The following is an 88,039-nucleotide window of genomic DNA, read 5'->3' on the forward strand; positions in this document are numbered from 1 at the left end:
GGTTTCAGTCCAGGCCATGTGATCCTCCGTAGTCTTGGTAAACCACAGAGAATCATAAACTCCTGAAATCGCTCAACTTAATTTTCGGTTCGGCTCTTAGGAAGATAATATTGAAGATTATAAAAAGGCCGCCACATATAGTGACGGCCTTTTTTTAATATTAGAACGAGCGCTGGAAGCGAACCATACCGCCCCATGCATCCTTACCATTGAGAACAGAATGGCTATCCTTCCACTTGGTGTAGGATACTTCTGGCGTAACAGTGAAGCCAGGAACCAGCTGATAAGCAACATTTGCCGTCGCCGCCAGCGTATTGGTGCCATCAAAGGCAAGCTGCGCATTCAGCGTTGCCTTGTCAGTTGCCTTAAATTTCGCACCACCCCAAACAGCCCAATCGCCACCCCATGTGCCGTAGAAGCTGCTGATCATGCGAACACCGTCCTGATAGATGTCCTTGTTGGACTTGTAGCCACCCATAGCCCAAACCGAGAAGCGATCGGTAAGGTTCAAATCACCGCGCAGCTTGCCAGCCCATTCTTCGTTACGTGCGTCATAAGCAGCAACGGCGGCAATCGTGCCCCATCCCTGTTCATACTTTACACCACCAACAACATGCGGGGTGTAATCTTTGATCGTGCCATTAAAGCCATAGGCGCTGTCTGTATCTTCGTTGTTGCCTTGTTCCAGCGACAAGATAGCAGAAAAGCCGTTATCGGCAGTGAACGTATAGCTGACCAGTCCCGTACGATAACCGCCTGCGAGGATCACGTCATCATTGAGGACGTCGCCAAGATAACCCGGGAACGTCACGAATGCGGATTCATCAAGACCAAGGCGAAGACCACCGAGCTGAATATAACCAAAGCGAAGCGAACCGGAAGCACCTTCTACACCATTGCCCCAGTCATAGCGGGTTTCAGCATATGTCTTCAAAGTGCCAAGTTCAGTTTCCGACGCGGTGCTCAGGCGCAGTGAAAGACGCGCTTTGTTGTCCCAGCTGTTGCGGCGGGTGTCGACAAAACCTTCACGATCTCTGAAACCACGGCCATAAACATTATCGCCGCCGCCGACATCATAACGCACGTAACCGGAAACGCGCAGGCAGGTTTCGGTGCCTGGAATATAAAAATAGCCCGCGCCATAAGCATCGCATACACGCACATATTCAACATGTTCCGGCTCTGGAGACACGATCGTGTCAGCAGCGTAAGCACTGGTTGTCGCTACAGCCATAACGGCTGCGGAACCAAGAAGAAGACCTTTAATAGTCATTTTATTATACTCCAGTAGATATATAAATTCAGACTCCTTTCTGATAGAACACAATTATTATAAGCGGCAATCGCATTTTCATCAGTATTTAAAACAGCAGTTAATATGTATCATATGCGCAACTATTTAGTATTTGCTTTACATTATCCCAATTTTAAAATTTATACCTTCAATTAATAGTTATAAAATAATAGCTAGCAACTTTTTATTTTCAAAATTATATTACTAATATTCTATAATTTCACTCTTCAACCATTTTTCAGAATATCCTAAAAAACACCCTGCCAGCCGTTTGCTTCAAAAACAGGGATAAAAATTGAAATACATGCCACACACCCTTACGAAAGGTATTTCGAATATTATAATGTCAATAAAATCTCCAATATATTTCCTGTTGAACAGAGACTTATTTTATGCTCAATATTAATAATAGGGTTATGAGTTTTCCGTCGTCACTAACCAACATCAATTCAACAGAGAATACATTTATGAAAAACTATCGCTCCTTTGGTCTCGCAGTTGCCTTCACAGCATTTTCGGGGCTTTCCGCTTTTGCAGCACCTCTCCCAGGCGGCGCAAGCACGCTTCAGGAAACCTATGAGGACTGGACAGTCTCTTGCCAGTCACAGAAGGAAACGACCGTCTGCGCGATCCGTCAGGACCAGAATAGTTCACAGACTGGCCAGCGCGTATTGACTGCCGAGCTTCGTAATATGGCAGGCGGCAAGATTGAAGGCGTACTGCTGATGCCATTCGGCCTTGATCTCGCGAAGGGCGCGACGCTCAAAATTGACGACGCCGCCGGTCCGAACCTGACTTTCTCGACCTGTTTGCCGCAAGGCTGCCTCGCGCCTGTGAGCTTTGACGCCAAGCAGGCCGCAGCGCTGAAAGCTGGCAGCAACCTTAACGTAACCACGACTGCTCTCAGCCCTAGCCAGCCTGTTGCCTTCAAGGTTTCGCTGAAAGGCTTCGGTGCCGCCCTTGACCGCATCGTCACGCTGACAAAGTAAGCGTTCTACTCTCTAATGCTAAGCCGCCCCGCCGAAAGCGGAGCGGCTTTTGTTTATGCATCGACTGAGATATTGCTGATGCGGGTGAGTGAACGTCGCCAGCGCATGGTCATCAGTACGGAAACGATGGCCAGGCCTGCGGCCAATCCAAGCCAGACCCCAGCGCCGCCGAGCTTAAACTGGAATGCCAGAAGCGCACCCAACGGCAAGCCGACACCCCAGTAACCGACAAGCGCAAGATACATCGGAATGCGCGTATCACGCAGACCGCGCAGCATACCTGCGGCAACGGCCTGGGCACCGTCGACGATCTGAAACAGCGCCGCAAGCGCCAGAAATGTCACCGCAAGTTCGATAACGGCAAAATTCTCGGGGTCTTTTAGATTGAGAAATGCACCAATAAACACGCGTGGAATCAAAATCATCAGCAATCCCATGATCGCCATGAAGCCCACTCCCAACGCATAAGCGCTCCAGCCCGCATAGGCTACAGCCTGCGGGTCACCGCGTCCGTAAGCACGCCCGACTCGAACCGTTGCGACCTGCCCGAAACCGAGCGGCACCATAAAGCTAAGTGACGCCACCTGAATTGCAACGGCATGGGCTGCCATCGCAGTCGGGCCGATATAGCCCATCATGATGACGGCAGCATAGAAAATCGAGGTTTCAAACACAAAGGTCAGCGCCATCGGAAAACCGATACGCCAGAGCTCGATGAGACGTGGCCAGTCAGCACGCCAGAAGCGACCAAACAGACGATAGCGACGGAAACGCCGATGGCGGGTCGCGATAAACGCCATACCAAGAAACATCATGCTGCTCGAAAGCGTGGTGGCGATACCGGCGCCATGCAACTCCATACGTGGGAAGCCAAAGTGACCGAAAATGAGTGTCCAGCCAGCCAGCGCATTGAAACCAATGGCCGCAGCCGCAACCAGCAATGTCCACATCGGCTTTTCCATGGCCGCAAAAAATGAGCGCAGCACAATATAGAACAGATAAGGCAACAGCGCCCATTGCAGCGTGTGCATGAAATCGGTGGAACGCGCGGCAATATCCGGCTGCTGGCCAAGGAAGATGAATATTTCCTCGCAATGCCACAACACGAACCATATCGGGATCGAGATCATAATCGCCGACCACATGCCCTGACGCACAGTCCGGCGCACGTCGCGCACCGAATGACGGTTCCTGCCGAGTGCAATGGCGATCATTGGCATAACAGCCGAGACAAGCCCCATCGAAAAGATCATCAGCGTATGATAAAAACTGGTCGTCAAAAGTGCCGAGGCAAGCGTGTCCTTACCCAGCCGCCCGATGAAAATAACATCAGTGGCAGTCAATGCAGCCTGCGAAAGATTGGTGAAAATCAACGGCCAGCCTAGCTTGAGGGCTGTTATTATTTCCCGGCTCCAGCGCTGAAAACGGCTCAAATGTGGCTCACGAAAGCCTTCAACAACTGTATTGATCACAAGTCACTCCCCGAACTGTCCGGGGCCGTCAATCCGCCAGACAATCCATAGCTGAAACACGTGCCATGACGTCAGAGACCATGTCAATCTGAGGAATTTAGCATCGTGATACGAATATCGATCGCCCCATGCCGGCTAAGAGCTTTCATCGCGATTGCGACTTTGCTCCCACTTTTCGGGTTCTTCAGTCTCTAATGGGAACGTTGTGTATGTTCCAGAGACTGATCCGGAGCCAGGCGGGCTGCACATCGATTGGCACAAAATTAATGCGCAATGGATACCAGACTTGCATAAAGAAGCAACATATCTTGAGAAGTAAATTCTCAACTGCTGACATATGTCGAAATAAAAACCCCGCACCAGGCGGGGCTTTCTTTATTCATTCAACCCACGCTTATGCAAAGTCGAGAGCGCGGTCGCCGTCTTCGTCCTTAATGCGCGATGGCAGGCCGATCTGGTTCAGAATGTGCAGGAATGGCTTCGGGTTCAGCTCTTCCACATTGACCATCTTCTTCACATCCCATTCGCCCGAAGCGATCAGGATTGCGGCTGCAACGGGTGGCACACCTGCGGTGTAGGAAATGCCCTGGCTGCCCACTTCGTTATAGGCGTCCTTGTGGTCGGCAACATTATAGATGAAGACTTCCTTCTCTTTGCCGTCCTTGGTGCCTTTGACGAAATCGCCGATGCAGGTCTTGCCAGTGTAATCTGGCGCAAGCGATGATGGATCAGGCAGCACAGCCTTGACCACCTTGAGCGGCACGACTTCCAGACCTTCAGCGGTTTTGACCGGCTGTTCGGACAGGAGACCGAGATTGTTCAGCACGGTAAAGACGTTGATGTAGTGATCGCCAAAGCCCATCCAGAAACGCACATCGGCGTTCGGGTAGTTCTTGGATAGCGAGTGCACTTCATCATGCCCGGTCATATAGGCCTTGCTTGGACCAACAACAGGCAGATCAAAAGTCTGGCCAACTTCGAACATCTTGTTCGACTGCCACTGCCCACCCTGCCATGAATAGACCGTGCCGGTGAATTCGCGGAAGTTGATTTCCGGGTCGAAGTTGGTCGAAAACCAGCGGCCATGCGAACCGGCATTGATGTCAACGATGTCGATGGATTTAACCTCATCGAGATAGTCATCAGCAGCCAGGCGTGCATAGGCATTGACCACGCCCGGATCAAAACCAATGCCGAGAATGGCTGTAATGCCCTTCTCTTCGCATTCTTTCAGGTTCTTCCATTCGTAGTTGCCATACCACGGTGGGGTTTCGCAGATCTTCTTCGGATCTTCATGGATCGCAGTGTCCATGTAAGCCACGCCTGTATCAATACAGGCGCGAAGGACCGACATATTGAGGAAGGCCGAGCCGACATTGATCACGATCTGAACGCCAGTCTTCTGAATGAGAGCCTTGGTGGCTTCCACATCCATAGCATCCAGCGCATGCGCTTCCAGTTTCACCTCGGTCTTGAGGCTCTTCTTTTCATGCACGCTATCGATAATCTTGCGGCATTTCTCAACCGTGCGGGACGCAATATGGATATCGCCCAATATGTCAGAGTTTTGTGCACATTTATGTGCAACAACCTGAGCCACGCCCCCGGCGCCGATAATGAGAACGTTCTTCTTCATTTTCTGTCGATGCTTCCTCTTCCAGCGGTTCCCCGCCATCTGTTAAACGTCCCGATCACTTTCCCGTCGGAACACACGAGTTCATTGCAGTTTGAACGCTGCAACAGGATCTTTATGAAAGCGACCCTTCAAAATCCGCGTAATCAAATTCGCGGACAATTTTGACCGTGCCATCCAGCTCACGCACGGCAATGGCTGGCATTTTCACACCATTAAACCAGTTCTTTTTGACCATGGTATAACCGGCCGCATCTTCAAATGAGAGACGGTCGCCGATTTGCAAAGGCTTGTCGAAATTGAACTCGCCGAAAATATCACCGGCAAGGCAGGATTTTCCGCAGATCATGTAGCTGTGCTCGCCATTATTTGGCGCCATCTTCGCTTTTTCGCGATAAATGAGCAGATCCAGCATATGCGCTTCAATCGAGCTATCGACGACAGCAAGATTCTTGCCGTTATAAAGCGTATCAAGCACCGTCACCTCCAGCGTCGTGGTCTTGGTGATCGAAGCTTCGCCGGGTTCCAGATAGACCTGTACGCCGAATTTTTCCGAAAATGCCTTCAGGCGCGCGCAGAAATCATCGACCGGATAATCGTCGCCGGTGAAGTGGATGCCGCCGCCAAGGCTCACCCATTCAACGCGATGGAGAAGCGAGCCGAACTTTTCTTCAATATCGGTCAGCATCTTGTCGAACAGACCGAAATCGGCGTTTTCGCAATTGTTGTGAATCATAAAACCGGTGACACGATCCATGACCTTTTCGACCTTCGCGACATCCCATTCGCCAAGACGGCTGAACGGACGCGCCGGATCGGCAAGATCAAAGCTTGAAGACGAAATGCCGGGATTCAAACGCAGACCACGCTTGATATGGGCGGCCTTATCGGCAAAGCGTTCAAACTGGCTGATCGAATTAAAAATGATCTTGTCGGCATGGCTGATGACTTCGTCGATCTCGTAATCGGCATAGGCCACGCTATAGGCATGGGCTTCGCCAGAGAATTTCTCATGGCCAAGACGCACTTCATAGAGCGAAGACGAGGTGGTGCCGTCCATATATTCGCTCATCAGATCAAACACCGACCATGTGGCAAAGCATTTCAGCGCCAAAAGAGCCTTGGCGCCGGATTTCTCGCGCACATAAGCAACTTTTTGCATGTTGCGTTTCAGCTTTGTCTTATCAATCAGATAGTAAGGCGTCTGGATCATGGTCGTTCCGGGTCGTCAATTAGGGAAGATGGCCTGTCCAGCTGGCTGGCGGCATGTTATGCAGCAACAGAAAGCCGCACTTAAAGAGGCTTATAGGAAGCTTGTGACAGAAACACAAATCCGCCACAGAGGTTTGGAGAAAATTTTCTCACCTGCTGCGGCGGATTTTATATTCAAAGCTTCATATAGGGCTTTTCAGGGCAAATTGAACCCCTTCTGATTAAGATTGATATTGTTTTACTTCCTCCCCTATTCCGAAGTTTGAAAAAGCATTTTATAGAACCAGCACACGCGTGCGGACAGCGGGCATCAACCCGCCTCTGAAATGCGGGATAGGACCAGGGAAAGAAATGCAGACCGAAAATCCAGCCGCCACTGCTACCGCAGGGGCTACTGCAGGCTGGGGAGAATTGTTTGCGGGCAAAAATGCGATCCGTTCGCTGACGCTCGTCGGTGGAGTTGCGCTCCACGCTATCAATGTTTTTATTGCCACAACCATATTACCAACCGTCGTCGCCGATATTGGCGGCATGGACTATTATGCCTGGAACACAGCGCTGTTTGTAACGGCGTCCATTCTCGGCTCGGCGCTTGTGCCCAAACTTCTGTCACAGGCAGCCCCACGCTATGCCTATCTCGTGGCGGCGATCATCTTCGCCATTGGCACGCTTGCCTGTGGTCTTGCCCCCTCCATGCCTGCCATGCTTGGCGGTCGTGTGGTGCAGGGGCTTGGCGGCGGCATGATGCTGGCGCTCTCTTATGCCATGATCCGTATCGTCTTTGACGAAAGGCTCTGGCCTCGCGCTATTGCGCTCGTTTCCGGCATGTGGGGTGTGGCAACGCTCGTTGGCCCGGCAGTAGGCGGTATTTTTGCTGAACTTGGCGTCTGGCGTGCAGCGTTTTGGTCGCTTGTGCCGGTGATCGGCATTTTTGCTGTCATGGCAATGCTGGTCCTGCCAAAGCAGAAAGACAGCGCTGAGAACAAAGACCGGCTTGCATGGCCGCAGCTTATTCTGCTGACCACAGCCGTGCTCATCATCTCGGCCGCAAGTATTTCACAAAGTGCTATATGGAACATCGCTGGCGTTGCGGTTGCATTTGCCGTGCTGATGCTGCTTGTTTTCGTCGAGCATCGGTCCACGAAACGTATTTTGCCGAAGGGTACTTTCAGCCTGAGCCGTCTTGGTGCGCTCTATCTCACCATGGGCTTTCTTGGCGGATCGGTCACAAGTTCCGAAGTGTTCGTGCCGCTGTTCTTTCAGGTCCTGCATAATCAATCACCGCTGGTGGCTGGTTATCTTGCAGCGCTGATGGGCGGAAGCTGGACATTCGGCTCCATCGGCTCATCCGGCGTGACAGGCAAAAGCGTAAACCGGGTTATCCTTGCAGCGCCAATTATGGGCATTCTGGGCATGACAACACTTGCCATTCTGGTTCCCCCCGGCAGCGACGGTCATTGGACCACACTTGTTCCGATTTGTCTTGCAATGATCGTTGTGGGTTTTGGTGTTGGCATGACATGGCCGCATCTGCTGACGCGGATTTTCAAACGGGCCGATGCGAGCGACCAGAATCTCGCATCAGCTTCACTGACAACCGTCCAGCTTTTCACCACGGCCATGGGTGCTGCCCTTGCAGGCATGATTGCGAATCTTGCCGGTCTGAGCAATCCCGGTGGCTTTGCCGGCACGTCAAATGCAGCACTTTGGCTGTTCATCGGCTTTGCTACAATGTCGAGTGTTGCGCTTTTTGCAGCAATCGCGCTGGTGCGCAGTTCACGCTGAGACACGAAAACAGGCCTTCAGAGCATATCATGCTTCGGAGGCCATCCTGATTAGGACGTCTTTCCTTGAGACTGCCTCTGAATTCGATTTAATTGCGCAACGCATATCGCCTGATTAACTCTTGATGTCGGGACATAGAAGCATTATTCCAACTTCCGTAATCGTCGGCCGGACATGGTACAGCATGTTGGCAAATCACGACCTCCGCGGAAGCCACCCTCAAGGCAGCCAGACGCGATCCCCCTTGATTGCGATGAAAGACGTTTGCTTCATCTGAAGCAAATACCGTGAAAAGCGAAACAGAGACAGTTCCGACATGAGCAGCAATTTTTATCAGGAAACCGTTCTTGACGTTCACCACTGGACCGACAGACTGTTTTCCTTCCGCACCACGCGCGATCAGGGCTTCCGCTTTCAGAGCGGCCAGTTCGTCATGATCGGCCTTGAAGTCAATGGCAAACCACTGCTGCGCGCTTATTCGATTGCTTCCAGCGTCTATGATGAACAACTCGAGTTTTTCTCGATTAAAGTGCAGGATGGTCCGCTGACCTCGCGCCTTCAGCACCTGAAAGAAGGCGACAAGGTAATCGTCGGCAAAAAGCCGGTTGGCACGCTGCTCTATGACAATCTCATTCCCGGCGACAATCTGTGGCTGCTTTCAACCGGTACAGGCCTTGCGCCGTTCCTGTCGATCATTCGCGATCTGGAAGTCTATGAGCGCTACAAGAAGATCATCCTGGTGCATGGCGTGCGTGAAGTGAACGAACTGGCTTATGCCGATCTCCTCACGAAGGAACTGCCGGAAGACGAATTCTTGGGCGAAATGGTGCGCGAGAAGCTGATTTACTACCCAACTGTGACGCGTGAAGAATTCCGCAATAAGGGTCGCATCACTGACCTCATCAGCTCCGGCAAGATTTTTGAAGATCTCGGCCTTCCGAAATTCTCCGAACAGGACGACCGCATGATGCTTTGCGGAAGCCCGGAAATGCTGGCCGATATGCGCCAGATTCTTGAAGGCCTCGGCCTTGAAGAGGGCAGCCAGAGCGAAGCCGGTCATTTCGTTATCGAAAAGGCTTTCGTGGAAAAGTAAGCGATAAAAATATTTTTTAATAAGGGGGGCGCACGCCTCCCTTTCTTTTTCTCGCTGCCGTCTTTATGCTCACCCGCATGATAAACTGTTCGAGTATCCCCTGCATCGCGCTCCTGTGATTTAAGCACAAGGAGCATGGACGCAAGCAAACCACGCGTTTCTTGCGCAGTCTTCGCTTGGCTATATGCGAGCGGATAAATGCCGGTCTCATCGGAACTCGTGCAGTGAGCATTATCATGAAAAATTACTTTGAAAGCCCATTCAAGGGCATAACCCTCGACAAGCAGGTCACAAATCCAAACATCCTCGTTGGGCGCTACAGCTATTATTCTGGCTATTATCATGGCCATAGCTTTGATGATTGCGCGCGCTTCCTCCTGCCCGATGAAGGTGCTGACAAGCTGATCATTGGCAGCTTCTGCTCCATCGGGTCGGGGGCTGCTTTCATCATGGCAGGCAATCAGGGCCATCGGTACGACTGGATCAGTACCTTCCCGTTCTTCTTCATGTCGGAAGTGGACATATTTGCAGGAAGCGCAAATGGCTACAGCCCATCAGGCGATACAGTGATCGGCAATGACGTATGGATTGGTTCTGAAGCCATTATCATGCCCGGTGTGAAAGTCGGTCATGGCGCGATTATCGGCACACGCGCGCTCGTGACGCGCGATGTTGCGCCCTACACGATTGTTGGCGGCAACCCCGCCCGCACCATCCGCTCCCGCTTTGATGAAGTCGCCGTCAGACAACTCTTGGAAATGCAGTGGTGGGACTGGTCGGACGACCAATTGAAAGGTGCGATGGCAATTTTGACCAACAGTGATGTGGACACACTTTATCGCTATTGGCAAAGCCAGATTTGCGGGAGTTGATCTGATACGCCAAAGGCCTGCTCTCTCATCAGGCTTTTGGCTTCACACCAAAAACATGGTCCGGCCCTGGGAATGAGCGGGCGCGCACTTCATCCGCATAGGCTTGCGCAGCATCGGAAATCAGCGGCGCAAGCGTGGCAAAGCGTTTCACGAAACGCGGTGTAAAATCCTCAAATAGTCCCAGCATATCGTCGGAAACCAGAATTTGGCCGTCACAGGCAGGCGATGCGCCGATTCCAATAGTGGGAATGGAGAGCGTTTGCGTGATCTCGCGGGCCAAAAGCTCAACAGTGCCTTCAATCACCAGCGCAAAAGCACCGGCATCCGCAATGGCTTGTGCATCCTTGCGGATATGATTGGCTTCCGCATCATCACGTCCAAGCGAGCGAAACCCACCGACCGTATTGACCTGCTGCGGCATCAGTCCGACATGGCCGAAAACCGGAATGCCGCGTTTGACGAGAAAATCGACCGTCTCGGCCATTTCTTCGCCGCCTTCAAGCTTCACGCCATCGCAGCCGGTTTCCTGCATGATACGGGCTGCGCTGCGAAAAGCCTGTTCTTTCGATTCCTGATAAGCGCCGAATGGAAGATCGACCGTCACGCAGGCATGTTCGACGCCGCGCATAACCGCCTGTCCATGTGCAATCATCATGTCGAGCGTGACGGCAAGCGTTGAATCCATGCCGTAAAGCACCATACCAACGGAATCACCAACCAGAAGCAGATCACAATGAGGATCAAGCAGACGGGCAATCGGTGTTGTATAGGCCGTAAGGCTGACGATCGGACGCTCGCCCTTCATTGCCTGAATTGCCTTGGGCGAAAGGCGCTTCTTCTTAACGGTGACGCTCATGTCAGGCGGCCTTTTCCTGCGCCACATGCGCGATCAAACGATTGTCGAGAAGGCGCGTGGTGCCGAACCGCACAAAAAGCGCAACCAGAACCGACCTGCCCTGAACGGACTTAAGACGCTGCAAAGTGTCAGGATCACGCAATGCCACCACCTCCGGGACTGCCAGCGGTTCCGTTGCAATGAAAGTACGGATTGCTGCTTCAAGCGCTTCCGGGTCATCGACACCGGACCGATAAAGCCGTTCGGCTTCCTCCAGCGCCTTTGGTACGATGATCGCTGCGGCACGCTGCGCTTCACTGAGATAAACATTGCGCGATGAACAGGCAATTCCGTCATCCTCCCGCACGGTCTCAACACCAACCACCCGCACCGGAATCGCCATATCGTCGACCATGCGGCGGATGATGACGAGCTGCTGGAAATCCTTCTCGCCAAAGTAAGCGGCGTCCGAGCCGACGATGTTGAAAAGCTTGCTGACTACGGTTGCAACGCCCGCAAAATGACCGGGACGTGCTTCGCCTTCCATCTGATTGCCGAGCGTTGGGACATCGACCACTGTCTGCATCGGACGCGGATACATATCCGACACCGCAGGCGCAAACAGAAAATCAACATCCGCACTGCGCAGCAGGGTTGCATCACGCTCCAGATCACGCGGATATTTGTCGAGATCTTCATTGGCGCCAAATTGCAAAGGATTCACGAAAATCGAAACAACTGTAATGTCATTTTCCTGACGTGAGCGGCGCACCAGTTCAAGATGCCCTTTGTGGAGATAACCCATGGTCGGCACGAGACCAATGGATTGGCCGCTCCTGCGGACCTCACCAAGCGCCTGACGCAAAGCTTCAATCGTATGGATGATCCGCATGGCGACCTCCCTGCCAAATGACCAGATTTGGCCGCCACTCCTACAAGTTCAATTGCTAAAATGCAAAGCAATTACTGTCCGCCAACGGCCTCAACAGTGCTGCCCACCGTTCTGCCAAAGCGGTCAATCTGTTCGTTATAGGTTCGCCGGGTATTCGGATCAAAAACCGCAATCGGTGCACTGACGACCAGTGACGCAGCCGTACCCACACCCTGCGCTGTACCAAGGGCTACGGCGCCAAGGCGCTCACCCAGACCAATATCCGAATCTGTGATCGTCTGGCCGGTGACGAGACGCTGACCGATCAACTGAACCACTTCGGGACTTGAGGCAAACTTACCGTGGTTGAGACTATCACCCGCCTTAAGACGCGTCAGGTCAATAACGGTGATACCAGCCTTCTCAAGTTGCGAGCGATAAGGCTCAACCGAGGGGTCGATCTGCCCCAGACGGTCAACATTGCCGGAAATGAAGCGCGATGCACGAAGGGCACGGTCATCGCGTGATGTGAACAATGTGAAACGCGGATGCTCCTTGCCCATCGCACGGAACTGCTTGTTGAAAACATCCACATCAAGATCAGGTGACGCAAGAATGACGTCAGTGATCTTGCGATCAACGCGCTTGTCGCGGATTGCCATCTGGCGCAGTGCTTCAACGGTCAGCCAGCTCCCCATCGAATGCGCCATGATCGTTATGTCTTTGACGCGTGGATCTTGCGCAATCTTTCGTAGCACTGTTTCCAGTGCATCTCGCGAATAATTGGTGCTTTCCTTGTCGTAATTATAATCGAACACGCTGCCGCGCGACGGCCATGTGAAAATAACTGGTGCGACTTCGGCGCCGGAGTCATGCACGATCTGGGCGAAACGATAAACCGAGTCTTCAAAGGTGTTGTTGAAACCGTGGACAAAAACCATCACGCGGCGATTTTTGGGCAGGCTGCTGTTCAACCACTGTTGAGCGCCATTGGTTGAATTGATTGCCTTCACCTCAACGGTGGTGAAATCTTTAAGCGGATTGGCCGGAAGCTTTTTGGGCCACTGAACTTCACCAATCTTGCGATTTTTATCCGGTGGAATTGAAACCACAATCTGTGTCAGACTGAGATCCTGATCGCGTTCCCCGGAAAACAATGTGCCGGGATCACCCGAAGGCGCGCGTGTCGTTGCAACCATAAGATTGACTTTGGATGCACCCGGAACACTCTGACCAACAGGGATCAGAATACCATCCGGCCGACTTGCGCAGCCTGCGATGATAATCAGGACAACGAGAAATGCAGGGGTGATGCGACGAAAAATACTCTGCAAAACCCAACTCCCCGACAAGACTTGATCCCCAAACCGCCCGATCAACATTTTAGTTTGGGCGCGGGTAATATATTCTTTACCGGAAGAGATATGCCAAGCCCTAATTGTCGAGACCTGTGGAAAGATTATGCCGCTGCGGCATCTCAGTTACACAAGGCCCATAAAGGACAGCTATTTCCACAGCTGCCTTTCGTCTTTTTTCAAAGCTTTTGCGCGAGAACACTGTCACCGCGAACGTATTGTTGAACGCAATTGCCCATGGGTGGTGCGAGCAACGCACGGCCAACAGATCAGAGTGATTAAGGGAAGCTTTAAAAAAGAAAAAGGCCGCGCGGGAGGAGGATGCGCGGCCTGATCTTGAATACGGCTGGGAGGAGGAGTGCCGTATTCGTCATCGGGCTCTGGGAGGAGGAGTGAACCCGATGACCAATATTTACCAAGCGCCTCTTTATTCAACAACGACCAATAACGCATATCAGTTATGCAAATACGCCGATGCTTAAGTTTAATGCAGAATCCTAAATATAAAAAACCTGCTCACAGAATGAGCAGGCTGAGAAAAATATGCTGCAAAATCAGTGTTTCAGAGAAGATGCGCGATCAGTGGCGCAGCCAGAACATTGACCAGACCAACCAGCACCATCACAAGACCAGCAATTGACCCTTCTTCGCTGCCAATCTGATGCGCCTTGGCAACGCCAGCGCCATGCGCCCCCATACCGAACAATGCGCCGCGCGCCAAAGCAGAGCGAAGCGGCAGCCAGTTGAGCATCACTTCACCCATTGCAGCACCAAATACACCGGTCAGCACGACGAAAATGGCCGTCAGATCAGGCATTCCGCCAATATCGCCGGAAACCGTCATCGCAAAAGGCGTACTCATAGAGCGCGGCATCAAGCTCAAGCTGATAGCGTCGCTAAGACCAAGAAGATGCGCCAGCCCCCAGGCGGAGAGCATCGCAGACGAACTGCCGACCACGACGCCAACCAGCAAGACCGGCCAATATCGTCGAATGGTTGCACGCTGCTGATAGATCGGAATCGCAAAAGCCACGGTTGCGGGGCCAAGAAGCGCCACAAGCCAATGGGTCGCGCTGAAATAACCTCTGTAGTTTTCATTGAACCCTATGAGCAGGGCCATCAGCAATAACGGCGTGACAGCAAGCGGCGTCAGCCACCACATCGGAAAGCGACGATAGACGCGTTTTGCTGCGAGGTAGAGAAGGATTGTAGCGGCAGACCAGAACAGCGTTGCCACATAGGGGTTACTTAGCGGCATAGCGTACACTCAGCCGATAACACATATCGACAGTCAGCGCGGTCACAGTCATAACAGTCAGCGTTCCGACCAGAATAACAGCCATGATTTTCACGCCCAGCATGCCGAGCAGTTCCTGATGTTCGAGAATAGCCAGAACCGCCGGCACGAAAAACAGCAGCATTTCTGCCAGAAACCATTCCGCACCGCGCTTCATGCTGAACAGGCTGATGCGTCCGCTTAAGAGCAGGGCCAGAACCAGTACCATGCCAACAATGCCACCCGGCAGCGGCAAGCCGACCAAGCGAACAAAAGCTTCCCCTGCCAGCCAGAAGCCGAACAATGTCGCAATCTGCATAAGACGGCTGTTGTGCAGCGCATAGCGAAAACGGATTGTCAGGTTGTGGGCGCTCATGATGATGTTCCAATGCAGGTATTTGTGAATTCACTATAGGCGCAGTATCGCCATTCCAGAAATGAATTGATTTCATTGCAGCTATTCCATAATAGAATGGCTCATGAACTTACGCGGCTTTCAAGCTTTCGTGGAAGTGGTGCGGCAGGGCGGCTTTTCGGCAGCGGCCCGCACCATCAACGCCACTCAATCAACCGTCAGCAAGACGGTGCGGCAGCTCGAAGATGAGCTTGGCCTCACCCTTCTTGACCGTGAGGTCAGCCCACCGCGCCTGACAAGCGCCGGGGAAATCGTCTATCGGCGCGCAGTTGCAATGCTGACTGAAAAAGACGACATGCTGAGCGAGCTTGAAGAATTGCGCGGCCTCAAGCGCGGACTCCTGCGCCTTGGCCTGCCACCCATCGGCTCCAGCGTGCTTTTTGCCCCCGTCTTTGCAGCCTTCACCAAGCTTTATCCCGATATCGACATTCAGCTTGTCGAACATGGCAGCAAACGACTGGAAGAAGTTCTTCTGGCAGGTGACGTCGAACTGGCCGCTTCCCTTTTGCCCGTCGAAGAAAGTTTCGAGTGGCAGGCCGTTCGTTGTGAGCCCGTTGTTGCCCTGCTTCCAGCCAGCCACAGCTTCGTCGATGATGGCGGTATTCCCTTGTCCGATATTGCCAGTCTGCCCTTCATTCTTTTTGAAAGCGGCTTTGCGCTCAATCAGATCATTCTTGAAGCATTCAATCAGCGCGGACTGTTTCCTCATGTCGCTGTCAGATCAAGCCAGATCGACTTCATCGTCGAGCTGGTCGCAGCAGGCATGGGGATAGGCTTTCTGCCGCAAATGATTGCCGAACAGCGCAAACATCCCGGCGTTCGCATTCATCACATCAAGGATGCGAAACTGAACTGGGACATGGCGCTCATCTGGCGAAAAGGTGCGTTCCTGTCCCATGCCGCGAGGGCATGGCTTGCGCTTTGCAGAGGCGAGAATACTGCGGAGTAGGCTTGACCTGCCCAGCCGCTCGCCTATCTTTTTGAATATACCGACATTGTGGGAGCACTCACGCCCTTCTCAACCATCAGTCTTTTAGACCTATTTTACTGCGCATCTTATCCGAAAGCCGCTCGACGCTTTTCGGGATTTGCTCAAAAGGAGGCTATCATGGAAGGTCAGGTTATATTCTACAAAGGCGACAGGATCATTTACCGGCATCACGTTGACGTACACGACGATGATTATTCAAAGGGCGTCAATGATGCCCTTATCGCCTTCCAACGCAATTATGCCGGTTTTGATCTTGCAGGCGATGACATTCACATCCGCTTCAAGAAGCCCGGCGAGGTTTAAAGCCTGCGCTTGCCATACCGCATCTCTTTCGCCTGACAAGATCAGGCGAAAGCTGCCTCATGGGCAACGCGACGAATATCGCTGCGCGACAAGCCAAGATCGGAAAGTTCGCGATCACTGCAACCGCTTAACTCGCGCAGATTTTCGCGGTACTGCATCCAACGGGAGAACTGGGTACGAAGGTGGTTCATGGTGGTATCCCCTTATCTTCAGCACCTTTGAGTGCTGGGCTTTTTACCTTCCTCCCACTCTGAAGCTTCCGTCTTTTTAATCGTTTTGAGAAGTGCATAAACTGCATGGCTGCAATGCTGGAACAGCGCGCGTAAACATGGCGAACAGTAACGCAGTTCGTTAGAGCGTACGAAAAAAGTGATTGCTAAATGTAGAGTAAAACCGTGAGGGGTGTTTTAGAGGGTTACAACAGCCGCATTTTGTTTAAATCTGTAAATTGTGACTCACGAGACAAGATCCCACACCATATGAAAAGAACCATATTCATTGTCGGCAACGGCCCTGTCGAGAACGATTTATCCGCACAGATAGATACCGCTGATCTTGTGCTTCGCTTCAACGAGCCGCGCGTTTCGCGTGGCATGACGGGCACAAAGACAGATATGCTGATGCTCGCCACATCGAGCAAACAAATGGAACAGTGGATCAAAGACCCGGCTTTTATCAATTCGGACATTGTCCGCAATGCGCCAGAACTTCTGTTTGCGTTCCATCCGAGCATCATCAAACGCTTTCACCACCAGCCCAATATCCTGTCCCGCCTCAAAGGTCGACGCGCCGACTGGACAAATGAGGCCATCGATTATTTTGGCCGTGCTGGCAAAAAAATCCGCATCATGCCCTCAAAGGATTATTTTTCTGTCTGCGAAGAGTTGGGCATTACCCCAGATCAGATGAAAAAGGTGTTCCCAAGCACCGGCTTCTTCGGCATCTGGCTGGTTTTACGCAAATACTCGCAGCCCGACTGGGAGATCAAAATATGCGGCTTTAGCTGGGAGGGCTGGAAACGGCATGACTGGGCTGCGGAGTGCAAATGGATCGAAGAAAAGATCGCTATCGGACATCTTCACAAGGTTGGATAGAAGGTGCGACTTGCGCAAATTGAGCACATAGCAGATATAGAATGCCAATTCGGCTGACTTTACGCGCTATACGCTCAGGTTTACCATGAACATCAAGGCCCTCATCATTCACTTGGCGCGCGCGACGGATCGCAGACCGCAAGTCGAAAAGCTCATCCAGCAACTGCATGTGAAAGCCGAGATCATTGATGCTGTTGATAGCCGTACGCTGTCAGATGCGGAGATAAAGCGCGTTTATCGGCGCAAACTTCACGCGCCCCGCTATCCTTTTGAATTGAGCAAAAATGAGATTGCCTGCTTTCTATCCCACCGCAAAGCATGGCAGGCTATTGTCGATCAGAAACTGGATGCTGGCTTTATCATTGAAGATGACATCGAACTGACAGACGTTTTCCATGCCGCGTTTCACGCTGTCACCAATCATTTCGAGCCGGGCAGCTTTGTACGCTTCACGTTCCGCGACCGGGAACAGGGCCGCGAAGTTTTCCGCAATGATCAATTACGCATCATCATCCCCAACCCGATTGGGCTTGGCATGGTGGCGCAACTTGTCAGCTTTGATGCCGCGAAAAAACTGCTTGCCGCAACTCAACAGTTTGACCGACCTGTCGATACCACCGTGCAGATGCGCTGGGTGACTGGATTACAGCCACTTGCCGTCATTCCGGGCGGGGTGAAAGAAATCTCTGCCGAGCTTGGCGGCACGACAATTCAGCACAAAAAATCCTTCAAGGACAAGCTTGCACGTGAAATCCTGCGCCCCCTCTACCGGATGCGCGTGCGCCAATTCTCTGCGAGATCGAAGTGAGACATATGGCTGTTCCGATTCTTCTTTATCATCAGATCGCCGCTTTACCGCACAAGAAAATTCCGTTTCGCGGGCTTTGGGTGCATCCTGACAAATTCCGCAGCCAGATGGCGTGGTTAAAGAGGCTTGGCTATCAGGGTCTTTCGCTGCGCGATGCCATGCCCTACATCAAGGGCGAGAAGACCGGCAAAGTTGCGGTCATTACGTTTGATGATGGCTTTCTCAACAATTACGAAAATGCGCTGCCGGTGCTTGCTGAATTTGGTTTTACTGCCACCAATTATTTTGTCGCCAATCAGATCGGCGGCAGCAATGTCTGGGACAATGCTCTGGGGGTACCGCAATCGCCCTGTATGTCGGTAGGGCAAATGCGTGAATGGGCGGCACTCGGCCACGAGGTCGGCGCGCATACGCTTGACCACGTCAATCTGGAGAAAACACCGGACGACGATGCCCGCCGTCAGATCGCTCAGTGCAAAACCGTGCTTGAGGATATGCTTGGATCGGAAGTGACAAATTTTGCCTACCCTTATGGCGGCAATCTTCCCGTTCATCGTGAAATGTGCCGTGAAGCCGGGTATGAAACCGCCACCACAACAGTCCATGCCCGCGCAAGAGCAAGTGATGATCCGTTCGGGATGCCACGGGTCTATGTTCGCCGCAGAGATCTGGCGCCGAAATTCATCTACCGTTTAATAACACGCTAAAAAACTTGGCTATTTATTTGATTTTGATCAATGCAGCCTCACGAAAACGTGGCAAATTGCCCGTCAATCTGCCATGGACGCAGAGATGCAAAAGCGGTACTAGAGCATAACTAAGGAGCGTATAATGGACTATCGCCGGTTTTTTGAAGAAGCGATCGACCAGCTGCACGCCGAGAAACGTTACCGCGTTTTTGCCAATCTTGAACGCATTGTTGGACGTTTCCCCCGCGCTACCTGGCGTAACAATGGCTCAGCACGTGAGATCACTGTGTGGTGCTCGAACGACTATCTGGGTATGGGGCACCATCCCGATGTCATTCAGGCAATGTGCGATACGGCCAACAGCGCCGGTTCCGGCGCAGGCGGCACCCGCAATATTTCGGGCAATAACCACCCGCTTGTTGAGCTTGAAGCCGAACTTGCCGATCTGCATGGCAAAGAGGCAGGCCTTGTCTTCACATCCGGTTTCGTCTCCAACGAAGCGTCGATCTCGACCATCGGTCGCTTGCTGCCAAACTGCCTGATCCTTTCTGACGAATTAAACCACGCTTCGATGATCGAGGGTGTGCGTCGTTCCGGTGCAGAGAAAAAGATTTTCCGTCACAATGACGTTGAGCATCTGGAACAGCTTTTGAAGGCTGCGGACCGTTCCCGCGCCAAGCTGATCGTATTTGAGTCCGTCTATTCGATGGATGGCGACATTGCGCCAATTGAAAAGATTGCCGATCTGGCCGAGAAATATAATGCCATGACCTATATTGATGAGGTTCATGCGGTTGGCATGTATGGTGCGCGCGGCGGTGGTATTACCGAACGCGACGGTCTTGCACATCGCATGGATATTATCGAAGGCACGCTTGCCAAGGCATTCGGTGCACTGGGGGGCTATATCACCGGCTCACGTGCAATCATTGATGCCGTGCGTTCTTATGCGCCGGGCTTCATCTTTACCACGTCGCTGCCGCCAGCAGTCGCTGCTTCCGCGACCGCTGCGATCCGTCACCTGAAAGCTTCGCAAGTCGAGCGCGATGGCCAGCAGCGCCAGTCGCAACGCGCCAAGGATGTTTTGTCGGCAGCCGGCCTACCCGTCATGCCATCGGAAACACACATCGTTCCAATTCTGGTCGGTGATCCAGAGCTTTGCAAGAAAGCCAGCGACCGTCTTCTCGACGTGCATGGCATCTATATTCAGCCCATCAACTATCCAACCGTTCCACGCGGCACCGAGCGCCTGCGCATCACACCATCACCGTTGCATGACGATGCGCTGATTGATGGCCTCAAGGATGCGCTGCTGGAAGTCTGGAACACGCTGGGCATTCCATTTGCTGAACCGGACGCGCCGAAAGCTGCAAATTCTGACCGCATCATTCCGCTGATGGTTTCTAAAGCCGGCGGCTGATCAACTCAGCATCAACGCATTGAAAAAAGGCCGGTTTTCACCGGCCTTTCTTTTTAAAGATTATTGATCCAGCGAACCAGTCTTGCCGCCGCTTCATCGACCTGCTGTGGATCTCGGCCGAAACAGAGACGGAAAAAGCCCTCGCCGCCCACCCCGAATGCGCTGCCCGGTGCGAGACCGACATTGGCGTTATCGACCATATCAAATGCGGCGTTGACCGAATCCGTCACACCTTCGACGCCGAAAAACAGATAGAACGCGCCTTGCGGCGGTGTCAGACGAACTCTTCCCGTTTCCTGCAACGTTGCGCAAAGACGGTCCCGTGTTGAACGCGTGCGTTCGACCTGCATGGCAATAAAGTCATCGCCCTGATCCAGGGCTGCAACAGCACCCCGCTGCATGAATTGCGCCACACCGGAATTGGAATACTGGATCATGTTTTCAATCGCCGGACCGATGGAGGGATGCACATTCATCCAGCCCACCCGCCAACCGGTCATCGCCCAGTTCTTTGAAAAAGAATTGACGAAGATGATCCGGTCATCCGGCTCCATAATGTCCATGAAGGAAGGGGCACGGCCACCGCCATAATAGAAATGGGTGTAAATCTCGTCGGCAATAATCCAGATGCCTTTTTCACGCGCCAGATTGAGAATGAAACGCAACGTATCAAGATCTCCGGTCCAACCCGTGGGATTGGAGGGCGTATTGATAAACAGCGCGCGGGTGCGCGGTGTGATCGCACTTACAATCCTTTCAGGATCGAGAACCCAACCGTTGGCTCCAAACTCAAGTTCGACAGGTACGGGCACTGCCCCTGCAAGACCTGCCGCGCCGACGAAATTTGGCCAAGCCGGTGAAAGATAAATTGCCTCTTCACCCGCGCCTGTTGTTGCCTTGAGCGCCATCTCAATGGCGTGCATACCAGAGCCGGTGACATAGAAATTTTCCGGTTTGAACGGTTGCGGAAAATGGCGCGCATGATAACGGGCTAGGGCTTCACGCAGATCGGGAATACCGGCCTGCCATGTGTAGAAAGTTTCACCATCGGCAATGCCCTTTTGGGCCGCCGCGCGGATGAACTCAGGGGTCGGCAGATCACCCTCTCCGACCCAAAGCGGGATAATGCCTTCCTTGCCACGACCGTGATTGGCTACGGTAATGATGCCGCTTTCCGGGGAAAGGGCTGCTTCGCGTCGAAGATTGGCAATAAGCGTCATGTTTTCTCACATAAACTTGGATTGTCTTTGCACTGCTTAGCAAGGCACACGCATGAAATCACGTGGCATTTTGTGATGATCCGATAAGCTCTATTGATGGATCAAACAAAAACGGAGCCATAAGGCCCCGTTTTATGTCAGCGTTTGTCAAGCACTCAGGCTTTGCTCTGCTTTGCGAGAAGATCACGGATTTCGGCGAGCAGAACCTCTTCGCGTGGAAGCTCTGCTGCGGCTTCCGGCTTTGCTTCTTCCTTCTTCTTGAGCCTGTTCATGCCTTTAACGACGAGGAACAAAACCCATGCAATGATCAGGAAGTTGATGAGCAGGGTGACGAAGTTACCATAGGCAATCGTCGCACCCGCTTCACGAGCCGACGCCAGCGTGGACTGAGGTGCACCGGCGAGCTGAATGAACATATTGGAGAAGTCGATACCACCTGTGATCAAACCAATGATCGGCATGATGATGTCATTGACGATGGAATTGACCAAACCACCGAACGCTCCACCGATGATCACACCGATGGCCAGATCGACCATATTGCCCTTGAGAGCGAACTCTCTGAATTCCTTTAACATTGCTGTATCCCTCTCGAACACGAACTTATACCGGGCCGTCCTTGCTAACGGATAAGCTTCGCCACAAAATCCTTACGATAAACACTTGAAACCGAATATGGTCGCAATTGTTCTCTCGTTAGATTGTAGGCGAAAATATTCAAAGAAAAGATAAACTTTCAAAAGGCGCTATTTGAAAGGGGCTTTTTAACGATCTCTAAAAAAAGAGGCGCAGAAAATGCGCCTTTTTTAAAGTTAATCTGCAAAGCGTTTGGTCGCTTCGATCAGTTCATGTGTGATCCCCGGTTCTGTCACGGCATGACCGCTATCTTCAACGATTCTGAGATCGGCTTCCGGCCACATTTTCTTAAGCTGCCACGCATTGATAAACGGCGTGCAGATATCATAACGGCCATGCACAATGACGCCCGGAATCTGGCGGATACGCTCCACATTGCGCAAAAGCTGGTCATCGCTTTCCAAAAATCCCCGATTCTGGAAATAATGACATTCGATACGGGCAAAAGCGACAGCATAAAGATCGTCACCAAATGCTTCCACACGCGCCGGATCAGGCTGGATTGACAGCACCGAACCCTCCCAGCGCGCCCATAAACGGGCTGCGGCAAGCTGCACCTGCGGATCGCGATCAGTCAGACGCTTGTAATAAGCTGCGATCATGTCGCCGCGTTCGTCTTCGGGGATATGCTCCTGATAGGCCTCAAAGTGGTCCGGGAAAATGATGCTCGCGCCGTTGGAATACATCCAGTCCACTTCGAACCGACGAACCATGAAAATGCCGCGCAGAATGATTTCCGAGACCCGCTCAGGATGCGTTTCGGAATAAGCCAGACCCAATGTCGAGCCCCAGGAGCCGCCGAAAACCTGCCACTTATCGATACCAAGATGAGCGCGGATATGCTCCATGTCGGCCACAAGATCCCAGGTTGTATTCTCGCGCAATTCAGCATGTGGCGTGGAACGTCCGCAGCCGCGCTGATCGAAAAGAATGATACGATATTTCTCGGGATCATGCAGACGACGCATAGCAGGCGTTATACCGCCGCCGGGGCCACCATGGATCATGATAACCGGCTTGCCATCGGGATTACCGCATTGTTCAACATGGATGCGATGCAAGGGTGAAACCTGCAGCATCTCTTCTTTAAAGGGCTGAATTTCAGGATAAAGCGTATTGCGCGTCATAAGATGCCTTTTCATTCCCGCTACAGCATGGTGCTTTCGATCGAACTTAAAACTAGCAAATAATACGGCCACAACGCGGCAATGCGACATAAGAAACCAGCCAGATAACGCTATTTTTGGTTGCCCGGATTGAAAAACGGCATAAAACGAAACAGTTGCATGTAAAATGCATCGCTCGGGGAGGACTTTCAAAATGGCGTGCGAGGCTTATGCAGTTTATCATTGCTGACGACCATCCGCTTTTCAGAGGCGCGCTCAGACAAGTGCTGTCCAGCTTGCCGGAAGAGGCCGAAATCATTGAAGTCGGCGATTTCGATGCTGCGAAAAAACTGGTCGCAGACGGAGATGATATTGATCTTCTGCTGCTCGACCTGACCATGCCGGGCGGAACGGGGCTTTCCGGCCTTGTTGCCCTGAAAGCGCTTGAACCTGCACTGCCGATCATCATCGTGTCAGCAACTGACGATGTTGCAACGATTCGACATGCGCTTGACTTGGGCGCATCCGGTTTTATTTCCAAGTCTGCCAGCATGGAAACCATTGGCGAAGCCGTCCATGCCGTTTTGGCAGGCGATGTCTGGATGCCGGAGAATATTGATCTTGATCAGGCACATGACCCGGAAATCGAAGCCCTGATTGCCAAGATCAGGACGCTCACACCGCAACAGACCCGCGTTCTGACAATGCTTGGCGAAGGCCTGCTCAACAAGCAGATCGCCTATGAGCTCAACGTCTCGGAAGCGACTGTCAAGGCGCATGTTTCCGCTGTTTTACAAAAGCTTGGCGTTGACAGCCGCACGCAAGCCGTCATTGTTCTGTCGCGGATTGGCAGTGATACGCTCACCTCTGACACGCCCTGATCATTCATTCTGCGGCTGACTGACGCTGATGCAGTGCGCTTGAAAGCAGCGAGCGCAATGCCGCCGGACGCAGAGGCTTGTGCAGCACAATGACATTTTCATCGTCGGCCCGCTTGCGCACTTCTTTGGAGCGATCCGCCGTCAGCAGGATCGCCGGGATGTCGCTGCCGAAGCGTTCCCGCGCAAAGCCGATCATATCCAGCCCGTTTTCATGATCAAGGTGATAATCAGCCACGATAATATCGGGCGCCACCTCACGTTCAACGCAGAAGACTTTCAAACCCGCACCGTTGCGAAGCGTCGTCACATTGCAGCCCCAGCCTTGGAGGAGCGTTTCCATACCCGCAAGAATATTGGCGTCATTGTCGACACAGACCACATCGAGCCCGGTCAGGCTGGATGCACGCTTAACGCCCTTGCGGCTGGCAACTTCCTCAACCGGCACGATCTCATCGCTGACCGGAAGGCGTAGGATGAACACACTGCCCCTGCCCGGTTCGGACGAAATGGTCAGTGGCAGTTCAAGCATTCGCGCAATACGATCAACGATCGACAGGCCAAGCCCCAGCCCCTCCGCCTCGCGCATTCCTTCATCAAGACGTGTAAATTCACGGAAAACGAGCTTCAGCTTCTGTTGCGGAATGCCAATGCCGGTGTCGAGCACCTGCAAATCAACAAACTTGCCACGGCGACGAACTCCAAAGAGGATGCTGCCTTTGCGACTATACTTAATCGCGTTGGAAACAAGATTCTGAATAAGCCGACGCAACATGTTGCGATCGGTTTTGACCACAATACTTGATGGCACTACACGCAACTTCAGCCCCTTTTTGCGTGCCATCGGCGTGAAGTCCGTTGCAATCTGGCTTAGAAGGCGGTCGAGCCGAAAAACTGTCGCCTCGGGTTTCAGCGCACCTGTATCAAGCCGGGATATGTCCAAAACCATTCCGAGAATGGCTTCGACCGATTCAAGTGAAGAATCGATATTGCGTGCAAGCTGGCTTGTCTCTGCGCGACCAAGCTTCTCGGCCAGTGCAGTGCTGTAAAGCCGGGCAGCATTGAGCGGTTGCAGAATATCGTGGCCAGCGGCGGCCAGAAAGCGCGTTTTGCCGAGATTGGCTTCTTCGGCAGCGCTCTGCGCTTTGGCCAGTTTCTGGTTGACATGGGTGAGTTCTGCCGTGCGATCAGCCACGCGCTGCTCCAGAAGTTCCGCCGCCCTCTGCCGCATCAAATCCGCCTCCACTTCGGCGGTAATATCGGTGTAGGTCGCAACCAGTCCGCCATCCGGCATCGGGTTGGAATTGATCTCAAGCACCTTGCCCGTCGATTTCAACGTCAGTCGCCATGGTTTGCGCAATGTCGCCAGCGAACGAATGGCTGCATGCTGCGCATTGGGAGCAAGATCGCCACTGCGTGCAAGATGCTCCACAATCTCGGACACCGGAATGCCAACCTGCATCACCTCATCCGGCAGATCGAATAAGCTGCGGAACTGGCGATTCCAGCATGTGAGCCGCAAATCCTTGTCGAGAACGGTGATTCCCTGATCCATCTGGTCGAGTGCAATCTGCAAGAGATCGCGGTTTTGTTGGAGGGCAATGGAAGCATCATCCAGCAATTGCCGCGCATCCCGTGCCGATGCATCATTGCGCTTGAGAAGCAACGAAAGAACCAGACGGGCCGATGAAGAGCCAACCGCCGTACCCAGCAATTGTTCTGCATAGCGGATCAATGGCGTATCGACCGTCATACCGGGATCGAGCCTGCGCTGCTCGCGCCCTTCAAAGCGGATAAATGCACGTTCAACGCGTTCTGCACCGAGATAGCGGGCCATGGTTGCCTTGAGTTCGGCAACTGTGACGGTGGTGCGGAATCGTTTGAGTGTTGGCACCGTAATGGAATAGCGCGGCAGAAAGATACTGGCCTGAATACGCTCAAGCGGTGTCGAGGCACGCGAAAGCGAACCCAGAATATAAAACAGCGTGTTGGCAGCGAGGCTCCACATAACGCCATGCGTCAATGGCAGCGCATCGGTGCCAAACAGGGCTTCGGGGCGCAAGGCCGTAAAACCCAGCAGGCCATTGGTCAGGATTGCTGCATCCTCCGGCGCAACCGTTGGCAGCAGCAGCGTATAGGCCCAGATCAGAAAGCCTGCCAAAAGGCCCAGCATCGCACCGCGCCCATTGGCGTTACGCCAGAATAACCCGCCGATAAAGGAGGGTACAAACTGTGCAATGGCAGCAAAGGATATAAGGCCAATGGATGCGAGGTGAATATTGTTCGACGCCATGCGATAATAGGCAAAGGCCAGCGCCAGAATGGCGATAATCGTCAGCCGCCGCGTGTTGAGAATGATCTGTGTGAGATCGTGCTGGCCATTGGGATGACGAACAGCCAGTCTGCGGATGATCAGCGGCAGAACCAGGTGGTTTGAGATCATGATCGACAGCGCCACGCAGGCAACGATCACCATCGCCGTTGCAGCCGAAAGCCCACCGAGAAACGCGATCAAAGCCAGCCAGTGCGCACCAATTGAAAGCGGCAATGCCAGCACATAAAGATCGCCGCTGACTGTATTGCCCAGCGTCATCACACCGATCAGCGCAATCGGAAAAACGAAGATGTTGATCAGGATCAGGTAAAGCGGAAACAGCCAGAAAGCCGTGCGCAATTCTTTCTCGCTGCGGCTTTCGACAACCGTCACATGAAATTGGCGCGGCAGCATGATAATCGCTGCGGCACTCAACATTGTATGCACGATCCATGTGCCAATGGATGTCTCATAGTGAAAAGCGTCAAGTGCGGCTGGCGAGTGTGAAATTCTGTCGATCAATTCGCCGGGGGAGCCAAACAAGAAAAAAGTACAGGCCAAGCCGACCATAAGAAACGCGCAGAGTTTAATAACCGACTCAAGCGCCACTGCCAGAATAAGCCCGTCCTGATGTTCGGTTGCATCCGTGTGGCGCGTGCCAAACAGGATCGCAAAAACCGCCAACACCGCCGCTACCGGCAACGAAATATCGCCAAACACAAAAGATGACGGATCAAACGCAGCGCCATAATGCTCCATCACCAGTCCGACACTGCCCGAAACGGCTTTGAGTTGCAGCGCGATATAGGGGATGGATCCTACTGCTGCGATACAAGTGGCAAGCGACGCAACACCAAAGCTTTTGCCATAACGGGCAGCCAGAAAATCGGCGATTGAGGTGATATGTTCTGATTTTGCCAATCGCACGATATGGCGCAGGAGGCGATTGCCGAGCGTGAAAACCAGAATAGGCCCGATATAGATGCCCAGGAATTCCAGGCCGCGCTGAGCCGAGAGGCCGACCGAGCCAAAAAACGTCCACGACGTGCAATAGACCGCGAGGCTCAATGCATAAATATAAGGGCGCGGAGCGCTGCTCCAGCGTGCAGCCTGCCGGTCGCCGATGCTTGCCACGGCAAACAACATCAGCAAATACAGAAAAGCAACGCCTAAAACTCCCCAGCCCTGCATATTGCCGAACTTCCCTCCCCACCTGTTAAGCCCCTATTGAGCAAACAGATGTGGGAAGGCAAGCATTTTCAGCGATGGCGCGCAAGAGCTACGTTCGCAGCATACGCTTATTGCTGCGTGCCAGCTGCTGGCTTCTCAGGCTCACTGTCAAAGCTCTTGGCGACATCCATGAAGCGGCGCATGAAGCGTTCCATATAGCCAAGCGACTGTTCAAACTCTGCCTCGGAGGGAAGCTTGGAAGGCGTGGCGGATGCAGCGCCCGATTCAATCGCTGAAAGCTTGTCCTCAAGCGTTTTCACGCGGTCCTGCAAATCCGAAATGTCGTTCTCGTATGCTTCGCGATCTTCGGTTGCCATCTTGCAGATGAGCTGCCCCTGCTGCTCATTGCAGACCGAAAGCGCACCTGTGCGCGTATCCAGCCGCACATAGCCGGTTTCCGTGCCTTCAATACGATAGCGCCCATTATCCTGCGCATAAGCACTGCTGGCTATAAAGCCCGTGCCAAGAAATGAAACAGCGACGAGTGTGCGAAGCAAAGGCATGTTTTGGCCAGACATAGTCAAATCTCCTATCGGCTTATTCCGATCCTGCCCCCCATCATATGGGAGCTATGCAAGAAAAACGAACAAGTCATGCTTTGATTTTAAAATAAATTCGGGATAGAGAGCAGCCATGACCAAAACGACCATCTACAAGATCGCCCCGCGCGATCTCTGGGCGCAGGCAGAACAGGCTGGTACTTTTACCGGAGCACCGGTTGATGTTGCCGATGGCTATATCCATTTCTCCACCCATGAACAGGTGCGCGAAACAGCCGCCAAACATTTTACCGGGCAAGCGAATCTGCTGCTGGTAAGCGTGGATGCGACCTCTTTAGGCGACGCGCTGAAATACGAAACCTCACGCGGCGGCGCCTTGTTTCCGCATCTTTATGCGGTGCTGCCACTCTCAGCGGTCGTGAAGGTTGAGCCATTGCTGCTTGATGAAAATGGTCTCCATATTTTCCCGGAGCTTGAGGACAAATGAGCGGGCTTTTTAAACTTTTTGGGCGACGTGCCTTGTTTACGCTCGACGCCGAGCAAGCGCATGGTCTGTCCATCGCAGGACTAAAAACGGGTATTGTTACCTGTAGCCGTCCGCAGGACCCGGCGCTGTCGGTCAAGATTGCAGGGTTGCAGTTTCCAAATCCTGTTGGCATGGCCGCTGGCTTTGACAAAAATGCCGAAGTGCCGGATGCGCTGTTGAAAATCGGCTTTGGTTTTACGGAAGTCGGCACCATCACGCCACGTCCGCAGAGCGGCAATCCGCGCCCGCGCATTTTCCGCCTGGTGGATGACCGCGCTGTCATCAATCGTCTTGGCTTCAACAATGAAGGCCATGATGCAGCATTCAAGCGCCTGTCGCAGCGCGCTGGCAAGAGCGGCATTGTCGGCGTCAATATTGGTGCCAACAAAGATGCTGAGGATCGTATCGGCGATTATGTTGCCGGTATTCGCAAATTCTATCAGCTGGCGCGCTATTTCACCGTCAATATCTCGTCGCCAAACACGCCGGGGCTGCGCAATCTGCAATCGCGCGATGCATTGCGCGAGCTACTCTCGCGTGTGCTTGCCGCACGCGATGAAGAAGGCAAGATGTGCACGCTAAAGCGTCCGGTTTTCCTTAAAATTGCACCAGACCTCGTTGACGAAGAGCTTGATGATATTGCAGCGGTTGCCCTTGAGCAGAAGCTTGACGGGATTATCGTTTCCAACACCACGCTCTCGCGCAATGGTCTCAACAGCGCTGAAAACCGCGAAGAAAGCGGTGGTCTTTCCGGGGCGCCGCTGTTTGAACGTTCGACGATCATTCTGGCCCGTATGCGCGAGCGCGTCGGTGCAGATATGCCCCTGATCGGCGTTGGCGGCATTGATAGCGCTGAAACGGCGCTTGCAAAAATCAAAGCGGGTGCTGATCTCATCCAGCTTTACACTGGCATGATTTATCGCGGTCCGGGCGTCGCATCGGAAATCGTGCGTGGCCTGTCGGAGGCTGTAAAGGCCGCAGGTGTCACCAGCATTTCTGACCTGCGCGACCGCGACACAAAGGAATGGGCCGCGCGCCGCCTATCTGATTAGGGCTTAAAGAATTCTGCCTTATATCTGCGCGGCAGCAATGCCAGAAGCGTGATGCCGCGAATGGACAAAAACAGATTGATTGCCAGCCAAAGCCCGTGATTTCCCATCACGGGCTTTACTGCATAAAGAACGACCAAAAAGAATATCAGCGAGAAGAACATCATGTTGCGCATATCGCGCGACCATGTTGCGCCGATATAAACCCCATCCATATGGAATGCGAGGAGGCCCGTAAGCCCCGTCAGAGCAGCCCATGGCAAATATCGGATGGCCTCATCACGCACATCTTCTGCTTTCGATAGAAGATCAATGATGGCATCGCCAAACACCAGCAAAAAGAACGCAATCAAGCCGGACATGACCAGTCCCCAGACGAAGGTGAGCTTTGCACCGCGCACAAAAGCCGGGCTGTAGCGCGCGCCGACTGAGCGCCCCACAATTTGCTCAACGGCGGCTGCCATGCCATCCAGAAAGAAGCCGCAGATAAGGAAGAAATTCATCAGAACAGCGTTTGCCGCAAGTGTTACTGTGCCAAGTTCTGCACCTGCCCGCGTAAAATAAGCAAAGGCTGTGAGCAGCAAAATCGAGCGGATCATAATATCGCGGTTAAGCGCAACCATCCGCACCAGACCTTGCTTGTCGAAGATGCGCGTCCAGTCGGGTTTACGTCCCGTCGAGCGATTGAAGTGGCGTGCAACAAGTACAAGACCGACGATAGCAGCGACCGTTTCGCCCGTGACGGTCGCCCATGCAACACCGGCCACACCCCAGCCGAGTTCCAGTCCCAGCACAACACAGAGCACGATATTGATGCCGTTAATCAGCACCTGAAGGCTAAGGCCCAGAATGCCCTGCCCGCGCCCCAGCAGAAGGCCAAGCACTGAATAATTAATGAGTGCGACCGGCGCTGAAAACATGCGGATCGACACATAGGTCGCCATCGCTTGCTGCGTGGCAGGCGTGGGATGAATGAAATCAGACGCAATGGTCAGCACGAGCGGCAGGCTCAGGATCATCAAGAGACCGGCGGCAACCGCTATAATGATCGCACGCCAGAAAATTGCCTGTTCTTCGGCCTTGTCTTCCGCACCAACCGCCTGCGCCACAAGTCCGGTGGTGCCTGAGCGCAAGAAGCTGAACATGGTCAGCAGAAAGTCGAACACCAGCGCGCCGATAGCGAGGCCACCAATCAGCTCAGCCTGCCCCATCTGACCGACCACCCCCATATCCACCAGCCCAAGCAAGGGCGTGGTAATGGCGGCAAGTGTCATCGGCACGGCGATCATCATCACCATGCGATGGTTTACTTCAAATGGTCTGGAAACAATGCTCTGATCGTGCAGCATCTGATCCCCGGCTTTCCCATAATTCCAATCTTTTTTCTAAAGCACATCTTATCCGACAACCGCTTGCCACGTCTCAGGATGCGCTTATAGGGAAAGCTCTATTCTGGAATCATTCAAAGCGACAGCGAATTCCGCCACCGCATTGTCGCAGCCCTGACAACCTTATGTCAGCAGGATTAAAGCCCCAGCACCATGGCCCAGTAAATGCGACGGGGATTGTTTTCAGGCGTGGCCCATGCCAGCCCGTAATGTCCGAATGTCGGATCGAGCATATTCTTGCGGTGCCCCGGCGATTTCATCCAGGCATCAAACACGGCTTGCGTATTGGGCTGACCAGCCGCAACATTTTCCGCCGCAGGACCGCGAATGCCGGCCTGCTTGAGCCGCGAGACAAAACCATTGCCCCAACCGACCGAATGGCCGATCTTGCCAAAGCTTGCCATGCGGCGCGCCTGATAAAGGGCCGCCTTCTCAAGCTTGCTGTCGGTCGTCATGGATGGCAGGCCATTGGCCTTGCGGATCTGATTGAACAAGGCCGTTGGATCAACGTCGCCCGCAGCAGCTTCAGCAAAGCCCTTCGGTAGGGCTGCATAAGCCAGCGCACCGCCGGCAAGAATCAGAAATCCACGGCGCGAAAGAGTGAAACTATTGTTCTGCGGCATTTTCATTTTCCCGGACTATCGCTTATTTGCGATAACTCAGGATTCGGAGCAAAATAAAGACGGGAATAACAACAGCTGCACCAAGGATGAGATAATCGGCAAAGCCTGCGATGGCAGAGAAGCCCATATTCCAAAGGCGCAGCACGAAATCGCGGATGCCATAAAGAATATCATAAGGCGTCCAGTGGAATGCGCTCATCACCACGCCCACCACCAGCGAGATCAGCACAAGCTTGATCAACACGCGCGCAGGCGTATCGCCAAGAAATCGGTTCACACCATCAGACATGCAAATCTCCAGTATTCTGTCACCTGCCAAAGTGGCAGTTTCGCCGCGGAAAATAGGTGCTCCCAGCAGGATTCGCAAGTAAGCTTAGAAAATCATCGCTGTTTGCGATAATCGCGGGGCGGCTTTTGCTTCTGGCGAACAAAGGAGCGATTCATGCTGCGCGTGTCGGTAAATCCGCTGGCGACGGCAACTTCCAGCAACGACAGCCCGGTTTCGGACAAAAGCTCCCGCGCCTTCTTGACCCGTAATTCTTCGCGCACCTCAAAAGCCGTCCTGCCGATCGCCATGCGAAACCCGCGCTCCATCTGGCGCACCGAAATGCCAAGCTTTCGCGCCACATCAATCATCGGCACAGGCTCTTCCAGCGTTTCCTCGAAAATGCGGATCGCCTTGCGGATCATCGGCGAGCGAACGCCGTTAAAGCTCAATGCGGGCTGTTCTGAACGCACCAGTTCGTAAGGGATCATCAGGATAGACGCGCTTTTACGGGCCAGTTCCTCAGAGATTTCATTCTGGATGATCGACAGCGAAAGTGAGGCCGCGCCCAGGCCACCCGCGCAGGTATAGTGTCGGCCACTGCGATGAAAAAGACTTGTCGTATCGGCAGTATAGCCATCAAAAAGATCAAGAAAATCATCACGATGGAACCAGCTCACACAACAATTACGGTCGTCAAGCAACTCACTTTCGGCCAGCAGAAAGGCAGCCGTGCAAAGGCCGACCACAGTCTTGCCGCGCTTGTCTGCGCGTTTGATCAGATCAACCAATGCCTGCTGGCGCGGACGGTATTGTGCAAGCAGGCCACCAACAACTGCCACATAATCGCATTCATCGAGCGCCCCCAGCGGAGCGGTCGGCTCGATCACCATACCGGAACTGGATGTCACCGGATCGCCCGATAAGGTGCAGATTTTCCAGGCGCAACGGATCTGGCGGCTTTTATCGCGATCATCGGCTGCGAGGCGAAACGGATCGAGAAACAGGCTGAGTGCCGTCAGCGTAAAGCCGGGCAGCGCAACGATACCGACAGATAGACGACGCAATGGCGCATCTGCCGTTGTTTCCCGAACCTCATCCTTCCCTTTTTTCACCTGAGCTGTCCTCCACCACATCCCACTTTATATGAACGGGATCAGGAAGAACGCAATCACCTGAAATGCTTGGAGAGCTTGAGTTGCTGCGCCTGATAGTTCGATCCCAGATCGATGCCATAGAGCGCCTTCGGGCGATTCAACATATGCTCATAAACAAGACGGCCGACAATCTGGCCATGTTCGAGAATGAACGGGACTTCATGACTGCGCACTTCCAGAACCGCACGGCTTCCCGTTCCACCAGCAGCGGTGTGACCAAAGCCCGGATCAAAGAAGCCTGCATAATGCACGCGAAATTCGCCGACCAGCGGGTCAAAAGGCGTCATTTCAGCCGCAAAAAGCGGCGGCACATGCACTGCTTCGCGCGAAACGAGGATATAGAACTCATCCGGGTCGAGCACCAATTCACGCGAACCGCGATCATAGATCGGCTCCCAAAAGTCGAGAACATCATGTGCCGCACGCTGATCGACATCCACAACCGCCGTGTGGTGCTTGCCACGATAGCCGATCAGCCTGTCTTTATCGCCCGAAAGATCGACCGAGAGTGCGATACCGCCGCCAGAAATATTTGGCTGTTCTGCCGCCACCAGCGTTTCATTCTGATGCAGTGTTGCAAGTTCTGCTTCAGTCAGCTGCGCACGTCCCTGACGGAAACGAATTTGCGACAGCCGCGAGCCGGTGCGCGCAACAATCGGGAAAGTACGTGGGCTGACTTCAAGATAAAGCGGGCCATTATAGCCAGCAGGCACCTTGTCGAACTCCTGCGCGCCATCGGCGATAACGCGGGTGAAAATATCAAGGCGACCGGTCGAGCTTTTCGGATTAGCGGATGCCGACAGTTCCGGTGAAAGCGACAAGCTTTCAAGCAGTGGGACAATATACACGCATCCGGTTTCGAGAACTGCGCCTTGGGTCAGATCAATCTCATGGAGTTTCAAGCGCTCCAGCTTGTCGATGACTGGCGTGCCCGGACCCGGCATAAAGGATGCGCGTACACGATAGGCTTTTGCCCCCAGTCGCAGATCGAGGCTTGCAGGCTGAATCTGGTCGGCATCCAGAGGACGCGCAGATTTGAGCAAACCACTTTCAAAGAGTGCTGCAATATCCGCATCTGCCAGAATGCCTGCTTCCCTCTGCGTCATGCCACTCAACTCCGTGAATTACTTAAAATCGGTCTATGACCATTGACCGCTCATAATAATCAAGACCAGCTTTTTAACGCTTTTTTAGCCAGTTTCCCCAGCTTTAAATTGCAACAACAGGATCGCTACGCGCCAATTTCTATTCTTCGCTCTTCTTCAAGCATTGACGGCCCCGCTCAAGAGGCATAAGGAAAAAGTGTTCCGTGGTGATTTGGCCGGCCGGCTTGCAGCCACGTTAAAGAATTCGCTAAAATAAGGCCGCGGTTCGTTACCGGCCTTTTGCGTGTTCGCGAGGCCGGTTTTTTATTGGCCGCCGAGGCATTTCCAGGCCCCGGCCGACCAGCTTTCGACAGGTTGGAAAAATGACGAATAAGACTACCCGTAAGTTTCGCCCGGCAACTCAGCTCGTTCATGCAGGATCGCTGCGTTCGGGCTTTGCAGAGTTGTCAGAAGCCCTTTATCTGACGCAAGGCTTTCTCTATCCGACAGCAGAAGCTGCCGAGGCCCGCTTCAAGGGCGAAGATCCGGGGTTCATCTATTCGCGTTATGCCAACCCGACCACAGATATGTTTGAAAAGCGCATGTGCGCGCTCGAAGGCGCGGAAGATGCGCGCGCTTTCACATCCGGCATGGCGGCCGTCGCCGCCTCTATTCTCTGTCAGGTACAGGCGGGCGAGCATGTTATCTGTGCGCGCGCCGTCTTCGGCTCGTCGCGTTACATCATTGAAACGCTTCTGCCTCGCTATGGCGTCGAGTTCTCGATCATCGACGGCTCAAAGATTGAAAACTGGAAAGCGGCTGTTCGTCCGAACACCAAAGTCATGCTGCTCGAAAGCCCGTCAAACCCGACGCTTGAGGTGATCGACATTGCAGCTGTCGCCGACATTGCCAATGAAATCGGCGCAAAGCTGATCGTTGATAACGTATTTGCAACGCCACTTTACCAGAGGCCTCTGGAACTCGGCGCGCATATTGTCGTCTATTCGACCACAAAGCATATTGACGGTCAGGGCCGCTGTCTGGGCGGGATCATTCTTTCCGATCAGGAATGGACCGAAGAAGTTCTCCAGCCTTACTTCCGTCATACCGGCCCCGGCATGAGCCCGTTCAATGCATGGATCATGCTGAAAGGTCTTGAAACGCTCGGCGTTCGCGTGCGTCAGCAGACGCAATCTGCCGCAGCCGTGGCCGATGCACTGGCTGGTCAGGCAGGTGTGAAGCAGGTCATTTATCCGGGCCGCGCCGATCACCCGCAGGCCGACATCATCGCCAAGCAGATGACTGGCGGCTCGACACTGATCGCGCTGGAACTCGAAGGCGGCAAGGAAGCTGCGTTCAAGTTCGAAAATGCTTTGCAGGTGTTCAGCATTTCCAACAATCTGGGCGATGCAAAGAGCATCATCACTCATCCGGCCACAACGACACATCAGAGCCTCACGGACGAAGCACGCGCGGAACTCGGCATTTCAGATGGTATGCTGCGCATCTCTGTCGGTCTGGAAGACCAGGATGATCTGGTTGAGGACGTGCTGGAAGCGCTTGCAGCCGCGCGCTAAAGATTGATGCCTAAACGACGCAATTGCCGGAACATTTCGGCAATTGCAATGCATTTGTCGGCATCAATTCGTTGACCTCCCGCGCAACTTTGGCGATAGCTTTGTGTAGTATGTTTGATAAGACTTAAAGGCGGGTATGCATGTACAGAGCGGTAACGCGGGATATTGAGGTAACGGCTGAACCGTTTTATCTCGAAGACCAGTCCGAACCGGACGAAAATCGCTATGTCTGGGGCTACCGGATAACCATTGCCAACAATTCATCGCAGACCGTTCAGCTGCGCTCACGTTACTGGCAGATTACCGATGGCAATGGCCGCATCGAAGAGGTGAAGGGTGCTGGCGTCATCGGCGAGCAACCCACACTTAATCCGGGCGATTCTTATCAATACTCATCCGGTTGCCCTCTCAGCACCACATCCGGTGTTATGGTCGGGCGCTATCAAATGCAATTACCGGATGGGAGTGCCTTTGATGTCGATATTCCGGCTTTCTCGCTGGATATTCCAGAGACAAGACGAACCCTGAATTAAAAAAGGCGCTTTTTTCAAAGCGCCTTTCTCATAATATTATTTCGCAAACTGTGCAGGATCGAACTCATAGGTCGTTGAGCAGAATTCACACGTCACGGAAATCTTGCCGTCCTGAATGCTGTCCTGAATTTCTTCCGCCGAGAAATTATTGAACACGCCTTCGATTTTGTCGCGCGAGCATGAGCAATTGTCCTCAACACGGATCGCTTCATAGATACGCACACCGCGCTCGTGGAACAGACGATAAAGCAAACGTTCAGAGCCAACCTGTGGGTCGGTCAGTTCCGAGCTTTCGATTGTTCCGACCAGCGAACGCGCTTCATCCCATCCGTCATCTTCAAGATCAAGAACAACGGTGTTCTCATCGCCGTCACCACCCGGAAGATCAGGCACCCGTGCGCGCAGCTCCGATTCAGGCAGGAACTGGATCATCAGACCACCAGCGCGCCAGCACTCGACAAGCTTACCATCACTGTCGCGCTCAACGAGCTTTGCAACGCTCAGCCGCATATCGGTCGCTATCTGTTCCGACTGACGGAAATAGGTGCGTGCGATCTCTTCCAACGTTGATCCATCCAGCGCAACAATGCCCTGATAGCGCTGCGTATGCGCGCCCTGATCGACCGTGAAAGCAAGTGTTCCGCGACCAAGAAGTTCTTCAGGACGGGTTTTGCCAGCGCTCACCGCTTCCGCGACACGTTCGGCATCAAAGCGTGCATAGGCACGCACAGAATGCGGTGTGCGGAAATCCACGACCAGCATATCGACAGGCCCATCGGACTGCGTCTGGAAAATGAACTTCCCTTCGAATTTCAGCGATGTGCCAAGAAGCGTGGTCAGAACTGTTGCTTCTGCCAGAAGGCGTGCGACATGTTCGGGGTAGTTATGGCGTTTCAGGATGGCATCGATTGTGCCGCCCAGTTGTACCGCGCGACCACGCACGTCGAGCCCTTCCACCTGGAAAGGCACAACGGCGTCATCGCCTGCGAAGTCGAAATTGTTCAGATCAATATGAACGACTTCGGCTTCGTTATGCTCATTGCTGATCTTGTCAGACAAATTATGCTCCCAATCAGCTGCCTTGCAAGCACCACGCCAGAATGGCTTTCTGGGCGTGAAGCCTGTTTTCAGCTTCATCGAAGACGACCGATTGCGGGCCGTCGATCACCTCATTGGTCACTTCCTCTCCGCGATGTGCGGGCAGGCAGTGCATGAAAAGCGCCTGAGGGTCAGCTTTAGCCATCAGATCAGCATTCACCTGATAGGGCATAAAAACATTGTGGCCACGAGCATGATCTTCCTGCCCCATGGAAACCCAAGTGTCGGTCACGATGCAATCTGCATCGCGTGCCGCCAGATCAGGGTCCGCTGTGGACATGATGTTCGCGCCGTTTGCCTTTGCCCAATCAATATATTGCTGCTTCGGCTCGCTGCCTTCCGGCGTTGCGATATTGACGTTGAAATCAAAACGCGCCGCAGCTTCCACAAGCGAATGCAGGACGTTGTTGCCGTCCCCCATCCAGGCAAAGGTCTTGCCTTTGATCGAGCCGCGATGTTCCTCATATGTAAGAACGTCAGCCATGATCTGACAAGGGTGTGTGTCGTCGGTCAGTGCATTAATAACCGGAACGGTTGCATATTCAGCCAGTTCCAGCATCCGATCATGCGATGTTGTGCGGATCATGATCGCATCAACATAGCGCGAAAGCACCTTGGCCGTATCTGCAATGGTTTCACTGCGACCGAGCTGCATTTCCGAACCGGTCAACATGATCGTCTCGCCGCCAAGCTGACGCATACCAACATCAAACGACACACGGGTTCGCGTGGACGGTTTTTCGAAAATCATTGCCAGAACCTTGCCTGCGAAAGGCTTTTCGATCTCGCCAGCCTTCAGGCGCGCCTTGCGTGCCTTTGCGTCTTCCATGATCGCGCGCAATTCGTCAGCTGGAACCGTCGAGAGGTCAATGAAGTGCTTGATACCGTTGTTCGCCATGATCTTATGCCGTCTTGCTGGTCGGATTTGCGACAGAAAGCCGTTCAACGGCTGCTTCAATACGTGCCAATGCTTCACGCGCTTCTTCCGGTGTTGTCACCAGCGGAGGCAGAATACGCACGACATTATCGCCAGCGCCGACGCTGAGCAGATGCTCGTCGCGCAGAGCCTGAATAAGTGCCACGTTTGGAACAACACATTTGATACCCAGCAGCAGGCCGCGACCGCGCACTTCCGAAATGACATTCGGGAAACGATCGATGATCGATGCAAGGCCCTGCTTCATGGTGAGTGCTGTTTCTTGCACATTTTCCAGGAAACCATCGGCCAGCACGACATCGAGCACGGCATTGCCAACGGCCATAGCGAGCGGATTGCCGCCATAAGTGGTGCCATGCACACCAGCCGTCATGCCCTTGGCAGCTTCAGCCGTTGCAAGGCAAGCACCCATCGGGAAACCACCGCCGATACCCTTGGCGACTGCCATAATGTCTGGCGTGATGCCCGACCATTCATGCGCAAAGAGTTTGCCGGTCCGACCAACGCCTGTCTGCACTTCGTCGAGGATCAGCAGCAGACCTTTTTCATCGCAGATCTTGCGCAGAAGGCGCATAAACTCTTCAGGGAAACCGCGCAGACCGCCCTCGCCCTGCACAGGCTCAAGCAGAATTGCTGCCGTTTCATCGGTGATGGCTGCACGCAATGCGGCTTCATCGCCGAATGGAACCTGATCGAAACCATCGACCTTCGGGCCAAAACCTTCAAGATACTTGGCCTGACCACCAGCGGCGATCGTTGCCAGCGTGCGGCCGTGGAATGCACCTTCAAAGGTAATGACACGGAAGCGTTCAGGATGGCCATTTACATAATGATAGCGACGCGCAGTCTTGATCGCACATTCAAGTGCTTCCGCACCGGAATTGGTAAAGAATACTTTGTCCGCAAAAGTCGCGTCGACCAGACGCTGACCCAGCTTTTCCTGACCCGGAACTTCATAAAGGTTCGACAGATGCCAAAGCTTATCAGCCTGCTCTTTGAGCGCACTCACCAGATGCGGATGAGAATGGCCCAGCGCATTAACCGCGATGCCCGCCGCAAAATCGAGATAACGCTCGCCGCTTTCGGTAATAAGCCAGATGCCTTCACCTCGCTCGAAGCGCAAAGCCGCACGATTATATGTGTCGTAAAGCGGTTGCACAGTCGTAACGTTGGTCATTGCAGCAGGCCTCCATTAGCCTTTTCATTGCAGCGCCTCCGGCAAGGGCCGGCCAGGCAGCGTTTCCCATACTAAAGTGGAAATAAAAAACCGCCCTCAAGGCGGCATTGTTTAATCCCGCGCGTATATTGGCGTTCACAAAAAAAATGTCAATCAAAGCCGACCCGGATAATCATGCATCTTTATGCATGAACTCATGCCGGAAACACACCTTATATAAGATAGGTGTCATGCAGCGCGGGGGTGGCATTCTGTGGATCAGGTGGATATATACCCCTGAGACGTTTTCCCTGACGGGTACCATCCATGAAAAATGCTTGCTAAACGGGCAAAGCTGACTCAGAAAAACCGTCATTATCACCCAAGTTGGGGAAAACCATAAAAATGGAATCCGCCTGACAAGGCTATCCCTTGTCATGGAGTCGTTCGATATTGTAGTTTCTTTTTTAAAGTTAAAACTACATTTCGTGCGACCGACCTAGTCACCCGGATAGATATAGTAATTGTGGCCGGAGCAATCCGGAAACGCGAGTGGATTCCGGATAACGAAAATTGATTGGAGCCCAGGGCGATGAACTGGACAGATGAGCGCGTCGAACTGCTAAAGAAATTATGGAACGAAGGCTTGAGTGCAAGCCAGATCGCAGCGCAGCTTGGTGGCGTCAGCCGCAACGCAGTGATCGGTAAAGTGCATCGCCTGAAGCTTTCGGGCCGCGGCAAAACGACCACGGCAGCGCCACGCAGTAAAAAAGTGAACACCGTTGCAGCGACCCCGCGTCCTGCAGCAACAAGCAATAGCACCGGTACCAGCCGCCCACAGGCGACCACCACCATCCGCACCGCAACAGTTACGCAGACCGTTGGCGCAACTGCGCTTCAGATGGAATATGTGGCTGATGCTGTAGCGGAGCGCGTTGTACGCCCCGCATCGGACGTTGTGGTTCCGATTTCGCGCAAGCTGACGCTTTTGCAGCTCAGCGAGCGCACCTGCAAATGGCCAATCGGCGATCCGCTTAATGAAGATTTCCATTTCTGCGGCAGTGAATCCGGTGAATCAAGCCCCTATTGCAGCTATCATTCCAAGCTGGCTTTCCAGCCAACGGCAGAGCGTCGCCGCGCCCGCTGATGCAACGCCCAAACATTGCTCAATATCAAACCCCGGCAGCACCCTGCTCCGGGGTTTTTCTTTATCTGTAATCCTGATTGAAACCGTTTTATTACGCGCGCTTTGGCAAACGCACAACAAACGTAGACCCTTCACCAAGTTGCGAACGCACGACAAGGCGTCCCCGATGGCGCGCCAGAATGTGTTTGACGATAGCAAGGCCAAGGCCCGTGCCTTTTTGTGCGCGGCTTGTCTCCACATCGATACGATAAAAGCGCTCCGTCAGGCGCGGCAGATGCTCAGTTGCAATACCGGGACCAAAATCCTGCACGGATGCAACCAGTTCCTGCCCCAGCTCTGTCTGTTCTTCATCAAGACACAGGATTACCCGCTTGCCACCCTGTCCATATTTGCAGGCATTTTCTAACAGGTTCTGGAAGACCTGAATGAGTTCGTCACGCGTACCTGTGACATTGACCGGATGGTCCGGCAAATGGCGCTCAATCGTAACGTCAAGACCTGCCGCAAGCGGGCTGAGTGTATCAGCCACATGATTGAGCACTGCCGTCATGTCCACACATTCGGTCACCGCCAGATGTGCCCGCATTTCAAGACGCGAGAGTGACAAAAGATCATCAATCAGCCGCGACATGCGCTCGGCCTGCTTTTGCATAATACCCAGAAAGCGATCGCGCGCGGCTGCATCATTGCGTGCAGGCCCCTGCAAGGTTTCAATAAAGCCAAGCAGCGATGCAAGCGGCGTCCGCAATTCATGGCTCGCATTCGCGATGAAGTCCGAGCGCATGCGGTCGATGCGGCGGGTTTCACTCTGGTCGCGAAACAGCAACACGAAGAGTTCCGGCTTGCCGTCAGCATCACGCAAAGCCTTGACCATCGCCTTATACCACCGATCAATCGGCACACGCTCAAAATAATCGATGCTGCGTGGTTCGCCATCGGTAATGACGCTCTGAATAAGCCTGTGCATTTCCGGTGCACGAAAGCGCAGGTAAAGGGCCGTTCCAGGCTCAAGCGACTGAAATGCATCCATGGCCATGGCATTGACAAACAGCACCGTGCCGCGATGATCAAAGACAATCATCGGATCGGTCAGAAGATCGGCGAGACGCGCGCCCGACACGTCCGACATCTCGTTGATCTGTTTTTTTTGCTCCTGTTTGCGAGCTGGCTCATCGTCACCCGTTGCACTGGAAACCCAGACCGCTCCAATCAGCACCATGATGAGCAGGGCGGCACGAAACCAGATTGGCAAGTCCAGCGCCAGAATGCAGGGAATCAGCACGACGCTGGCAAAAATCACGCCTTTTACACGAAACAGCGGTGCAAAAAGAGATTCATCCTTTGCGGGCTCCGCAACATCCCCGCCGTTGCCTTCACTCATTCTGCACTCCTTTTACGCTCGCAGTATCGAAGCGATCTGTTTTTCGATAGCATCCCTGCAAAATCAGAAACAGCATCCTTTACGCGCCTTATAAACAGCCCATATCATAGATGAGCATTTGCGGGCACGTTTCGGTGCGTGCCCTATATAAACCAAGGGAGCCTATCGTGGGTGACAGTTCGAAGACAGCTAACAACAAGAAGACCGAAATAGATCCTACGAAACTCGCTGATAAGCCCATAAAGATAAAAATCGCTGGTGAAACGCATAAGTTCGACATCAACGACCCCAAGCTTCCGGACTGGATTGAAAACAACGCGCTGCAATCGGGCGGGTATCCCTACCCCGAGAAAATGAAGTTAAAAGACTACGAGGAAACGCTTGAGCGACTTCAGATAGAGCTCGTCAAGCTGCAATACTGGCTGCAAAAGACCGGAGAACGGGTCATCAGCGTCTTTGAAGGCAGGGACGCAGCCGGAAAGGGCGGCACGATTTTTACCGTCCGGCAGTATATGAACCCGCGTACTGCGCGCAATGTTGCGCTTCCCAAGCCAACCGAAACCGAGCGTGGCCAGTGGTATTTTCAGCGCTATGTCCAACATTTCCCCACGTCCGGCGAGTTCGTGACCTTTGATCGCTCCTGGTACAATCGCGCGGGTGTTGAACGGGTCATGCAGTTTTGCACAGCCCAGCAGCTTGAAACATTTCTCACCGAAACACCTGATTTCGAGCGCATGATTGTGACCGAAGGTATTCACTTGTTCAAGTTCTGGCTGGATATTGGTCAGGAAATGCAGCTCAAGCGCTTTCACGAGCGTCGCCATAGTCCGCTCAAAAACTGGAAATTCTCTCCGATGGACATTGCAGGCATATCGCGCTGGGATGATTATTCAACGGCATTGGAAACCATGCTTGCGCGCACTGACACAGGCTATGCACCCTGGACAATCATCCGCTCCAACGACAAGCGGCGGGCAAGACTGGCCGCGATGCGACGCATCTTGCTCACCTTGCCATATGAAGGCCGTGATCTTGCGGCCATCGGACCAGAAGATCAGTCCATCATCGGTCGTGGGGCTGCATTTCTTGCATCCAAAATTGCGCAGTCCTCTTCATCCGGCACATAGAAAAAGGATGGCTGGTGCGGAGTCTTTTCCCAAAGATGAGGCTTTCGCACCAGTTGCCAAACTGCGCGCCACGCAGAGACTGAAATTAAAATCCAATAAGCGGGTATGGCCAGAATATGGAAATATCCACCCAGTTCGGTTGGTTCCATAGTTTTGGAGCCGAGCACATAAAAACTCAGATAAGCAAGCATGATATTCACCATATCGATGCGAAGAAGCCAGATGTTATCGGCGTCAAGTGGCATAAATATCATGCTCACGAACAACAGAGCCACCGTCATCAGCATGAATGGATGCAAAAGCGCTGATGCAATGATCCCCAAAGTGTAAATCTGATTGATCGTAAAACGCCACCAGCCAAGCTCGCGGGATGCCGCATAGGGATTGCGTCCGTGCACAAGCCATGTTTGCATCCACCCCTTGATCCAGCGCGTGCGCTGCTTGTGCCACACGCTGTAACTGATCGGTGCATCTTCAATCGTTCCCCGAGTGATGACACTGATGCCATAACCAAAACGCGCCAGACGCAAACCGAGATCGGCGTCTTCCGTGACGTTATAAGCATCCCATCCACCAACTTGCTCCAAGCAAGAGCGGCGAAAATGGTTTGATGTCCCGCCCAGCGGAATAACGAGACGGCGGGATGCAAGCCAAGGCAGAAGACCGCGAAAAAGCGCGGCATATTCAAATGAAAACATACGCGTCAGCAGGTTTTCCCTAAAATTTGCGATAATGAGTGGCGCCTGAACGCAGGCAAGCACCGGACCTTCCCGCTGAAACGCCTGCCAGGCTTCGAGAAGCTGGTCAGGGTGCGGACGATCTTCTGCATCAAAGACGGCAATTATCTCGCCGCGCGTAAACTGGAGCGCGTAATTGAGTGCTTTCGGCTTTGTCTGCGGTCCGCCCGTTGGAACAAGAATAACTTCATAATTCCTCGGCAGCCTGCAACGCCGAATGGCTGCAAGCGTGTCGAAATCGTCCTTCTCGCAGATCAGTTTTATATCGAGTTTACTGCGCGGCCAATTTATTTGGTCAAGTGCCGCGATCAACTGCCCGACAACCGCCTGCTCGCGGTAAAGCGGAACAAGAACGGAATAGACAGGCAGATCGCGTCTGTGAAAGGGAGCGATCTGTGACAAACGAAGACGACGGCTTGAAACTGCCGCAAACAATCGAATGAGAACGCAACCTAAAAAGAACAGGGTTAGGCTGCTATGAAGCGCGAAGATTGTTTGCATCGGCCAGATTACGATACCCGCCACAAAAGCATATAAACCCATGGCGATGAGAAAAGCCTGAGGCGTCTCCAGCACCCGCGACGCAGAAAAACTCTTCGGCGTCATGGAATGCGCTCTGACGATCAACTCTTTCTGGTGGCGTTGCCGCAAAATTTGCTTCAGCAGGGAATGAGTGCATATCCGTATGCGTCCACGCAGTTCTGGAGCGCGACGCAGGTGTTCAAGAAGCCGTGCTGTTCGACGCTCATTCGGCGCAAGATATAAGTAGGTTGAGCCGTCATGGCCCAAAACCATTGCCTGCCCCACCTCCACCTCTGATGCAGCCGCCTCCCCCGAAACAAAGATACGCGATGGCAAGATCTCTTCGGTGAATGGAAGGTTCAGATAATCTGCAATCGCCTCGAAAAGCATCGTCTCCGTAACAGCTTGTTCGTGCTGAATTTCCTCGCAAAAACTCGTTCCATTGACGCGCGCTGTTTCATAGGCCCGTTTCAGGCAACTGCGCGACACACCTCGCCGCTCCAATCTAGCGGATATGGCTGTGCATACCCCCAGATCGAACGCAATCGATCCACTACTCATAGTACCCCCGCACTAAACGCAGTATTAATTTAATTAAATGTAATATTTTATCGATTATTCTCCACAATCAATATTATTTACTAAATTACTTTATGGAGAAATACCTACATATAAAATGTATTCCATTTTAATTTAAATAGAAATAAGATTCTTTAATCCTTCATTAATATTTTTATTTAAGACATGCTGCAACAAGGCCTCTCCTTCTGGTAAACCTCCGTTAACGCGAAATTATCAGATAATGCTTATACGAAGTAGCGATGAAACGACCCCTTTTGAGCATAGCGGTCGCAGCGTGTTGGCTTCTAGGCGGCCATCCTGCACATGCACAATCCGCACCCAAGGCACCTGACTTCTTTAACCAGAAGGAAAGGCTGGCCCTGCCGTCCTTACAGGGGCTGAACAGGTTACGCTTTATAACGACGCTCGACTTTCCACCGTTTAATTCGCTCAACGAGGCGGGGCAGCTTTCCGGCTATAATGTCGATCTGGCAAAAGCGCTTTGTGCTCAAATGGGATTAGACGACATTTGCCAGATTGAGGCTGCCCCTTGGAACGCGCTTGAAGAGAAGCTTGAAAGTGGTGCGGCCGAAGCCATAATTGCTGGTTTGAGCGCAAATTCACAAAACCGGGGGAAATTTATCTTCACCCGTGCATATATGCGTCTGCCTGCACGCTTTGTAACAACCAAAGCCAAGTTCTTTGCGCAGCCTGCTGCAATTGCGGTAGAGGGAAAAAATATCGGCGTCATAACAGGCACCGCACATGAGCAACTTTTAAAGGCTTATTTTCCGCAAGCCATTGCCAAACCCTATCCAAACCGCGCGGAACTTCTGGCGGCACTGCAAAAAGGCGAAACAGAGGCCGCCTTTGATGACGGAATGGCGTTGTCTTTCTGGCTTGAAGGCGAGGATGCCAATGATTGCTGCACCTTTACAGATGGACCTTATCTCGCGCCGCAATTTTTAGGCCCCGGCCTGAGCATAGCTGTCACACAGAAAAATGCGCCGCTGGCAAGCGCCCTCAACAATGCACTTCAATCGCTGCAACAGCAGGGTAAGCTTACAGAACTCTATCTGCGCTATTTCCCCACCAGCTTTTATTAGGGTCCGTGGACAATAAATTCTGTTCTAAAGCCAAAAAGCACGAGCATGAGACGGCAGTTTTTTTAAACAACGTTCGAATGTGACTTCATCTACATACTTGCGCAGAACGCAGGCAACATCATTAATTGCAGTATCAGGGGAGAAATTGTGATTCTTGCGAAGCTGCTTCACCTCGTCTGTCATCAAGTCCCGATCCCATGATTTTTCTTGCAGCTCATTGGTGTTCCAATCGCTAACGAATAAAGCCCGGAGCATTGCAGGCAAGACTTGCACAAATGAAATCGCATCATGAATACTCAGCCTGCGCCTGAAACAAAAAAACACTCCTTGCGTCGTTGTATATGCTTGGTGTCTGGAACCTAAATTCGTTTTCATAGCGACATCTGCCAGAAAATTATCGAATTCTTTAGCCGCAAGCCTGTATTCCATTGGTATAGGCATTGAAAATTCCTAATGTTTGCCAATCGACGGTGCTGGTGTCTGTCGACACGAATGTTTTAATCGCGATCTCGTTTCTGATTCAAGCCTCCCAATTGGAGATCTGAATGGACAAAACACGGATTGTGGTATCGGACGCGGCGTGCTCCCGCATTGAGCCCTTGCTTGTCGGCAAGCAAGGGGATCGAGGAGTAACTGGCAAAGATAACCGCGTGTTTCTTGAAGACGTTCTGTGGAGAGTGCGTACGGGATTGCCATGGCGTGATCCCCCAACGGCGTTCGGAAACTGGAACAGCGTGTTCCGGCGTTTTCGCCGTTGGGCCAAAGCCGGGGTGTTCGAGCGGCTTGTCAAAGGTAACCGGGGCGTCCCGGACTTCGAGTACGCGCTCATAGACGGCACGATAGTCCAGGCTCACCAGAAGGCCAGTGGCGCAAAAGGGGGACTCAACCTCAGGCTATCGGGCGTTCGCGCGGCGGATTGACCACCAAAATCGTCGCCCTGGTCGATGCGCTTGGAAACCTGTTCAACTTTCACCTGTTGCCCGGGCAAGCCCATGACATGAAAGGTGTTGCCCCGCTCATCGACAATGTGTCGTTCGGAGCGCTGCTCGCGGATAAGGCATTCGATGCGGACTGGTTGCTTTCAGAACTCGATCAGCGTGGTACAGCGGCGGTTATTCCACCAAAAGCAAACAGAAAGACGCAGCGCGACTTTGATCGCCATGCATACAGGTGGCGACACCTGATCGAAAATTTCTTTGCGAAGATCAAGGAATTTGGAGCAATCGCAACGCGGTACGAGAAAACTGCCTTTAGTTACGCTGCAAACTGGCACCTCGTCGCAACCATCATCGCGTTAAAGTAAATGTCCACGGACCCTAGTGCATAAGCCCCATCAGCACGGACCAAGAATTCCCGAATTCATGCTTTGAGCAAGAGGCTTTCAATCAAAACACGCCCCAAAGTGCCGCGCGAAAGCAGATCTCTGCATTGAGACGTGCGGCAATTTTGCGCCATTTTGTCGCACGCCGTCGCAATCAGCCAATCTAATTTTCAGTAATTTTTGAAAATTCCGACCATTCGATACTTACAGTATCGAAGTAAAATTATTTAAAATCAAAATATTGATAGGGATTTTTTTGAAAAATTTGCAGGATATTTTCTGATAGCGTGCATTTTTCATGTCGCTTTTATCATATTTTGCCAATAAATCCAGACATTTATTTACGCTTGAAGATTTTCTCTTTTAATCGATAATCAAAATCGAGGAAAAGGAGGAGTTATACATGTACCAGGGCATCAGCACACATTGGCACAAGTCTCCTGCGCAGACACAGCGCTCGCCGAATGAAGCTACTTATGTATTCTTCGGTATATTTTTGGCATGCCTGACAGTACCCGCAGCAGTCATCCTTTGGGCCATTGCTCAAGGTGTGGCCGCACATTTCTAGCGTGGTGAATGTGAAGTTCCTATCATTGGTGCTGCATGCACGTTTAGGGACCTCAAATCCATAAATCACAGCAGAATGGAAATATGACCAGAGCATTTCCAGCAGAAGTATGCAGCGGTTTTCCGTGGGATAATGCGAAAAACAAAGCGATGGGATTGTGCTTTTTTCAATGGCTCTTACAGCGGCTCTTACTGCGCCGATCTCGTCATATCACATTGGTTCTCCAACAAAATAGCCCCGCATAAAGCGGGGCTATTTCGTTCTTGTCTGTCCTTATCTAATGGCAAGCCTGAAGCGATATGCCGAAAAAGGATCAGTGTGCAGGCCCGCTGCTCTCGCCCGAGACAGGCTCTGCCGGAGCGGTCGTTATAGCCGCATCGTCAGGACGCTTTTTAGGCGGCTTGCGCGCAATGAGGCTATAGAACATCGGGATGAAGAAGGTCGCGATAAAGGTTGCAGCCAACATACCGCCGATAACGCCTGTACCAATTGAGTGACGGCTTGCAGAACCAGCGCCTGAGCTGATTGCCAGCGGAACCACACCGAGAATGAACGCCAGCGACGTCATCACAATCGGGCGGAAACGCAGGCGTGCAGCTTCAGCGGCAGCCTCAATTGCGGTTTTGCCCTCTTCACGTTGCAGCACAGCAAATTCCACGATCAGAATCGCGTTCTTTGCCGCGAGGCCTATGAGCGTGACCAGACCAATCTGGAAATACACGTCATTGGTCAGTCCGCGCAGATCGGTCGCCAGAAGCGCACCGAAGATAGCGAATGGAACAGCCGTGATAACTGCCAGCGGCAGGCTCCAACGCTCATACTGTGCAGCCAAGATCAGGAACACCATGATCAAACCGAAGATCATCGCCTGCGTGCCACTGCCGCTTGTCGTGACTTCCTGATAAGCCGAGCCGGTCCAAGCAATCTGGAAGCCCTGTGGCAACACTTCAGCTGCCACTTCCTGCATCGCCTTGATCGCTTCACCCGACGTATAACCCGGAGCGGGATTGCCCGTAACCTTTGCAGCGTTAAACGCATTGAAACGTTCAAGCTGATCGGGCCCGACAATACGCTTGACCGTCACGAGTGCGCTCAAAGGGATCATACTGCCCGAATCGGCACGCACGAACACATGCTTGAGATCGCTTGGATCGCGGCGGAACTCGGCTTCCGATTGGAGGTTCACCTGATAGTTACGGCCATAAAGCGTGAAGTCGTTGACATAAACGCTGCCGAAGGTTGCCTGCATGGCGGTAAACACCGAGTTGATCGGCACGCCCATCGCCTTGGCCTTCTGGCGATCAAGCTGAATGTCATATTGCGGCACATTCGGATCAAAAGTCGTGCGAACGCCTGTCAGCTCCGGACGCTTTTTCGCTGCTTCAACCAGAAGATTGGTCGCATTGGTCAGAGATTGAACACCCCCGCCCGTACGGTCCTGCACATAAAGCTCAAAGCCGCCGGTGGTGCTCAAGCCCATGATTGGCGGCGGATTGAACGCAAGAACCAGACCATCCTGAATACCCGCATTCATACCCATGATTGTACCGGGCAGATTACGTGCATCCAAGTCAGGTGTGGTGCGCTCTTTCCAGTCTTTGAGCATGATGAACATCGTGCCAGCACTGGTCTTAAGCCCGCCCGAGAGCAGGTCGAAGCCAGCGACTTCAAACACGCTTTCAACAGCAGGGTGCTTACGAATGTTTTCACTCGCTTCATGCAGAACAGCAGATGTACGCTCCAGCGACGCAGCTGGCGGCAGGATTGCCACACTGAACAAGAAGCCCTGATCTTCGTCAGGAAGAAGCGAACTCGGCACCTTCTGGAAGAGATAATATGTGCCACCCAAAAGACCCGCGAAAATAAGCAGGCCCACAGCTGAACGTTTCAGGAAGAAACGCACACCCTTGGTATATCCGGCCGTCAACCGATCAAAGAAGCGGTTGAAAATGCGGAACGGCAGCATCGGCTCGTGATGGCCAGGCTTGAGGATCAGAGCGCAAAGTGCAGGCGTCAGCGTCAGAGCCACGAGGCCGGAAATCGTCACCGAAATCGCAATCGTAACAGCGAACTGCTTATACATTTCGCCGACCAGACCACCCATGAAAGCAACCGGAATAAACACGGCGCAGAGCACGAGAACAATCGCGATAACCGGACCTGTCACCTCGCTCATTGCCTTGATGGCAGCTTCGCGCGGCGGCAGTTTCTCGGTCGTCATGATACGTTCGACATTTTCCAGCACCACGATCGCATCGTCCACAACGATACCGATCGCCAGAACCAGACCGAACAATGTCAGCAGGTTGATGGAGAAGCCAAGCACATACATGCCCGCGAACGTGCCGATGATCGAGATCGGAACCGCGATGACCGGAATAAGCGTTGCACGCCAGTTCTGGAGGAAGATGAACACCACCAGAACAACGAGGATGATCGCCTCGATGAAGGTGTGAATCACTTCTTCGACCGACACCTTGATGAACTTGGTCGTGTCAAAGGGGACCGAATAATTGATGCCTTCGGGGAAGCTCGTTTTCAGCTCCGCCATGCGGCTCTGCACAAGTTCCATGGTGTTGAGCGCGTTGGCACCCGGTTGCAGATAGATTGCAATCGGAACTGCGGCAGTACCGTTCAGGGCACTGTCAACGAGATAGCTTTCCGTTCCCAGTTCGACGCGTGCAACGTCCTTAAGCTTGAGCGTTGCCGCGTTTTTGTCAGATCGCAGAATGATGTCTTCGAATGCGGCTGCGTCCGGCAAACGTCCCTGCGTCGTCGCCGTATAGGTGAACGGACCGGCCTGTGGGTCCGGCTGATCACCAAAACGGCCGGCTGCAAACTGCGCATTCTGTTCCTGAATTGCGGTCTGAACATCTGAAGGCGTCAGATTATATTGCGCAAGCTTGTCAGGGCGCAGCCATATGCGCATTGAATATTCGATGTTGCCGAGCAACTGGACATCGCCCACCCCGCTGAGACGCTTGAGATCGTCCACAACATTGAGAAGCGCATAGTTACCGACATAGGTGCGATCATAGCGGTCCGAGGTCGAGAACATCGCCACCATGCCGAGAATGGTACTGGAACGCTTGTCGACGGTTACGCCAAGACGCTGCACTTCCTGCGGCAGCGATGACGTTGCACGCTGAACACGGTTGTTGACATTGATCGTCGCCTGATCCGGGTCAGTGCCCAGAGCAAAGGTAACGGTGAGCTGCATGGTACCGCTGCCAAGGCTTGAGGACTGCATGTAAAGCATGTTCTCAACGCCGTTGATCTGTTGCTCAAGAGGAGCGGCAACGGTTTGCGTCACGGTTTCAGCACTGGCACCGGGATAGGTCGCACTGACCACGACCTGTGGCGGCGTCAGCTCCGGATACTGCGCAATCGGCAGGATCCGCATCGATATGAGGCCCGCCATGACAATGATGATAGAGATAACCGCAGCAAAAACCGGGCGGTCAACGAAGAACTTATTCATTGTTTGCCCGCCGCCTGTTCTTTATCGCCCGCCGTTCCGGCTTCGCCTTCAGCTTTCGGCGCTACAGGCTGAACTTTCTTGCCGGGAGCAGCCTTGATCACACCTTCGGTAATGATGCGGTCACCCGGTTGGAGACCATCGCTCACCAGCCAGGAATCTGTAAGTTCACGACCGACCTTGATCGGGCGAACTTCCGCAACATCGTCCTTATTGACCACATAGACGAACTGCCCCTGTGGGCTCTGCATCAGGGCCGCCTTGGGAACCAGAATTGCGTCGTCAATGGTTACGCCCAGAATGGAAGCGCGGACAAACTGGCCCGGAATCAGGCGCTGGTCCGGGTTTTCAACAACGGCACGGGCACCCAGTGTTCCGGTTTCGGTATCGAGCGACGAAGACGTGAAGTCGATCGTGCCTTCGTGATCATAAGCCTGACCGTCGCCAAAAAGGATTTTGATTCGCAGACGATCAGCATCCTGACCGGTGGCGCCGCGTGCCTCACGCAGCTTGCGGATTTCCGCCGCTTCCGTGTCCGTAAACGAGAAATTGACATAGACCGGATTGATCTGCGTGATCGAAGTCAGAAGGCTTGAAGAAGCGTCTGTACCAATCAGGCTGCCTTCAGAAACCTGCTCAAGGCTCGTAATACCGCTGATCGGCGCTGTAACCTTGGTGTAGCTCAGGTTGAGTTCTGCTGTGCGCAGTTGGGCCTTTGCAGCAGCAACGGCTGCCTTGTTCAGATCGCGCGTTGCCAGCGCGTTGTCGCGAACGGCTGTGCTTTGCACCTTCTGCTGAACCAGCTGTTCAGCACGTTCTGCATCGCGGATTGACTGCTGATAGGTTGCTTCTGCCTGCGCGACCTGCGCCTGCGCGCGTGCCACTTCTGCTTCATAAGGTGCCGGATCAATCTCAAACAGCAGATCGCCAGCTTTGACTTCCGTACCTTCAACAAAGTTACGATGCAGAAGAATGCCGCCAACGCGGGCACGCACCTGCACATCACGATATGCGCTCACACGTGCCGCATATTCATAAGGCACGGTTACATTTTCAGCCTTGATTTCCGTGACTGTAACAGGAGGTGGCGGTGGCATTGCGCCTCCCGGCGCCTGCGCAAAGGCCGTCTGCCCTGCAAGAATAAAAAATGCGACACCTGCCGCAAAAATCCGAATGGAACGTTTGATGGTCATAATGGGAGCTGCCCTTGATGTCGCACGGTGCGGCCAAATAAACATACACCGGTGTTTGTAAACACGAATTACCGTGTTATAGTCAATCACTTAATATTACATATCACGAATGAGTTACCCTGGTCGTGAAGGGGGAAACGCATATTTTAGGCATCTGCTTTGTCGAGAGAAGATTGAATGCGCAGAACAAAAGCTGAAGCTGCTGAAACACGGGAGGCCATTTTGGCCGCCGCAGAACACGTCTTCCTCGAACGCGGACTCACTCAATCAACACTGTCACAAATTGCCAGCCAAGCGGGTGTTACGCGCGGCGCAATCTATTTTCATTTTCACGACAAACTGGACATTTTTCAAGCGATTATTAATCGCACCTGCTTTCCGCATGAAGAGATCATGATAAAGGCTGCGGCCTGTGATCATCCCAATCCAATGCATGTCCTCGAACAATCGATCTTAACGGCGTTAGAACTTTTCGCGACCAATGAGCAGCAGCAGAATGTTTTCACCATCATTCATCAGCGCTGCGAATATGTCGGAGAAATTGCCCCTGTGGTCGATCGTCTGAAAGAAGCCCGCGCCACTATGTTATCGTTGTTCACCGGATTGCTCGACATTTCGGAACGCCGTGGAGAACTCTCAAAGGAATGGACTTCAATATCGGCGGCTCAAATCCTGCTTGCGGTATTGAGTGGTCTTCTCAACGAGTGGATGCGAAGCGAACGCAGCTTTGATCTGGTTCAGTCCGGCGGTAAAACCATCAAAACAATGATACGCTCCATGCGTATCGACGAACCCGGCTCTTTCTGACCGCTAAAACACGTATTTTTTCGGAGTCCGCTGCCACTCTAAAAAATTGGGAGAGACAGCTCATCCCCTTTTAATTTACGCTTACGTCAATGTAACTCTTGCGGTCAGGACGAAACTCGACCACATTCATGACTGAGGAGCACCTGACCTGCATTGTCGGGACGGGTCGTATTGGGAAAAGGGTGGCGGGCTTGCTGCTCAAACAGTGGACGGAGCAATCCGGGGAGAAGGCATGGCAAAAAAAGCAGCAGAAACAAAACCCACGTCGAAAAAGGCTACCGCAGCTGTTTCGGCAGCGGATAAGATTTGGCTGAAATCCTATCCAAAAAGCGTTCCACACGAGATCGACATGAGCAAGACCACATGCATTGGCGACATGATTGCCAATGCATGCCGCCAATTCGCAGGCAAGCCAGCCTTCACCTGCATGGGCAAGGACCTTTCCTATAAGGAACTGGACGAGAATTCGCGCGCGCTCGCAGCTTGGCTGCAATCACGCGGATTGGTCAAGGGCGACCGCGTTGCGGTGATGATGCCCAATATCCTGCAATATCCTGTGGCAATTGCCGCAATCCTGCGGGCTGGCTTCGTGGTCGTCAACGTAAACCCGCTCTACACACCGCGCGAGCTTCAGCACCAATTGAATGATTCAGGCGCGCAGGCCCTGATCGTGCTCGAAAATTTTGCCACCACCGTGCAGAAATCACTGGCTTCCATCCATGTTCCAAACATCGTTGTTGCCTCTATGGGTGACATGCACGGCCTGAAAGGCCACATCATCAACCTGGTGGTGCGCAAGGTGAAAAAACTGGTGCCGGAATGGAACATTCCCGATCATGTGCGCTTCAAAGATGCGTTGAAGCAAGGAAGGTCAAAGTCTTTCAATCCGGTTCCAGTCGACAAATCTGACATTGCCTTTCTGCAATATACCGGCGGCACCACGGGTGTTTCCAAAGGCGCGATGTTGAGCCATGCCAATATTCTGGCCAATGTGGAACAAATGCGGCTCTGGATGGAAGTGGCATTTTTGAAAAAGGGCAAACCGAAAGAACTCAACTTCGTCTGTGCTCTGCCACTCTATCATATTTTTGCACTGACTGTGAATGCGATGATCGGCATCAAGCTTGGCGCGCGCAATATTCTCATTCCGAATCCACGCGATATTCCAGCTTTCGTCAAGGAATTGCAAAAATATCCATTCCACATCTTTCCGGGCCTCAACACGTTATTCAACGCCTTGATGAACAACGAAGATTTCAAAGCGCTGAACTTCAAGCCACTGGTTTTGACACTCGGCGGGGGCATGGCAGTGCAGCGTCCAATTGCCGAACGCTGGCAGGAAATGACGGACTGCCACATCACCGAAGGCTACGGGCTTTCGGAAACATCTCCAGTTGCTTCAGCCAATGCACTGGATGCGACCGAATTCAGTGGCACAATCGGGCTCCCCATGCCTTCAACCGACATTGCTATTCGAGACGATGACGGCAAGGATCTGCCACTGGGTGAAGTGGGCGAGATTTGCGTGCGCGGCCCGCAGGTTATGCTTGGCTATTGGAACCGCCCGGATGAAACGGAGCGCGCCATCATGACTGACGGCTTTTTCCGCACCGGCGACATGGGCTTCATGGATGAAAACGGCTTCACCAAGATTGTTGATCGCAAGAAGGACATGATCCTTGTTTCGGGCTTCAACGTCTATCCGAATGAAATTGAGGAAGTGGCCGCAGAACATCCGGGCATCGTGGAATCAGCTGCCGTGGGCATTCCCAATGAGCACTCTGGTGAAGTGGTGAAACTCTATGTGGTGCGCCGTGACCCGACCCTCACGGAAGAGGATGTCAAATCGTTCTGCGCCCAGCGTCTGACCAATTACAAGCGCCCGCGCGAAGTGGAGTTTCGGGATGCCTTGCCGAAAACCAATGTCGGCAAGATTTTGCGCCGCGAATTGAGAGACTAAAATAAAAGCGGCCCTCAACTTTATGAGGGCCGCTTCGTTTTATCTGAACAAACCAGGCAAGCCAGCAATAGATTCGAGCACCACATCAGCATGAGGCTCAAGCGCTTCGCGTGGGCTGTTGCCAGACAGAACACCGACAGCAAGTCCGGCTTTTGCAGCGTGCGCTGTTTCAAGGTCATGCAGATTATCGCCAACCATGGCGACTGCACCCGGTTCAAGGCCGGTTTTCTCAGCAAAATACAGCAATGGGTCGGCATAAGGTTTTGGGCGTGCGGCCGTATCATAGCCGATCACCACATCAAACAAATGGTCGATGCCCAGCGCCTTCGCGGTCGCATGTGCTCCTGCTTCGGAATCATTGGTGGCAATGCCAAGGATAAAGCCCATCTCGCGAAGTGCTTCGAGTGTCTCTTGCAAGCCCTCAATTCCCACCGCAGAACGCGCACCTTCAGCGACCGTATAAGAGTCAAACTCGTCGATCTTCGCTTTGAAACCCGCTTCGTCAATCTCCGGGTGCCAGAGCTGCACGATGTCTTCGACCGTTCCGGCAGCAATCACCGAATTGGCGCGAAAACGCGATGCTTCCCAATCATAGCCACCCGCATCAAGCAGCGAGCGCGCACGATGCTCGTCACCATTGGCGGTGCGCTGCGCAAGGTTCCACGACACGGTAAACCATGTGCGGTCGAAATCGATCAGCGTGCCATCCTTATCGAACAGGATGGCACGGATTGATTTCAACTTTTCGGAGGAAAGGGGTGCACTCATGCCTCTAACGCACCGGCGCGTTTCTTCACTGCCGATGGTTTGTCAGCCAGCAGCTTGAGAAGATCATCCCCACGACGAACATAACGCAGGGTGCGACGGGTGAGAATGCGGCCTGCCTGCGGCGCAGTGAGTGTGATGTCGCCTTCCGGTTCACCCGGCTTGGTCACAACGGTCACGAGCTTGGCGCCCGCTTCCACCACATCGCCCGGAGCGACGTGATAAAGCACCATGCCACCTTCCGGTGCGCGCAGCATTTCAACGTTTTCAAGCGGCGTAATGAGGCCCTTATAATCGAGATCAAGCTTGACGCTTTCATCGACAATCACGCCGCGATGGACGAGAAATCTGTAAAGACCTTCCGCGTCACCTTTGCCCATATCGGCATAGACATCGCTCAAACCACGGAATTCAACCGTGGTTACGGCGCGGCGCTTCATATTGCGCTGATCCGCAGGCAATTGCAGAACCGGATGTGCGCAGGCTTCCTCGAAAGCTGCGTCCGCGGTCGTGTCCCAAGCGAGGATCGCTGTCGAGCCGAGTGCCACGGCCAGATCCTTCATGTCTTCCACAAATTCCTTGGCGATATACACATAGCTTTCGCTTTCATCATCGCAATGAAGATCAAGCACGATGTCGTTTTCGAGAGCCAACTTCAAAAGCGTTGCTTTCAGGCGCTGCGCAAGCGCAACAGGTGCATCCGGGCCGGAAAGTTCACTGGTGTCGAAATCCGGCAGCAGCGGGAAAGCGCGGTTGAAATTGACCGCAGAGAAAAACTCGAAACGGCCCAGATGCTGATGCGCCTGCCATTGGTTTGAGCCAATCGGATTTGCCTGTGGGATAACCGTGATATTGCCGAGAATACGGCCTTCTTCAGCAGCTTTTTTCAGCATCGGCACGAGAAAATGCAGAGCAGCTTGCCCCGGCAATTCGCCACCATGCAGCGAGGATTGCAGATAGGCGGTCGGCGCATCGCTGTCTTTGCCTGCAAAACGCAGCACACGCAGTTCTATGGCGTTACCCGGTACGTCGCCGGCAAACTCGATAATCTCGGTCTTCATCTCTCATCCCATTAAAAGCACAAAAAGCCGGGCAGAGCGCCCGGCTTGCCTTATTGATTTGCCTTAATATCAGGCTTTGCGGCGCGCATGCAAATGCGCAACGAGACCAACGGTCGAAGCGTCTTTGCCTTCGGCGGATTCTGCACCCGAAACAACAGGAAGAAGCTCGGTTGCGAGTTCTTTGCCAAGTTCCACGCCCCACTGGTCAAAGGCATTGATGCCGAAAATCTGCGCTTCAACAAACACACGATGCTCGTAAAGGGCGATCAGGCGACCCAATGCAAACGGGTCGAGCTTGTCGTGAACAAGCGTGAGCGACGGACGATTGCCCGAGAACACGCGATGCGGTGCAATGCGCTCAACTTCTGCGTCCGGCAGATTCTTGGCCTTCAACTGTGCACGCGCTTCATCGAGCGTGCGCCCCTTCATCAAGGCTTCCGACTGCGCAAGGCAATTGGCGAGCAGCATTTCATGCTGATGATCGAGATGCTTTTCATGGCCCTTTGCCGCAACGATGAATTCGAGCGGAATGGTGTCTGTACCCTGATGCAGCAACTGGAAGAAAGCGTGCTGGCCATTGGTGCCAGGCTCGCCCCAGACAACAGGACCCGTTGGGCCGGAAACTGGCTTGCCGTCAACGGTCACGCTTTTGCCGTTCGATTCCATATCGAGCTGCTGGAGATAGGCCGGAACGCGTGCCAGACGCTGATCATAAGGAATGACGGCACGACTGGAGTAACCGCAAATTGCGCGGTGCCAGTAACCGATAAGACCGAGCCAGATTGGCAGGTTCTTTTCCAGCGGCGCATCGCGGAAATGCACATCCATTGAATGCGCGCCTGCAAGGAATTTGCGGAAATTATCTGCGCCAATTGCGATCATCACCGGCAGGCCAATCGCCGACCAGACCGAATAGCGACCGCCAACCCAGTCCCAAAAACCAAAGACGCGTTCTTCGCCAATGCCAAATGCGGCGACCTTATCAAGGGCAGTCGAGACGGCTGCAAAATGTGCGCCGACAGCGTCTTCGCCCAGCGCATCCGCAATCCATTTGCGCGCGGTCTGCGCATTGGTCATGGTTTCAATGGTGGTGAAGGTTTTTGAGGCGACGATGATCAGTGTCGTTACCGGATCAAGCACATTGAGCGTGTCGGCAATGTGTGCACCATCGATGTTCGAAACATAATGGGCGCGCGGGCCGTCATGGTAGGGTGAAAGCGCAATCGTCGCCATAACCGGCCCAAGATCGGAACCACCAATACCGATATTGACGATGTCGGTGATCTTCTTGCCCGTCGCACCTGTGACAGAACCGGAACGGATGCCATCGGAGAAAGCAGCCATACGGTCGAGCACTTTCTTCACGTCCGGCAGGACGTTGTGGCCATCGACCAATACCTCTTTCGAGGTTGTGTCGCGAAGGGCGACATGCAGAACAGCGCGATCTTCAGTGTTGTTGATGTGCTCGCCTGCAAACATGGCAGCGCGGCGGCCTTCAACATCGGCGGCTTTTGCCAGTTCAGTCAAAAGCGAAACCGTCTCGTCATTGACGCGGGCCTTCGACCAGTCAAACAGCAGATCATCAAGTGACAGCGAATAACGCTCAAAACGGCCCGGATCAGCTTTGAATGCGGCACGCATGTCTTTTGGTGCTGCTTCCGCCCAGTGCTTTTTCAGCTTTGCGACCGTTGCTTCAAGCTTCGCCGCGTCTCTTGCCATGATGATACTCCAGTCAATCAAATCGATTTAATTGCGGATAATTAAGCATTTTATTAGAAGATTGCACCAATTAAATTACAGAAATTTTTCATTTTGATGCCGCTCCATATATGGATATTGATCAATATAGATTGATAGGAGCGAGTTTAAAGCATGGACCTCGTCGGAGAAGAGAGAATCAACGCACCCCGGCAGGCCGTCTGGGATGCGCTCAATGATATTGAAACGCTGAAAAACAGCATTCCCGGCTGCGAAGATCTGGAAAGAATTTCTGAAACAGAAATCCGTGCAGCGTTGAAAGTCAGCCTCGGCGTGATCAAGGTCCGCTTCCATGGAATGCTCGAACTCTCCAACATGAAGCCACCCGCCTCCTATACGATTTCCGGGCGCGGTGAAGGCTCGATTGCAGGCTTTGCCCATGGCGACACCGATGTAACCCTGACAGAAGATGGTGATGACACGATCCTGAGCTATGTGATCCGCGGCGATGCCGGTGGCAAGATCGCCCAGCTTGGATCGAAACTTCTCGGTTCGGTCGCACGCAAGATTGCGGATCGCTTCTTTGCCAATATCGGTGCTGCGGCAGCTCAAAAAGCGCTCGATAATGCCGCTGCAAAAACGGCATAATTTCATTCCAAGATGGTATGGGGATGGATGGGAAAGCGTTTTCGCTTTGCGTCCAACTCAGATAGTCGATAATCCAACAGCATCATTAAGGCCTATCGGCATGAAACCCAGAGATACCGCAACCTATATTTTTCTTGCCATCGCATGGGGGCTTTCGTTCCTCGTGGTGCTGCGCGTGGTCGAAGCCTTCGGCTGGGTGGGTGCGGTGGCTTTCCGCTCCTTCATTGCGGCGGGAACACTGTTTGCCATTGCCAAGCTATCAGGGCGCAGCCTTGATTTTCAAGCTGGCTGGAAGCCGTTTGCCATTGTTGGCGCCACAACTGTTGCGGGCCAGCTGATTGGCCTTTCCTACGGTACACCGCTGATCGGCACGGCAATGGCTGCAATCTGTGTGGCATCAATTCCGCTTTTCTCAATGGTCATCAGCCAGTTGTGGGGGCTTGAGCGCATCACCTCACGCGGCCTGATCGGCCTGTTGCTTGGTGTGACCGGCATTGTGTTGCTGGTTGGCTTTCCCGCTGTGGCCGTGACGCCTGAATTCATCATGGGCTGCATTGCCGTGATGTTCTCGTGCTTTTCGGCGGCATTTGGCAGCAATTATGCAAGCCGCCGCCTGTCCACCACCGGCTCGTGGGAAACCACCATCGGCGCATTCGTGTTTGGCGGCATTCTCACGCTGCCGCTGATCTTCGTCATTCCTGTGCCAGCCATGCCGGGGCTGATTGATGTTGTCTTTCTGCTGATCTCTGCCTGCGTGATGAGCGCGCTCACCTATGTGCTCTATTTCAGGCTGGTCGGGAATGTCGGCCCGACAAAAGCCATCAGCGTGGAATTTGCGGTCACAGTCATTGCTGTGCTGGTTGGTGCCGTGTTCCTTAAAGAACAGCTTTCCATCATCCAGTTTGCCGGCGCTGCCGTGATCATCGCTGGCTGCGCACTGGTATTAAGCGCGCGTCCGTCGCTGCCAAAAGAAGCAGAAGCGTTTCAGGAAGCAGAAGCGACCACCGAACCAGCACCAAGTGGTCTCAAGTCCGATCCCCTCTGATTTCCATTTGAGTTCAATGTCAAAGGCCCGTGCTTCCAAAGCCGGGCCTTTGCTATTTCTGGTATGCATTTTTTCTGACGCGCATCTTTTCCGAAAACCGGCTCCCACTTTTCGGGATGCGCTGATTTGTCATAAATTGACCAGATGATAAAAAATTTGACCTTCCGTGAAAATCTGTCATCCTGTCAATAACGGGCATCACGCGACGGCAAAGATCGCAGCCCGGAACAGAGTTTACGGTGCGCAAAGGGAACCCGCGCCTGAACAAGCAAAAATGGGAGATGCGATCTATGAGATCAGCAGAGAATTCGCCTATTGATGCAATTGATAATCCGGGACACGCGAACGGGCCTGATATTCACGGCTCGCGGTTGGATAAGGCCGATTATGCGCATGTTTTCGATGATCTGCATCCGCCGCTCAACAAGCATGAAGCCCTCGTTGAATCTGACCGCTGCTATTATTGCTATGATGCGCCTTGCATGAATGCGTGTCCGACCAGCATCGATATTCCGCGTTTCATTCGCCAGATTAACACTGGCAATGCCATCGGTGCGGCGAAGACCATTCTTTCAGAGAACATTCTTGGTGGCATGTGTGCCCGCGTCTGCCCGACCGAAACGCTCTGCGAAGAAGTGTGTGTTCGCGAGACTTCGGAAGGCAAACCGGTCAAGATCGGTGAATTGCAGCGCTATGCGACCGATGTTCTGATGGAAACCGGCAATCATCCATTCAAGCGCGCACCCGACACCGGCAAGCACATCGCCATTGTTGGCGCAGGTCCGGCAGGTCTTTCTGCGGCGCACCGCCTTGCGATGCATGGCCATCAGGTGACGATTTTTGACGCGCGGCCCAAGGGCGGCGGTCTGAATGAATATGGTATTGCCGCCTATAAGACAGTCAATAATTTCGCCCAGCGCGAGCTGGAATTCGTGCTGAAAATCGGCGCTATCAATATCGAATATAACCAGACGCTCGGTCAGGACATCACGATTGAAGCCTTAAAAGCAGGCTATGATGCGGTGTTCCTCGGCATGGGGATGCCGGGGGTTAATGATCTCGGCCTTGCCGGAGAAGATGCACCGAATGTGATTGATGCGGTGGATTACATTGCCAATCTGCGTCAGGCAAAAGACCTCTCGTCGCTGCCCGTTGGCCGCAATGTCGTGGTGATCGGTGGCGGCATGACGGCGGTGGACGTTGCCATTCAGACCAAGAAGCTTGGCGCTGAAAACGTGACCATCGTTTATCGTCGCGGGCAGGAAAGCATGAATGCCAGCGCCTATGAGCAGGAACTGGCACAGATTCATGGCGTGGTGATCCGTCACTGGTTGCAACCGCATGCCCTTGAGCGGAGCGAAGACGGCACCGTCAATGCCGTTGTGTTTGAATATACCAATGCCGATAGCGGCAAGCTTTCGGGCACTGGCGAATATCTCATTCTCGAAGCCGATCAGGTATTCAAGGCTATTGGTCAGAAGTTTGAACCAGAGCCAATTGCAGGCTCAGGCATTGGACTCTCCAAAGGGCGCATCAGCGTCGATGATGAGCGTCGCACATCCGTTGAAGGGATTTGGGCGGGGGGCGACTGCGTTGCAGGTGGTCAGGATCTGACCGTTGCATCGGTGGAAGACGGCAAAGTTGCTGCCGAATCTATCCATGCAACGCTGACAAAACGTCCCGAAGCAATTGAAGGTTTTGCCGATGCGGTGCTCTCGGGCGGCGCGCTTCATGCGCCCAGCCCGTCGGCTCACCGTGACCGCAGTGTGCCTTTGGGCCAGGAACAGGGCTGAGGAGAGTAAACATGGCTGATCTTTCTACGAATTTCCTCGGTATCAAATCGCCAAACCCGTTCTGGCTGGCTTCGGCTCCACCGACCGACAAGGCTTACAATGTTGAGCGTGCTTTCAAGGCTGGCTGGGGTGGCGTGGTCTGGAAAACGCTGGGTGCCGAGGGCCCTCCGGTCGTTAACGTCAATGGTCCGCGCTATGGCGCAATCCATGGCGCTGACCGGCGTCTGCTTGGTCTTAACAATATCGAACTGATCACTGATCGTCCGCTTGAAGTGAACCTTCGCGAAATGAAGGAAGTCAAAATGCGCTGGCCCGACCGCGCATTGATCGCGTCGATCATGGTGCCATGTGAAGAAGAGGCATGGAAAGCCATTCTGCCACTGGTGGAAGAAACCGGCGCTGACGGCATCGAACTAAACTTCGGTTGTCCGCACGGCATGAGCGAACGCGGCATGGGTGCGGCTGTTGGTCAGGTGCCGGAATATGTCGGCATGGTTGTCAAATGGTGCAAGCAATATAGCCGGATGCCAGTGATCACCAAGCTGACGCCAAACATCACCGATATTCGCAAGCCAGCACGAGGCGCAAAGGCCAACGGCACAGACGCTGTGTCGCTGATCAACACGATCAATTCGATTGTCTCGGTTGATTTGGACAGCATGTCGCCTGTTCCGTCCATCGACGGACGCGGCAGCCATGGCGGCTATTGCGGACCAGCGGTCAAACCGATTGCACTGAACATGGTGGCGGAAATTGCACGCGATCCTGAAACCTATGGTCTACCGATTTCAGGCATTGGCGGCATTACGACATGGCGCGATGCGGCTGAATTTATTGCGCTCGGCTGCGGCACCGTTCAGGTCTGTACTGCTGCCATGACCTATGGCTTCAAGGTCGTTGAGGAAATGATCGACGGTCTTTCCGACTGGATGGACAGCAAGGGTTATCAGACGCTTGATGATTTCCGCGGCATGGCTGTCGGGCATGTCAGTGACTGGCAGTACCTCAACCTCAATTATGTCACCAAGGCAAGGATTGATCAGGATTCCTGCATCAAGTGCGGTCGTTGCCACATTGCCTGCGAAGATACCTCGCATCAGGCGATCACCAATCTGGTGAATGGTGCACGGCACTTTGAAGTGATTGATGAGGAATGCGTTGGCTGCAATCTTTGCGTCAATGTCTGCCCGGTCGAGGATTGCATCACCATGGAGCAGATCGGCGACTTCGATCCGCGCACCAAGGCACCAATCCCGGCACAATATGCCAACTGGACAACCCATCCGAACAATCCGATGGCCGTCAAAGAAGCGGCCGAATAAAACAAAGACGCCGGGGGAAACCCCGGCGTTTTTTATGTTTAACGGCTGACGCGTTTGCCTTTTTCCGACTCAAACACATGGCTGGTTGCCGGATCAATCGCAATGGTCAGCACATCACCCGGACGCACTGTCAGGCGCTCGCGGAACAGGCAGGTAACCGGCTGATCGCCCAGCTTGCCCATGACCATGATTTCCGAACCTGTCGGCTCGACAATATCGACCGTAACCGGCACGCCCTGCTCGGCAATCTTCATATGTTCAGGGCGCATGCCATAAACGGCCCTGCCCGACAGACTGCCATAATCGCCATCGGGAAGCGGAATGCGGAAACCGCCATCAGCGACAAACGAACCTTCTTCGATCTTGCCGTTGACGAAGTTCATTGATGGCGAACCGATGAAGCCAGCCACAAACATATTGGCCGGACGATCATAAAGATCGAGCGGAGCACCGATTTGTTCCACCAGACCATCACGCATGACGACGATCTTATCGGCCATGGTCATGGCTTCGATCTGATCGTGGGTGACGTAGATCGTGGTGGTTTTCAGACGCTGATGCAGCCCCTTGATCTCACCGCGCATCTGCACACGCAATTTAGCGTCTAGGTTGGACAGCGGTTCGTCAAACAGAAACACCTGCGGATCGCGGACAATCGCACGGCCCATCGCCACACGCTGGCGCTGGCCACCGGAAAGCTGGCGCGGAAAGCGGTCGAGCAGCTTGTTGAGGCCGAGGATTTCCGCCGCACGGTTAACGCGGCTGTCACGTTCTTGCTTCGGCGCGTTTTTCAGCATGAGCGCGAAGCCCATATTGTCGGCCACCGTCATATGCGGATAGAGCGCATAATTCTGGAACACCATGGCGATGTCGCGCTCCTTGGCGCGCAGATCATTGACCACGCGCGGACCGATAGCGATTTCGCCATCGCTGATTTCCTCAAGCCCTGCGATCATGCGCAGAAGCGTCGATTTTCCGCAGCCCGATGGGCCGACCAGCACGACGAATTCGCCGTCCTCAATATCAACCGACACGCCATGCAGAACGCCGACATTGCCATATTTCTTGATTGCATTTCGGATGGATACAGATGCCATCTTGAACCTCAACTCTTATTTGACGGCGCCTGCGGTCAGACCTGCAACGATCTGGCGCTGTGCGAAAACGGTTAGCAACAGGACCGGCAATGTGACCACAAGGGCGGCGGCGGCAAGCGGACCCCAGCTGACCTGTTCAAAGGACAGCATGTTGTAAACTGCGACCGGCAGAGTGCGTGTCTCGCGGCTGGCGAGCACGATGCCGAAAACGAAATTGTTCCACGAGAAGATCACCGCAAGGATGAGCGACACCACAATGCCAGGCTTGGCAATCGGCAGTGCAACTTTCATGAATACCTGCCACGACGATGCACCATCAATGGTGGCTGCTTCTTCAAGCTCCATCGGTGTTGTCTCGAAATAACCGATCATGATCCAGATCACGATGGGAACCGTCACAACCAGATGGATGATGATCTGCGGCCAGAGCGTGCCGAGCAGTCCGAGCGTCTGGAACAAAAGGAACAGCGGGATCAGGTAAGACAGGCCCGGTGTCATACGCGCAATCATAATAACGATTGCCGATTTGTTGGCGCGCAAGCGTGCGATGCCATAGCCTGCCGGAACACCGACAATCAATGCCAGCAAGGTAGCGGTGCCGGTGACGAGAATACTGTTCCAGAAATAGAGCAGAAAGTCGTTGGTTTCGAAAATCCCGCTATAGTTTGACCAAGCGATGCGGTCGGGAATCAGGATTGGCGGATAGGCGCCATTGTCGATTTCATATTTCAGCGAAAGCGACAGCATCCAGACGAAGAAGAAGATTGCAGGCGACACGATGACGAAAACCATGAGTGCCGTGCCAAGCTTTGAAAGAATAGACTTGCGTGCCATGGTCGGTCCTCACGAGTTCCACTTGGTCCGCTGGCGCAGCGCCAGAAGGATCATGGACATGGCGATAATGACAATGAAGAACACCACGGCAATCGCCGAGCCATAGCCTATGTCATAGTAAGAGAACGCCACATTATAGAGATAGATATTGATGGTTTCCGATGCCGTACCCGGACCGCCCTGCGTCATCGCATAGATGATATCGAAGCTTTTGAGCGCATCAATTGAGCGGATGATAACGGCCACCATGATAAAGGGCAGGATCATCGGCAGCGTGATATAGCGGAACTTCTGCCAGCCGTTGGCACCGTCAATTTCCGCACTTTCAAACGGATCACGTGGCATGGAGGCAAGGCCGCCAAGCACGATCAGCATCACCAGCGGCGTCCACTGCCATGTTTCAACCAGTACCAGCGACGGGATAACCGTGCTCTGATTGAAAATCCATTCCTGTGGCGGAATACCGATCAGCGATAGAAGATAGTTCAGCACGCCAAGTTGTGGGTGATACATCATCGTCCAGACAAGGGCGACGGCCACTGGCGTTGCCATCATCGGCATCACGAAAATGCCGCGCAACAGCCCGCGCATCGGCAGTTTACTGTCAAAAACCAGCGCTGCAATCGTGCCCAATATCATCGGAGCAACGACGGAGAGAACCGTATAGACGACCGTATGCCACATGGATTCCCAGAAACGCATATCGGCTGCAAGGCGCAGATAATTGTCGAAGCCGACAAAGCTCTGTTCACCGCCGAGTTGCCACTGATTGGCACTCATCCAGAGTGTAAACACCCATGGGAAAACGATCACCGCCCCGACAGTGATCAAGGCTGGAAGAACGAACGGCCAATAGCTGGGTCTGAGACGACTTTTAAAAGGCCGGGTGGCAGGAACAGCCGTTGCAGCTGCTCCTGTTTTTGCACCTATCGGGGCAGCAGATGTCATTTTCCTTCGCTCCGTGCGAGGACCGGACGGAATTCTTCCGTCGCGCGTTTCATTTCCGTTTCAGCGTCTGCACCATTCAACAGATTGGTGAGGCCCACACCGATAATGTCGCGGAATTCCGTGACAGGCACGATGACGGGCAGGCAGAGCTGGCTGATCGGCGCTGATTTCGAGAGCGCCTCTACCCAGCCTTCCGGCATGGTGACGCCCTTGCGCACGGCTTCGTCGTCAATGATCGACTTGCGGAACGGGACCCCCGAACCCGACTGCAACAGACGCGCACCCATTTCTTTGGAAATGGCCCATTGGCAGTAAAGATATGCGGCTTCCTTGTTCTTGGAAGCTTCTGTGACGCCGATACCGTCGCCGGTCGTCGGTGCAGCCTGTGCATTCGGGCCTGCTGGCATGACGCCATAACCAACCTTGCCGACAACGCGCGACTTGTTCGGGTCTTCAAGCGGCGGTGCAAAGCCGATACCGTCGAGCCACATGCCAACGCGACCCTGAAGGAAGTTCGACTGGCATTCTGCCCAGTTGAAGCCCGCAACCCCGGGAGGTGCCGATTTGGTCATCAGGCGCTGATAGAGCCTGGCCGCTTCAATGCCTTCCGGTGAATCCGTCTCAACATTACCATCAGCGTCCACCGACTGCTTACCATAACCAAGCATAAGGCTGGTGAAGACCGGCGCATTGGCGTTTTTCATGCCGCGCGCAACGAAACCATAGGTTCTGGTGGACGGATCGGTCAGTGCTTCGGCGGTTGTGACCAGTTCTTCAAAGGTCTTGGGGAATTCAAGCCCCTTCTCCGCAAAGAGGTCTTTGTTCCAATAGATAATCCAGTAATCGACCGAGAATGGCAGTGCACCAAAGCGACCATTGGCATCTTTGGCAAAGGTCAGACCCGCGCTTGCAAAATCATCTTCGGTGAGCGACGCGTCGGTCAGCGTCGGGTCTTTCAAAAACGGGTTGAGATCGGCAAGCCAGCCGCCCTTTTCAAACTGACGCTTCTGAACGTGATAGCTGATGTGGATAACGTCGAAGCTCGGACGGCCCGAAGTCAGCTCAATCACCGCCTTCTGGCGCTGCTGTTGTTCCGGCGTCTGCTCGGAATTAACCTTGATGCCCGTCAGGTCTTCGAATTCCTTCTGATGCTTCTGAAGGAGTTCGCCACGCGGGCTTTTGATCAGATTTACTTCAAGCGTGGTGCCCGCATATTTTTTCCAGTCAACACCTGACTGGGCAAAAGACGGGCTAATGCCCGTTATGCCGGATGCAGCAATTGCTGCCGTTCCCGCCATAAACTGACGGCGTGTTGGACGTAACAGATTCATCGCTTATTCCTCCCCTGTAATGTTTGCGGCCCGGCGACTCCTCTCGCCAGACCTTGGTCTTTAAATGTGCAAAGCCAGTTTCCGTGCATTGTTGATGTGAACGGCGATGGCATCCATGGCCGTTTGCGGGTCGCGGGTCTCAATGGCGCTCAACACAGTCAGATGCTCTTGCATAACCGGAATCACACGCCCGTTAATACGGAAACGCTCCTGATTGATCAGACGCATCTTGATTGTGTTGGTCTGGTAAGCACGCCAAATGATTTCATTATTAAGCGAGCTAACAATCGTATCATGCAGGCTCCAGTCGATATTCTGTGCCTGTTTTTCAAGCTCCGGTGTTTCACCTTCGTTCATTGCACGATTGAGCGTTTCTTCATGCTCAGCGCGCAACGAACGCAGCAATTCATCGGAAGCTGACTGGCAAAAAATCGCAACCGATTCCTTTTCGATGAAAAGGCGAAACTGAAACGCTTCGCGGATCAGATTAAGATCAATATGGGCGATCTGGAGTCCACGCTGCGGTACGGTCTTGATCAGACCTTCCGTTTCAAGACGCGGGATCAATTCGCGGATCGCACCCAGCGGCAGACCCGTCATAGTGACGAGCTGACGCTGTGAAACGAACTGGCCCGGATGAAAATCACGCGCCAGCAAATGCTCGGTGAAGCTCTGATAAGCCTTATCGCGCAATTTTACCGGTTCTTGGTGATCGTCCGCCAAAGCCATTTCCTTTTGCTATCGACGCTTATGCCGTGATCAGGCCGCTTTTGCCATATGCAAACGGTCGAATACACTGCCAATTGCATCGAAATCCGCGTCATTTAATGAAATCAGCGGTGCGCGTACACGACGCCATTCCTTGTCGCCCGTATGACGCGCAACCATGGCCTTGACCGCTGGCGTTACCGGATAGTTCAGCAATTGCTGCACAGCGCCAACCAGTTCATTGTCATCCTGACCGTCATTGATCATGCGTAGAAGACGATCCGGGAAAAGATTGGCCATACCGGAAATCGCACCCTGTCCGCCAAGCCGCACACCGGCTGCAAGATCACGCTCATCACCGATCAGGATCGCAATGTCTTTATGAGCAGCAAGCAGCTTTTCCGTATAGGCCCAGTTGCCAGAGGAATCTTTCACGCCGGTTATGACGCCACCAAAAGCATCACGCAGACGGGTGATCAGATCGACCGACAATTCAACCGCCGTTACAGACGGGATATTGTAAAGAATGATGCTGCGTGCATCATCGCCCAAACCTTTGAGAACCGCCGAGAACCAGTTGAACAGACCTTCGTCGGACAGGTTTTTGAAATAGGATGGCGGCGCCAGAAGAATGGCCTTGCAACCGCGACGCAGCGCATCGGCGGATTGGGCTACTGCATCGGCCACCGAATTTTCCATGACGCCGACAACGATGTTCGAAGCCAAAAAACCATCCGCGATGAAAGCATCAAGAAGCGCTGCGCGTTCAGCATCGGCAATCGACGAACCTTCGCCGGTGGTACCAAACAGAGTGACGCTCGAGCAGCCGCTGTCGAGGCGGGCGCGGGCGTGCTTTAGGGCACGGCTGACATCGATTTTGCCGTCAGCATCGAATGGTGTGGTGAGTGCCGCAGAGAGGCCGAAGCGCTCCTGCCCTGAATATTGTTGTGCCAAAACTGGCTCCTCCCAAGTTTGAACTGTAAGTTGGCACATACTAACATGTTAGTAAATAGTCAATTCGGGTTCAGTGCGTGTTTGTATGTTTTTGGGAGGAGATTGCCGGCTTACTGGGCCGGAACAACACCGCTTTCTATGAAAGAAAGGACTTGCTGATAGTCTGGTGAACCGGCGCGGCCACCAAAGCGTGCGCATTTAATGGCGGCGGCTGCATTGGCAAATCGGATCATGTCGGTGATCCCTTTGCCGTCAACCAGACCATGGGCGAAAGCGCCATGAAAGACATCGCCCGCTGCCAGCGTATCGACGGCTTTCACCTTAAAGCCCGGTACATGGAATACTTGCTTGCCAGCCCCTTGCGTCCAGTAGCAGCCATCAGCGCCAGCGGTGACAGAGGTGAAAACATCATAGCGGCTGGCCAAAATGTTCACACATTCGCGCAAATCCGTCGTGCCGGTCACGCTGATCGCAGCGGGTTCTGATGCAACAATATGCGTTGCAAGCGGCAGCAGCTTTTCCAGAAGCTCGACAGGTGCGGTATCCGCATCCAAGATAGCTGGAATCCCTGCATCGCGAGCAGCTCGAAGGGCTGTTTCAGCCGCCCATGGCCAGCGCACATCGGTCATTACAGCGGCGTAGGCGCCAGCTGCAATCGGCGGAATCTGATCCGACGGGCTTGCAAGTGCCGGGTCATAAAATGGCACAATGATGCGCTCGCCGTTTGCATCGACAAGAATTGAGGAAAATGCCGTGCGCACGCCTTCCAGCCGACGGATATAAGAGCAATCGATGCCTTCGGCTTCAAGCTCTGCGATGGCGCGCTCACCCACCGGATCAACTCCGGCAGAAGCCCAAAGCGCCACATCCCCACCAAGCCGGGCAATCGCGGCTGCGGCACTCGAAGCCATGCCAGCGGCGATCTCGACCGCTTCACGCGGCAGATATTTACCTGCCGCGTGTGGAAGTTCATCAAGGCGCAGAATGGTGTCCATGGTGAGGGCACCAACGCAGAGAATTTTGGACGTCATGATTACGAGATCAGACCTTCAGAACGCAGCGTCGCCCAGAATTCACCCGGGATGGACTGCTCGAACCAGACAACATTCTGCCTGATCTGTTCTGGCGAACGCACACCAATCAGAATGGAGCTGACGGCCTCATGCATCATCGGAAACTGCATGGCGGCGGCGGCAAGCGGTACATTGAAGTCGTCGCAAATATCATGCAGGCGGTTGGTGCGTGCAATGATTTCAGCAGGCGCATCAGCATAATCGAACTTCTGTTCGCCACCGCGTGGGGATGCCAGAATGCCGGAGTTGAACACACCGGCAATCACCAGCGCCATGCCGCGCTTTTGCGCCAGCGGCAAGAATTCCTTTTCCGAAACCTGATCAAGAAGCGAGTAGCGGCCAGCCAGAAGCGAGCAATCGAGATCCGCTTCCTCAAGCGCATCACGAATGACCTGCCATTCATTCACTCCAAGGCCAAAGCCTTTAATATTGCCTGCTTCGCGCAATTCACTCAGTGCACGGAAACCGCCGCCCTTGGTCAATGCGTTCCAGTGAAACTCATGACGGTCAGCATGGGTCACGCGGCCAATGTCATGGACATAGAGCAGATCGATTTTGGGAAAGCCAAGGCGCTGCTGGCTGTCATCGAAGCTGCGCATAACACCGTCATAGCTGTAATCAAAAACCTCACGGAAATTGAGACCATTGTGCCAGCCGGAATCGAGAGGATTTTTTGGTGGCGATGGCGGCAGCGTGCGACCAGCGCGCTCATTGGTCATCAGGCGGCCAACTTTGGTAGAAACCACGGCGCGTTCAGTCTTTTCGCGCAGCAAATCGCCCAAAAGATGCTCGCTTCGACCAAGACCATACATCGGTGCGCTGTCGAAATAGCGGATGCCGCTGTCCCAGCCAGCTTCGAGCAAAGCATCCGCATCGGCACGGGAAACAGGCGCATAAAGCCCGCCCAAAGGTGCGGTTCCCAGACCAAGCGCCGTTACGGACAGCCCCGTGCGGCCCAGTGTGCGCCTATCAGATACTTTAAGCTGCATAAATATCTCCTCCAGAACCTATGCCCGCGTATTAAGGGCGCGCATCTTGTCCGAAAACCGTTTCACACTTTTCGGGATGCGCTCTAAACGCGCACAGACTGATAAGAGGAAGATAATAAATTCGCAAACGAAAAACCTATTCATCTGCGAATAAGAATCTCAATCCGCTTGTGAAAAGCGTGCCTGGATGCTTTGTGAAAGCAGCGCAACAGGGCGCGACTGATCGCCAGCCTTAACCCAGATCAGCTCTTCGATTTCACTCGAAGCGGCAGGCACCTGCCCTTCCCTCAAAGTGAGGTGGAACAGTTCTGCTTCAACGATGGAATCAAGTTCGTTGGCGGCTGGTGCCGACATGCGCGCTGCATAGCGCAACTGGCTCTCGTCAATCAGAATGCCGAGCTCTTCCTCGATTTCGCGGATAAGCGCAATCTGCGGCTCTTCGCCGGTATCAATCTTGCCACCAGGCTGGAAGAAAATCTCGCTGCCGCGTTTGCGAACAAGGAGGAAACGGCCCGCTTCATCGCGGACAATGGCTGCTGCAATAAGAATCGTTTTCATGATGCTGCAACATCATCACGAACACGCACACCGTCAAGAATAATTGCTGCAATGGAGCGTGCTGTCTGCTCATAAAAATCCGGCTGCTCGGTGCGGTTGCCAAGAATGGCTGCAACCTGAACCGAGAAATCGGAATAATGCTGCGTCACGGCCCATATCGTAAAAATCAGGTGATAAGGATCAATGGGCGCGATGCGCTTTTCTTCAATCCAACAACGAATAACGCCTGCTTTTTCATCGACCAGCTCTTTCAGATGGCCTTTGAGAAAATCGGTAATCGCCGGTGCACCATGCAGAATTTCATTGGCAAACAGCCGCGATGCTTCCGGCCTTTTGGCCGAAAGCGCAAGCTTTTGCGCAATATAGTTCTGGAGTTCCTCAAGCGGATCGCCTTCAGGGCTGATGCTCTCGAACGGGCCAAGCCATTCGGTGAGCGTTTCCTCCAAAACCGTCACGTAGATATTTTGCTTGCGCGGAAAATAATACAGCAGGTTTGGCTTCGACATCCCTGCCTTTTCGGCAATCTGATCGACTGTCGAACCGCGAAACCCATAAGCGGAAAAGACATCAAGCGCTGCATCCAGAATGAGCCTGCGATTGATCGCCTGAATGCGCGTCGCACCCTCCGCCTTTTCATTCACACCTGCTTCGGCGGGAGCTGTCGCATCTGTGACCATTTAACACCTTTTGACGGAGCAAAATTTCTTAAAACCGCTTGACCGCTGTCGAACGCTCTTCTAGCCTGCATTTTGACCAACTAGTCAAGTTTTTGCAAATACTGCAAGAAGATTGAGGCCAAAGAGCTGGGTCGCGGGAACAACATAACATGCGAAGCGCTTGCGGCAATGCCGCAGTTATTCCATGCTTGAAATGTGGAGGCAGAGCAAATGGCGCTCTCCAGTAATCTCAAGGTCAATGGCGACAGGCTGTGGGACAGCCTGATGGAAATGGCACAGATTGGCCCCGGTTTGCGCGGTGGTAACAATCGCCAGACGCTGACCGATGAAGACGCCGAAGGTCGCCAGCTTTTTCAGAAATGGTGCGAACAGGCCGGACTGTCGATGACCGTCGATACGATGGGCAATATGTTCTTTATTCGCGCAGGCGAAGATGCGGATGCCGATCCGGTTTATATGGGCAGCCATCTCGATACGCAGCCGACAGGCGGCAAATATGACGGCGTGCTCGGTGTGCTGGGCGGACTTGAAGTCATGCGCACCTTGAACGACACAAACATCAAGACAAAGCGCCCGATTGTCGTGGTCAACTGGACCAATGAAGAAGGCACGCGTTTTGCGCCTGCAATGCTTGCTTCCGGCGTTTTCGCCGGGGTGCTAGAACAGGACTGGGCCTATGAGCGCACCGACGCCAAAGGCAAGAAATTCATCGATGAGCTGGAGCGCATTGGCTGGAAGGGCGACGAGCCGGTTGGCAAGCGCAAGATCCATTCGATGTTTGAGTTGCACATCGAACAAGGCCCGATCCTTGAGGCTGAAAACAAGGATATTGGCGTTGTCACCCATGGTCAGGGCCTGTGGTGGTTGCAGATAACACTGACCGGCAAGGAAGCACATACCGGCTCAACGCCGATGAAGATGCGCAGGAATGCAAGCCTTGGCTTGGGCAAACTGCTGCAACTGGTCAATGAGATTGCGATGGACTATCAGCCCGATGCGGTCGGTGGCGTGGGCCATATTGAAGTTTCGCCGAACTCTCGCAATGTTCTGCCGGGCCAAATCGTCTTTACCGTCGATTTCCGTTCGCCGGATCAGAAAACACTCGATGCCATGAAAGCGCGTTTTGAAACGGAAGCGCCAAAGATCGCGGCAGACCTTGGCATTGGTATCGAGATTGAAGTGGCAGGCCATTTCGATCCCGTCACGTTCGATGAAGGCTGCGTCACGGCAATTCGCAATGCAGCCGAACGGCTTGGCTACAGCCATCGCGACATTGTTTCCGGTGCCGGTCACGATGCCTGCTGGATCAATCGCGTGGCACCGACCGCCATGGTCATGTGTCCATGCGTCGATGGCCTCAGCCATAACGAAGACGAAGAAATCTCAAAGGAGTGGGCATCGGCTGGCGCTGATGTACTTCTTCATGCCGTATTGGAGAGTGCTGAAATTGTAAGTTAATTTCCAGCCTATCCAATACCTGTTCGAAACAAAACCAAAAAGGGGAACGCGAACATGGTTAGTTCTGGGGCAAGCAAGGTCATCAAAGGCGGCACCGTGATTACGGCAGACCGCACCTTTAAAGCCGACGTTCTCATCGAAGGCGAGAAGATTGTAGCCGTGGGCGATAATCTGACCGGCGATGAAACCATCGATGCTTCCGGCTGTTATATCATGCCAGGCGGCATTGACCCGCATACGCATTTGCAAATGCCCTTTATGGGCACCTATTCATCCGATGATTTTGACACTGGCACTGCGGCAGCGCTTGCAGGCGGCACGACGATGGTGGTCGACTTCGTTCTTCCCGGACCAGAAGGCAATCTGCTCGACGCGCTTCAGGAATGGTTCCAGAAGGCAGGCAAGGCGCGTACCGACTATTCGTTCCACATGGCAATCACCGGCTGGAGCGAACGCGCGTTTAATGAAATGCCGGAAGTGGTGAAGCGCGGCATCAACACCTTCAAGCACTTCATGGCCTATAAGGGCGCGTTGATGGTCAATGATGACGAGATGTTCGCATCGTTCCAGCGCTGCGCCGAGCTTGGCGCCATGCCGCTGGTTCACGCGGAAAACGGCGATATTGTTGCGCAATTACAGGCCAAGCTCTTGGCTGCTGGCAATGACGGTCCGGAGGCACACGCCTATTCACGCCCGCCGGAAGTGGAAGGCGAAGCGACCAACCGCGCCATCATGATTGCCGATCAGGCCGGTGTGCCGCTTTATGTGGTGCATACATCCTGCGAGCAGGCGCATGAAGCAATCCGCCGTGCACGCCAGAAAGGGATGCGCGTTTATGGCGAGCCGCTGATCCAGCATTTGACACTTGATGAAAGCGAATATCACAATCGCGATTGGGACTATGCTGCGCGCCGCGTAATGTCGCCGCCATTCCGCGACAAGATCAATCAGGACAGCCTCTGGGCCGGACTTGCCGCTGGAAGCCTGCAATGCGTTGCAACCGATCATTGCGCTTTCACATCCGAGCAGAAGCGCCATGGCATTGGTAATTTCACCAAGATTCCAAATGGCACCGGCGGGCTTGAAGAACGGCTTCCTGTACTCTGGACGCGTGGGGTTCGCACCGGTCGTCTGACGCCCAATGAGTTCGTGGCTGTCACTTCGACCAACATTGCGAAGATCCTCAATATCTATCCGCAAAAGGGTGCGATCCTGCCGGGGGCCGACGCCGATATTATCATCTGGGACCCGGAAACGACCAAGAAGATCTCTGCCAAAACGCAGCATTCGTCCATTGATTACAATGTCTTTGAAGGTTTTGAGTTGAAAGGCTTACCCGTCAAAACATTCTCGCGCGGTCGTCTCGCCTTTGATCATGGCCATGTCACAGCACAGCCGGGTGATGGACGCTTTGTCGAACGTGAACCCAACGGTGCCGCCAACAAGGCCCTGTCGCAGTGGAAAGAAATCGTCGCGCCCCGCAAGGTGGAACGCAGCGCCGAACATATGCCAATAGGGGTCTGATCCATGGCTCCAGCTTCGCTTCGGGAAATGCATGTGATGAACATCGATAACATGGCCCCGGAGCGGGGCTTTGATGGTGCGCCGACCGTGATCGACATCAAAGACCTGTCTCTGGTTTTTGAAACGAATGACGGTCCGGTCCATGCGCTTTCTAACATCAATCTCACGATCAAACGCGGTGAGTTTGTTTCCTTCATCGGCCCTTCGGGTTGCGGCAAGACCACCTTGATGCGTGTGGTGGCCAATCTCGAACAGCCTACTTCCGGCTCTGTGACCGTCAACGGACTGACACCTGAACAGGCACGGCTTGATCGCTCTTACGGCTACGTCTTTCAGGCGGCAGCGTTGTTTCCGTGGCGCACGATTGAAGACAATATCGGCCTGCCACTCGAAATCATGGGATATAGTGCTGCCGAGCGCAAAGCGCGGATTGAAAAGAATCTGGCGCTGGTGAACCTCACGGGTTTTGGCAAAAAATTTCCATGGCAGCTTTCCGGCGGCATGCAGCAGCGAGCATCGATTGCGCGTGCATTGTCGTTTGACCCTGACATGCTGCTGATGGATGAGCCTTTCGGCGCATTGGATGAGATCGTGCGCGATCACCTCAACGAACAGCTTCTCAAACTCTGGGCGGCAACACAGAAGACTGTGATCTTCGTGACACACTCCATTCCTGAGGCCGTGTTTCTGTCAACCAAGATCGTCGTGATGAGTCCGCGTCCGGGCCGTATTCATGAAATTATCGACTGCGATCTGGGGCCGGATCGCACACTGGATATTCGTGAATCGGATGCCTTCCTCAAAATCGCCCATCGCGTGCGCGAAGGCCTGCGGCTGGGGCATATTCATGAGTGAAACCCGGGCGGGACTGACAGCTTTTTTTCGCGACAAATTTATTCCGGTGGCGACGGTTCTGCTGGCAATCATCGGATTGTGGTATCTGCTTGCAGTTTTTCTCAACGCGCCGTTTGAGCGAGATCAAGCAGAGCGCGCCGGAACCGAGATTTCGTTCTCGACAATTGTTGCCAATACGATGCATCAGGATCGCCCGGTGCTGCCTGCGCCACATCAGGTGGGACAGGAAATCTGGAAAACAGTCTTTGATGTCAAACCAAGTTCAAAGCGCAGCCTCGTTTATCATGGCTGGGTGACACTATCCTCGACATTGCTCGGCTTCGTGCTCGGATCGGCGCTTGGCGTGTTGCTTGCGGTCGGCATTGTGCACTCGCGCACGCTTGACAAAAGCCTGATGCCTTGGATCATCACCTCGCAAACAATCCCCATCCTTGCCATCGCGCCGATGATTATTGTGGTGCTGAATGCGATTGGCATTTCGGGGCTGCTGCCAAAGGCGATCATATCGACTTATCTGTCCTTTTTCCCGGTTGCAGTGGGTATGGTCAAAGGCCTGCGCTCGCCCGATGTGATGCATCTTGATCTGATGCGGACATATAATGCATCGCGCAATCAGGTTTTCTGGAAGTTGCGCTGGCCTGCGGCCATGCCGTTCCTGTTCACATCGATGCAGATTGCGGTTGCCATCAGCCTTGTCGGCGCAATTGTTGGCGAGTTGCCAACGGGGGCCGTCGCAGGTCTTGGCGCGCGTTTGCTGGCCGGTTCCTATTACGGTCAGACGGTGCAAATATGGGCCGCCCTCATTGCAGCCGCCATTATGGCGGGATTGCTTGTGGCGCTTGTCGGGCTGGTTGCGCGTATCGTCAACCGACGCATGGGCGTAAAACCTGAAAGGGCGGGTGCATGATGATGAATGTGATAATCATTATCGCGCTGATTGCCGTTTCATGGGCGATTGTCGGCTGGGTGGCAAGCCTCAAGGCGCGCAACCCGCACACTCAGAAGCTGCTGGACATTGCAGTCCCTGCCCTTTTTGGCATCGCGATGCTTCTTCTTTGGGAAGTGAGTGTGCGCCTGTTTACCGTGCCGCAGGTGCTGTTGCCTGCGCCCTCCGTCATATGGGCGCGGATCACGAGTTCGGTTCCCATCCTGTGGGCTGATTTTCAGCAGACCTTCATGAAGGCGGTCATTATCGGCTATATCGCGGGCTGTGGCTTAGGCTTTATCACCGCAATTATTGCTGATCGCGTGCCATTTCTGCGCAAAGGCTTGCTGCCGCTTGGTAATCTTGCAGCCGCCCTTCCCATTGTCGGCGTTGCGCCCATCATGGTGATGTGGTTTGGCTTCGACTGGCAGTCAAAGGCAGCGGTCGTCATTATCATGACCTTCTTCCCGATGCTGGTGAACACGGTTGCGGGCTTAGCTGCGAGCGGTTCGATGGAACGCGATCTGATGCAGACCTATGGCTCGAACTATTGGCAGACACTCATTAAACTGCGCCTTCCGGCGGCCATGCCCTTCATTTTCAATGCGCTCAAGATCAACTCCACACTGGCTTTGATCGGCGCAATTGTCGCCGAATTTTTTGGTACGCCCATCGTCGGCATGGGTTTCCGCATATCCGCAGAAATCGGCCGCATGAATGTGGACATGGTCTGGGCCGAGATTTTTGTAGCCGCTCTTGCGGGGTCGCTTTCTTATGGGCTGATCGCGCTGATCGAGCGCAGAATGACATTCTGGCACCCTTCTTACAGGAGGGCATAAGCCTGAATATTTGGCATCTGCAAGTATAATGCAGACCAAAGCACATTCCGAAAAGTGGGAACCGGTTTTCGGGCAAAATGCGCGCAATAAAAACAACCAGAGGAGAACTAAAATGAAAAAGGCAATTTCTTTATGCCTTGGAACAGCCGGACTGGCGCTCGCACTTATGAGCAGCTCGGCAATAGCAGCTGACAAGCTGACCTTGCAGCTCAAATGGGTGACGCAGGGACAGTTTGCTGGCTATTATGTCGCCAAGGATAAGGGGTTCTACGAAGAAGAAGACCTTGACGTGGACATTAAGCCGGGCGGCCCCGACGTTGCCCCGCCACAGGTGATTGCCGGTGGTGGCGCTGACGTGGTGGTGGACTGGATGCCGTCAGCCCTTGCTACTCGGGAAAAGGGCGTTCCACTCGTCAACATCGCACAGCCATTCAAGAAATCCGGCATGATGTTGACCTGTCGCAAGGACACCAACATCACCAAGCCGGAAGATTTTAAGGGCCGCACGCTTGGCGTCTGGTTCGGTGGCAATGAATATCCGTTTCTTTCGTGGATGAGCCATTTAAATATCCCGACCGAAGGCGGAAAAGACGGCGTAACTGTGCTCAAACAGGGCTTTAATGTCGATCCGCTGATCCAGAAGCAGGCCGACTGCATTTCCACCATGACCTATAATGAATATTGGCAGGTGATCGATGCCGGTATTCCGGCGGATCAGCTGGTTGTGTTCCCTTATGAAGAACAGGGCGTGGCAACACTTGAAGACGGGCTCTACGTGCTTGATAAGAGCCTTGAAGACCCGGCAATGGTCGATAAGCTTGCCCGCTTTGTCCGCGCTTCGATGAAGGGCTGGCAATATGCGTCAGAACATCCTGACGAAGCTGCCGAAATCATTCTGGAAAACGACTCTTCTGGTGCACAGACACAGGAAGTTCAGGAGCGTATGGTCAAGGAAATCGCCAAGCTGATTGATGGTTCTGACGGTACACTCGACGTCGCTGCCGCCGACCGCACGGTTGAAACTTTGCTTGGCGGCGGTTCTGATCCGGTCATTACCAAGAAGCCGGAAGGTGCATGGACCGCGAAGGTCACAGACGCGATGAAGAAGTAACAACAAAAAGCCCGGTCTCACGACCGGGCTTTTTCATTTCAGCTTCTCTTCCAGAGTTGCTGCCCTGGCCATTTCGCGTTCAAGCCGCGCTTCTTCTTCAACCTTTGGCTTGGTGAAGCGTCCCAGCAGAAGATAGGCAACAGGCGTCACGAAAAGGGTTGCGATCGTTGCAAGTCCGAGGCCACCAACGATAACCCAACCCAGTGCCACACGCGCTTCCGCACCTGCTCCGCTGGCGAGCACCAGCGGCACGCCGCCCAGCACCGAACAGATCATCGTCATACAGACGGGACGCAGGCGGATATTGGCTGCTTCTTCAATTGCCTCACGCACATTCATGCCCTTGTCACGCAACTGATCGGCAAATTCGACAATCAGAATGCCGTTCTTAGCCATGATGCCGACCAGCAGCACAAGCCCGATCTGGCTATAAACGTTGAGGCTTGTGCCGGTGAGGATCATTGCAAAGACGGCACAGCCGAGGCCAAGCGGCACCGTTGCCATGACAATCAGCGCGCTGATGAAGCTCTCAAACTGCGCGGCCAGAACCAGCAAAATAATGATGATCGCAAAGCCGAAGACCATCATAATGCCACCGGAGGTTTCACTGAGTGTAGAAGCCTCCGCAAGCGGGATGATGTGGGCTCCCGGTGGCAACAGCGGTGCTGCGATCTCCAATGCAGCCGCATAAGCATCTCCCAGCGCGAAATCGCCCTGCAAACCTGTGGTAATCGCAACAGAACGCTGGCGCTCTTCACGGTTCAACTGCGGCGGCACCGCCTTTTCCACCACTGTCGCGATAGATGACATCGGTACATAACGACCGTCCCCCGTTTTGAGGAAGACGTTTTCAAGATCCGTCGGATCATTGATGGGATTGGTGGTCGATACAAGCTTCACGTCAAAGCTTCTGTCGCCGACATAAACCGAACCGATCTTGCGACCATCGAGCACCGCCTGTACGGCGTTGGCAAGGCCGGTAATATCGATGCCGAGATCGGACGCTCGCTCGCGATTGATTTCGACGGAAAGCTGCGGCTGTGTTGCGTCAACAGACAAGCGCGGCTGAACGAAACGCGGATCTTTTTCCAGTGCGGCAACGATTGCATCGCTTGCCGGTCGCAGCTTGGCGTAATCACTGCCCACAACGGCAAACTGCAAGCCATTACCGGCACCCCGAATGCCAAGGCTGTTTGGCTGCATTGTGAAAATACGAACCGCCGTGATCCCACGCACACGAGCATTGATGTCTGCCATAATTTGCTGTTGCGAACGGGTGCGTTCTGTCCACGGCGCAAGGGTGAGCACCATAAAGCCATTATTGGAAGCACCGCCGGAGCCGGCAATCGCATAGGTGGTCAGGATTTCACCATTGTCGCGTAATGGCTGAATCGCTTGCTCGATCTTATCGAGCTGCGATTGAAGAAATTCAACGCTGATCCCCTGGGGACCGTTAATGCGCAACAGCGCGACGGCCCGATCTTCCGTTGGCGTGAGCTCCTGTCGCAACATGCCGAAACCAACGTAAGAAGCGCCAGCAAAAAGTACGGCCACGAGCACGACGATCAGGGGAGCGGAGAGACAGGCGTGCAGGCTCTTGCGATAAAAACGCGACAGTCCGCCACCGATCCTTTGCAGAAACTTTGGCCCATGCCGCCCTTCCGATGCCTCACTGCCTTCTTTGAGAAAGCGCGACGCCAGCATTGGGCACAATGTCAGAGCCACAATAGATGACAGCAGAATTGCAATTGCCAGCACAAAACCAAATTCGCGGAACAGACCACCCGCCTGCCCCGGCAAAAACGAAATCGGCACGAAAACAGCGACAAGCGTCAATGTGGTCGCAATAACCGCAAAGAACACTTCCTGCGTGCCAAGAACGGCGGCAGCGCGTGGCCCCATGCCCTGATTGCGCCTTCGAACGATGTTTTCCAACACGACAATGGCATCGTCCACCACAAGACCCGTAGCAAGCACCAGCGCCAGCAATGTAAGGATATTGATCGAGAAGCCCGTCAGATAAATCGCCGCAACCGTACCGATCAATGCCACCGGCATCGCCAAAGCCGGAATAAGCGTTGCGCGGATATCCCAAAGAAACATGAAGATGATCACGACCACGATGATCACAGAGGCAATCAGCGCGATCTCGACCTCATGGATCGCGCCCCTGATGAAGTTAGCATCGTCGCTGGTGACGGTAATATTGACACCTTGCGGCAGGGTCTTCTGCAAGTTCGCAACAGCCGCACGAATGCCTTGAGAGATGTCGAGCGTATTGGATTGCGCCTGACGCACAATACCAAGGCCGATGGCCGTTTTGCCATTGGAGCGCACCGACGAGCTTTCAATATCCGGCCCGAGCGTAACACTGGCCACATCGCGGATCTGCGTGCGGCCTTTGATATAAACATTTTCGAAGTCTTCGGGCTTCTCGAGATTGGCGGTGGCTCGCACTACGATGGATTGATCCGAACTGCGCAGAGAACCTGCGGGCGCATCAAGCCCCATTGATGACAAAGCACTGGATATATCGGCAATGGTAAGCCCATAGCTGGCAAGACGGGCCTGATTGATATCAATGCGAAAAATCTTGTCGCGGTCGCCATTGATCTGCACATCAGCGACACCGGGAACCGCGGAGAGAACGTCTTCAATCTGGTCTTCAACCAGAACAGTCATATCATCAACCGACATGGTGTCGGACGTAACCGCGAGACGCATCACCGGATCGGCATTGGAATCGGCCTTGATGATGCGGGACGGATCCGCTTCTTGCGGCACATTATTGGCGACGCGCGAAATCGCATCGCGCATATCAGCAGCGGCAACATTGAGATCGACGCCATCATTGAACTCGACCGTGACACGGCTTCGTTCAAAGGAGGACGTCGACGAAATCGATTTCACACCAGAAACACGAGCGACAGCATTTTCCAGAACCTGTGTCAGCTGACGGTCTATGGTTTCAGCCGATGCACCGCTGAAATCCGTGCTGATGGTGATAACAGGTCGATCCACATCTGGCAGTTCACGGATATCCACACCTGTAAAGGCGGCAAGACCGGCAACGATAATCAGAACATTGATGACAAACGCAAAAACCGGGCGCCGAATAAACAGCGCGGTTGAACCACCGTTCTTGCCTGCGGGCGATTTTGGATTGCTCACGCTTGCCCCTCACCCTGCATTCTGGCTTTTGGCAGGGACTGCAAGAGCCGTGCCCTTTTCATCGAGTACACGCACCGGCGCATCATTGCGGATGGTTTGCACGCCCTGCGTCACGATCAGATCGCCTTGTTTGACCGGCCCGTCGATAAGGATATTCGTTGAATTGCGCTGTACGATACGGGCAGCGACTTTTTTGGCAACGCCGTCTTCTACGCGCCACACATAAGAGCCGTCTGCGTCCCACTGAATGGCCAGTGGATCGACGGACGGATAGCGATCACCGGGGAAAAGAATGGTCACAGAAAAAGACATGCCCGCGCGCAACAGATCCTGCGTGTTATCAATTTCGGCACGAACATGCAGCGTGCGGCTGGCGACATCCAGCGTATTATCGACGGCATCGATCTTGCCACTATAGGTGTCACCGGGAAACGCAGTGGATTCTGCCGAGACCGGCAACCCCACCTTGATCTGTGGCGCGAAGCGTTCTGGCACCCAAATATCGATTAAAACCTTGGAGCGATCATCGATGCGCGCAATAGAGGTATCGGCCGTAATGTAATTGCCGGCATTAACCGGCAGGATTCCAACAATGCCCGAAATGGGCGCGGTGACGGTACGGCGGCTTAAAGCAAGCTGCGCGTCTTCCAGGGCAAGTTTGGTATTGGCAAGCGCCAGATCGGCTTCTATTTCCTGCACAACCGTTGCGGTGTTGGTGGCGCGAAGCCGGGCTATGCGCTCACGCGTTGTTTGTGCATCCTTCAGCGCAATCTGCGCTTTTTCAACAGCAATCGTTTCTGTCTCATTGTCCAGTTGCGCAATGGCGTCACCTGCCTTGACGGTATCTCCGGCTTTCACAAAAAGCTTGTTCATCGTGCCGCTGGAATAAGGTGTTACCGAAACGGTGCTGAGCGCGCGTGCAGAACCAATAGCCGTCAGGCGGTTGTTGATGGTTTCCTGCCCTGCCGCCTCAACAATCACCAGAGGGGCTGCTTTTCCTGAAGACTGTTCATGGGTCTGCTGGCCGGATGCTTCTTGTGTGGAAGACGCCTTGTTTTTGTAAAAATACCAGCCACCACCGGCAGCGATAATAACAAGCAGGCACAGAACAATCTGCTTCCAGGACTTCATTCAACTCTCCGGCAAGACTCTGCCGAACACGTCGACAAAATTCTAATCAAAATATGCACATTCACTTTGACCGCAGATTATGCCCGCAAAAAGTATCAAAATGATGGGGTGCTCAAGATGTCACATTGCTTAAGCCATCACGGATTTCCCCATCTGCGATTTTGCACGCAGCGATTGAGCAGGTCGAGTTAAATTTCGGTAATATGAGTGATCTTTTTGATTGCGACATTTGCTCGATGCCTGTGAATGAGGGAGATAAAACTTAGAATGAGGCCACGAGAGCATAATATCCGAAGAAGCGAAATACGCTATGAAACCGAGAAAAGAGGTTTTGGAGCAGAAAGCGCTGCTAACCAATTTCATGCAAAGTAGTTAAAGCCCGTTGGAATTCTCTTACGCCTCCATATATAAAAGGTAAAATTTTTGCGTATTTCATTGTGGCAAGCTTACTAAATTGGGCATGGGCGCATTATGCCCCGCAGCCTTTCAATCTGGATTTAATGTATGGTGGCGGTTGATCAATCCATGAGTACCGGAAACGTCGTGGCCGACGCAGCCGCGCATTCTGGCCCCCCGGACGAATCCACAGTTGCATCCACCGAAACCGGCGAACGGGCGTCACAGGACAATACGTCACCAAACCAGTTTACGCGTCTTCGCTGGCGCAACCGGCTTTCAAGCAAACTTCTCATTCTCACCGCCCTTGCGGTTCTTATAGCTGAAGTTCTGATCTTCGTTCCGTCCATCGCCAATATGCGTGTGCGTTGGATGAGTTCGCGCCTTGATACGGTCGATGCTGTCAGCGAGGTATTAATCGCCAGCGGCCACATGAATATTCCGCGCGAAGTGCAGGACAAGGTTCTGCTCGCGACAGGCACCAAGGCAATCGCTTTGCGTGAAGCTGGCGCATCGCATCTTCTGGCAATGAGTGAAATGCCGGGCAATATCGATCAGGTGGTCGATCTTAACAATATCAGTGAAGCCGCAGCGATCTGGGATGCCTTTGGAACGCTTTTTAACGGCGGCAATCGCACGTTGCGCATTTTTGGTTCAAACCCACCATCCGCCAATCCGGGGCGCATCATTGAAATTGTCACTTCCGATGCACCGCTTCGCCATGCCATGCTAAGTTACGCAACCAACGTGGCTATCATCTCTTTGCTCATATCGGTGATTGCTGCGAGCCTGATTTATCTCATCATCCATGAAATGCTGCTGCGCCCGGTGCGGCTCATGCATCGAAACATGATTGATTTTGCAGCCTCACCCGACAATCCAACGCGTATTCTCGTGCCCGAAAACCGCAAAGATGAATTCGGTATTGCCCAGCGGCAGATTGCTCATATCCAAAGCGATCTGCAACGCACGCTCAAAGAGCAGAAGCATCTTGCTGATCTTGGACTGGCGGTTTCCAAGATCAATCATGACATGCGCAATATTCTGGCGTCGGCACAGCTCATGTCGGACAGGCTTGCGGATACTGAAGACCCAATGGTGAAGCGCTTTGCTCCAAAGCTCATTCACACACTGAGCCGGGCTATCACCTATTCAGAAAGCGTGATGGCCTATGGTCGCTCCCAGGAGCCACCTCCTGCGCCCCGCCGTGTGCTGCTTCAGTCGATTGTTCTCGATGTGCAGGAAACGCTCAATCTGAACGCGGATGGCGGGATTGAGTTTGAGAATCTGGTTGCAGATGATTTTGAACTCATTGCAGACTCCGAACAGCTCTTCCGCGTTCTGTGCAATCTTTGCCGCAACTCTGTGCAGGCAATGGAGCGCGATCACACCAGCGATGTCTCCACCGTGAAACGCCTGACTATTTCAGCAGGCCGTATTGGCACCACGGCGATCATAGGCATAGAAGATACGGGGCCAGGCTTACCGCAAAAGGCCCGTGATCACCTCTTCACAGCCTTCAAGGGGTCAACTCGCAGCGACGGCACCGGCCTTGGCCTTGCCATTGCGCAAGAACTTATCCGTGCTCATGGCGGCTCGGTGGAGCTGCGCGAAGATCGCCCCATCGGCGCACATTTCGAGATTCGCCTGCCAGACCTGCCAAATTGGGACAATAAGCAAAATAATCAGCATCGTTAGAGTTTTCTACCGCGTGATTCCCGTCCAATGCATAGATTCCATGACCAATTTTGATCCGCTTTTCATTTATCCGGGGTTTTCCCCACTTGATGACAGGCTAAAAAAGCCCACAAAACCGGGCGTTGACAAGAAAACTTCACATAAGCGCATTTTTTTCCAAGAAGGTGCTTGCATTTAGCAATGGGTCCGATTATCAACCGCCCATCGCCGCAGACGATGCGGCACACAGGCAAGCACCCGTAGCTCAGCTGGATAGAGCACCAGACTACGAATCTGGGGGTCAGAGGTTCGAATCCTTTCGGGTGCGCCATTTTTTCACATAGAATTCAATAAGTTATTGAACTTCCCCATTGGGGGCGTTCTGTCGCCGTTCTGATGGCGTTCTGTCACTCAGTTCTTGCCGTGTTCTGCAGCTGTACGGTGAGCGACACGCAACTCAGCAACTTGGCGCGTTTTCTCCAGAGTTTTGCGGTTGTATTTTCCGGTCGTGGCAATGTTGGCATGGTTTGCGTGGTGGCGTAGATGCTCGATATTCGCACCAGCATCTGAGCCTTCAGTCACGCCACCGGCGCGGCTGTCACGATTCCACACTTCTTTAGGAACGCCACAAGTTTCAGCGATCTTCCGCCAGACTTTCGCATAACGCTGGCGATCACGGTAAGGCAGTCCGGTTTGCTCATCGATAATAATCGGGCCGATCCGCTTTTCCTGTGGCACCGCATCGAGCAGTGTCCGCAAGAATGGATAAGCTGTCGTGTCATGCTCGGCAATCTGCCCGGTCTTTGTCGTTACCTTCTTCAGAACACCATTTGCATCGATGTGGCTCCAAGCCAGACCACCAGTCCAGCGACGGCGCGCTGAAACGATGCCGTTGCCTTCTTCACCATCCTTCAAAGGCTCCCACAGACCAATCACATCGACCTGACGCAAGGTCAGCTCAAATTGCAATGCCTGGGCGATAGCAATCGATAACCTGCCCTGCTTGAGTGCTTCAGTGCAGATCGCATCCACCTGTTCGAATGTGATCTGTTGCGTGCGGGCGGGCGGTGAGGCAAATCGCATGTTCTGCAGGATTGTGGAAAGCCGGACGCAATCATCAATGTTTGCAACAACTCCGAATTTGACGACAATGCGCAAGATTTGCATTGCCTTGTATGCCCGACGAACACGCTCCGGTTTAGCTGCCAGCTTAATGCCTGCCTGTTTCGCGACTGCAATCTCTTTCTCAGTTGGTGCAGCTGGTTCCTTGAGCTTCGCATACCAACGATTGAAGTCTAGGCCCGACAGTGATGCAAGTTTGCGCTCGCCTACTGTCTTCTCCAGAAGATCGAGGCTCTCATCATACATCTGCTGTGTATTGTGTTTGATCGCGTGATACGGGCTTTCTTCGGTGTGCTTGTAGAATTTGATCAGCGATTTCAGGCTGCCATCATATTCTGGCTTGGCTTCCTGACCACCCATCCATTCGTACAGTTCCGCCGTAAGCTGGCCGCACCGAAAGAGAATTTCCTCCGGTGTGCCATGCAGTCGTTGTGTTGGCATCGGATAGCCCTTTGCCTTCTTCGTGACGTTGGCGGCCAATCTTCAGGGACAGGTTCCCATGGTTCTCGCCATGCCGTCGCCTGCTGTCTGGCTCGACGAGGCGCAGCGCATGGTTGGGCGTGAACCCGAAGAGCGCAACGATGACGCAGTAGAGGATGCTGCGATGTTGGTTTTCACGCGGAACTGAGCCGGTTGAGCGACTAATTTCCATCGAGAATTGAGCCATGTGAACCTACTCCCCCGCTATGAGCGATGGGAGCAACGGAGTGATCCACATGGGACTTTTAAACATCAT

78 protein-coding genes, 1 tRNA gene and 1 riboswitch are annotated in these 88,039 nt (G+C 53.5%); of the genes, 35 read left to right on the forward strand and 44 right to left on the reverse strand.

The genetic code is table 11. The features are described 5' to 3' along the window. Positions 1–160: 160 nt before the first annotated feature. A complete protein-coding gene (locus VBH83_RS10985; RefSeq protein ID WP_265982995.1) occupies positions 161–1,273 on the reverse strand; it encodes a porin in 1,113 nt (370 codons plus the stop codon). 488 nt (positions 1,274–1,761) lie between these two features. On the opposite strand from VBH83_RS10985, the gene VBH83_RS10990 reads away from it, so the two are divergent. Beyond that, entirely contained in the window at positions 1,762–2,283 is a 522-nt protein-coding gene (locus VBH83_RS10990; protein ID WP_265982994.1) for an invasion associated locus B family protein, read from the forward strand. A gap of 53 nt (positions 2,284–2,336) precedes the next feature. On the opposite strand, the gene VBH83_RS10995 is transcribed toward VBH83_RS10990, so the two are convergent. The 3 genes from VBH83_RS10995 to nspC form a co-directional block, all read right to left on the reverse strand. Further along, positions 2,337–3,752, reverse strand: a complete 1,416-nt coding sequence (locus tag VBH83_RS10995; protein WP_396997737.1) for an MATE family efflux transporter — start codon at positions 3,750–3,752, stop codon at positions 2,337–2,339. Between the two features lie 397 nt (positions 3,753–4,149). Further along, complete coding sequence (locus VBH83_RS11000; RefSeq protein WP_265982992.1) at positions 4,150–5,391, reverse strand: saccharopine dehydrogenase family protein; 1,242 nt, start codon at positions 5,389–5,391, stop codon at positions 4,150–4,152. Positions 5,392–5,503: 112 nt separating this feature from the next. Then, entirely contained in the window at positions 5,504–6,601 is a 1,098-nt protein-coding gene (gene nspC, locus VBH83_RS11005; protein WP_265982991.1) for a carboxynorspermidine decarboxylase, read from the reverse strand. Here nspC and VBH83_RS11010 point away from each other — a divergent pair. The 4 genes from VBH83_RS11010 (at position 6,600) to catB (ending at position 10,350) form a co-directional block, all read left to right on the forward strand. Continuing rightward, positions 6,600–6,821, forward strand: coding sequence for a hypothetical protein (locus tag VBH83_RS11010; protein WP_265982990.1), 222 nt, complete (start codon positions 6,600–6,602; stop codon positions 6,819–6,821). The genes nspC and VBH83_RS11010 overlap by 2 nt on opposite strands. Positions 6,822–6,951: 130 nt before the next feature. Then, positions 6,952–8,385: an MFS transporter gene (locus VBH83_RS11015; protein WP_265982988.1), complete on the forward strand. Its 1,434-nt coding sequence runs from the start codon at positions 6,952–6,954 to the stop codon at positions 8,383–8,385. A 316-nt stretch (positions 8,386–8,701) separates the two neighbouring features. Further along, positions 8,702–9,478 (forward strand): ferredoxin--NADP reductase, encoded by a 777-nt coding sequence (locus VBH83_RS11020; RefSeq protein ID WP_265982987.1) that lies wholly within the window; start codon positions 8,702–8,704, stop codon positions 9,476–9,478. A gap of 236 nt (positions 9,479–9,714) precedes the next feature. Further along, positions 9,715–10,350, forward strand: coding sequence for a type B chloramphenicol O-acetyltransferase (gene catB, locus VBH83_RS11025; RefSeq protein ID WP_265982986.1), 636 nt, complete (start codon positions 9,715–9,717; stop codon positions 10,348–10,350). A gap of 28 nt (positions 10,351–10,378) precedes the next feature. On the opposite strand, the gene panB is transcribed toward catB, so the two are convergent. The 5 genes from panB to VBH83_RS11050 form a co-directional block, all read right to left on the reverse strand. After that, positions 10,379–11,206: a 3-methyl-2-oxobutanoate hydroxymethyltransferase gene (gene panB, locus VBH83_RS11030; protein WP_265982984.1), complete on the reverse strand. Its 828-nt coding sequence runs from the start codon at positions 11,204–11,206 to the stop codon at positions 10,379–10,381. 1 nt (position 11,207) lies between these two features. After that, positions 11,208–12,077: a pantoate--beta-alanine ligase gene (gene panC, locus VBH83_RS11035; RefSeq protein WP_265982982.1), complete on the reverse strand. Its 870-nt coding sequence runs from the start codon at positions 12,075–12,077 to the stop codon at positions 11,208–11,210. 71 nt (positions 12,078–12,148) lie between these two features. After that, positions 12,149–13,390, reverse strand: coding sequence for an alpha/beta hydrolase (locus VBH83_RS11040; RefSeq protein WP_265982980.1), 1,242 nt, complete (start codon positions 13,388–13,390; stop codon positions 12,149–12,151). A gap of 583 nt (positions 13,391–13,973) precedes the next feature. Next, complete coding sequence (locus tag VBH83_RS11045; protein WP_265982979.1) at positions 13,974–14,669, reverse strand: LrgB family protein; 696 nt, start codon at positions 14,667–14,669, stop codon at positions 13,974–13,976. Further along, a complete protein-coding gene (locus VBH83_RS11050; protein ID WP_265982977.1) occupies positions 14,656–15,063 on the reverse strand; it encodes a CidA/LrgA family protein in 408 nt (135 codons plus the stop codon). Before VBH83_RS11050 ends, VBH83_RS11045 begins: the two co-directional genes overlap by 14 nt. A 103-nt stretch (positions 15,064–15,166) precedes the next feature. Between VBH83_RS11050 and VBH83_RS11055 the strand changes: the two genes are divergently transcribed. Together VBH83_RS11055 and VBH83_RS11060 are read left to right on the forward strand one after the other, a co-directional pair. Continuing rightward, the gene (locus VBH83_RS11055) at positions 15,167–16,051 is read left to right on the forward strand and encodes a LysR family transcriptional regulator (protein ID WP_265982975.1); all 885 of its coding nucleotides are present in this window, start codon (positions 15,167–15,169) and stop codon (positions 16,049–16,051) included. A 159-nt stretch (positions 16,052–16,210) separates the two neighbouring features. Then, the gene (locus tag VBH83_RS11060) at positions 16,211–16,396 is read left to right on the forward strand and encodes a hypothetical protein (protein WP_265982974.1); all 186 of its coding nucleotides are present in this window, start codon (positions 16,211–16,213) and stop codon (positions 16,394–16,396) included. Between the two features lie 41 nt (positions 16,397–16,437). Here VBH83_RS11060 and VBH83_RS11065 read toward each other — a convergent pair whose 3' ends face one another. Beyond that, positions 16,438–16,587: a DUF1127 domain-containing protein gene (locus tag VBH83_RS11065; RefSeq protein WP_265982973.1), complete on the reverse strand. Its 150-nt coding sequence runs from the start codon at positions 16,585–16,587 to the stop codon at positions 16,438–16,440. 288 nt (positions 16,588–16,875) lie between these two features. On the opposite strand from VBH83_RS11065, the gene VBH83_RS11070 reads away from it, so the two are divergent. The 4 genes from VBH83_RS11070 to hemA all read left to right on the forward strand — a co-directional run bounded on the left by VBH83_RS11070 (position 16,876) and on the right by hemA (position 20,407). After that, entirely contained in the window at positions 16,876–17,490 is a 615-nt protein-coding gene (locus VBH83_RS11070; protein WP_396997693.1) for a hypothetical protein, read from the forward strand. An 85-nt stretch (positions 17,491–17,575) separates the two neighbouring features. Beyond that, on the forward strand, positions 17,576–18,298 hold the full coding sequence (locus VBH83_RS11075) for a glycosyltransferase family 25 protein (RefSeq protein ID WP_265982969.1): 723 nt from the start codon (positions 17,576–17,578) through the stop codon (positions 18,296–18,298). Between the two features lie 5 nt (positions 18,299–18,303). Next, the gene (locus VBH83_RS11080) at positions 18,304–19,005 is read left to right on the forward strand and encodes a polysaccharide deacetylase family protein (protein ID WP_396997696.1); all 702 of its coding nucleotides are present in this window, start codon (positions 18,304–18,306) and stop codon (positions 19,003–19,005) included. Positions 19,006–19,129: 124 nt separating this feature from the next. Further along, entirely contained in the window at positions 19,130–20,407 is a 1,278-nt protein-coding gene (hemA, locus tag VBH83_RS11085; RefSeq protein ID WP_265982965.1) for a 5-aminolevulinate synthase, read from the forward strand. Between the two features lie 53 nt (positions 20,408–20,460). Here the strand turns inward: hemA and VBH83_RS11090 are convergent, their stop codons facing one another. From VBH83_RS11090 to pip, 3 genes are all read right to left on the reverse strand, one after another. Continuing rightward, complete coding sequence (locus VBH83_RS11090) at positions 20,461–21,627, reverse strand: pyridoxal phosphate-dependent aminotransferase (protein ID WP_265982964.1); 1,167 nt, start codon at positions 21,625–21,627, stop codon at positions 20,461–20,463. Between the two features lie 155 nt (positions 21,628–21,782). Beyond that, complete coding sequence (gene mscL / locus VBH83_RS11095) at positions 21,783–22,205, reverse strand: large conductance mechanosensitive channel protein MscL (RefSeq protein WP_265982963.1); 423 nt, start codon at positions 22,203–22,205, stop codon at positions 21,783–21,785. 234 nt (positions 22,206–22,439) lie between these two features. Further along, positions 22,440–23,390, reverse strand: a complete 951-nt coding sequence (gene pip, locus VBH83_RS11100) for a prolyl aminopeptidase (RefSeq protein ID WP_265982962.1) — start codon at positions 23,388–23,390, stop codon at positions 22,440–22,442. 209 nt (positions 23,391–23,599) lie between these two features. Here pip and VBH83_RS11105 point away from each other — a divergent pair, with 209 nt between their 5' ends. After that, positions 23,600–24,250 (forward strand): response regulator transcription factor, encoded by a 651-nt coding sequence (locus tag VBH83_RS11105; protein ID WP_265982961.1) that lies wholly within the window; start codon positions 23,600–23,602, stop codon positions 24,248–24,250. 4 nt (positions 24,251–24,254) lie between these two features. On the opposite strand, the gene VBH83_RS11110 is transcribed toward VBH83_RS11105, so the two are convergent. Beyond that, positions 24,255–27,752: a NahK/ErcS family hybrid sensor histidine kinase/response regulator gene (locus tag VBH83_RS11110; RefSeq protein ID WP_265982960.1), complete on the reverse strand. Its 3,498-nt coding sequence runs from the start codon at positions 27,750–27,752 to the stop codon at positions 24,255–24,257. A gap of 107 nt (positions 27,753–27,859) precedes the next feature. Then, positions 27,860–28,309 carry a hypothetical protein gene (locus VBH83_RS11115; protein WP_265982958.1) on the reverse strand — a complete coding sequence of 150 codons (450 nt, stop codon included), beginning with the start codon at positions 28,307–28,309 and terminating at the stop codon, positions 27,860–27,862. Between the two features lie 115 nt (positions 28,310–28,424). Here VBH83_RS11115 and VBH83_RS11120 point away from each other — a divergent pair, with 115 nt between their 5' ends. Both VBH83_RS11120 and VBH83_RS11125 read left to right on the forward strand, forming a co-directional pair. Then, positions 28,425–28,778, forward strand: a complete 354-nt coding sequence (locus VBH83_RS11120) for a DUF952 domain-containing protein (protein WP_265982957.1) — start codon at positions 28,425–28,427, stop codon at positions 28,776–28,778. Continuing rightward, a complete protein-coding gene (locus VBH83_RS11125; protein ID WP_396997700.1) occupies positions 28,775–29,869 on the forward strand; it encodes a quinone-dependent dihydroorotate dehydrogenase in 1,095 nt (364 codons plus the stop codon). Before VBH83_RS11120 ends, VBH83_RS11125 begins: the two co-directional genes overlap by 4 nt. On the opposite strand, the gene VBH83_RS11130 is transcribed toward VBH83_RS11125, so the two are convergent. From VBH83_RS11130 to VBH83_RS11150, 5 genes are all read right to left on the reverse strand, one after another. Continuing rightward, a complete protein-coding gene (locus VBH83_RS11130) occupies positions 29,866–31,215 on the reverse strand; it encodes an MATE family efflux transporter (protein ID WP_265982954.1) in 1,350 nt (449 codons plus the stop codon). The two genes, VBH83_RS11125 and VBH83_RS11130, sit on opposite strands and share 4 nt — an antisense overlap. 176 nt (positions 31,216–31,391) lie before the next feature. Continuing rightward, positions 31,392–31,877, reverse strand: a complete 486-nt coding sequence (locus VBH83_RS11135) for a CAP domain-containing protein (protein WP_265982953.1) — start codon at positions 31,875–31,877, stop codon at positions 31,392–31,394. A 22-nt stretch (positions 31,878–31,899) separates the two neighbouring features. Beyond that, positions 31,900–32,166 carry a DUF6460 domain-containing protein gene (locus VBH83_RS11140; protein WP_187546315.1) on the reverse strand — a complete coding sequence of 89 codons (267 nt, stop codon included), beginning with the start codon at positions 32,164–32,166 and terminating at the stop codon, positions 31,900–31,902. Between the two features lie 92 nt (positions 32,167–32,258). Beyond that, the gene (locus VBH83_RS11145; protein WP_396997704.1) at positions 32,259–33,257 is read right to left on the reverse strand and encodes a GlxA family transcriptional regulator; all 999 of its coding nucleotides are present in this window, start codon (positions 33,255–33,257) and stop codon (positions 32,259–32,261) included. A gap of 56 nt (positions 33,258–33,313) precedes the next feature. Beyond that, the gene (locus VBH83_RS11150; protein WP_265982950.1) at positions 33,314–34,405 is read right to left on the reverse strand and encodes a 2'-deoxycytidine 5'-triphosphate deaminase; all 1,092 of its coding nucleotides are present in this window, start codon (positions 34,403–34,405) and stop codon (positions 33,314–33,316) included. A 193-nt stretch (positions 34,406–34,598) separates the two neighbouring features. Next, positions 34,599–34,679, forward strand: a riboswitch (SAM riboswitch). Positions 34,680–34,767: 88 nt separating this feature from the next. Here VBH83_RS11150 and VBH83_RS11155 point away from each other — a divergent pair. After that, positions 34,768–35,961 carry an O-succinylhomoserine sulfhydrylase gene (locus VBH83_RS11155; protein WP_265982949.1) on the forward strand — a complete coding sequence of 398 codons (1,194 nt, stop codon included), beginning with the start codon at positions 34,768–34,770 and terminating at the stop codon, positions 35,959–35,961. Positions 35,962–36,101: 140 nt separating this feature from the next. Next, positions 36,102–36,494: a Co2+/Mg2+ efflux protein ApaG gene (gene apaG, locus VBH83_RS11160; protein WP_265982947.1), complete on the forward strand. Its 393-nt coding sequence runs from the start codon at positions 36,102–36,104 to the stop codon at positions 36,492–36,494. A 36-nt stretch (positions 36,495–36,530) separates the two neighbouring features. Here the strand turns inward: apaG and VBH83_RS11165 are convergent, their stop codons facing one another. The 3 genes from VBH83_RS11165 to VBH83_RS11175 are packed head-to-tail and all read right to left on the reverse strand — an operon-like array spanning position 36,531 to position 39,706. Continuing rightward, on the reverse strand, positions 36,531–37,553 hold the full coding sequence (locus VBH83_RS11165) for an Hsp33 family molecular chaperone (RefSeq protein WP_265982946.1): 1,023 nt from the start codon (positions 37,551–37,553) through the stop codon (positions 36,531–36,533). Positions 37,554–37,566: 13 nt separating this feature from the next. Further along, a complete protein-coding gene (gene argF / locus VBH83_RS11170) occupies positions 37,567–38,490 on the reverse strand; it encodes an ornithine carbamoyltransferase (protein WP_265982945.1) in 924 nt (307 codons plus the stop codon). Between the two features lie 4 nt (positions 38,491–38,494). Further along, a complete protein-coding gene (locus tag VBH83_RS11175) occupies positions 38,495–39,706 on the reverse strand; it encodes an aspartate aminotransferase family protein (RefSeq protein ID WP_265982944.1) in 1,212 nt (403 codons plus the stop codon). Positions 39,707–40,277: 571 nt separating this feature from the next. On the opposite strand from VBH83_RS11175, the gene VBH83_RS11180 reads away from it, so the two are divergent. Then, complete coding sequence (locus VBH83_RS11180; RefSeq protein ID WP_265982943.1) at positions 40,278–40,832, forward strand: GcrA family cell cycle regulator; 555 nt, start codon at positions 40,278–40,280, stop codon at positions 40,830–40,832. A 91-nt stretch (positions 40,833–40,923) separates the two neighbouring features. Here VBH83_RS11180 and VBH83_RS11185 read toward each other — a convergent pair whose 3' ends face one another. Further along, entirely contained in the window at positions 40,924–42,213 is a 1,290-nt protein-coding gene (locus VBH83_RS11185; RefSeq protein WP_265982942.1) for an ATP-binding protein, read from the reverse strand. 167 nt (positions 42,214–42,380) lie between these two features. On the opposite strand from VBH83_RS11185, the gene ppk2 reads away from it, so the two are divergent. Beyond that, complete coding sequence (gene ppk2 / locus VBH83_RS11190; RefSeq protein WP_265982941.1) at positions 42,381–43,340, forward strand: polyphosphate kinase 2; 960 nt, start codon at positions 42,381–42,383, stop codon at positions 43,338–43,340. Here ppk2 and VBH83_RS11195 read toward each other — a convergent pair. Next, positions 43,268–45,160 (reverse strand): glycosyltransferase family 2 protein, encoded by a 1,893-nt coding sequence (locus VBH83_RS11195; RefSeq protein ID WP_265982940.1) that lies wholly within the window; start codon positions 45,158–45,160, stop codon positions 43,268–43,270. The genes ppk2 and VBH83_RS11195 overlap by 73 nt on opposite strands. A 260-nt stretch (positions 45,161–45,420) precedes the next feature. Between VBH83_RS11195 and VBH83_RS11200 the strand changes: the two genes are divergently transcribed. Beyond that, entirely contained in the window at positions 45,421–46,266 is an 846-nt protein-coding gene (locus VBH83_RS11200) for a transporter substrate-binding domain-containing protein (RefSeq protein WP_265982939.1), read from the forward strand. A gap of 24 nt (positions 46,267–46,290) precedes the next feature. On the opposite strand, the gene VBH83_RS11205 is transcribed toward VBH83_RS11200, so the two are convergent. Beyond that, complete coding sequence (locus VBH83_RS11205; protein ID WP_396997710.1) at positions 46,291–46,707, reverse strand: DUF2267 domain-containing protein; 417 nt, start codon at positions 46,705–46,707, stop codon at positions 46,291–46,293. A 104-nt stretch (positions 46,708–46,811) separates the two neighbouring features. Here VBH83_RS11205 and VBH83_RS11210 point away from each other — a divergent pair. Next, positions 46,812–47,569 (forward strand): IS5 family transposase gene (locus VBH83_RS11210; RefSeq protein WP_265982937.1). Its coding sequence is split into 2 segments (ribosomal slippage): positions 46,812–47,148 and positions 47,148–47,569, totalling 759 coding nucleotides; the frame shifts between segments, so codons are not numbered across the junction. A gap of 899 nt (positions 47,570–48,468) precedes the next feature. On the opposite strand, the gene VBH83_RS11215 is transcribed toward VBH83_RS11210, so the two are convergent. Continuing rightward, positions 48,469–51,636, reverse strand: a complete 3,168-nt coding sequence (locus VBH83_RS11215) for an efflux RND transporter permease subunit (protein ID WP_265982936.1) — start codon at positions 51,634–51,636, stop codon at positions 48,469–48,471. Further along, the gene (locus tag VBH83_RS11220) at positions 51,633–52,826 is read right to left on the reverse strand and encodes an efflux RND transporter periplasmic adaptor subunit (protein ID WP_265982935.1); all 1,194 of its coding nucleotides are present in this window, start codon (positions 52,824–52,826) and stop codon (positions 51,633–51,635) included. Before VBH83_RS11220 ends, VBH83_RS11215 begins: the two co-directional genes overlap by 4 nt. 177 nt (positions 52,827–53,003) lie before the next feature. On the opposite strand from VBH83_RS11220, the gene VBH83_RS11225 reads away from it, so the two are divergent. Further along, positions 53,004–53,633, forward strand: coding sequence for a TetR family transcriptional regulator (locus tag VBH83_RS11225; RefSeq protein ID WP_396997713.1), 630 nt, complete (start codon positions 53,004–53,006; stop codon positions 53,631–53,633). A 232-nt stretch (positions 53,634–53,865) separates the two neighbouring features. Next, entirely contained in the window at positions 53,866–55,593 is a 1,728-nt protein-coding gene (locus tag VBH83_RS11230; RefSeq protein ID WP_265982933.1) for a long-chain fatty acid--CoA ligase, read from the forward strand. A 39-nt stretch (positions 55,594–55,632) separates the two neighbouring features. On the opposite strand, the gene VBH83_RS11235 is transcribed toward VBH83_RS11230, so the two are convergent. The 3 genes from VBH83_RS11235 to pgi form a co-directional block, all read right to left on the reverse strand. Next, positions 55,633–56,361, reverse strand: coding sequence for an HAD family hydrolase (locus VBH83_RS11235; protein WP_265982932.1), 729 nt, complete (start codon positions 56,359–56,361; stop codon positions 55,633–55,635). Further along, on the reverse strand, positions 56,358–57,419 hold the full coding sequence (locus tag VBH83_RS11240) for a succinylglutamate desuccinylase/aspartoacylase family protein (RefSeq protein WP_265982931.1): 1,062 nt from the start codon (positions 57,417–57,419) through the stop codon (positions 56,358–56,360). The genes VBH83_RS11235 and VBH83_RS11240 overlap by 4 nt, the downstream gene beginning before the upstream one ends. 69 nt (positions 57,420–57,488) lie before the next feature. Next, on the reverse strand, positions 57,489–59,138 hold the full coding sequence (gene pgi, locus VBH83_RS11245) for a glucose-6-phosphate isomerase (RefSeq protein WP_265982930.1): 1,650 nt from the start codon (positions 59,136–59,138) through the stop codon (positions 57,489–57,491). 153 nt (positions 59,139–59,291) lie between these two features. Here pgi and VBH83_RS11250 point away from each other — a divergent pair, with 153 nt between their 5' ends. The 4 genes from VBH83_RS11250 to preA all read left to right on the forward strand — a co-directional run bounded on the left by VBH83_RS11250 (position 59,292) and on the right by preA (position 63,925). After that, positions 59,292–59,765 carry a carbon monoxide dehydrogenase subunit G gene (locus VBH83_RS11250; protein WP_265982928.1) on the forward strand — a complete coding sequence of 158 codons (474 nt, stop codon included), beginning with the start codon at positions 59,292–59,294 and terminating at the stop codon, positions 59,763–59,765. 100 nt (positions 59,766–59,865) lie between these two features. After that, a complete protein-coding gene (locus VBH83_RS11255) occupies positions 59,866–60,810 on the forward strand; it encodes a DMT family transporter (RefSeq protein ID WP_265982926.1) in 945 nt (314 codons plus the stop codon). 281 nt (positions 60,811–61,091) lie between these two features. Then, positions 61,092–62,603: an NAD(P)-dependent oxidoreductase gene (locus VBH83_RS11260; protein ID WP_265982924.1), complete on the forward strand. Its 1,512-nt coding sequence runs from the start codon at positions 61,092–61,094 to the stop codon at positions 62,601–62,603. Between the two features lie 11 nt (positions 62,604–62,614). After that, positions 62,615–63,925: an NAD-dependent dihydropyrimidine dehydrogenase subunit PreA gene (gene preA / locus VBH83_RS11265; RefSeq protein ID WP_140020200.1), complete on the forward strand. Its 1,311-nt coding sequence runs from the start codon at positions 62,615–62,617 to the stop codon at positions 63,923–63,925. Between the two features lie 38 nt (positions 63,926–63,963). On the opposite strand, the gene VBH83_RS11270 is transcribed toward preA, so the two are convergent. The 10 genes from VBH83_RS11270 to VBH83_RS11315 form a co-directional block, all read right to left on the reverse strand. Then, positions 63,964–65,022, reverse strand: coding sequence for an ABC transporter ATP-binding protein (locus VBH83_RS11270; protein ID WP_265982921.1), 1,059 nt, complete (start codon positions 65,020–65,022; stop codon positions 63,964–63,966). A 15-nt stretch (positions 65,023–65,037) separates the two neighbouring features. Next, positions 65,038–65,856: a carbohydrate ABC transporter permease gene (locus VBH83_RS11275; RefSeq protein ID WP_396997718.1), complete on the reverse strand. Its 819-nt coding sequence runs from the start codon at positions 65,854–65,856 to the stop codon at positions 65,038–65,040. A gap of 9 nt (positions 65,857–65,865) precedes the next feature. Continuing rightward, a complete protein-coding gene (locus tag VBH83_RS11280; protein WP_265982919.1) occupies positions 65,866–66,804 on the reverse strand; it encodes a carbohydrate ABC transporter permease in 939 nt (312 codons plus the stop codon). Then, positions 66,801–68,135, reverse strand: a complete 1,335-nt coding sequence (locus tag VBH83_RS11285) for an ABC transporter substrate-binding protein (protein WP_396997721.1) — start codon at positions 68,133–68,135, stop codon at positions 66,801–66,803. The genes VBH83_RS11280 and VBH83_RS11285 overlap by 4 nt, the downstream gene beginning before the upstream one ends. A 60-nt stretch (positions 68,136–68,195) precedes the next feature. Then, positions 68,196–68,858, reverse strand: coding sequence for a GntR family transcriptional regulator (locus tag VBH83_RS11290; RefSeq protein WP_265983839.1), 663 nt, complete (start codon positions 68,856–68,858; stop codon positions 68,196–68,198). 36 nt (positions 68,859–68,894) lie between these two features. Then, positions 68,895–69,797 carry a dihydrodipicolinate synthase family protein gene (locus VBH83_RS11295; RefSeq protein WP_396997723.1) on the reverse strand — a complete coding sequence of 301 codons (903 nt, stop codon included), beginning with the start codon at positions 69,795–69,797 and terminating at the stop codon, positions 68,895–68,897. Between the two features lie 110 nt (positions 69,798–69,907). Beyond that, positions 69,908–70,828 carry a PfkB family carbohydrate kinase gene (locus tag VBH83_RS11300; RefSeq protein ID WP_396997725.1) on the reverse strand — a complete coding sequence of 307 codons (921 nt, stop codon included), beginning with the start codon at positions 70,826–70,828 and terminating at the stop codon, positions 69,908–69,910. Between the two features lie 2 nt (positions 70,829–70,830). Next, on the reverse strand, positions 70,831–71,859 hold the full coding sequence (locus tag VBH83_RS11305) for an aldo/keto reductase (RefSeq protein WP_396997727.1): 1,029 nt from the start codon (positions 71,857–71,859) through the stop codon (positions 70,831–70,833). 159 nt (positions 71,860–72,018) lie between these two features. Further along, positions 72,019–72,417 (reverse strand): NUDIX domain-containing protein, encoded by a 399-nt coding sequence (locus VBH83_RS11310; RefSeq protein WP_265982909.1) that lies wholly within the window; start codon positions 72,415–72,417, stop codon positions 72,019–72,021. Continuing rightward, a complete protein-coding gene (locus VBH83_RS11315) occupies positions 72,414–73,094 on the reverse strand; it encodes a TetR family transcriptional regulator C-terminal domain-containing protein (RefSeq protein ID WP_265982907.1) in 681 nt (226 codons plus the stop codon). The genes VBH83_RS11310 and VBH83_RS11315 overlap by 4 nt, the downstream gene beginning before the upstream one ends. A gap of 210 nt (positions 73,095–73,304) precedes the next feature. On the opposite strand from VBH83_RS11315, the gene VBH83_RS11320 reads away from it, so the two are divergent. The 6 genes from VBH83_RS11320 (at position 73,305) to VBH83_RS11345 (ending at position 79,806) form a co-directional block, all read left to right on the forward strand. Further along, entirely contained in the window at positions 73,305–74,552 is a 1,248-nt protein-coding gene (locus VBH83_RS11320; RefSeq protein ID WP_265982906.1) for a Zn-dependent hydrolase, read from the forward strand. A gap of 54 nt (positions 74,553–74,606) precedes the next feature. After that, the gene (gene hydA / locus VBH83_RS11325) at positions 74,607–76,076 is read left to right on the forward strand and encodes a dihydropyrimidinase (protein WP_265982905.1); all 1,470 of its coding nucleotides are present in this window, start codon (positions 74,607–74,609) and stop codon (positions 76,074–76,076) included. 36 nt (positions 76,077–76,112) lie between these two features. Next, the gene (locus VBH83_RS11330) at positions 76,113–76,931 is read left to right on the forward strand and encodes an ABC transporter ATP-binding protein (RefSeq protein ID WP_265983837.1); all 819 of its coding nucleotides are present in this window, start codon (positions 76,113–76,115) and stop codon (positions 76,929–76,931) included. After that, a complete protein-coding gene (locus tag VBH83_RS11335; protein ID WP_265982904.1) occupies positions 76,924–77,838 on the forward strand; it encodes an ABC transporter permease in 915 nt (304 codons plus the stop codon). Before VBH83_RS11330 ends, VBH83_RS11335 begins: the two co-directional genes overlap by 8 nt. Then, a complete protein-coding gene (locus VBH83_RS11340) occupies positions 77,835–78,695 on the forward strand; it encodes an ABC transporter permease (RefSeq protein WP_265982902.1) in 861 nt (286 codons plus the stop codon). Before VBH83_RS11335 ends, VBH83_RS11340 begins: the two co-directional genes overlap by 4 nt. Positions 78,696–78,807: 112 nt before the next feature. After that, positions 78,808–79,806 (forward strand): ABC transporter substrate-binding protein, encoded by a 999-nt coding sequence (locus VBH83_RS11345; RefSeq protein ID WP_265982900.1) that lies wholly within the window; start codon positions 78,808–78,810, stop codon positions 79,804–79,806. 33 nt (positions 79,807–79,839) lie between these two features. Here the strand turns inward: VBH83_RS11345 and VBH83_RS11350 are convergent, their stop codons facing one another. Continuing rightward, the gene (locus tag VBH83_RS11350) at positions 79,840–82,977 is read right to left on the reverse strand and encodes an efflux RND transporter permease subunit (RefSeq protein WP_265982899.1); all 3,138 of its coding nucleotides are present in this window, start codon (positions 82,975–82,977) and stop codon (positions 79,840–79,842) included. A 9-nt stretch (positions 82,978–82,986) separates the two neighbouring features. Next, the gene (locus VBH83_RS11355) at positions 82,987–84,108 is read right to left on the reverse strand and encodes an efflux RND transporter periplasmic adaptor subunit (RefSeq protein ID WP_265982897.1); all 1,122 of its coding nucleotides are present in this window, start codon (positions 84,106–84,108) and stop codon (positions 82,987–82,989) included. Between the two features lie 525 nt (positions 84,109–84,633). On the opposite strand from VBH83_RS11355, the gene VBH83_RS11360 reads away from it, so the two are divergent. Both VBH83_RS11360 and VBH83_RS11365 read left to right on the forward strand, forming a co-directional pair. Then, positions 84,634–86,202 carry a HAMP domain-containing sensor histidine kinase gene (locus tag VBH83_RS11360; protein ID WP_323054527.1) on the forward strand — a complete coding sequence of 523 codons (1,569 nt, stop codon included), beginning with the start codon at positions 84,634–84,636 and terminating at the stop codon, positions 86,200–86,202. A 233-nt stretch (positions 86,203–86,435) separates the two neighbouring features. After that, positions 86,436–86,512 (forward strand) — tRNA-Arg (locus tag VBH83_RS11365). Positions 86,513–86,592: 80 nt separating this feature from the next. Here VBH83_RS11365 and VBH83_RS11370 read toward each other — a convergent pair. Continuing rightward, positions 86,593–87,744, reverse strand: coding sequence for a site-specific integrase (locus tag VBH83_RS11370; RefSeq protein ID WP_396997733.1), 1,152 nt, complete (start codon positions 87,742–87,744; stop codon positions 86,593–86,595). A 22-nt stretch (positions 87,745–87,766) separates the two neighbouring features. On the opposite strand from VBH83_RS11370, the gene VBH83_RS11375 reads away from it, so the two are divergent. Beyond that, positions 87,767–87,931 (forward strand): hypothetical protein, encoded by a 165-nt coding sequence (locus tag VBH83_RS11375; protein WP_396997735.1) that lies wholly within the window; start codon positions 87,767–87,769, stop codon positions 87,929–87,931. Positions 87,932–88,039: the final 108 nt, after the last annotated feature.

Source organism: Ochrobactrum sp. S1502_03, assembly GCF_044435015.1.
Taxonomy (GTDB): Bacteria; Pseudomonadota; Alphaproteobacteria; order Rhizobiales; family Rhizobiaceae; genus Brucella; species Brucella chromiisoli.

Bases quoted from the DNA above. Each gene is read 5' to 3' on its own strand.
- VBH83_RS10985 (WP_265982995.1), bottom strand. From the start codon at position 1,273: ATGACTATTAAAGGTCTTCTTCTTGGTTCCGCAGCCGTTATGGCTGTA.
- VBH83_RS10990 (WP_265982994.1), top strand. From the start codon at position 1,762: ATGAAAAACTATCGCTCCTTTGGTCTCGCAGTTGCCTTCACAGCATTT.
- VBH83_RS11000 (WP_265982992.1), bottom strand. From the start codon at position 5,391: ATGAAGAAGAACGTTCTCATTATCGGCGCCGGGGGCGTGGCTCAGGTT.
- VBH83_RS11010 (WP_265982990.1), top strand. From the start codon at position 6,600: ATGGTCGTTCCGGGTCGTCAATTAGGGAAGATGGCCTGTCCAGCTGGC.
- nspC (WP_265982991.1), bottom strand. From the start codon at position 6,601: ATGATCCAGACGCCTTACTATCTGATTGATAAGACAAAGCTGAAACGC.
- VBH83_RS11015 (WP_265982988.1), top strand. From the start codon at position 6,952: ATGCAGACCGAAAATCCAGCCGCCACTGCTACCGCAGGGGCTACTGCA.
- VBH83_RS11020 (WP_265982987.1), top strand. From the start codon at position 8,702: ATGAGCAGCAATTTTTATCAGGAAACCGTTCTTGACGTTCACCACTGG.
- catB (WP_265982986.1), top strand. From the start codon at position 9,715: ATGAAAAATTACTTTGAAAGCCCATTCAAGGGCATAACCCTCGACAAG.
- panB (WP_265982984.1), bottom strand. From the start codon at position 11,206: ATGAGCGTCACCGTTAAGAAGAAGCGCCTTTCGCCCAAGGCAATTCAG.
- panC (WP_265982982.1), bottom strand. From the start codon at position 12,077: ATGCGGATCATCCATACGATTGAAGCTTTGCGTCAGGCGCTTGGTGAG.
- VBH83_RS11045 (WP_265982979.1), bottom strand. From the start codon at position 14,669: ATGCCGCTAAGTAACCCCTATGTGGCAACGCTGTTCTGGTCTGCCGCT.
- VBH83_RS11050 (WP_265982977.1), bottom strand. From the start codon at position 15,063: ATGAGCGCCCACAACCTGACAATCCGTTTTCGCTATGCGCTGCACAAC.
- VBH83_RS11055 (WP_265982975.1), top strand. From the start codon at position 15,167: ATGAACTTACGCGGCTTTCAAGCTTTCGTGGAAGTGGTGCGGCAGGGC.
- VBH83_RS11060 (WP_265982974.1), top strand. From the start codon at position 16,211: ATGGAAGGTCAGGTTATATTCTACAAAGGCGACAGGATCATTTACCGG.
- VBH83_RS11065 (WP_265982973.1), bottom strand. From the start codon at position 16,587: ATGAACCACCTTCGTACCCAGTTCTCCCGTTGGATGCAGTACCGCGAA.
- VBH83_RS11070 (WP_396997693.1), top strand. From the start codon at position 16,876: ATGAAAAGAACCATATTCATTGTCGGCAACGGCCCTGTCGAGAACGAT.
- VBH83_RS11075 (WP_265982969.1), top strand. From the start codon at position 17,576: ATGAACATCAAGGCCCTCATCATTCACTTGGCGCGCGCGACGGATCGC.
- VBH83_RS11080 (WP_396997696.1), top strand. From the start codon at position 18,304: ATGGCTGTTCCGATTCTTCTTTATCATCAGATCGCCGCTTTACCGCAC.
- hemA (WP_265982965.1), top strand. From the start codon at position 19,130: ATGGACTATCGCCGGTTTTTTGAAGAAGCGATCGACCAGCTGCACGCC.
- VBH83_RS11090 (WP_265982964.1), bottom strand. From the start codon at position 21,627: ATGACGCTTATTGCCAATCTTCGACGCGAAGCAGCCCTTTCCCCGGAA.
- mscL (WP_265982963.1), bottom strand. From the start codon at position 22,205: ATGTTAAAGGAATTCAGAGAGTTCGCTCTCAAGGGCAATATGGTCGAT.
- pip (WP_265982962.1), bottom strand. From the start codon at position 23,390: ATGACGCGCAATACGCTTTATCCTGAAATTCAGCCCTTTAAAGAAGAG.
- VBH83_RS11105 (WP_265982961.1), top strand. From the start codon at position 23,600: ATGCAGTTTATCATTGCTGACGACCATCCGCTTTTCAGAGGCGCGCTC.
- VBH83_RS11110 (WP_265982960.1), bottom strand. From the start codon at position 27,752: ATGCAGGGCTGGGGAGTTTTAGGCGTTGCTTTTCTGTATTTGCTGATG.
- VBH83_RS11115 (WP_265982958.1), bottom strand. From the start codon at position 28,309: ATGTCTGGCCAAAACATGCCTTTGCTTCGCACACTCGTCGCTGTTTCA.
- VBH83_RS11120 (WP_265982957.1), top strand. From the start codon at position 28,425: ATGACCAAAACGACCATCTACAAGATCGCCCCGCGCGATCTCTGGGCG.
- VBH83_RS11125 (WP_396997700.1), top strand. From the start codon at position 28,775: ATGAGCGGGCTTTTTAAACTTTTTGGGCGACGTGCCTTGTTTACGCTC.
- VBH83_RS11130 (WP_265982954.1), bottom strand. From the start codon at position 31,215: ATGCTGCACGATCAGAGCATTGTTTCCAGACCATTTGAAGTAAACCAT.
- VBH83_RS11135 (WP_265982953.1), bottom strand. From the start codon at position 31,877: ATGCCGCAGAACAATAGTTTCACTCTTTCGCGCCGTGGATTTCTGATT.
- VBH83_RS11140 (WP_187546315.1), bottom strand. From the start codon at position 32,166: ATGTCTGATGGTGTGAACCGATTTCTTGGCGATACGCCTGCGCGCGTG.
- VBH83_RS11150 (WP_265982950.1), bottom strand. From the start codon at position 34,405: ATGACGCAGAGGGAAGCAGGCATTCTGGCAGATGCGGATATTGCAGCA.
- VBH83_RS11155 (WP_265982949.1), top strand. From the start codon at position 34,768: ATGACGAATAAGACTACCCGTAAGTTTCGCCCGGCAACTCAGCTCGTT.
- apaG (WP_265982947.1), top strand. From the start codon at position 36,102: ATGTACAGAGCGGTAACGCGGGATATTGAGGTAACGGCTGAACCGTTT.
- argF (WP_265982945.1), bottom strand. From the start codon at position 38,490: ATGGCGAACAACGGTATCAAGCACTTCATTGACCTCTCGACGGTTCCA.
- VBH83_RS11175 (WP_265982944.1), bottom strand. From the start codon at position 39,706: ATGACCAACGTTACGACTGTGCAACCGCTTTACGACACATATAATCGT.
- VBH83_RS11180 (WP_265982943.1), top strand. From the start codon at position 40,278: ATGAACTGGACAGATGAGCGCGTCGAACTGCTAAAGAAATTATGGAAC.
- VBH83_RS11185 (WP_265982942.1), bottom strand. From the start codon at position 42,213: ATGAGTGAAGGCAACGGCGGGGATGTTGCGGAGCCCGCAAAGGATGAA.
- VBH83_RS11195 (WP_265982940.1), bottom strand. From the start codon at position 45,160: ATGAGTAGTGGATCGATTGCGTTCGATCTGGGGGTATGCACAGCCATA.
- VBH83_RS11200 (WP_265982939.1), top strand. From the start codon at position 45,421: ATGAAACGACCCCTTTTGAGCATAGCGGTCGCAGCGTGTTGGCTTCTA.
- VBH83_RS11205 (WP_396997710.1), bottom strand. From the start codon at position 46,707: ATGCCTATACCAATGGAATACAGGCTTGCGGCTAAAGAATTCGATAAT.
- VBH83_RS11215 (WP_265982936.1), bottom strand. From the start codon at position 51,636: ATGAATAAGTTCTTCGTTGACCGCCCGGTTTTTGCTGCGGTTATCTCT.
- VBH83_RS11220 (WP_265982935.1), bottom strand. From the start codon at position 52,826: ATGACCATCAAACGTTCCATTCGGATTTTTGCGGCAGGTGTCGCATTT.
- VBH83_RS11225 (WP_396997713.1), top strand. From the start codon at position 53,004: ATGCGCAGAACAAAAGCTGAAGCTGCTGAAACACGGGAGGCCATTTTG.
- VBH83_RS11230 (WP_265982933.1), top strand. From the start codon at position 53,866: ATGGCAAAAAAAGCAGCAGAAACAAAACCCACGTCGAAAAAGGCTACC.
- VBH83_RS11235 (WP_265982932.1), bottom strand. From the start codon at position 56,361: ATGAGTGCACCCCTTTCCTCCGAAAAGTTGAAATCAATCCGTGCCATC.
- VBH83_RS11240 (WP_265982931.1), bottom strand. From the start codon at position 57,419: ATGAAGACCGAGATTATCGAGTTTGCCGGCGACGTACCGGGTAACGCC.
- pgi (WP_265982930.1), bottom strand. From the start codon at position 59,138: ATGGCAAGAGACGCGGCGAAGCTTGAAGCAACGGTCGCAAAGCTGAAA.
- VBH83_RS11250 (WP_265982928.1), top strand. From the start codon at position 59,292: ATGGACCTCGTCGGAGAAGAGAGAATCAACGCACCCCGGCAGGCCGTC.
- VBH83_RS11255 (WP_265982926.1), top strand. From the start codon at position 59,866: ATGAAACCCAGAGATACCGCAACCTATATTTTTCTTGCCATCGCATGG.
- VBH83_RS11260 (WP_265982924.1), top strand. From the start codon at position 61,092: ATGCGATCTATGAGATCAGCAGAGAATTCGCCTATTGATGCAATTGAT.
- preA (WP_140020200.1), top strand. From the start codon at position 62,615: ATGGCTGATCTTTCTACGAATTTCCTCGGTATCAAATCGCCAAACCCG.
- VBH83_RS11270 (WP_265982921.1), bottom strand. From the start codon at position 65,022: ATGGCATCTGTATCCATCCGAAATGCAATCAAGAAATATGGCAATGTC.
- VBH83_RS11275 (WP_396997718.1), bottom strand. From the start codon at position 65,856: ATGGCACGCAAGTCTATTCTTTCAAAGCTTGGCACGGCACTCATGGTT.
- VBH83_RS11280 (WP_265982919.1), bottom strand. From the start codon at position 66,804: ATGACATCTGCTGCCCCGATAGGTGCAAAAACAGGAGCAGCTGCAACG.
- VBH83_RS11285 (WP_396997721.1), bottom strand. From the start codon at position 68,135: ATGAATCTGTTACGTCCAACACGCCGTCAGTTTATGGCGGGAACGGCA.
- VBH83_RS11300 (WP_396997725.1), bottom strand. From the start codon at position 70,828: ATGACGTCCAAAATTCTCTGCGTTGGTGCCCTCACCATGGACACCATT.
- VBH83_RS11305 (WP_396997727.1), bottom strand. From the start codon at position 71,859: ATGCAGCTTAAAGTATCTGATAGGCGCACACTGGGCCGCACGGGGCTG.
- VBH83_RS11310 (WP_265982909.1), bottom strand. From the start codon at position 72,417: ATGAAAACGATTCTTATTGCAGCAGCCATTGTCCGCGATGAAGCGGGC.
- VBH83_RS11315 (WP_265982907.1), bottom strand. From the start codon at position 73,094: ATGGTCACAGATGCGACAGCTCCCGCCGAAGCAGGTGTGAATGAAAAG.
- VBH83_RS11320 (WP_265982906.1), top strand. From the start codon at position 73,305: ATGGCGCTCTCCAGTAATCTCAAGGTCAATGGCGACAGGCTGTGGGAC.
- hydA (WP_265982905.1), top strand. From the start codon at position 74,607: ATGGTTAGTTCTGGGGCAAGCAAGGTCATCAAAGGCGGCACCGTGATT.
- VBH83_RS11330 (WP_265983837.1), top strand. From the start codon at position 76,113: ATGAACATCGATAACATGGCCCCGGAGCGGGGCTTTGATGGTGCGCCG.
- VBH83_RS11335 (WP_265982904.1), top strand. From the start codon at position 76,924: ATGAGTGAAACCCGGGCGGGACTGACAGCTTTTTTTCGCGACAAATTT.
- VBH83_RS11340 (WP_265982902.1), top strand. From the start codon at position 77,835: ATGATGATGAATGTGATAATCATTATCGCGCTGATTGCCGTTTCATGG.
- VBH83_RS11345 (WP_265982900.1), top strand. From the start codon at position 78,808: ATGAAAAAGGCAATTTCTTTATGCCTTGGAACAGCCGGACTGGCGCTC.
- VBH83_RS11355 (WP_265982897.1), bottom strand. From the start codon at position 84,108: ATGAAGTCCTGGAAGCAGATTGTTCTGTGCCTGCTTGTTATTATCGCT.
- VBH83_RS11360 (WP_323054527.1), top strand. From the start codon at position 84,634: ATGAGTACCGGAAACGTCGTGGCCGACGCAGCCGCGCATTCTGGCCCC.
- VBH83_RS11370 (WP_396997733.1), bottom strand. From the start codon at position 87,744: ATGCCAACACAACGACTGCATGGCACACCGGAGGAAATTCTCTTTCGG.